Source organism: Prochlorococcus marinus (assembly GCF_001180245.1).
Lineage (GTDB): Bacteria > Cyanobacteriota > Cyanobacteriia > PCC-6307 > Cyanobiaceae > Prochlorococcus_A > Prochlorococcus_A marinus_F.
In genome coordinates this window covers 1-115,343 of the sequence record NZ_CVSV01000061.1, presented here as the reverse complement: position 1 = coordinate 115,343, position 115,343 = coordinate 1, and the positions used below count along the sequence as shown (strand labels likewise).

Here is a 115,343-nt window from a genome sequence, read left to right as displayed (position 1 = left end):
CCAATCTAAATCTATTGTTAAATAGATTGGAGACTTAGCGTATGGAAGAAGAGCTTGTTTTAATTCATATGCATTTCCGCCTGGACAAAAGTTAACTAATTGGTTGTTGTTATGCATAATTTCAAATTCTTCCTTAGTCCCACTTCTAATTCCTACTTGCAAAATTTTCTTTTCAGGTAGCACTTCTAAGCACCTTTTCATAGTACAGGCATGACTATGTTCATTTCCTATATATGATTCTCTTAAATCTGCATGAGCATCAAGTTGAACCAATATCAAATCTGGATATTTTTTTACTAATGCTTCAATTGCACCTCTTGTAATAGAGTGTTCGCCGCCAAGCATAATAGGACTAAGGCGTTTACTAATTAAATAATTTGTTGCTGATTTGACCGATTCAATAACGGACTTTGAGTCATTTTTATCAATTAGTATTGATCCAAAATCAACATACATAATATCCTCTAAGTCTTTTTTTATTTTTGGACAATATGTTTCTAAACAAGAACTGACTTGTCTTATTGCTTCTGGACCAAATCTTGCTCCTGGTTTAAACGAACATGTCCCGTCATAATTAACTCCAAATATTCCAATTGAGCAATTTTCGGGACTTCTTTTTGCTCCCATATAAATTGCATTTTCGTTATCAAATAAATTTTTTGTCATCTTATGAATCTAGTTCTTTTACAATTTTATTTGGCATCATTTTGAATGCTGCATTTTGAAAATTTAAATTCCAAATTTCACATCCTTTTTCTATTTTTACGACTTCATCATAATTTTGCTTTGATAAACTTAGATCTTCTGAAGAAGCAAATGTCCAACTCCAAATCCCGCTTGGATATATAGGCACAAAGGAATACATAGTTTCAGAAACTTTAAATATATTTTTTAGGCTTTTCAAAATATTTATGTGAATATTTTTGAAGGATTCAGGAGATTCGCTTTGAGTTGCTAATATCCCCCTTGGTGCAAGTATTCTTTTACATTCTTTATAAAAAGAATGTGAAAATAATAAATTTGAAAATTCTGAGGGATCTGAACAATCTATAAATATAACGTCGTAAAAATTATCTTCTGTTTTTTTTACCCATTTAACGCCATCATCAATATGTATTTCTAATCTTTTGTCATTCCATGCTTCGCCTGCAATTTCTTTTAGAAATTGTTTAGATATTTTGATTACCTCCTCATCAATTTCTACTAGATCAATTTTTGATATTTGAGAATATTTAACGCATTCTCTTACAGTACCACCGTCACCACCGCCAATAATTAGTACATTAGATTTTTCGTCAATGCTACTTAATGCAGGATGCACAAGACACTCATGATAATATTTCTCGTCTTTTAATGATGTCATCCAGCAACCATCTAACATTAAAGCTTTACCATAATATTCATTTTCAATAACAATAATTTCTTGATATTTTGAGGTTTTTTTAATTAGAATTTTCCCATTTAGGCCGAACCTTGAGCCTTTATGATATTCATCTATCCATGTTGTAATATCTGTCATTTGCTTTTAGGAATTTTTCCCGCCAGTTTATGTTTGGCTATTTGCCAAAGCCGTTGAAAGTCTTTAGGAGTTTGTTTTTTAATATTATCTCCTGCATGCTCTTCGACGATTGAAAATCTGTCTAAAAATTTCATATTAGTTTTTTGAAGAGCTGATTCAGGATTGATCTTTAAAAAGTTTGAGAGATTAAGAAGGGTAAAGTAAATATCCCCAAATTCATTTTTTATCTCTGAATTATTTTTACTTTTAATTGCTTCCTTTAATTCATCAATCTCTTCTTCTAACTTTTTAAAAATTTCATCAGTACTTTCCCACTTGAAGCCATGTTTTTTAACAACATTTGTGATTTTACCTGTTCCAACCGTTGGCGGTAAATTTTTAATTTTCAAATTTAAATTTCTACTAATTGAAGATTTCATATGAGGTGCTTCTTTTTCTAAATTTTTTATATTTACCCAAATTTGTTGTGATTTTTTTAATGATACTTTTTCTTTTTTGTTAAAAATATATGGATGTCTATTAATAATTTTCTTGTTTAGATTTTTTATAACATCATTTAGTGTAAATTCTTTTTCTTCGTAACCGATTTCAGCATGAAGCATGACTTGTAATAAAAGATCTCCTAACTCCTCACACATGTTATCTTCATTTTTTTCATATATCGCATCTATAAATTCATTACTTTCTTCATATAAAAATGGGATCAACGATATATGAGACTGTATTTTCTGCCATGGGCAGCCCCATGTTTTATCTTTTAATGCTTTGATATTAGATATTAAGTTTTTAAAACTATTTATAGTCTCTAAATCGGAATTGTTTTCCAATTTATATCTATTGTTTGAGGACATAGGATATATTTTATTAATTAAATTTTGACTCAATCATGAAATATTTAAATACTTAGTATAAATTTTTCAACTTCATCTATTAGAATGTTCTATTATAAGGGCGATTAGCTCAGCGGTAGAGCGCCTGCCTTACAAGCAGGATGTCCCTGGTTCGAACCCTGGATCGCCCATTTATTATTTTTCTAATGACTGAGATCGTCAATCTTTCAATCAGTCAAAATGCTGCTTCAGAACTATCTAGGCAAGCTTCTTTTGGAGGTTCTCCAGGAGAAATGTCGATTGATTTGGTAGAGGATAAAAATTGTTCCGAAGGATGGATGCATATTAAATTAAGGCCAGGTACATGTAATGGATCCCCTATTTCAAGAACTGAAGGAGTAACTTTATATGCGGATGTAAAAAAGTTTAATTTACTGAAAGATTTAAAATTAGATTATTACGGTGATTTGAGCGGTGGTGGCTTTCTTATTTCAACACCAAAAAATGCAAAACGTTGTTCCTGTGGTTCTGGTTTCAAACTTTTGTAGAATGGACGTGTCTTTTTTTGCAAACTAATATTATTTTCATTAATTGGCTGCTCTCAAGATAAAATAAACAAAAAGTTTATCGAAATAAAATTTACACATGACAGAGATGAATGATCAATTATCTTTAGAGAATTATTCACCTTTTGAAGTAGAGAAAAAGTGGCAAGAAAAATGGGAAAGTCTAAAGGCGTTTAGTCCTAACCCTGAGGATGATGGTGAGCCTTTTTGTGTTGTCATTCCGCCACCAAATGTAACTGGATCTTTGCATATGGGGCATGCATTTAATACGGCTTTGATAGATGTTGTAGTACGTTTTCAAAGACTGTTAGGTAAGAATGTTTTGTGTTTACCGGGAACTGATCATGCTTCAATAGCTGTTCAAACTATTCTCGAAAAACAATTAAAAAGTGAAGGCAAAACAAGCGAGGATATTGGAAGAGATGAATTTCTTAAAAGAGCATGGAACTGGAAAGAACAAAGTGGTGGAAGAATAGTTTCTCAATTAAAAAGGATAGGATATTCAGTTGACTGGACTAGAGAAAGATTTACTCTTGATCAAAAATTAAATGAAGCAGTTATTGAGGCTTTTAATATTCTTTATAAAAAGAATTTAATTTATAGAGGCGAATATTTGGTTAATTGGTGCCCTAAATCTCAATCTGCCGTAAGTGATCTTGAAGTTGAAATGCAAGAAGTAAATGGTCATTTATGGCATTTTAAATACCCTTTAATTTCTGAAAGCGGTGAATACTTAGATAAATACTTAGAAGTTGCAACAACAAGACCAGAAACTCTTTTGGGTGATACTGCTGTGGCAGTTAATCCTGATGATGATAGATATAAAGAATTTATTGGACTCAAAGTAAAAGTTCCTTTCGTTGATAGAGAAATACCTATTATCGCTGATTCACATGTTGATAAAGATTTTGGTACCGGTTGTGTGAAGGTTACTCCAGCTCATGATCCAAATGATTTTGCAATAGGAAAAAGGCATAATTTAAAACAGATTAATGTAATGAACAAAGATGGAACTTTAAATATTAATTCAGGTATTTTTCAAAATTTAGATAGATATGACGCTAGAAAGAAAATTATCCAAGAATTAGATAATTTAGGCCTGCTGACAAAGATAGAGGATTATAAACATACTGTTCCTTTTTCTGATAGAGGTAAGGTGCCAATTGAACCTTTATTGTCAACACAATGGTTTTTGAAAATGGATGATATATCACAAGGATGTCTTAATGAACTTGATTCCAAAAAACCATCGTTTATCCCTCTACGCTGGGAGAAAGTTTATAAGGATTGGTTAGAGAATATTAATGATTGGTGTATCAGTCGGCAATTGTGGTGGGGGCACCAAATACCGGCCTGGTATGTTTTAGATAAATCTCAAGACTCAATAGAACAAAATACTCCATATATCGTTGCAAGAAATGAAGAGGATGCCTTAATCGAAGCTAATAAAAAATTTGGATTAAATATTAAATTGGTTCGTGATAAAGATGTTTTGGATACATGGTTTTCAAGTGGTTTGTGGCCTTTTTCAACCCTTGGTTGGCCAAATATAAATGATCCTGATTTTAAAAAATGGTATCCAAATAGTGTTCTTGTTACTGGTTTCGATATTATTTTCTTCTGGGTGGCAAGAATGACAATGATGGGGAATACTTTTACAAAGAATATTCCTTTTAGGGATGTTTATATTCATGGTCTAGTGCGAGATGAAAACAATAAAAAAATGAGTAAAAGTTCAGGTAATGGTATTGATCCAATACTATTAATTGATAAATATGGTTCTGATGCTCTACGATTTGCTTTGATTCGAGAAGTTGCAGGTGCTGGACAAGATATCCGACTTGATTTTGATAGGAAAAAAGATACATCTTCAACCGTTGAAGCTTCAAGAAATTTTGCGAATAAATTATGGAATGCAACTAAATTTGTGTTAATTAATAAAACTTCTAATAATAATTATTCGCTTAATGAGAGTGATGAAACTTCTTTAGAGTTATGTGATAAGTGGATTTTATCAAAATTGAATCAGGTAAATATAAAAGTTGCTGCTTTGTTGACAGAATATAAATTGGGAGAATCTGCGAAACTTCTATATGAATTTACGTGGAATGATTTTTGTGACTGGTATGTAGAATTTGCTAAACAAAGGTTTAATAATAAAGATACTCAAAATAGACAAATATCTGAAAAAGTTTTAATAAAAGTGCTCAATGATATTTTGGTAATGATTCATCCTTTTATGCCGCACATTACTGAGGAACTTTGGCATGTGTTGCAACTAAAACCAGATAATGCATTATTATCTCTTCAAAAATGGCCAATTCACGAAAATAAATTTGTTGACAATAAGCTTGATAATTCCTTTCAGCAACTCTTTGAAATTATTAGGCTGATTAGAAATTTGAGAGCTGAATTAGGTCTTAAGCCATCAGAAAAAAGTCCTGTATATTTAATTTCAGACAATGATGAATTGATTGATTTTTTAAAAACTTTAGTTGACGATATTCAAACCTTAACTAAATCTTCTGAAGTATTTATTTTTAAAACTAATGCTGTTGATAAAAAAGAGTTCGCTAAATCTTTTTCTGGGATAATTAGTGATTTAGAGGTTTACTTACCTTTTCAGGATTTTGTAAATATAGATGCATTAAAGGAAAGGTTAACCAAGGATTTAAAAAAGGTGAATATTGAATTAGAAAATTTAAATAAAAGATTATCTAATAACAATTTCGTTGATAAGGCTCCAAAAGATATTGTTGATGAATGCAGATTTAAATTAAATGAGGGTTCGGTACAAAAGGAAAGAATAACTAAAAAACTCGAACTTTTGAATTGAGAATGAATATATTTCTTGAAAATATTTATAATTTGTCTTTTTTTTTTAGTACTGGTTTTGGGATCTTTTCGTTTGTTTGTATTTATATTTTAATTGTTTTATTACTACTTCCAGCCTCTTGGTTATCTTTATTATCAGGTTTTTTATATGGCTCATATTTAGGATCAATTATCGTTTTCATTTCCGCTTCCATAGGAGCAACAATTGCTTTTTTTGTATCAAAAAGTTTTTTTGCAAAAAAGCTAAAAAAACTTTTTAGCCGTTATCCAAAATTAAGTGTTATGGAAAAAGTAGTAGAAAAAGGCGGACTTAAATTAATTTTTTTAGCCAGATTATCGCCGATATTTCCCTTCAGTATTCTTAATTATTTTTATGGTTTGAATAATGTTAAATTTAGAGATTTCGCTCTTGGCCTTATTGGAATAATTCCAGGCACTTTTCTTTATTGCTCAATAGGTAGTTTGGCAAAAAGTATTCAGGAGTTAAAAAATGTGCAATCACCAAATAATTTATATATTACTAGTATTGGAATTATTTCAACTTTTTTAGTTGTATATTTCTCAGCGAAATACTCCAGAGAATATTTTGAAAAATCCTAAGAATCTACTCTTTAATATTCCAATCTCTAATTGAGGCAATTAAGATAAACCACAACAGTCTAAATTTACCTAGTAAGGTTTTGTTGGCCTCTAATTCGAGATATTTTGCCTGTCCACAAGGTGTTTTTATGAAGTTGAAAACTGTTTTATTCGTCATAAGTCTCTCAAAAAGTCCTGATAATTATTCCTATATTTTATAGTCAAGATTTTTATTTTTTTTAATTAAAAACCACATTTTTCTTTGACTACTTTGTTGAGTATTATTTTTTAAAATTTAAATTTTTTCTCCAGCTTTAAATCCTCTAAAGCATTTGAATCTAGGAAATCTAAGACTAAAGGTTACCGCATCCTTGGATTTCGTTTTAGCATCAGCTCTGATTTCTACAAGTTGACCTATAAGATGATTCCGTTTTGACCAATATTCTTGACGTTGGATATCACTAAATCCGCTTCCACAACTAAGACTGTATTCATACCCATCATCTTCCCCTTCTACTAGGACAGCTCCTAGTCGACCTTTATTGCGACCTGTTCCTTCCTCAACCGATACAACCTTTAAAGTGACTTCAATGAAAGGTTTTGCTTTTAACCAACTGTGTGTTCTTTTACATTCATACATAGCATCAGGATCTTTAATCATTACTCCTTCATATCCACCTTCCACGGCAGCTTTATTTAGCTCAACAAATCTTTTTTGTCCCTCAATGGTGTCGAGGTCTACATTTTCCCATTCAAGTGTTTTTACATGTCTTAGAAGCATAGAATGTTTTGCTACCCATTCTTTTACTAATAAACTTCTTGCTGTTTGACTTGTGTTCCATCTTCCTTTTTGGAAGTTTTCAAGGGGACATAAGTCAAATAGGTGGAGAACTGCGTCTTTTGTTTGTTTGCCATCTTTTCTATGAACCTGTTTCATCAAATCCTGAAAGTTAGCACTCATCACTTCACCATCTAGGACTAAGTCATGGGGTGCAGGATCTTCTTTTAACACGTTTTCTATTTCTGAGATAATATGACCAAAATTATGGAATTGTTTCCCATTACGAGAAAACATTTCTACTTTATTTTGTCTAATAATAGTTAAGACGCGCACTCCATCTAATTTGATTTCAATTTGCTTTTTTCCTATCATTTTTTTTTCATGATTTGCACTGTCGTGAGCTAAGGGACATGAAAAAATAGGAATCGCATATTTGGGAAATTTCTTGGCTATCTTGTTGATTGTTTTTTCAGATACACCACATCTAAGATCTTTAATTAAAACTCGTCTATAAAATCCATTCCACTCTTCTTTTTTGGCAGATTTCATAGCCGTTATAATTGCATCGCGAGCAGCGTGACCGGTAAGTTCTCTTTGAATAAGCTTATTTGCTAATACCCGAAAATCTTTCCATAAAAAATTTTGACTTTTTTCATTCTCTTTTTCAGGAACAATTTTTACACCAAAAGTTACCAATGGATCAAGTGCCATACGGATTCCTTCAAAAAAATCATCTAAACCTTGTTCCATTGCTTCTGAGATGATTTTTTCTTTATCTAATCTACTTGGATGTAATTCTAATTGATGTATTATCTCTTCTTTATACAATTCTTTTTGCCTCACAAGAAATTATTAATTCACTTTTGCTATTCTGTCTATTTTCCAATCATTTTCAGTTTTTGCAAAAGTAAAATCTAATGGGAGCTCATCTTGTTTATCTTCTGATTTCAAATTCAAAGTTATTATGATTTGATCTTCTTGGACTCTAGGTCTTCCTGATTTTAAATTTCTGTATTTATTGAGATTTAAACTTGCTAAAAATTTAAGAAAGTCTTGGCGCTTCACATGAGTTTTATAAGTTTTTGTAGTCAAACCATAAGCTGCATCAATTCTGCCAGCAGCTATTTGATCAAAAAACTTTCTTACTAACGGATTAATTCCTCTGGCGCTTATAACTAATTTGACTGCATTAAAAGTCCAAAAAGAAACTAGTACAGCTCCGCCAACTAATAGTGCTTTAATTCCTATATCTTTAACTAGTGTTGCATCCATGTTGATTTGAGTTTTTTATTACTTTAAGAAAAGAAATCGTTTTTGATGGCTTTTTTTGTCAAAATAATACTAATTTTAATCCATAATGCCTGTAATTCCTCTTTTACCTTTATTTCACAAATTTAATAGCCAATATTTTGAAAATTCTTTAGCGGTTAATAATCAACCTTTAGTAAAAGTTAGATGGAGTGATAATAGATTAAAAACCACAGCTGGTTTTTATAAAAGAAAAAGAATTAATGGTCTTGTAGATTCTGAAATTATCTTATCGAAACCTATTTTGAGTAAATTATCTACTAGTGAAATAAAAAGTACTTTATGTCATGAAATGATTCATGCATGGGTAGATCGGATATTAAAAAAAAATGAGATACATGGTCCAAATTTCTTAGAAAAGATGAATGAAATTAATAAGAAAGAGAAGAATTTTCAAATTTCTGTGAGGCACTCATTTCCTATTGAAAGGAGAGAATTAAAATACATAGGAACTTGCCAAAATTGTGGTGAGAAATTTTTCTATAGGAAAAGGATAAAGAATATTGCTTGTAAAAAATGTTGTTTAAATTTCTTTAATGGATCATGGAATAAAAAGTGTTTAATTTTGTTTGATTAAAAATATAAGATGTGTTTTTGTTTCTATATTTGGAATTATTTATTTTTTTAATGTAGTTTATTTTTAAAAGCATAATAATTTATGGATTCAAGGAGAATTAGAAATCTTAGAAATAGTTTTGATAAAAATATTGTTGATAAACAGGTTGATAAAATTTTCGAAACTGGAAGACAATTTGTTGATGGAGTATCTGGTGCCAGGCCAGGAAAAAGAAGGAACTCAGATTTTCAAGGAATAACAAGTAAGAGTGTTAAAAAAGTAGGACGATGGGTATCTGAAAAAGTAGATTTATTTTTTGATGAAGATAATGATGATTGGAATGATGATAATTTTTACGATGATAACAGGGATATTAAGACATTTTCCAGAGAATCAAATTCTTATGAATCTGCTAAACAGCACTCAAAAAGGCCTTTAGAAGCAATATCTTTAAGGCAACCAAAAAATTTACAGACAACTGAGCAAAAAAAATTACCTTACGTGAAAGAGAGTAAGGACGAAGATTGGCCAGATGAAATGGATTTCAAAGTTGAAAGATGGCAAAGAGCTTCAGAAACAGAGATTAATACTTCGAGAGATCAATCAAATCAACAAGTTCAATCAAAATCAAGAAATCTTCCCAGATCAAGAAGAAGAAGAGTATAGTTTCGTAAATTCTTCAATTCCTGAATAGCCTAATAAACTTTCTAAATGTGGATTGAATACTTCTCTAATAATTGTTAGGGGCTTTTTGTCTCGAAAAAATCTATAATTTCTTGACCAGAATGGACCTTTAAAACAAAATTGATCTTCTAACCAATTTGAATTAACAAGTGAAATTCGATCAACTTCTCTAAACAATTCTGATCTGTCTTGCGTCAAATTCTTCCATATTGGTTCTTCTTTGGCTTTTAAATTTTCATTCACTTGTTCTGCATTCCACCAACTTTCAGCCCATGCTAGGTTTTTATTATTGTTTTTAATCCATACTTGTCTTCTAATTAAAGGTCCATTTAACTGATTTAATTCTTTAGGTCCCTCTGCGATGAATAGAGGATCTATTTGCATTGAAATTAATTTAATTTTCGTCTCTTGATTAGTTAAAAGCTGTAAATGTCTAGTTGGACTTCCATCCCCAAGCAACATTAATTTCCATGGACCAGAAATTTTTGGTAAAGAATTTTTCACTAAAAAAGTAGAGGCTTTTTCTTCCCATAAAATTTTTGGTGATTTAAAAAGTTTATTATTCAGTGCTCAGACGTAATCCTTTTAAGATGATAACTTTTTTTCGACAAAAATATTTGCCTTTTCTTTTTTTATTTCTCTTATTTTTAGCCAAACAAGTAATGCAGTTAAATCAGCTTTGCTTACACCGGGAATTTTTGACGCATCACCAAAATTTTTTGGCTTTATCTTATTCAAATTTTCTCTAGCTTCTAAAGATAATGTCTCTATCTTTTCATAATTTATTTCTTGAGGCAGAGATTTACAGCTTTGACGATTTATTTGTTCTATGTTGTTTTTTTGTCTTTTAAGGTAACCCTCGTATTTAATATCTATTTCAACACCTTCTTGTATTGAAGAATCTAGATTTCTTTCATTCAAATTATGTTTAATTAGATCTGAATAATGAAAGTTTGGTCTTTTTAAGAGTTCTTTCAAAGTTGTTGAGCCTTTGATTTTTGATCCCGTTTCTAATTCTATTTTTTTTGATATTTCATCGGTATTTTTTAAACGAGTGTTATTTAATCTAAATTTCTCTTCTTCGAGGAGGTTCATTTTTTCTTGATAGGCCGACCATCTTTTATCATTAATTAGCCCTATTTGATATCCTAATGGTGTTAATCTTCTATCTGCATTATCTCCTCTGAGAGTTAACCTATACTCACTCCTACTAGTGAGAACTCTATATGGTTCTTTGAGATCTTTTGTAATTAAATCATTGATCATTGTTCCTATATAACTGCTTTCTCTGGTGAAGATTATTGGATCTTTTTTGTTTAGTTTTCTTGTCGCATTGACTCCTGCAACTAATCCTTGTGCTGCTGCTTCTTCATAACCAGTAGTGCCATTAATTTGTCCGGCGCTAAATAAATATTCAATTTCTTTCGTTTCGAGTGATGTTTGGAGCTGTGTTGCAGGAATGTAGTCATACTCAACAGCATATGCTGGTCGCAACATTTTACATTCACCTAATCCAGGTAAGGTCCTTAAAAGTTCTAATTGAATATTTTCGGGTAAACCTGTAGAAAATCCTTGTACATATATTTCAGGGGTATTAATTCCTTCTGGTTCTAAGAAAATTTGATGTGATTCTTTATCAGCAAATTTGACGATTTTATCTTCAATTGATGGACAATATCTTGGCCCCTTACTATCGATGAAACCGCCGTAAATGGGAGTTAAATGTAAATTGTCTCTAATTAGTTGATGCGTTTTGGTAGTTGTTCTTGTGATGTGACAACTAACTTGGGGCATATTATTTTTTATATCTGGGTCAAACGAAAAATATTTATCTGCTGCAGTACTTGGTTGAATATCTAATTCATCAAAAATGATACTTCTTTTATCAACTCTTGCTGGAGTTCCTGTTTTTAAACGTTCTGTTTTTATGCCAATTTCGTGTAAATTCTGAGTAAGACCTTTTGCTGCTTGTTCGCCTGATCTACCAGCTGACATTGATTTATTTCCTATCCATATTCTTCCTTCTAAGAACGTTCCAGCTGTGATGATAACTGATTTTGCTAAATAATAACTACCAAAGAATGTTTTTACACCCTTTATTCTTTTTTTTAAGATTTTTTTTGAGTTCAATCCAATTTCTTCAGTTTTTGCAATATCTAGTTCCGTAATCATTGCTTCTTTTAATGATAAATTATCTGTATTTTGTAGTATTTCAATCATCTTTTTTGAGTATTCTCTTTTATCTGTCTGAGCTCTTAATGCCCATACAGCTGGACCTCTACTTGCATTTAATATTCTTTTTTGAATAGCTGTCTCATCGGCTAATTTACCAATAATTCCACCTAATGCATCAACTTCATGTACCAACTGACTTTTTGCAGGGCCGCCAACAGCAGGGTTGCAAGGTTGCCAGGCAATCCTATCTAAATTGATTGTAAATAAGGCTGTAGAAAATCCTAATTTTGCTGTTGTTATAGCTGCTTCGCATCCTGCATGTCCTCCTCCAATAACGATGACATCAAAAGATTCATTAGTTGAGTGATGATCTTGCATTTTAGGATCGATTTAATTAGCTAAATTCCTAAATCTCGTAAATTGAGGTTCAAATAATAATTTAACAGTTCCTACGGGTCCATTTCTATGTTTAGTGACAATGATTTCTGTAATTCCTCTATCTTCAGTCTCTGGATTGTAGTATTCATCTCTATAAATCATTAATACTAAATCTGCGTCTTGTTCAATAGATCCTGATTCTCTTAGATCGCTTAACATTGGTCTTTTATTTGTTCTAGACTCAACTCCTCTACTAAGCTGAGATAAAGCTACTACTGGTACTTTTAATTCTCTGGCCATGCTTTTAAGACCTCTTGTTATTCGTGAAAGTTCTTGCACTCTATTATCAGGAGTTGATCCTTCCATCAACTGGAGGTAATCAATTACTATTAATCCCAGTTCTTTTTTTTGTTCGGCTATTAATCTTCTGCACAGTGATCTCATCTCTAAAACACTTAAGTTAGGCTTGTCATCTATAAATATTGGTAATTGCCCTAATGAATTGATACCTTCTCCGAGTAATGGCCATTCATCTTGCTGTAATCTTCCTGTTCTTAGCCTGCCACTCTCGATTCCAACTTCCATAGAGAGTAACCTATATGTCAATTGTTCTTTACTCATTTCAAGGCTAAATACACAGACAGGTAAATCTTGAGATTGTGCAACATTTTTAGCCAGATTAAGAACTATTGAAGTTTTCCCCATCGAAGGCCTTCCAGCAACAATTATTAAATCACTTCTTTGAAAACCTTGAGTCATCGCATCAAGGTCATAGAAATTTACTGGAATACCAGCTACTGAAGTACCCAATGATCTTGACTCTATTTCATTGAAAGTACTTGTAAGTATTTCAGCTGCTTGAGTCAGGCCTTTTGAAGGTTTTTCTTGACTAATTTCAAATATTTTTTGCTCTGCTTTATCTAAAACTTCATTTGTATCTTGAGTTTGATCAAAACCTAGTTGAACCACCTCATTTCCAGATCTGATAAGTTGCCTTCTCATGAATTTGTCGTTAATTAAATTAGCAACTTGTTCTATGGAAGCTGTAGAGGAAACATTTTCAACTAGTTCTACCAGTTTGTTGTTTCCTCCAATTTTTTCTAGTGATCCATTATCTGCTAACCAAGCACTCATTGATGTTAAGTCAGTTGGTTTACCCTGAGTATGCAGCATTAATGCTGTTCTATAAATCTCTTGATGGGCATTTATATAAAAAGCTTCAGGTTTAATTAAGTCTGCAATTCTTCCGATCGCGTCTGGATCAAGAAGTATGCCACCAAGAACAGCTTCCTCTGCTTGAACGTTTTGAGGAGGGACTAATCCAGAATTTTCACTATTAAAATCCTTTTTAAAATTTTTATTTTGCCCATTATTTGGAAAAGGTACGGAAACCATATCTTTAATAGCTTAGATATATACTCTGGCTACTTTTCAAAATAATGCAACAAATTGATTAACTTGTTACTTCAATATTTACTTCTGCAATTACATCAGGATGTAATTTTATTTTTGCAGTAAAGGAACCTAAATTATGAATATCAGGAACAGTAATGTTTCTTCTATCAATTTCTTTTTTAGTTGCTGCTTCTATCGCTTCGGCAACATCCCCATTGGTAACCGTTCCAAAAAGGACACCATCTTCTCCAACCTGTTTTTTGATAGTGAACCTACCTATTGTAGATAATGCAGTTTGGAAATCTAAAGCTTCTTGCTTTAATTTTTCAGCAGCGATTTTTTCTTTTTCTTTTTTCCGTTCAATTTGTTTTAGGACTGCTGGTGTTACATTCATTGCCTTGCCATAAGGTAATAAAAAGTTTCTTGCGTATCCAGGTGCTACTTCAACTAGATCTCCTTCTTTACCTAGTGGTGCGATTGATTCAGTTAATGCGACTTGTACTCTTTTAGCCATGAAAATATTGGACAATATAGTTAATAATAAGACCTAGAGGGTAACTTTACTTTTTTTGCAAGACCAAATTTCGCAAGAATCTTAATATGTTCCCAGGTTATATCGATTTGACCTTTAAATAATCCTTGTTTTGCCGAATTGGGAAATGCATGATGGTTATTATGCCAACCTTCTCCAAATGTTAATGCAGCAACCCACGCATTGTTTTTAGATGAATCACCACTTTCAAATGGTGCTTTACCCCAACAATGCGTCGCGGAGTTGACTAGCCAAGTTACGTGATAAACAACCACAAGCCTCAATGGAATTCCCCAAAGGACTAGAGCCCATCCTCCAACTCCTACTTTTTGACCTATTGCGTACAAAGAAAGTCCAATAGGAATTTGTAAGAATAAAAAATATTTATTTAGAAATCTATAGTATGGATCCTTGATTAAATCTGCACTAAGTTTTGGAACAGCTTTTAGTGCTTCAACGTCTTTAAACATCCAACCCATATGACTCCACCAAAATCCCTTTTTACTATTGTGATGATCTACTTCAGTATCTGAAAAAGAGTGGTGATGCCTATGTAAACCTACCCAATCTATTGGTCCATGCTGGCAACTTATTGCTCCACAGGTAGCAAAAAATCTTTCCAACCATCTTGGAACAATGAACGATCTGTGTGATAACAATCTGTGGTATCCGAGAGTTACTCCTAAACAAGCAGTTACCCAGTAAAAAAATAATAATGAAGTGACTGCAGGAAGACTCCAAAATTTTGGTTGTATAGCTACAAGAGAAAGAACATGAATTGCAACCATAAAAACTATCGTTCCCCACGTTTTGTGTAGTCTTGGAGGATATCTTTTTGAATGACTAGAGGGTTCCAGTAATTTTTCTGAGAGTTCTATAACTTTTTCAGCTGGAACAGGTTTTTTTAATTTTGCTGTTTCTTGGAAAATTACTGAATTCATGATATTGAAAAACTATTTTCAAAATTACCGATATGTAATATTATCATACTATACTATTGATAAGTTTAATTATCTGTGAGTCTCGGATATCGCGATAAATTATCTAGAGGTCGAAGGGCTATGGCTCATTTGATACACCTCTGGCATGAAAGAAATGGATGGTCTCATAAAGTCTTGCCATTACTTTCTGAAGTTCTTGATTTAGGTAAAGTTCATAATTCGCAAATTTCTAATCTTAGGAATGGGAAGTTATCTTCGCCAGGTCCCGAAGTTTTTCTTGCTTTAGCTCAAGTTAATACGATTCTTGATCAAGGTATTGAAAAAATCAGGGATCGTTTTGAAAGTGATTACCCAGAGTTATGGAAATCTTTGGAAGAGTCTGCATTACCCCTAAAAAATGATTCTGGTAATCCATTGTCGGCCGGTGAGTTATTTGAGATATTTTCAGGATTAAAATCTCTACCTTCATCTTTTGATTGGTACATAGAAGATGAAGAAGCTTCTGCTTTAAGTGATGCTCTTTCAGTGCATTTTTGTCAGAATAAGGCTTGGAGATCATGTAGAGTTCAGGTAATGGAAGCTTATGCTGTCAATAAATCTGCCCGTAGAGAACGTTTTGCTGAAGTAATAGCAGGAATTAGAGATTATACTGCAGAAGAATTAGATGGAGAACTTCTTGATTTATACGAGGCTTCAAAAAAACTTTCTTATTTTCATGGCAGGGGACCTAATGCTTTCCTCGCCGAATTAAGAAATTTAGCTTCTGAGAAATAACATGAATTTTCACAATAAATGACGCTAAACAATAACTTAAAACTGGCTGAAAAAGCTGTTCTTTCTGTCGAAGAGAGTTTAAGTAAAGTTTTTCAAGAAAGGTCCAATCAGGTTTTTCAGAAATTAGAAAATATTTTGACGATTTTTAAGGAAGAAAAAGTCTCTACTAGTCATTTCAACCAATCTTCTGGTAGTGGTCATGATGATATATCCAGAGAAAAAATTGATGCGGTTTTTGCAAGATTGTTTCTTGCTGAAAAGGCAGCTGTAAGGATGCAATTTGTAAGTGGAACGCATGCAATAAGTTCTGTCTTATTTGGAATTCTTAGACCTGGAGATGTAATGTTATCTCTTACAGGACAACCATATGACACTTTAGAAGAAGTCATAGGAATAAGGGGAGGAGAAAAAGGATCACTTAAAGATTTTGAGATTGAATATAAGCAAATAAATATCTGCGAGAATTTTGATTCTTTTGAAGAAAAAATTGTTCATTCTTTTAAAGAAAATTCATGCAAATTAGTATTCATACAAAAAAGTTGTGGATATAGTTGGAGAAAGTCTCTTACGAATCATCAGATAGAGAAAATTTGTAGTCTTATTCATTCTCTTGATCCTAATTGTATATGTTTTGTTGATAACTGTTATGGGGAGCTTGTTGAAGATAGTGAACCAATTTCTAAAGGGGCAAACATAATTGCTGGATCATTGATTAAAAATTTGGGAGGAACAATCGTTCCTACTGGTGGGTACGTTGCAGGAGATGCAGAGTTGGTTGAGATGGCATGTTCTAGATTAACTTCACCAGGTATTGGCTCTTCTGCAGGAATAAATTTTGGACTAGGAAGATTAATTTTGCAGGGTTTGTTTTTAGCACCACAAATTGTTCACGAATCACTAAAAGGTGCCGATATGGTTGCAGCAGTCTTTAAAAATTTGGGATTTAAGGTTTTACCAGAGCCAGCAACTTATAGATCTGATCTTATTCAGTCTGTAAGATTGAATAATCCTGACTTGGTACAAAAAGTTTGTCAATCTTTTCAAAATTCTTCACCTGTAGATTCTTTTCTGAATGTTGTCCCATCATCAATGGATGGATATGATTCAAAATTATTAATGGCGGGAGGCACATTTATTGAAGGTAGTACAAGTGAATTTTCTGCTGATGCCCCTCTAAGAGATCCTTACAATATTTTTGTTCAAGGTGGTTCTCACATAGCTCACATCAAAATTGCATTAATTCGATTATTATTCGAATTATTAGAAGAAAAATTTATTTCAAAGGATTCTCTACTTCCTTTATTTACTTAATCATGTCTTACAAGTTTCCAGACAACCTCAACTATGCAGATACTCATGAATATGTCTTGGAAGAAAATGGATTATTAAAAATTGGAGTTAGTGAATTCGCTATAGATCAATTAGGAGATATTGTTTTTATTGAATTAGCTGATCAAGGGGCGACTTTAGAGCAAGGGGACACTTTTGGAACAATAGAATCAGTTAAGGCCGTTGAGGAAGTCTACCTGCCTTTTTCAGGGGAAATAGTATCTGTAAATGAAAGTGTTATTGAGAACCCTGAGCTTTTACAGAATGATCCGATTGGAGACGGTTGGTTAGTCATTTTGAAACCAGAATCAAAAGCATCAATTGCTGATTTAATGACTTCTGAGGAATATCAATTAAAGGTTGTGCCAAAATAAGGCAAACTTTTTAAAAAGAGCTATTTTAAAGAAAAATATTTTAATATGACATCCAAATTTGGGTCTGATTTGTTTATAGATAGGCATCTTGGGTTAGGTGATAATGATGAAAAAATTATGCTGAACAAGCTTGGTTTTAATAATATTGATCAATTTATAAATCAAGTTATTCCTGAAGATATTCAGCTTAAAGATAAATCTTCAGCAATATTGCCTCAAGGTTGTTCAGAAATTGAGGCTTTAAATGAATTAGAAGAGATTGCGAACAAAAATATTAAAATGAGATCACTAATAGGCCTTGGTTATTATGACAATCACATGCCTAAAGTAATCCAAAGACATGTTCTTGAAAACCCAAGGTGGTATACGTCTTATACTCCATATCAAGCAGAAATTGCACAAGGAAGATTAGAAGCTCTATTTAATTTTCAAACTATTATTTGTGAACTAACAGGATTCCCTGTCGCTAATGCATCTTTGTTAGATGAGGGTACTGCTGCTGCAGAAGCTATGGCGATGAGTTTTTCCGCAAGAAAAAATAAATCTTCAAAAGTTTACTTAGTGGAATCAAATGTTTTTGATCATACTTTTAATGTTCTGCAAACCAGAGCAAAACCTTTGGGAATATCCTTAAAACGCTTTACTCAAAGTAACCTTCCTAATCATGATGATGTTTTTGGAATGTTGTTGCAATTACCTGGCAAAAATGGGGAATTATATGATCCCACCTTCTTAATATCCCAAGCACATAGATCAGAAATTACTGTTACGGCATGTGTTGATCCACTGGCACAAGTTTTGATTAAACCAATTTCTGAATTTGGTGTTGATGTAGCAGTTGGTAGTATGCAAAGATTTGGCGTTCCAATGGGTTTTGGTGGCCCCCATGCAGCATATTTTGCTTGTAGCGAAAAATATAAAAGGCTGATCCCCGGAAGAATTGTTGGACAAACTCTATCTAAAAATGGAGAAAAGTCTCTAAGACTAGCATTGCAAACAAGAGAGCAACATATTAGAAGGGAAAAGGCCACAAGTAATATTTGTACTGCTCAATCTTTGTTAGCCATAATTTCTTCTTTTTATGCTATTTACCATGGACCCTCTGGATTAATTCAAATTGCTAAAAGAGTAGTGGAGTTGAGAATAAATTTAGAATCAAGTTTAGCTGCTCTAGGTTTTGATATTCCTGATGGAATTAGATTTGATAGTGTTGATGTTTATTCTGAGCACTCCCAGAGGATCCACAATGAAGCTTTAAAAAATGGCTATAACTTAAGAATTTTGCCGCTGGGATCAACTATTGAAAATTCAACTGGCTTTGGGATCTCTTTAGATGAGCTTAGTGATGAAAAAGAAATCAAAGATATTTTGACTTTCATAGCAAACCTTGTAGAAAAAGAAGAAGATTTAGAGCATATAAAATTTGATAAAGTATTTCAACTTGAAAGTTTAGCTTTGAGATCCAGTGCATGGATGCAGCAAGATATATTTACAAATTATCAAAGTGAAACTGAATTAATGAGATATATATTCCGACTTGCAGAAAAAGATTTTTCTTTGGTAGATGGAATGATGCCATTGGGAAGTTGTACCATGAAGTTAAATTCTGCAGCAGAGTTAAATCCAGTCTCTTGGGCAAAGTTATCATCAATTCATCCTTTTTCCCCACCAGATCAAACTAAGGGTTATTCAAAAATCATATCTGACCTAGAAAAATGGATCAGTGATATTGTTGGTTTACAATCAGTTTCTTTTCAACCAAATGCAGGCTCTCAGGGAGAGTTTGCAGGTTTATTGGCAATTAATTCTTATTTTGAATCAAAAGGTGAACTGTTAAGAAAGAAGTGTTTAATTCCCAAAAGTGCTCATGGAACAAATCCTGCTAGTGCAGTTATGGCAGGTTTTGATGTGTTAACTGTTGAATGTGATGACGAGGGAAATATTGATTTTCAAGATTTGTCGATCAAGGTCAAGAAATTTGATAACCAAATAGGGGCTCTCATGTTGACTTATCCTTCTACTCATGGAGTTTTTGAATTACAAATCAGAGAGATATGTGATTTAATTCACTCTGTTGGAGGATTTGTCTATTTAGATGGAGCAAATTTGAACGCTCAGGTTGGATTATGTAAACCGGGGAATTATGGTGTTGATGTTTGTCATTTGAATTTACATAAAACATTCTGCATTCCACATGGAGGCGGTGGTCCAGGAGTAGGTCCAGTTGCTGCATCAGAAACTTTAAGCCCATTTCTTCCTACTCATTCTTTAATGGATAATAATTTATCTAATAGTTCTAACTACGTATCTTCTGCCAAGCATGGGAGTGCAAGTATTCTTCCAATAAGTTGGATGTATATAAAAATGGCTGGTTTTAGTGGTTTGAGGAAAGCAACTGCGCATGCAATTTTATCTGCAAATTATATTGCGCATTCTTTAAAGCGTAAATTCAAGATTCTTTATAAAGGAAAAAATAATTTTGTCGCACATGAATGTATTTTAGATTTTAGAAATTTAAAATCCAAAACTGGTTTGAGTGTGAATGATTTAGCTAAACGATTAATAGATTATAGTTTTCATGCACCAACTATCAGTTGGCCTGTTCCAGAGACCATAATGATAGAGCCTACTGAAAGTGAAAGTTTAGTTGAATTGGATAGATTTTGCGAAGCTATGCTATTGATTGGTGAAGAAATCAGCGAAATAGAAAAAAATAGTGAATTAAAGAATAATAATGTAATAAGTAACGCTCCCCATACGCTGAGAGAGTTAATTGCTGATAATTGGCATTATCCTTATTCAAAAGAAAAAGCTTCTTTTCCTTATAAAACTCCAACATCTATTAAGTTTTGGTCCTCAGTTTCTAGGATCAATAATGCATATGGCGATCGCAATTTAATTTGTTCTTGCAATGTAAATCAAGGAGAGACTTTCGAAGAAAAAAAATGTGCTTAAAGGACTAGCGTCCTTATATTTCTTTAGTTATTATCAGTGAGAATAAAAATTTAATATTTTCTTATAGAATTTTTTTAAATTTTTTTATTAAAATGTACGAGCATCAAATTTTTTGGGGTATTTGAAGCTATGACCAAAGATTTTAAATCTGGTAATGTTAAGCATCTGCCAGTTAAAAACATAGACTTACCAGATTTTGTCAATAATTTTTCAGGAGATAACACCAACATTTCTCTCATTGAAGGAACTAATGTTATAAGAGTGCCCTTTGGTAAAAAATTTTCAAAGAAAAAAAGGCCTGAAAAGAATCAAAATATCGCCACTCTAATACTTCCTTTAAGTTCTTATAACAGTCCTACGCCTCCACACGTAGCATAATTAAGTTTAATTTATTTCTTTTAGAGTATCTGCATAATAATTTTGCAGTTGTAGAGTTGCTTGATTCCAATCCCATTTTTCTGCTTCGTTTCGTGCCTCCTTCCTCATAATTTCTCTTTTATCTTCATTTTCTAGAATTTTTTTTGTTGCTGCAATCAAGCTCTGTTCTCCATTATCTTTTTCATCAGGATCATATAAACAACCATTAATCCCATCACTAATAATATCTGGAATCCCTCCCTTGTTGGCTCCGATAACTGGACATCCTGCTGCCATTGCTTCTAGTAAAACTAACCCAAGTGTTTCTGTACTAGATGGAAATAAAAATATATCTCCAGAAGCATAGGCGCTAGCAAGTTCATCGCCAGATAAATATCCTATGAAATTAGTCTTTGTATTTTCGAAGATTTTTTCAAGCTGGTTTCTATATGGTCCGTCACCAACAAGTGCTAGGCAAGCATTAGGAATACTTTCTAAGACTGGTTTAATTCTCTCAATTTGTTTTTCTGCTGATAATCTTCCTACATAAATCAACAAGTAATTAGCGTCGTTATATTCCCCAAATAATTTTTTTCTCATTTTCTCACTTCTCAAATCTGGTCTAAAACTGTAAGTATCTACTCCCCTTTGCCATAGAGCAGTTCTTTGAATACCTTTATCTTTTAACTCATTTACCATAGCGGTGGAAGTACATAAATTTAACAAAGCTTGATTATGTGCTGCTTTAAGTAATTCCCATAAAAGTGGCTCTAACATACCCATACCGTAATGTTCTAGATATTTCGGAAGATGAGTATGGTAGCTAGCAATTAAAGGGATGTTATTAGTTTTCGCTAACCATATGCCGCCTAAGCCAAGTACAGCTGGATTAACAACATGTATCAAATCTGGGTTAAATTTTTCTAACTTATCTGAGACTGCAGGACCTGGCAAACCAAGCTTTAACTCTGGGTATAAAGGTAATGGCATTGCAGCAACACCAACTACAGTTGCTCCCATATATGATTCTGGACACCCCTCTGGACAAAAAATTATAACTTCATCACCATTTTTTATTAAAAATTCAATCGTTTTAGTCAGTCTTGTGACTATGCCGTCAACTTTAGGTAAAAAAGTTTCAGTAAACAATGCAATTTTCACTTTCTTAAGGTAGTTTTTTCAGAAATTTTAATTAGTCTTTATAGCCTCAGCTTGTTTTTTAGTCCAGGATGAAACACAAGGTATGCGCTTAAGATCGCATCTATTAGAGTATTTTTTAGCAACTTCAACAACTTCTTCTAATAAGCCATTATCAAGAGTCGTTGGGTTTAGACCTAATTCTATAAAGCATTTATTATCAACAATTAGATCATTTTCTACTGCTTCATTCCTTGGATTTGGTAAATAATTGATATCAGCACCTGTTAGAGACGCAACTTTTTTAGCTAGTTCTCCAACTTGATGACTCTCAGTCATTTGATTAAAGATTTTGACTCTCTCTCCAGGTTTAGGAGGATTTTCAAGAGCAAGTTGTACACATTTTACAGAGTCTTTTATATGTATAAATGCTCTTGTTTGTCCTCCTGTACCATGAACACTTAATGGATACCCAATTGCAGCTTGCATAAGAAATCTATTGAGAACAGTTCCATAGTCTCCGTCATAGTCAAATCGGTTTGTCAATCTCGGATCTTTTAAAGTTGCTTCTGTATTTGTTCCCCAAACAATGCCTTGATGAAGATCAGTAATCCTTACAAGATCATTTTTGTTGTAGTAAAGAAATAATAATTGATCTAAAGTTTTGGTCATATGGTAAACACTACCTGGACTTGCAGGGTGTAATATTTCTTCTTCAAAGCGGCTTCCATCAGGTTGTGGAACTTCAACTTTTAGATAACCTTCCGGAATTGTTGCACCTCTATGCGATCCATATCCGTAGACTCCCATTGTTCCTAAATGAACAACATGAATATCTAAATTACTCTCTACTATTGCAGCAAGAAGGTTGTGAGTGCCATTAACATTATTATCTACTGTATATCTTTTAGTAAAACTCGATTTCATTGAGTAAGGAGCTGCTCTTTGTTCTGCAAAATGGATCACTGAATCTGGTTTTTCATCAATGAGCAAGTTGAGTAATTTTTGATATTGTTTAGAGATATCCATATTAATAAATCTCATAGGCTTACCCCCAATCTCTTCCCATGCAGAAAGTCGTTCTGTTATCGAAGCAATTGGAGTTAAAGATTCTACCTCTAGATCAATATCAATTTTTCTACGACTTAAATTGTCGACAATAATTACATCATGATTTTGCTCTGCTAAATTCACCGCACAAGGCCAACCGCAAAAACCATCTCCACCTAGAACAATAACTTTCACTCAGAACTCCAGAATTAATAGATTCGTAATATATTTATTAAATTACTACAGTGCGCTTCCAATTTGCGAAAAAACATTGTAAATAGTTTCAAATCTTCTTTCTTAAATAAGATAAATCAAATCAAATAATAAATTTTTACTCTCTTTTTAAACTTTGCTAAATTTAAAGAACTAGATAGATATATTTTTTTCCGGTGAACTTGCTACTGCAAAGTCTTGTTTTTTAATTCTTCCTGCAATAAAAGCTTGCCTGCCGGCTTTCACTCCATAATTTATCGCCTGCGCCATTAGAGGAGGATTTTCAGCTTGTGCTATTGCACTATTGATTAAGACACCATCAGCTCCAAGTTCCATAGCTTGAGAAGCTTCACTTGGCACCCCTATTCCTGCGTCAATTATTACTGGCACTTTTGCATTCTCAATAATGATCCTTATATTTGAGAAATTTAATAAACCTTGCCCAGAGCCAATAGGTGATCCTAAAGGCATTACAGTTGCACAACCTATTTCTTCTAGTCTTTTTGCAAGAATAGGATCTGCATTGATATAAGGAAGTACAGCAAAACCTTTTTTTATTAAAATTTCGGCTGCTTTAAGGGTTTCTATTGGATCTGGTAGCAAATACTTTTTGTCAGGAATTACTTCTAACTTCACAAAATTATTTTCCTCTTGACCAGACAATTTTGCAAGTTCTCTGCCTAAAATTGCTATTCTGACTGCCTCATCGGAATTAACGCAACCAGCTGTATTAGGAAGCATCCAGTATTTTTTCCAGTTTATCTTTTCGAGTAAATTTTCTCCGGTTTGATCTTTTTTAATTCTTCTAACAGCGACGGTTATAATTTCAGTTTCAGAATTTGACAAACTTTCAACCATATCTTGAGTAGATTTGTATTTACCAGTACCCACCATCAATCTACTGGAAAATTGTTTTCCTCCAATTAGTAAAGATGAATAATTTTTCATATTTAGAAACCCTTATCTTTAATACCTTTATATGGTTTGTAATTATTTCTTTTTTCTAACTCTTTACTTTTTTTTATTGCTGTTTTGTTTTTTGGATCTATCATCAAAACCTTTTGATATGTTGCATATGCCAAGTCATACTCAAGTAAACGCTGTTGTGCTGATGCGAGGTTATTAAGGGCTATAGGATATTCTGGGAGTGATTTGATTGCAGAGTTATAGTATTTAATTGCTTTTTTAAATTCATTTTGAGCAGCATAAGAAAATCCTAAAGCGTTATTGATTATCGCTTTAGCTTCATCAGGTTCATTTTCATAATTTTCAATTGCTTTTAAAAAAGTTTTAATTGCTTCAGGATATAATCTTTTTTTTATCTGAATAGAACCAAATTCATATAATTCTGTAGCTTTAGTAAGAGAATCTAAACCTGTTTGCTCGAATTTTACTAAACTTAATTCTTCACTTCTTGTTTTTAGAAATTGTCTGAATACAAAAATGGAAATTATTATTAATACAACAAAAAGAATTATTAAATAGGATTGAAAGGAAGAAATTTCCATTATTTATAATTAGTTTTTAAATTATATTCTTTTTTTTTAACTACTAACGGAAGAAACAATTTTTTCAAAGCACTTAGGGTCGTTTATTGCTAATTGAGCAAGCATTTTTCTGTTAATTATAATTTCTGATTTTTTCATCCCATTTATTAACTTGCTGTAGTTTGTTCCGTTTATTCTTGCAGATGCGTTAATTCTAGAAATCCAAAGTCTTCTAAAATCTCTTTTTCTTCTTCTTCTATCCCTATAAGCATTACAAAGAGCTTTCATCACTCTTTGATTTGCGGTTCTGAAAAGATTTTTGTTACCACCTCTAAAACCTTTTGCAAGATTTAAGATTTTGTTTCTTCTTTTTCTGGCTATGTTGCCTCTTTTTACGCGTGCCATGAATATCTAATAAAAATTGGTTAAAGATTTATGCGTATGGAATCATTAATTTTACATTATCAGCATCTCTTTCATCAACTACAGCTTTTGTTGATAGATGTCTTTTTAATTTTGAGCTTTTATGATCAAGTAAATGATTATGGAAAGCTCTTCTTCTCATAAATTTACCCGTCGCAGTAGCTTTAAATCTTTTAGCAGCTGATTTACGAGTTTTTAGTTTAGACATTTAAATCAAATGTGTTTAATTAGGATAATCTAAACCTTTATACGCATTGGTGCAAATTAAAGTTTTTTAATTGATAAGGAAAGTTCTAATTTATGAAAATTAAATTTGCTTTTTTAAACTTATTTTTAGGTTGTATTTCTCTCTTTTTAATAAACATTAAATTTACTTCAAATGTCAAAGGAGAAGAATTGCAAAAGATTGAACTCAATAATGAAATTAAAAAAGGAAAATTTTTAATTGGTTTAAAGCAATATTTAGGCGGGGAGAATGACAGTTTTTCTAAAAAAAAGAATATCAACTTTATCACTGATAAAGGTTTTTTAAATCTGATATCGTCCAATGGTATTAAACATAAATCAAAACAGATTAATATTTCCTGGGTGGATATACCCATCAAAAATCCAAAAACAATCGAAAGAATTGTTTTTGGTCCTTTTGCAAGCTATGAATCAGCAAAAAAAGAAGCAGAGAAACTTAAAGATAAAGGATTTAAGACGACTGTTGCCTACCCTAAAAATTGGGAAGTATGGATTCCATTTGAAGATGATCTTCCAGAGTTTGAATTAAAAAATAAGATTTCTAGAAAAATAAAAAATTTTCAAATTGCTCCTGTTCTTAGAAGTGAATATAGTCTTATGAAACTTGAAGGACCTATATATATTTATGCTCAAGAGGACATAAAAATAAATGGTGTCAATTTTGGCAAAAATTTTTATTTATTAAAAGATTTATATGGAACTTGGACATTAGTTCAGAAAATTGAATTTGATGATTATTTGGCAGGTGTTTTGCCATATGAAATTGGACCGAATTCTCCTTTAGAAGCACTCAAAGCTCAAGCAGTTATTGCAAGAACTTGGGGAATATTTAATTCTGATAGATTTAATATGGACAAATATCATTTATGTATCACCACTCAATGTCAAGTTTATAAACCTCCTCAAATTACAAATAAAAACGTAAAAAAAGCTATAGAAGCAACTTCAAATTTAATTCTTACTTATAAAAATCAACCAATTAATGCTTTTTACCATGGTTCTAATGGCGGCGTATCTGCTACTGCAGGCGAGTCTTGGCAAATTAAAGATTATTCTTATTTCAATTCGATCATTGATGGTTCTAAATCATTAAATAAAATTTTTAAACTTCCAATTACAAATGAATCTGATTTAAATAATTTTTTAGATTTTGATACAGAACAGTTTTATGGGAGTTATCATTCTCTTTTTCGATGGAATAAGAAAATTTCTAGTTTTGAAATTAAACAAAAGTTAATTAAAAACAAACTTATAAATGTTAATGATGATGTTTTGGATGTAAATTCTATTGAACGTGGGTCGAGTGGCAGAGTGACAAAATTGGAAATACGAACGGATAAAGTTAATAAATCTGTTGTTCTAGTTAAAGATGATATTCGACGGGTATTAAATTTTATACCTAGTAATTTGTTTACTATTAATAAATTAAGTGATGATTTATGGCTTTTGAGAGGAGGAGGCTTCGGTCATGGTGTAGGTTTATCTCAGTCAGGGGCGATTGAAATGGCTAAATTAGGATTTTCTTATGAACAAATATTGAATCATTACTATCGAAAAGCAAAACTGAAAAAATTTGAGATATTGTCTCAATGAAAGTTAAGTAATTAAAATTTACTTCTATGAGTAAGGGTTTTTATAAAAATCGAAGATTGAAGTCGTTTATATTTCTTAGTGCTTGTTTTTTTGTGGCTTTTATTCCTCATGCTTTCAATATTGAAAATTTCTTTTACGTTATATTGATTCTTTCTTTTGTGATTGTTTTTTACGGTTTAATAGTTATTTCTAGAAATGTCAAAAGGAACAATGTTGTAAATATTGTAAGCAGAAGAATTAGTAATACTGAGTTACCTATGCTTGATATTTTAGTCGCTGCTAGAGATGAAGAGAACGTCATAGCAAGATTAGTTGAAAGATTATTTAGTTTAGATTATCCAACAAATAAATTAAATATTTACATAATTGATGATGGTAGCTCTGATAAGACGCCTTTAATTTTAGATCGATTAGCTAGACAATATGACAAGCTAAAAGTAATAAGTCGTTCTCCAAATGCAGGAGGAGGTAAGTCAGGAGCTTTGAATTATGCCTTGAAGTTTACTCATGGTGAATGGTTATTAGTTTTGGATGCTGATGCTGAATTAAAACAAGATTCTTTGATAAGGTTATTTAGTTTTGTAGAAGAGGGTGATTGGTCTGCAGTTCAACTAAGAAAATCAGTAACAAATGTAAGTAAGAATTTTTTAACTTCTTGTCAGTCAATGGAAATGGCTATGGACGCAATCTTTCAATATGGAAGATTGTCAGTTGCTGGAGTTTCTGAATTAAGGGGAAATGGCCAATTAATTAAGAAAGAAACATTATTGGCATGTGGTTCTTTTAATGAAGATACAGTTACAGATGATCTTGATTTGAGTTTAAGATTATTATTATCAAAATCTAGAATTGGAATCTTGTGGGATCCTCCAGTTATGGAGGAAGCAGTTGAGAATTTAAATGCTTTATTAGCGCAAAGGCAAAGATGGGCAGAGGGGGGGTTGCAAAGATTCTTTGATTATGGAGATCAATTATTTACTAAAATTGATAATTTGCAAAAATTTGATTTAACTTACTTCTTCATCTTGCAATATGCACTTCCAATAATTTCTATTTTTGATTTATTTTTAAGTATTGCTTTGTTAGATTTACCAATTTACTGGCCTATTTCATTTACAGCTTTTATGTTATCTGGAATTGCGTTTTGGTACGGTTCTTCTTGTAAAAGCGAAGTACCAGTATTGCAAAAAAGCAATTTTTTGATGGTATTTGTCTCTGTTTTTTATTTATCACATTGGTTTTTAGTAATCCCTTGGGTAACAATAAAGATGTCTATTTTTCCCAAAAAGATACTTTGGAGAAAAACTATTCACACTGGAGTTTAATTTATTAATCAAGGTCTATAATTTCTCCATTAAAAAAATTTGCTAAGTTTTTTGAGCTATCATCATAAGTCTCTTCGTTAGATATTTTTGGTGATGAATTACTTTTTGGCTCTATTTTTTTTAGTGGTCGAAAATTATTTACTTTATCTTGGGTTATTTCTGGAGTATTTGTTGGGTTACTTTTATTTAAATTTTTTGTTGAGAAATTAAGTATTATTTGATCTCCAAATATCTTTTTTACAGTATTTTCAATTATTACTTTTCTGCTTTTAATCATATTTTCCCAGTTTGGAGATAATGCAATCGTTATTTTCTCAGAATCAAAACTATCAAGTTCGGCTTGTTGTGAAAGTAGCATTCTTGTTGATGGTAACTCTACTTTAGAAAGAATTAATTCCCATTTATCTTTTAAATTATTTGATTCAGGATTATTTTGTTTATTGTCAGAAATATTGTCAATACTTTCTTTTTCAAGCACTGCGAATTTTTCTAATTTTTCGTCTTTTTTTTCGATTAATTCATCACGATCTATCTCCTTTTTGATACTTGGTTTTTGACTTTCATTAGAAATATTTTCTTTATCAAAGATTGCAATGTTTTTTCTACTTTCATGATTCTCCTCAGTCGTATTATTTTTACTTTCTTGCTTATTTTTAAAACGATTTATCTCTTGATTACCTAGAAGTCCAGTTAAATGTATTTCAAACCAAAGCCTTGGATTATCACTTGATTTGATTTGATATTCAATATTTCTCAGATTATTATGCCAGTTTATTATTGTTGATTTACTTATTGTTTTTGAGATTTTATCCAATTCATCTTGAAATTCATCAGACGTATAATAAAGATCTGAATATTTATTATTTGTAGTGTGTAATAGTAGATCTCTTGTTATATTTAATAATCCGATAATTATTTGAAGAGGTTCGTTTCCCGCATCATATAGTTTGTTGCAGGTGATAATTAATGACTCTGGATTATTCTCAACTAATGATTTAATCAGATTTGTTAATTCACTTTCAGATACTTCTCCTAGGAGGTTTTGGATATTATTAATTGTTATTCCTTCTGGTAAAAGATTCAATTGTTCAAGGAGGCTTTGTGCATCTCTCATCCCTCCATTAGATCTTTTTGCAATCATTTTTAACGCTTGAACTTCGTATTTAATGGATTCTTTTTCGGCGATTTCTGATAAATGTTGAAAAATATCACTTGGGCTTATTCTTCTAAAATCAAACTTTTGGCATCTACTTTTTATTGTATTTAATACTCTCTCAGGATTTGTCGTCGCAAGGATAAATACAACTCTTGAGGGCGGTTCTTCAATAGTTTTTAGTAAAGCATTTGAAGCTGCCGTTGAAAGCATATGACATTCATCAATAACATATACTTTCCATCTCGCTTGAGCAGGTGCAAATCTAGCTCTTTCTATAATTTCTCTTATATTTTCTACTCCTGTATTTGATGCTGCATCAATCTCGATAATATCTAGAGCGCTCCCATCTGTAATTTGTCTACATAAGTCACATTTACAACAAGGAGTTATCGTAGGTTGCTCAAATGCCTGGCAATTTAGAGATTTTGCAAATATTCTTGCACTTGATGTTTTTCCAGTCCCTCTTGGACCATTAAAAAGATATGCAGGAGCAATTTTGTTTGTTGATAGTGCTTGTTTGAGTGTAATGGATATAAATTTTTGACCAACCAGTTCGTCTAAGTTGTTTGGTCTATATTTTTGATGAAAAGGCTTATGTATATTTGGCATTTATTTTTCATTAATTAGAAAAATTCGGGATTCAATTAAAAATTAAACTCTAATTTTATGCAGACTCTTTAATGATTCTTTTTGATCCTGAAGGTAGTTTAACAATTTTAGATGAGAACAAATTATCTACCATTTTTTTCGTAATTGTGAATTCTTTTATATTTTCTTCAGAAGGCAAAGTGTACATTATGTCTAGCATTAGCTCTTCAATTATTGATCTTAATGCTCTTGCCCCTGTTTTTCTTTTATATGCTTCATTTGCTATCGCTTCAACAGAATCAGGCTCAAATGATAATTCGACATTATCCATACTTAGCAAAGTTTTGAATTGCTTTACTAATGCATCTCTTGGTTGAGTCAAAATAGATTCTAAAGTTTCTTTAGTAAGACGATCCAACACAGCACAAACCGGAATTCTTCCAATAAATTCTGGAATTAGGCCATATTTTACTAAGTCATCTAATTCTAAATTTTTCAGGGAATCTCTTGGGTCTGCTATTTTTTTTGTATCAACTTTGTTTTGGTCTGAATTGGTGGTAAATCCTATAGAGTGTTTACCCATACGCTTTTGAACGATATCTTCTAAACCTATAAAAGCTCCTCCGCAAATAAATAATATTTGACTTGTATCAATTTGAATGCAGTCATGATAAGGATGTTTTCTTCCGCCTTGTGGTGGCACATTGGCAATTGTTCCTTCAAGCATTTTTAATAATGCTTGCTGCACTCCTTCACCAGAGACATCTCTAGTAATTGAAGGATTCTCGCTTTTTCTTGCAATTTTATCTATTTCATCAATATAAATAATTCCTTTTTGAGCTAGTTCTACATTCATTTCTGATTTCTGCAGAAGTCTTAAAAGTATGTTTTCAACATCTTCTCCAACATATCCAGCTTCTGTCAAAGTCGTTGCATCTGCCACTGCAAAGGGAACATCTAGAAACTCTGCTAAAGTTTGCGCCAATAACGTTTTTCCACTTCCAGTAGGGCCGATAAGTAAAATATTTGATTTTTGTAATTTAGTTGCTTGTGAATCTGTTGCATTATTATTTTTATTATCTTCTTTAACTTTCCAAGCTAATCGCTTGTAGTGATTGTATACGGCTACTGATAATATTTTTTTTGCAGATTCTTGTCCAACAACTTGATTATCTAGAAAACTTTTAATTTCTAATGGCTTAGGAATGGAGGTTAATTCTAAAGGAACAGATTTTTTTGGATTATCAGTTGGTAATTTCTTTTTTACTTGTGGAGAGTTGTTTGTGTTCGCTTGATTATCAAGTAGTTCTTCATCGAGAATTTCATTACAAAGATCTATGCACTCATCACAGATATAAACCCCAGGACCAGCTATAAGCTTTCTTACTTGGTCTTGTGATTTACCGCAAAATGAACATTTAAGATGGGCGTCGAATTTAGCCATCGATTATAAGTTTTTAAAGTGAAAGGTGTTTAATATTCCCTATTCACTAGGATTGCTTATAAATATCGATTCGTCATCATATTCTTAAAAAATCAGTATTCCTTGTCACTTTTTGATAACTTTATCAATTAATCCATATTCGACCGCTTCTGAGGGAGATAAAAAGTAATCTCTTTCTGTGTCTTCATTAATTTTTTCTAAAGGTTGACCAGTATGTTCTGCTAAAAGCGAATTTAAAGTTTTCTTGAGAAAAAGTATTTCTTTAGCTTGTATTTCAATCTCTACTGCTTGACCTTGTGCACCTCCCAGAGGTTGATGAATCATAATCCTAGAATTAGGTAAAGCCAATCTTTTCCCCTTTGCTCCGCCAGAAAGTAGAAATGCCCCCATACTTGCCGCTACTCCAAAGCATATTGTCACTACATCAGGGGATATTTGTTGCATAGTATCGTATATTGCCATTCCTGCAGTTACTGAGCCTCCAGGAGAATTGATATATATTTGTATGTCTTTTTCAGGATCTTCCGCTTCAAGAAATAATAGTTGTGCAACAAGTGAATCAGATACTTGATCATTAATTCCAGTACCTAAAAAAATAATTCTCTCTCTTAATAGTCTTGAATAAATATCAAAAGCTCTTTCTCCTCTGCCTGATTGTTCTATAACAGTAGGAACAGCAGCAATAGTTTTATTATTACTTTCGTAAGAACTTATTGAGCTTTGAATTAAATGTTTTTTTTCTGAGTTCACAAATTAATTTTAGTCTTATAAATAATTTAAGGGGTTTTTGTTTAATTAGTAGGAAATTTCATAAATTATTTTTTTTCTCTTTTATTTGTAGTTTTTGTAGTTTTTTTGGCTTTTGTTGTTTTGGAGGTTTTGGTAACTTTAGAAGGCTTTGTAGTTTTTTCTTTTACTTCAGAATTTTCTTCAAGCCAAATTATTAATTTTTCTTTGAGTAAATCGTTAGTAATTACTTCTCTTAATTTTTTAATATCTATCTGTTTTGGAGATTGAGAGATTGCATCTTCATAATCTTTCATTTTTAAATCAATTTCATCTTTCTCAACTTTTATGTTTTCTGTTTCAGCTAATGCTTTTAAAGCTAAATTTCTTTGAACATTTTTTTCAGCCTGAGGCCTTGTGGACTCTGCTAATGACTTAACTAATTCCGGAGTGAAAGTAGATTTAACATCAAGACCTTGTTGAGCAAATCTTTGAGCGGTTTGTTCAATATTATTCCTCACTTCTATATCAATCATAGATTTTGGAATTTCAGCAACCAATTCGTTTGTTAGAGCATCTAATAAAGCTTCAATTTTGATATCTTTTTGAGTTTTTTCAAAATTGTCTTTAAGTTGCTTTTCAATATCTTTCTTTAACTCTTTTAATGATTCTTTGTTGCCAGACTGTTTTGCAAAATCGTCATTAAGTTCAGGCAATTCTTTTTCCTTAAGATCCTTAAGATTTACTTCAAAGATTGCCTCTTTGCCTCTTGAATCCTCATGAGAATAATCTTCAGGAAATTTAAGGTTAAGTGTTTTAGTATCACCAATTTTCATCTTTACGATTCCCTCAACGAATCCGGGAATCATTTTGTTCTTTTCTAACTCAAGATCCATTGATTCACTTGTTCCTCCATCAATCTCTTTACCAGAATCTTTATATTTTCCCTTAAAACTAACTACAGCAATATCTCCTAATTTTGCTGCTCTATTGGTAACTGGAATAATGTTTGCAAACTGATTTCTAGATTTTTCTAGCGCTTCATCTATTGACTTAGGATCAAACTTTGTTTTTGATATTTCAACACTTAGTCCTTTGGATTTTTTAAGTTTTAATTCTGGGGCAACATCAGTTTGAAGAGTAACCTTAAGTGATTTTTCAGGACTAAACTTTGCAAGTAAAGATTCAAATCCATCTACCAATTCTGGCTCACTTAGTGGCTCTATAGATTTTATTTTTAAAGCTTCTTGCCATGATTTATCAATAATTTTTTCCAGAGCAGAAGCATGTAATTGTGTTATGCCAATCCTTTGAATTAAGACTTGTTTGGGAATTTTACCAAGTCTAAATCCTGGAATTTTAGCCGATCGACTGATAGAACTTATTGTTTCATTCACATAAGTTTTGCATGTCTCAGATGGTATTTCTAATTCAAATGAGATTCTACTTTGAGGCAGAGGAGTTGTTTTGACTATTAATGCTTCTTTAGCCATTTTTTTTATTTATTACTAAAAGCCGAAACTTAATTATTTCACATTATGTGATTTCCTTGAAAGTTATTTTTTTGATAAAGTAAAAAAAATAGTCATTCTATTCATAAAAATCATTTTATAGTGTGAGACAATCTCCGTTTTTGCCTAATAGGCCAATAAAAGTTGCTGTTTTAGGATCTTCAGGTGCTGTGGGATCTGAATTACTCAAAATTCTTGAACAACGTGATTTCCCAATATCAGAATTGGTCTTGCTTTCATCAGAGCGTTCAGAAGGAAAAAAAATTATTTGGAAAGGTGAAGAATTAGTTACAAAAAAAACAACTAAGGAAGAATTTCTGAATGTTGATTTAGTTTTAGCTTCAGCCGGTGGAAGTATTTCAAAAAAATGGTTATCTACCATTATGGAACAAAATGCTTTATTGATAGATAATTCAAGTGCTTTCAGATTAGATAATAATGTACCTCTTATAGTTCCTGAAGTTAATGCAAGTGAAGCACTCAATCATGATGGGGTAATAGCGAATCCAAACTGCACTACCATTTTGCTGACATTAGTTTTAGCTCCGTTAAATAAACTTTCGACTATTCAAAGAGTTGTTGTCTCAACGTATCAATCCGTAAGTGGTGCAGGCCAATTAGCGATGGAGGAACTTAAACTTTTAACTGAAAAATATCTTGGGGGTAATCCTCAAAAAAGTGAAGTTTTGCCGTACTCACTAGCTTTTAATTTGTTTTTGCATAATTCACCCATGCTTTCAAATAATTACTGCGAAGAAGAGATGAAAATGGTTAATGAGACTAGGAAAATATTAAATATTGCTGATTTAAGACTCTCTGCTACATGTGTTCGAGTCCCAGTACTGAGAGCACATTCTGAATCGATCAATATTGAATTTGCTGGTGTAGTTGAGCCTAAAGCTGCTCTTGAAGAATTAAAAAAATCTCCTGGAATTGAAATTATTGATGATTACAAAAATAATAGATTTCCTATGCCAAATGACGTTATGGGAAGGGATAATGTTGCTGTTGGCAGGCTAAGAACTGATATAAGTCAGCCTAATGGATTAGAATTATGGTTATGTGGAGATCAAATAAGAAAAGGAGCAGCTCTTAATGCTGTTCAAATAGCTGAGTTATTAATTCCAAAAAAATGATTACAGACAAAACTGAGTGTAATAATCCACTATTTGGAAGAATATTGACTGCAATGGTTACTCCATTCACTGAAAATGGAGATGTAGATTATGAACTAGCTATCAAACTATCAAATTATCTTTTTGAGAACGGTTCCGATGGAATTGTGCTATGTGGTACTACTGGAGAATCTCCTACGCTTTCATGGGCGGAACAGCATGATTTATTTATTGCGGTAAAAGGATCTTTGGATGCAACCTGTAAAGTAATAGTTGGCACTGGTAGTAACTGTACAAGCGAGGCTGTGGAAGCAACAAAAAAAGCCTATGACTCTGGTGCTGATGGTGCTTTGGTTGTTGTTCCTTATTACAACAAGCCACCCCAAGAAGGTCTTTATAAACATTTCAGTTCTATTGCTAATTCTGCAAAGGATTTGCCTCTTATGCTCTATAACATTCCTGGAAGGACAGGATGCAATTTATTACCTGATACTGTGAAGAAACTTATGGATTTCTCAAATATTCTCAGTATTAAAGCTGCAAGCGGTAGAATAGAGGAAGTAACAGAATTAAGAGCTATTTGTGGCTCTGAACTCTCTGTATATAGTGGCGACGATTCATTGTTGCTTCCAATGTTATCTGTAGGTGCTGTAGGAGTAGTAAGCGTTGCAAGTCATTTGGTTGGTTTGCAATTGAAAGAGATGATTAATTCCTTTCAAAGTGGAGAGGTTTCCAATGCGCTTGCTATTCATGAAAAACTTCAGCCTCTTTTTAAAGCACTCTTTATGACTACTAATCCAATCCCAATTAAGGCTGCTTTGGAGCTTTCGGGATGGGATGTAGGTAATCCTAGAAGTCCTTTGTCACCTTTAACTAATGACATGAAAAAGCAACTATCTTTTATCCTGAAATCCCTATAATAGGGATTATATTTAACTTGATAATTAAATTTAAATAAACCTTATTTGATTACAAGCAGGCCCTCATAAATTTCAAAATTATGCAATCCAGTACAAATTCATCTTTAAATAGATCTACTCATGATTCGTCTAGATCTAAAAGTAATACGCCCGCTCTACGAGTAATACCTCTTGGTGGACTACATGAAATAGGAAAAAACACCTGCGTTTTTGAATATGGTGATGAATTAATGCTTGTTGATGCCGGCCTAGCTTTCCCATCTGATGGTATGCATGGCGTAAACGTTGTTATGCCTGATACAACTTTTTTAAAAGAAAATCAAAGAAGAATAAAGGGAATGATTGTCACTCACGGGCATGAAGATCATATTGGAGGTATTTCTCATCATCTAAAGCATTTTAATATTCCAATTATTTATGGCCCAAGACTGGCAATGTCAATGCTTAGAGGAAAAATGGAGGAAGCAGGGGTATCTGATAGAACAACTATACAGACTGTAAATCCAAGAGATGTTGTAAAAGTAGGACAACATTTTTCTGTTGAATTTATTCGAAATACCCATTCTATTTGCGATAGCTTTTCTTTAGCAGTTTCAACACCTGTTGGCACAATTATTTTTACGGGAGATTTTAAGTTTGATCATATGCCAGTAGATGGAGAGCAATTTGATATTGAAAGAATGGTGCATTATGGAGAAAAGGGTGTTTTATGCATGTTCAGTGATTCGACTAATGCTGAAGTTCCAGGTTTTTGTCCTTCTGAGAAGACTATCTATCCCTCTTTAGAAAAACATATTGCAGAGGCAAAAGAACGAGTTATCCTTACCACTTTTGCTAGTTCTGTTCACAGAGTGACAATGATCTTAGAATTGGCCATGAAACATGGAAGAAAGGTTGGTTTGTTAGGTAGATCGATGATAAATGTTATTGCTAAGGCGAGAGATATTGGTTATATGAAATGCCCAGATGATTTGTTTGTTCCAATTAAGCAAATTAGAGATTTGCCAGATAGGGAGACCCTATTATTAATGACTGGAAGTCAAGGAGAACCCTTAGCAGCCTTAAGCAGAATCTCTCGTGGTGAACACCAGCATGTTCGTCTTAAGACTACTGATACTGTAATATTTTCAGCCAGCCCAATTCCTGGTAATACTATTTCTGTTGTTAATACAATAGATAGATTAATGAAACTCGGAGCAAAAGTTGTTTATGGAAAGGGTGAGAATATTCATGTTTCTGGTCATGGTTTTCAAGAAGATCAAAAGTTAATGTTGGCACTCACAAAACCTAAGTTTTTTGTGCCTGTTCATGGAGAACATAGAATGCTTGTTTGTCATGGCAAGAGTGCACAAACTATGGGGGTTCCAAAGGACAATATTTTAATTATTGAAAATGGAGATGTAGTTGAGTTAACACCTAATTCTATTCAAAAGGGTGATCCTGTAAAAGCTGGTGTTGAACTGCTTGATAACTCACGAAACGGGATAGTAGATGCTCGAGTATTAAAGGAAAGGCAGCAATTAGCTGGGGATGGTGTAGTAACTGTTTTAGCTCCTATTAGTACAGATGGGAAGATGGTTGCGCCTCCCAGAGTTAATTTAAGAGGAGTTGTTACTACTGCAGAGCCAAGAAAAATGTCTATGTGGACAGAACGAGAAATAAGCTGGGTCTTAGAAAATAGATGGAAACAATTATCCAGACAAACTGGGCCGAATAATTTTGAGGTAGATTGGATTGGTGTACAAAGAGAAATTGAAAATGGTTTATCGAGAAGAATGAGAAGAGAATTACAAGTTGAACCACTTATTTTGTGTTTAGTTCAACCTGCTCCAAGTGGAACTCGTGCTTATATTCCAAAGATTACCGAAGAGCAAAATTTCTCCAATAGAAATAGAAATAATAATTTCCATAAGAAATCAAACAATAATCATCCTAATAACTCAAATAACCCACAAAATACCCAAAAAAGTCCAAAAGTTTCACAGAATCCATCAGCTGAGAATGCTACAGAAGATTCATTTGAAGGTAGAACGAGAAGAAGAAGATCTGCTGTAACATCTTAATTTTTTTCAAAATTTATATAGTTTTTATCCCAAACAATTTTTAAAAACTCTTGCAGATTAATTTGACCTTTATTTTTTTCATAAATTGAAGTTGCTAATTTTGTCAGATTTTTAGAACTACATTGCTTTGTAGATATTTCCTTTAAAAATCTATTTAAGATTGTGCACCTCGCTTCAATACCCATACTATTTAGTAGATTCCTATCTATACCTTTTACATCTTTACAATATAAATATGCTAGTTCACCAAGATCATTACGTTCATTATTATATTTGCTCATTTTTTGGGAAAAATTATTTATCCTTTCAGAACAACCAGGATAGATGACTTCTAAGGTAGGAATAATTTTTTTTCTTACTAAATTTCTTTTTAATTTAAGATCTGAATTTGTAGGATCTTCCCAGACTGGGATCTTCATATCATTGCAAAATTGTTTTGTATCTTCCCTACTGAAAATTAATATTGGTCTTATTAAAAAAATTTGATTTTCTATTAATCTTTTACTCTCAATATTACTCAGACCTGCAAAATTGCTTCCTCTAGATAAATTGAGGATAAATGTTTCTGCATTATCACTACTCGTGTGACCAGTTAACAAATAAATATTATGTTTTTGCTGGTTTGTATTTAATATAGTTTTGGCTCTTTCACATAATTTTTTATATCTCCATTCTCGTGCTTTTTCTTCTGAAGAAATACTTTCTTTATTTGCTTGATCAAAAGAGAATGAAATATTTTTATCTTCGCAATAATCTTTTAATTCAAGAGCATATAGTGATGATTTTTCGTGCCACTGATGATCACCATGCCAAACACTAATAGACCAATTATGTAGTTTTTTTAGGTCATTAATTAGGGTTAATAAGGTCATTGAGTCTTGACCCCCGGAAACACTTATTAAAATATTGGATCCTTGGGGAATTAATATTTTTTTGGTAAGAATCTCTTTATGAAGCTGATGATGCCATGATGACCAATTTTTCTGAGTTAATTTTTTATCAGTCATTTTGTGTTGCTCAGATAATATTTTTTAAAAAATGCACTGTTTTACTAAAACAATGTCACAATCGGGTAATAAATTCATTAAGTAAATGAGTCTGATTAATCTTTTGCCACAAAAATTTAAAGAAGAGTTAAGAAGCAAATCCTTACTCAAAGTTATTTCAGGATTGAATAATTTTGATGTTCAATCTGTGAAAATAATTGTTGAGGCTGCTTCATTAGGAGGAGCAGATCTTGTCGATATTGCTTGCAAACCTGAACTAGTTGATTTAGCACTCAAGAATTCAACACTACCCGTTTGTGTTAGTTCAGTAGTACCTCAATCTTTTCAAGATTCTGTAAAAGCAGGAGCGTCATTAATTGAAATAGGAAATTACGATACTTTTTATGAAAAAGGCATGAATTTTTCAGATAAAAAAGTTTTAAACATTACAAAAGAGACGAGGGATTTATTGCCTAATGTTCCTTTATCAGTAACTGTTCCTCACACTATGCCTATTGATAAACAAGTTGATCTTGCTATAAAGCTAGTAGAAGAAGGTGTTGACATTATTCAAACAGAAGGTGGTACCAGTTCTAATCCTTACTCTTCAGGAATTCAAGGCTTTTTTGAAAAATCAGTACCAACTCTTGCCGCTACCTATGCTATTCATCAAGAATTTAAGAAACAATCTCTGAATACACCAATCATGAGTGCCTCTGGATTAAGTCAAGTAACTTGTCCACTAGCAATATCCTCTGGAGCCTCAGCAGTTGGCGTTGGATCTGTAGTTAATAAATTAGATGATTTAATATCGATGATTGCGGTTGTTAGGGGCTTAAAAGAATCTTTGAAAAATTCAATGATTGGAGAAAAAATTTCTTAGTATAGCATTACCCTTTTGCTACTAGGTTGATGAACAACTATAAGCTTCAAGCTCCTTACGAACCAAATGGAGATCAACCAGAAGCTATAAAAAAATTAGTTAAAGGCGTCAATACCGGCAAAGAGTTTCAGACTCTTTTAGGGGCTACTGGAACTGGTAAAACATTTACTATTGCGAATGTAATTCAACAAACAGGAAGACCAGCACTTGTATTAGCCCATAATAAAACGTTAGCTGCACAACTATGTAATGAACTAAGGGAATTTTTTCCAAAAAATGCTGTTGAGTACTTCATTTCTTACTACGATTATTATCAACCAGAAGCTTATGTACCCGTAAGTGATACTTACATAGCTAAAACGGCTTCAATCAATGAAGAAATAGATATGCTTAGGCATTCTGCAACACGCTCATTATTTGAGAGAAAAGATGTAATTGTTGTAGCCTCAATAAGTTGTATTTATGGCCTTGGTATACCGAGTGAGTATTTAAAAGCTGCAGTTAAATTTGAAGTGGGAAAAACAATAAATCTACGTTCTTCTTTGAGGTCTCTCGTTGAAAATCAATATACTAGAAACGATATTGAAATTACTAGAGGTAGATTCAGAATTAAAGGTGATGTTTTAGAAATCGGTCCAGCTTATGAGGATAGATTAATTAGAATTGAATTATTTGGTGATGAAGTCGAAGCTATTAGATATGTTGACCCTACTACAGGTGAAATACTTGAAAGTTTGGAACAAGTTAGCGTTTATCCAGCAAAGCATTTTGTTACCCCAAAAGAAAGACTTGAGAGTGCAATAAGTGCAATTAGAAGTGAATTAAAAACTCAACTAGATAAATTTACATACGAAGGAAAATTATTAGAGGCTCAACGTCTAGAACAACGTACAAAATATGATTTAGAAATGCTCAAAGAGGTTGGTTATTGTAATGGAGTTGAGAATTATGCTCGTCATTTATCAGGCAGGGAGGAAGGTTCACCGCCAGAATGCTTAATAGATTACTTTCCCAAAGATTGGTTGTTGATAGTTGATGAGAGTCATGTAACATGTCCTCAACTTCATGCGATGTACAATGGTGATCAATCTAGAAAAAAAGTTTTAATAGATCATGGTTTTAGATTGCCCAGTGCTGCAGATAATAGACCTTTAAAATGTGAAGAGTTTTGGGAAAAATCAAAACAGACATTATTTATAAGTGCAACTCCGGGTCAATGGGAATTAGATCAATGTGATGGTGAATTTATTGAGCAAGTTATAAGACCAACTGGGGTATTAGATCCTGTAATTGATGTAAGACCTAGTGAGGGCCAAATAGAAGATCTTTTATCTGAAATAAGAATTAGAGCTGAAAAGAATCAACGAGTGCTAGTGACAACACTTACTAAGAGAATGGCTGAAGATCTAACTGATTTTTTATCTGAAAACAAAGTAAGAGTTAGATATTTGCATTCTGAAATCCATTCAATTGAAAGAATTGAAATTATTCAAGACCTCAGAATGGGCGAATACGATGTTTTGGTAGGAGTTAATTTATTAAGAGAGGGACTAGATCTTCCTGAAGTGTCTTTAGTTGCAATTTTAGATGCTGATAAAGAAGGTTTTCTCAGGGCTGAAAGGTCATTGATTCAAACAATAGGAAGAGCTGCAAGACATGTTGAAGGTGTTGCCTTGCTTTATGCAGATAACTTCACAGATTCAATGAAAAGAGCAATATCTGAAACTGAAAGAAGAAGAACTATTCAAAAAAAATATAACCATGACAATGGTATTACTCCAAAACCTGCAGGCAAAAAAATAGAAAATTCAATATTATCTTTTCTAGAACTTTCCAGAAAGCTAGATGCTGGTGGTTTATCTAAAGATTTAATAAATATAGTTAATAATAAAACTGACGCAATTCTTAGTTCCAGTGATAATCAATGTTTGCTCGAAGAATTGCCTGACTTAATAGAAAAGTTAGAAATTAAAATGAAAGATGCTGCAAAAGACTTAAATTTTGAAGAAGCAGCAAATTTGAGGGATAGAATCAAAAAATTAAGACAAAAATTAGCAAGAAATAATTAAAAGGACTTATTTTTCTAATTCGAAATGATTATGAATCGCATTTACTGCTTTGTCACAATCTTTTTCTAAGACAATACATGAAGTCCTGATTTCACTAGTGGCAATCATTTCAATATTGATATTTTTGTCAGCCAATGCTCTAAATATTTTTCCAGCAGTTCCAACCTGAAATGCCATTCCCGCTCCTACAGTACTTACTTTGGCTATAGCAGGGCCATCTTCAATGTATGATCCGGGTAATTTTTTTGTTAAGGCCTCAAAAACTAAGCTAGCTTTTTCTCTATCTTGCTTATTCATTGTAAGACTAATATCCTTAGTTTTTAAAGAGGAAATTCTTTCAGACTGAACGATAGTATCGATAAGTAAATTATTTTCAGCTAATGCTAAACATAACGATGCTGCTACACCTGGACGATCAGGCAGTTTTCGAAAACTTACTTGAACTTGGTTTTTATCTAATGCAATTCCTCTTACTTCAGGTTGATCTTGTTTTTTAATGATTGGATTAATAAATATTTGTGTATCGGATAACTTAAATTTCTCAGCAACAAATCTAATGGCTTTTGGTATATTATTGATTTCAATTACACAGCTGACTTTAATTTCACTAGTAGCTATTAACCTGACATTTATATTCGCTTGAGATAAAGTATCAAATAAATCAGCTGAAACACTAGGTCTGCCCATAATGCCTGCTCCTTGAATACTTAATTTAGTCATGTTTGTTTTTAAGTTATATTCTCCTCCTAATTGACTAGTTATAAGTTCACATTGTTCTGAAGTCTTTTTAACTTCTAATTCACTAACAGTAAATGTAATATCGTTTTTATTGCCATCATTTGTCGATTGTATTATTAAATCTACACTAATATTTGCTTCTGAAAGTTTTTCAAATATTTGTGCAGCAATCCCGGGCCTATCAGGAATATTTGAGAGGCTGAATACTGCTTGGTTTTCTAATACCTCAAGACTATTGACTGTTTTTGTTAATTCTAAGCTCCCTCTTTTTAGTGGGAGAGGTTGAATTTGACTTTCTAGGAGAGTCCCACTTGAGTCACTTTGGCTTGATTTGACACACAATTTAATTCCATAATTGCGAGCAATTTCTACTGCTCTTGGATGCAGCACTGAAGCACCGACACTTGCAAGTTCAAGCATTTCCTCGCAGCTAATTTTATCTAAGAGTTTTGCATTAGGAACAATTCTTGGATCAGTAGTAAGAACCCCTGGAACGTCTGTATAAATTTCGCACGTTTCAGCTCCTAAAGCTGTTGATAAAGCTACTGCGGAAGTATCTGAACCACCTCTACCCAAAGTTGTAATTTCCATTGAACCCGTATGGCTTAATGTTGTTCCTTGAAATCCAGCCACTACTACTACAAAACCCTGATTTATATAATTTTGGATCCTTTCTGTTTTAATATCAAGAATTCTCGCTTTCCCATGAATTGATTCAGTAATAATTCCAACCTGGCTACCGGTCATTGAAATTGCCGATATTCCGTATTCGTTTAATGCCATTGAGAGAAGAGCTATGGTGACTTGCTCTCCAGTTGAGAGAAGCATATCCAATTCTCTTCGATTAGGATTTTTACTAATTGATTCCGCTAAACAATTTAAATCATCTGTAGTTTGCCCCATTGCAGAGACAACTACGACAATTTCATTTCCTGCTTCTTTACTTTGACAAATGCTACTTGCAATATTTTTAATTTTTTTAATATCACCTACAGAAGTACCGCCAAATTTTTTTACTAGTAAAGCCATATCTAAATCATAATGTAAATTCTTAAACTTATAATTTGGTTAACTTAAATTAATTAATTTTTCTGTAAAAACATTTATAGGATTATTACCTTGTTTTAGTAATGATTCAATATCTAGTAAGTTACTCATCAAATTAATTAAATATTCTTGAGATACATTTTTGACTTTTCTTCGAATAAAAAAAATTCTTTTTGGATTAGAAATGCCTGCAAGATTACAAATCTTTTCTGCATTATTGTTACCTGAATTAACTGCTAGTTTTATAATGGTATGAATTCTTATTTGACTAATTAAACCTGCATTTAGTCTTAAAGCAGGTTCTCCTTTCTGTAAGGAATAATTTATTTCAATGAGGCTTTCATTAATATTTTTTTGTAAGAGAAGATCAATTATTTTGAAAATATTGGATTGATGATCACTAAATATTTTTTTTACATCAATACTTTTAAGAAAAAGTTGTGAATTCGAATCACTTGATACTGCAGAAAGGTATGTTTTTGCTTTGGCTAGTTCATTTATTAGTTTAAAGCCATCATTACCAACTGAATCAATTATTAATTCAGCTGCATTTTTATCAATTTTGATATTCATTTCATTTGCTTTATCTTCTAAAAATCTTTTTTGTCCTTCATAGTCCCAGATTTCTGGTAAAGAAAATGACTTTTCTTTAGCTAAATTATTTTTGATAAGTTTTTGTAAAAATTTAGTACTCTTTAGTCTTGAGTCTGGTTTTTTTGCATTTTGTAAAATGAAATAAGTATTTTGAGGTATATTGTCATGAATTTTTTCAAATTTAGTTCTTAGATCCTCATTTTTGGCAGTAAAAATTGGATTATTTTTTAAAGTAACTATTCTGTATCCCTCTCCAAAAGGAGGCGTAAGAACTTCATCAAAAGCTTTATTCACTTGCTCATCATCATCACCATTTAAATTTGTTACGTTTATTTCTTTCCATTCTTTGGATACTTCCTTATCAATTAATTTTTGAATAAATGTATTTTGAGCGTTTAAATCATTACCCCATAATATTTGTATTGGCATAATAGCTCAATAAAAACCATATATTAACTATGATTACTTCTAACACAAATTAAATTTAATGGTAATAGATCATCCAATTTTTTTGGAAAGCATCAGATTCATAAGATCTCATTTATTAGCCAATGATCTAGATTATTTGGAAAAAAAAGTATTAGAGAGATTAGTCCATACTTCAGGAGATTTTTCAGTTCAAAATCTTGTAAATTTTAGTGAAGATGCATGCGAAAAAGGGCTTCAGGCACTTAAAAATGGTGCTCCGATTTTAACTGATACTGATATGGCAGCAGCAGCAATAAAATCCATGGCAGAAAATACCACTAGAAATAAAGTATTCACTGCTAGTATGTGGTTTGGAAAAAATAATCATACAAACTTAACTAAAACTGCATATGGCTTAAGTGAAGGTTGGAAGGAGTTATCCACTATGAATTATGGAAGTAAATCACCTATTGTAGTTATCGGCAGTTCGCCTACAGCGTTAACTCATTTAATTAATATTTTAGAGAATGCAAAAGAATCTCCTAGTTTAATTATCGGAATGCCTGTTGGATTTATTGGAGTAGAGAAAAGCAAAAACAAATTAATTTCTAGCGATCTTCCTAGAATTGTTGTGAATTCAACTAGAGGAGGTGCTGCCATGGCGGCTGCTGCGGTTAACGCCTTATTGAGGGAAACTATTTAAAAAGTATTTATTTTATAAAATTGTCAAAAATCTACTTAATATCATAATTTAAGTTGTTATTTTCTTCTAAAGAATTTAAAACTGATTTTGCTTTTTCTATAACTTCTTTTGGAACTCCTGCTAATTTGGCTGCTTCTATGCCATAGCTTTTGTTTGAGCCCCCTTTAACAATCCTGTGGCTAAAAATTAGCTGATCGTTATTTTGTTCTACTAAAACTTGAAAATTTTGTATGTTCGTATTTGAATTTTTTAAATAATTAAGCTCATGATAGTGCGTAGCAAAAATAGTATTACATTGAATTTTTTTTGCAAGATATTCACTTACTGACCAAGCTATTGAAAGTCCATCAAAAGTAGATGTCCCTCTACCTATCTCATCAAGTAAAACTAGTGAGTTAGAAGTTGCTTGATTTAGAATTGATGCAGTTTCAGACATTTCTACCATAAATGTTGATTGTCCAGATGATTGATCATCAACCGCTCCAATTCTTGTGAAAATCCTATCTACAATTTTGATTTCAGCATTATTAGCAGGAACAAAGCTCCCAATTTGTGTGAGAATTTGTATTAAACCAAGTTGTCTTATAAAGCAACTTTTTCCGCTTGCATTAGGACCGGTTAATATAATTAATTTTTGAGTATCATCAAAAGAGATATCGTTTGCTACAAACTTTTTATCACTTAACAATTGCTCTACAATTGGATTTCTTCCTGCGGTAATTTTTGTACTATTTTTTGTCATTGAATCATTGATTGGTATTAATGAAGGTTTTATAAAATTGTTTTCTACTGAAGTAATTGATAAACCAAGCAGTGCATCAAGAGATGCTATGGATTTTGCGATTGATCTTATTTGTTTTGTTTTTTCAGCAACTATATTTCTTAATTCGCAGAAAATTTCATATTCTTTTGATGAAGCTCTATTTTTTATTTGGAAAATCTTATTTTCTTTATTTTTAATATCTGAAGTGATATACCTTTCTTCATTAGTAAGTGTTTGCCTTTTGATCCAATGTTGTGGAGCTAAATTAACTTTTGACTTATTTATAGAAATGTAATAACCAAAATTTTTATGAAATTGAATTTTTAGGTTTGAAATTTTGCTAATTTTCCTTTCTTTTAATTCCTCTTTGTTTAGCCACTCAGAGTAATCATCCATTAAATTGCGTAAACCATCTAATATATTGTCAACACCATCGTGGATCATGCCTCCTTCACTAATGTTTAGAGGAGGATTTTCTATTAGTTTAAAACTTATAGTATCGGCTAATTCTAAGAGTCCTTCATCAATATTTTTTAATTGATCAGTCCAATCTGGGAGATCATATTTAAATAATTCAATTATTGATTTAAGTCTAGGCAATTTTTTTAAACCTTCAGCTATTGCAATTAAGTCTCTGGGACTTGCATGACCTGCGCAAGCTCTACCTGCAAGTCTTTCTAAATCCCCAGTTGCTCTAAGTAAATTTTGAGTATCAATACGTAATTGTTTAGATTCAATAAAGTTTGTAATTATATTTTGTCTTTTATAAATTTCATTAACGTTTAATAGTGGTGAATCTATCCACCTTCTTAAACACCTTGCACCCATACACGTATAGGTTCTATCAATACTCCATAGTAGCGAACCTACATAATTGTTTTCTCGTTGTGTATTTTTGATTTCTAAGTTTTTTTGAGTTTGATAATCAATAATTAATTTGTTGTGACCAAATTGAATTTGTGGAAAGTCTAATGAGATTTTTAAAGAAGAATCTTTATCTAAATTTGAAGGATTAATTTTTTCTAAATAATTTAATAACCCTCCAAGTGATCTAGTTGCATTGTTTAAATTTTTAAGTCCTATTCCCTCTAGGTTTGCAATTTGGAAATAATTTTTTATTAGATAATTTGCTTCATTAATTCCAAAATTAGTCTCTTGAGAAACAGTATATGTAATTTGACTATTTCCTTTAATTAATAAATTTCTTACTGCATTGCTTCCTACAATGATTTCTGAAGAATCCAATTTAATAATTTCATCAAATAGTTTTGACAGAGATTGGCCCTCTAAAGTTATTAATTCTCCTGTGCTTACATCAGCTTTTGATATACCCCATTCATAAGATTCATCTGAGTTTTCTTCGGATAAGTAAATAGCAGTAATCCAGTTATTTTTCTTTGCTATCAACATCCCCTCTTCAATTACGGTTCCAGGAGTAATTATTCTTGTTATTCCTCTTTTAATTGGAGTCCCATAATTTCCAGAACTTTTTTCTAATTGATCGCATATAACGACCGAATAATTTTTTTTTATTAAATCAGCACAGTATCTCTCCATTGCATGATGGGGAACCCCTGCCATAGGGATCTTACCAATCTCTTTGCCAGCATCTTTACTGGTAAGCGTTATTTCTAAAAGGTTAGATATTAATACAGCATCCTCAAAAAAACACTCAAAAAAATCTCCTAATCTATAAAGTAATAACCTATCTTTATTTTCTTCTTTTAGAGTTACATAATGCTTCATCACAGGAGTTAATTTAAGTTTTGAAACTGTTTTATAGCTATAAGATTCTTCATTGATGCAAACAGCTTTGTTATTTGAAATTAAATCAGTTTTGAATTGATTTATTAAATTAGTTGAATTCTTTCTTTGTCTGGGTCTTTTTTGCGATTCTTTTTTTAAATCTTCCAAAGATAAATCTTCTGGTATTTTTGTTATTTCTTTTTGCTCATTATCATCATTACCAATCGCAAATAAATTCTTTTGAATTATCGTATAATCTTGCATACTTTTTTAATTCCTAAATAGATATTAGGTAGAAATTTTTTTTTTGCATTTAAAGTGGCTAAAGTATGTAAATTTTCTCTAAAAATTATCATTTTCATGAGATTATAGTATTTATAATATTGGAAACTTAAGACTGAATTATGCAGGCTGTTAACTTTTTCTTCGTAAATGCTCTATTATTTGCTTCTTTAATCGCGGTAGTTGGAGTACCCGTTTTATATGTAACTCAACCTTCTACTGAGGAAGGACAGCGAGAAAGTAGGAGAAAAATTTATTCTATTGCTGCTGTTTGGGTTGTTTTAGTTTTTGTTACAGGGATAGTTTCTTCATTAGTTTGAACTTAATACCTTTTCGTGAGAGTCTATTAATATATCTAAGTTAAATTTAATGGCTATTTTTGAGGGTTCTTTTACTAATGCCTCTACTTTAAAAGTTGGGATTGTAATAGCAAGATTTAATGATTTAATTACAAATAAAATTCTATCTGGTTGTCTTGATTGTTTAAAAAGACATGGTTTAGATACTTCTGAATTAAGTAATCAAGTTGATATAGCTTGGGTTCCTGGTTCATTCGAATTACCAATCGCAGCTAAAACCCTCATGAAAAAAAAGAGGTATGACGTTGTAATTGCTCTTGGGGCTGTGATCCGTGGTGAAACTTCCCACTATGATGTAGTTATATCTGAGGCGAGCAAAGGTATTTCGCAAGTTTCAAATGAAAATAATGTTCCAATTATTTTTGGAGTTTTAACTACTGATACTATGCAGCAGGCTTTAGAAAGAGCAGGGATTAAAAATAACCTTGGCTGGAATTATGCTCTACAAGCAATTGAGATGGGATCCTTAATTAAAAATTTAAATTAATTGAAAAAATTTAATTATTTTTATCATTGATCCCTTCTTTGAGATAAAATAAAACTCATGCGGATGTAGCTCAGTGGTAGAGCATCTCCTTGCCAAGGAGAATGTCGAGAGTTCGAATCTCTTCATCCGCTTTTAATGTTTGTATCTTTTAAGATATTGTTAATAATTTTCATAAATGACAAAAGTAATTTCTATTGAGGATTTAAAGGGATTATTTACTAAACCTTATGGTACAGATGCACCAACAAAACAAAAATGGGCTGAATTTTATAATGAGAATGTTATTTTTACAGACCCAACTCAGGAAACAGAGGGCTTAGATTCTTATGTTAAAGCCCAAGAAAAGCTAGTTAAAAGATGTGATGATGTTTTTTTAGAAACTCATGCAATTTCTATAACTGGGGATTGTGGATTTGTTGAATGGACAATGGGTTTAAAAATTATGGGTAAAGAATTTATTTATCCCGGAACTACTCGTTTATTATTTGGTGAAAATGGATTAATAAAGGAGCACAGAGATTACTTTGATTTTTGTGGCCCAACTTTTGGACCAGTACCTATTTTAGGACCTTTTATAAGATGGCTTTATAGTAAATTTGTATCTTGATTTTGTTTTTATTTTGAAAAAGAGTGCTTTATATTTCACGAATTAATAAATTTTGAGAAGTAACTTCTTTAAAATCAAATTGAGAATAAAATAATTTTTTATTTGTTGTCATTAAATATAATTTTTTTGTATCTTTAATTTTTTTAGAAGATAAAAGATTTTTTAGAATTAATGTACCAAAACCTTTGCCTTGGTGATTTTGATCTATAACAATATCCCAAAGCACTCCGCGGTAAATCCCATCGGTTAAAGCTCTACCAAAACCAACTATTTCCTTACCAACCCAAAGACTTATTACGACATCACTGTTAGCAAGACATTTTTTTAGATCATTAATTGTTCTATTTTTTGCCCAGAAAGCATTGGTATCTAGTAATTTTTGTAGCTTAATTAATCCATTTGTTGGTTTAAGGTTAGGACCTAATCCAAAAATCCTTAATCCTAAAGCTCCTTTAGAATGTTTGATTAGAGATATTTCTTTCATTTATTAAAAAGATTTTTGAAAAGTGATGTCAGCTAGGCTATTTTTATGACTTCAATTTAAATACCTTAATCGATCGTTTCTATTAAATAAAGAGATAATAGCTTTCTTCATTCTGTTGTAACGCACTAATTTATAATGTTTGTAATAAGATGAATTTTTTAAGGGCTTTGACTTATGCTAAAACTTTTGTTGGGAGATCCGAATACACGAAAGTTAAAGCGCTATCAACCAATAGTGGAAGAGATAAATTTCTTAGAAGAAGAAATCTCTCAATTGACTGATGATGAGCTTAGAAAAGAAACCCAAAATCTTAAATCAAATATTTCAGCAGAATTAGATTTTAAAAAACAAAAAGAACTCCTGCAAGAATTTCTTCCTAAAGCCTTTGCAATCGTAAGAGAAGCAAGTAAACGTGTTCTTGATATGAGACACTTTGATGTTCAGTTAATAGGCGGGATGGTTTTAAATGAGTGTCAAATTGCTGAAATGAAGACTGGAGAGGGAAAAACTCTTGTAGCAACATTACCTTGTTATTTAAATGCTCTTACGGGGAAAGGTGTTCATGTTGTTACGGTAAATGATTATTTAGCTAGAAGGGATGCAGAGTGGATGGGACAAGTTCATCGTTTCTTAGGTTTATCCGTTGGTTTGATTCAGCAAGATATGAATCCAGTTGAGAGAAAGAAAAATTATGATTGTGATATAACTTATGCCACAAATTCAGAATTAGGATTTGATTATTTAAGAGATAATATGGCTACCGATATTAGTGAGGTGGTTCAAAGAAAATTTAATTACTGCGTAATTGATGAGGTTGATTCAATATTAATTGATGAAGCACGAACGCCTCTAATCATTTCTGGCCAAGTTGAAAGACCACAAGAAAAATATCAAAAGGCTGCAGAATTATCTCTCGCATTAGTCAAAGCAAAAGAATTAAGTAAAGATGGTATTGATCCAGAAGGCGATTATGAAGTTGATGAAAAACAGAGAAGTTGTATCTTAACTGATCAGGGTTTCGCAAAATGTGAAGAGTATTTGGGAGTTAATGATTTATACAATCCTCAAGATCCTTGGGCGCATTACATAACTAATGCTTTAAAAGCTAAAGAATTATTTATTAAAGATGTGAATTATATTATTAAGGACGATGAGGCTGTCATAGTTGATGAATTTACTGGTAGGGTAATGCCAGGAAGACGTTGGAGTGATGGACAACATCAGGCAATAGAAGCGAAAGAGAGTCTTAAAATTCAGCCTGAGACTCAAACATTAGCATCCATAACTTATCAGAATTTTTTCCTTTTATATCCTGGTTTAGCAGGAATGACGGGAACTGCAAAAACTGAGGAGGTTGAATTTGAAAAAACTTATAAATTAGAATCAACAGTTATACCGACAAATCAATTAAGAAAGAGACAAGATTGGTCTGATCAAGTATTTAAGACAGAGATTGGTAAATGGAAAGCCGTTGCTAAAGAAACTGCACAAATTCATAGAGAGGGTAGACCTGTTTTAGTTGGTACAACAAGTGTTGAAAAAAGTGAATTATTAAGTTCACTTTTATCTGAAGAAAAAATCCCACATAATTTGTTAAATGCTAAGCCAGAGAATGTTGAACGTGAGGCAGAAATTGTTGCTCAGGCAGGAAGAGCAGGTGCTGTTACTATTGCGACTAATATGGCTGGAAGGGGAACAGATATAATTCTTGGTGGTAATAGTGACTATATGGCAAGGCTTAAATTAAAAGAACTTTTAATTCCTTTATTAGTAAAACCTGATAATGAGCATAAGCCACCAATACCTAAACAAAGAAATTCAAAATCTAAGGGTGGTTTTTCTACAAAAGCTGGTTCAAATTTGAAAAAGAACATTTCAAATTCTTCAGCAAGTCTCTTTCCTTGCAAACTAGATGAAGCAATTGAAAAGAAACTCTCTCTTTTATCTGATGAACTTGTTAAAAATTGGGGAAATAGGCAACTTTCTGTCTTGGAACTTGATGACAGAATAGCTACAGCTGCAGAAAAAGCACCAACGGATGATAACTTGATAAAGCTTTTGAGAGAAGCTTTGTCTGATGTAAAAAAAGAATATGATAAAGTTTTGATTCATGAAGAAGAAAAAGTAAGAGAAGCTGGTGGTTTACATGTCATTGGTACTGAGAGACATGAATCAAGAAGAGTGGATAATCAACTTCGAGGAAGAGCAGGAAGACAAGGTGATCTTGGAAGTACAAGATTCTTTTTATCTTTAGATGATAATTTATTAAGGATTTTTGGAGGTGATAGAGTAGCAAATCTAATGAATGCTTTTAGGGTTGATGAAGATATGCCAATTGAGTCAGGAATGCTTACTAGGTCTCTAGAAAGTGCTCAAAAGAAAGTTGAGACCTACTATTACGATATTAGAAAACAAGTTTTTGAGTACGACGAGGTAATGAACAATCAAAGAAAAGCAGTTTATGGCGAAAGACTTAGAGTATTGAAAGGAATTGATTTAAAGAGACAAGTAATAGGATATGGAGAAAGGACTATGATTGAAATTGTTGATGCTTATATTAATCCTGATCTTCCTCCTGAAGAATGGAATATTGATCAATTAATTTCTAAAGTCAAAGAATTTATATATTTATTAGATGATCTTAAATCTGATGATGTTAATTCATTGTCAATAGAAGAATTAAAAAACTATCTTCAAGAGCAGTTGCGAATAGCTTATGACTTAAAGGAAACACAAATAGAAAAGATTCGTCCAGGATTAATGAGAGAAGCTGAAAGATTTTTTATTTTGCAGCAAATTGATAATTTATGGCGCGAACATCTTCAATCCATGGATTCATTGAGGGAATCAGTAGGATTGAGGGGTTATGGTCAAAAAGATCCATTAATAGAATATAAAAACGAGGGATATGACATGTTTCTCGAAATGATGACTAATATGAGACGGAACGTTATTTATTCAATGTTTATGTTTCAACCTAAAACTGACGTTAATGAATCAAAATAAATCAATATTTAATCATCTCCAAGAAATTCAATAATTTCTTTGTCTTTAAGATTTTGAGAATCACCGAGTTTAGAAATATCAATAGATTCTGCGCTGGCTATACATTGTAGAGTTTTTTGTAATTTAAGAATTTCATTTTCAAGAGAATCTATCCTATCCATTAAATTTTTTATCACATTAGCTTCTGCATCTGGTAAAGCAGAGTGAGCTAACGGATTTACTTTGACACCACTTTGATGTACTACTCTGCCAGGAACCCCAACCACAGTACTGTTCCCTTCTACATTTCGAACAACAACCGAGCCAGCTCCAATGCGGGTATTAGATCCTACTGTGATTGATCCGAGAACTTTGGCGCCCGCTCCTACTACAACATTTTCCATTAAAGTCGGATGTCTTTTGCCATGGCTTTTACCAGTACCGCCTAATGTCACTCCCTGATAAAGCAAACAGTTATTTCCTATCTCAGCAGTTTCACCAATTACAACGCCCATTCCATGATCTATGAAAACCCGTTTACCAATTTTTGCCCCAGGATGGATTTCAATACCTGTCGCTAATCTATTTAGATGACTAAGTAAGCGGGGAATCAAAGGAATCTTTAGTTGCCATAATTTATGGGTAAACCTATGTAAAATTATTGATTGGAAGCCTGGGTAGCAAAGAAATATCTCTACTATTCCTCTTGCGGCTGGATCTCTCTCTCTGATAATTTCTATATCTGATTTAAAAGTTCTAAGCATCTTAGTCTAATTAAAAACTCCTATTTCTTTTTTTAATTGATTTATCGTTTCGTTGCTTAAATAATTTTTAGCACATATTATTTGAGGTAATCTCATTAACTGAGAACGATTTTTTAATAGTGTGTTCTCTACAACTGATAAACTAGGACCATCACATACTATATGGTTCGATGCTTTTAAAAGTGATAGTAATCTACTGCTATTGTCTGAGATTGCCGTCATAAGCATTAATTCACTCCCTCGCATGCTGTGTATAATAATTTCGGCTGCTCTTAATAAGCCAGGGCTTATGCTAACAATACCTACACAACTTCCTGCATTTAATTCCTTGAGAATTTTTAATTCTTTTTGAAAGTCGCTTAAGTCGACTGCAATAGCACGAACCCCATGTTGCTTAGCAACTTTTTCTAGAGGCTGTAAAAAATATCTGCTTGTTACAATCGTACCATTGTTTGAATTACTCAAAACTTTTTCTAATTCTTCCATAGGAACAACCTCTACAGGTACATTAACTGTTGTAGAGAGGTCTTCTGCTATTAACATAGAAGCTCCAATATCTTCTCTAGGAGTACTAACTATGATTCTTGATCCGCACTTTATACGCCAATCAATTTCATTATTCAATATCTCTCTTGTCTCTTGTAAAGTGAATCCAAGACTTATTAATTTATCAATTACCGTCTTTGCTTCTTGATCTGGTGCCTTGCTTATTTTATCTTTTGAGTAAAGTGATTTTGTAAATTCTCTTTTAGTAATATTATCCCTGACATAGATACCTGATCCAGCTATTGCTTCAACAACTCCATCTATTTCCAGTTGTCTGTAAACTTTGCTTATGGTATTCCGATGGAGACCAGTCTGCATTGCAAGTTGCCTAGTACTTGGGAGTCTGTGTCCTGGTGGATAATGTCTTGCTGCAATTGCAAAACAAATTTGATTATTTAGTTGAGTAGATGCAGGTATATCACTTTCTTGTTGAATATGGAATCTCACTTTAGAAAAATCCTGACTAATTTAATTTTTGATATAGTGACACTTTAACATTTGTCATACTTTTTAATAACAATTTATCACTCATCATCTTTTTTAATAAGAGGAGTTTTGCGAGGGCTTAAAAACATAATCATGTTTCTCCCTTCTCTTTTGGGTTTTTGTTGAACTTCTGATTGCTCTTCTAAATCATTAGCCATTCTTAAAAGAAGTGTCTCAGCTAAATTTGAGTGTTGAATTTCTCTTCCTCTAAAAATTACAGTGCATTTCACCTTGTCTCCCGATTTAAGAAATTTAGTAGCTTGACCAATCCGAACGTCATAATCATGCTTGTCAATTTTATACCTCATTTTTACTTCTTTAACTTCTGTTTGATGAGATTTTTTTCTTGCTTCTTTAGCTTTCTTTTCTTGTTCAAATTTATATTTACCGTAGTCCATGATTCTACAAACAGGAGGATTTGCTTTTTCACTTACCAAAACTAAATCAAGTTCTCTTTGAGATGCTATTTCTAATGCTTTTAATCTGTCTATGACGCCTAATTGTTTTCCATCTGAATCAACGACTCTCAATTGAGGGTATTTTATTCTTTCATTTATATTTGGTAGCTCTCTAACTGGAGCTCGTCGGTCAAAGCGTGGGCGTGGGGGCATTCAGTTTAATAAAGAAATTGATTGGATGATTAACAAAATCTATTTTTATAAAGTTAGCTTAAAAAAGACTCTATTTTAATTATTGCATCTTTTAGCAGGTTTTTGTTATTAAGCCAAAGAGGATTATTTTTATTACGAAACCAAGTTTTTTGTCTTTTGGCAAATTGGATTGTTTTTGTCGCAGTTAACTCAATCGCTTTGTCAATTGTTGAACGATTATGTAAAACATCCCGAGCTTCTCGATAACCAATGGTTTCTAATATTGGCAAATCAAATCCGTATTTAGAGATAAGGTGGTTTGTCTCTTCAATAATTCCAGAGAAAAACATATTTTGAGTTCTTTGAAAAATTCTTTCTTTTAAATTATCTCTATCTAATCCAAGCTCTAGGATTTTCCACTTAGGCGGTTTTTGAACTTTTAGAGTTGATAAAGGTTTACCTGTTACGTAAAAGACTTCTAACGCTCTTATTGTTCTAATGTGGTCTGCAAAATTGATTTTTTTTGTTGATAATGGATCACAATTTTTTAAAAGGTCCCAACATTTTTCTTGACCAATTTCTTCTAATTGTCTTCTTAAATTATTTTGAGGAGGGACATCTGGCACGAAAAATCCTTTTGTGATTGAGTTCATGTACAGCCCACTTCCTCCAACAAGAAAAGGTAAATAATCTTGTTTAATTTCTTCCTTAATAGATTTTTGGGCAATTTCTTGAAATTGTTTTACATTAATTTGATTGATTGGCTCCTCTATATCTATTAAAAAATGTTTTATTTTTTTTTGTTGGATTTTAGATGGCTTGGCTGTTCCAATATCCATGGACTTGTAAATTTGCCTTGAATCGACATTGTGTATATGAGTTTTAAAATATTCTGCAATTTCAATTGCTAATTCTGTTTTCCCACTTGCCGTAGGCCCAATTAAAATTATTACATGAGGTAGAGACGAAGACATATGAATTTCTGAAGAAAAAAATATTGGCTATATAATTAAAGTGATTAAATTTTTCATTGACTTCGAGCCTACATCTTATTGCGGTGGTAAGTTTAATGAAAGACCTTTTAAAAATAACATTTTAAAAGTCTAATATTTTTTTTATCTTAAATGAGTGAGGACAAAAGATCTAATAAAATCTCAAATGATTATGGCGCTGAACAGATACAGGTTTTAGAGGGGTTAGAACCAGTTCGTAAACGCCCTGGTATGTATATAGGTTCAACAGGGCCTAGGGGATTACACCATTTAGTATATGAGGTAGTTGATAATTCAGTTGATGAAGCACTTGCAGGACATTGTGATCATATAGAAATAATTCTTCGCGCAGATGGTTCTGCTTTAATTTCTGATAATGGACGAGGTATTCCAACAGATATTCATCCAAGAACAGGGAAAAGTGCCTTAGAAACTGTCCTAACTGTTCTTCATGCAGGAGGTAAATTTGGAAGTGGTGGTTATAAAGTTTCAGGGGGTTTGCATGGAGTTGGAATATCTGTAGTTAATGCTCTGAGCGAATGGGTTAATGTTACTGTTTATAGGGATGGAAGCGAATTTAATCAAAGATTTGAAAAAGGCGTATCAAAGGGTGAATTGGAAACTAAAAAGCAGACTGAAAGACCATCTAAGAAAGGAACAACTATTTGCTTTAAGCCCGACAAAACGATTTTTTCTGGAGGAATTGAATTTGAATATGCTCTTCTTTCATCTAGATTAAGAGAGCTAGCTTATCTTAATGGCGGAGTAAAAATTGTTTTTAGAGATGAAAGAAATCAATTATCAGATGGATCTTTTAAAGAAGAAATTTATTTTTATCAAGGAGGTATTAAAGAATATGTTGCATACATGAATGCTGAAAAAGATTCTATTCATTCTGAAATAATTTATGTTGACTCACAGAAAGAAAATGTGTATGTAGAAGCAGCTTTGCAATGGTGTTCAGATGTATATTCAGATAACATTTTAGGATTTGCAAACAATATTAGAACTATTGATGGAGGAACTCATATTGAAGGGTTAAAAACAGTTCTGACAAGGACTTTCAATAATCTTGCAAAAAAGAGAGGCAAAAGAAAAGATATTGAAAAAAATTTAGCTGGTGAAAATATTAGAGAGGGTTTGACTGTTGTTTTATCAGTAAAAGTTCCAGATCCCGAATTTGAAGGGCAAACAAAAACAAAATTAGGAAATACTGAAGTACGAGGAATTGTGGATTCTCTCATTGGAGAGGCTCTCACAAAATATATGGAATTCAATCCTGGAACTTTGGACTTGATTCTTGAAAAAGCAATTCAATCATTTAATGCAGCAGAAGCTGCGAGAAGGGCTAGAGAACTTGTGAGAAGAAAAAGTGTTCTAGAAAGTTCTACCTTACCGGGCAAATTAGCAGATTGTAGTTCTAGAGATCCCTCAGAATCAGAAATTTATATAGTTGAAGGAGATTCAGCTGGTGGCTCCGCCAAACAAGGACGAGATAGAAATTTTCAGGCTATTTTGCCTCTAAGGGGTAAAATTCTTAATATTGAAAAAACTGATGATACTAAAATATATAAAAACACAGAAATACAGTCATTAATAACAGCTCTAGGATTAGGAATAAAAGGTGAGGAGTTTGACGTGAGCTCTTTGAGATACCATAGAGTTGTAATTATGACAGATGCTGATGTTGACGGTGCTCATATAAGAACTTTATTGCTGACATTTTTTTACAGATACCAAAGAGAACTTGTTGAGAAAGGTTTTATATACATTGCTTGTCCTCCTCTTTATAAAGTTGAAAGAGGTAAAAATCATAATTACTGTTATAACGAGAATCAATTAAAGGATACAATTCAAGGTTTTGGAGAAAATGCAAATTATAATATCCAAAGATTTAAGGGATTAGGTGAGATGATGCCAAAACAATTATGGGATACAACTATGAATCCCCAAACTAGGATGATGAAAAGGGTTGAAATCGAAGATGCACTTGAAGCTGACAGAATATTCAATATATTAATGGGAGATAAAGTTGCACCAAGAAGAGAATTTATTGAAACTCATAGTAGCAACTTAGATATGGCAACTTTAGATATATGATTAATAATGTTCTCAAAAATTTTTGTTTAATTACTTTTGCATTAATAGCTCCAATTACACTACCTGCTGGTGGGATCCAAAAAAGTTTAAATCAAAATAAGTTACCTCACAATACCAATGAAATTATATTGAGTTCCAATACTTCTCTTTACTCTTGTCCTGAAATTTTTGCTAAGGAGTTATTAGTTCTTGATGTAGGTACAACTTTATCAGTATTACGTAATTGGAAAGTAAGCAATAATGAAACTTGGGTTAGGGTTGAATTAGCTTCTAATAAATTTTTAGATAATCCTAATAAGATTTTAAAAGGCTGGATAAAAATGTAAATTTTGGATTTTAGTTCAATAAGTATAATTTTACTCGGCAGTACTTTTGGATTAATACTGAGAATATACATACAAAATATTTTTAAAAAAAGGATAGGTTTTGATATTCAAAATACTTCAATAGTAAATTTTTTATCATCTTTTTTATTAGGAATTTTAGTAGCTTTAAATTTTCTTAATAACGAAATATTAGTCTTATTTTATGGTGGTTTTTTAGGATGTTTTAGTACATTTTCTTCATTTATATATCAACTATTTGAATTATTTAAAAAGAGAAAATTCCTAAGATTATTTTTCCACTATATTGAAGTGATAATTTTTTCATTCATGTTCTTTTATTTAGGTTATTTTCTTATTCAGTTTTTTTAAAGTGAAAATAAATAATTTTATTTACATTCTTTTGGCTGCTTACCTAGCTACTTTTTTAAGATTAACTATAAATAATAATTTTTTTATTTCGCTAATTGGATCATTTTTAGTAGGTTTTTTTATTAGTAAAAGATTAAGTTATGCAATTGAAAAAACTTTAGTGAGTGGTTTTTTTTCTTGCTTTACATCCTTTAGCGGATTTATATATTTTTTGTACACAATTTTAAACCAAGGGGATTGGATAAAATTTATAATTTTTTTTAATTTAATCATTATCTTAAATTTATTTACAATGCTCTTCGGGTACTGGATAAGTAGAAAAATGACTTAGATTTCATATAATGGTGTTGTTACTTTGATAAGGGATTATATGTATGAATGAAAATAATCTTGAAACAGTTACATCGTTATCTTCAGATTTAAGTACAAGAGAAAAAATTACTTTTCAACTTGAGGAATTGCTCATCGCAGGAAATTATGATGAGGCAAAATTACTTTTAGAGCCTTCTCAACCTGTCGATATTGCAGATGCTATTGGAAGCCTTCCACTAATATTGCAGGCATTAGCATTTCGATTATTAAAGAAAAATGAAGCAATTGAGGTATATGAATATTTAGATCCAGTTGTTCAGCAAACTTTATTAGAAAGACTTCGTTCAGGAGAGGTTTTAGAAATTGTTGAAAAAATGTCTCCCGATGATAGGGTTCAACTCTTTGATGAATTACCCGCAAAAGTTGTACGAAAATTTTTGTCTGCTCTTAGTCCTGGTGAAAGAAAAGTAACAGCTGAATTGCTTGGATATGAGCCTGAAACTGCTGGAAGATTAATGACAACTGAATTTATAGACCTTAAAGAGATGCAAACAGCAGCTGATGCTCTTTCTTTAGTTAGAAAAAGAGCCCCATTTACTGAGACTATTTATAGTTTATATGTGACGGATAAAGAAAGACATTTAACTGGCATACTCTCTTTAAGGGATCTTGTAACTGCTGATCCCTCTAAACCAATTGGTGATGTTATGACAAGAGATGTAGTCAATATTTCTACCAATACTAATCAAGAAGAGGTTGCTAGAGCAATACAAAGATATGATTTTTTAGCTCTTCCAGTCGTTGATAAAGAAAAAAGACTGGTTGGGATAGTAACTGTTGATGACTTAATTGATGTTATAGAACAAGAAGCAACAAGAGACATTTACGCAGCGGGGGCAGTGCAACCAGGAGATGAAGATGATTATTTCCAAAGTAGTTTGTTTACGATTGCTCGAAGAAGAATTTTATGGTTATTAATTTTGGTTTTGGCAAATGGTTTAACGACGAAAGTTATAGCTATGAATGATCAAATATTAAAAGAAATAGTCTTATTAGCTGCATTTATTCCATTACTTATTGGTACTGGGGGAAATGTTGGTGCTCAAAGTTCAACGGTTGTTATTAGAGGTTTGAGTACTCAAAAATTGAAGTCTCTGGGTGCTATTAAGGCAGTAGTTAAGGAGGCAATCACAGGCGCTCTTTTAGGTGTTTTCATGATGCTTGTAGTATTTCCCTTCGCTTGGTGGCAAGGAGAAGGGCCTTTGATTGCCTCAGCGGTAGGAATAAGTTTAATATCAATAACAACTTTAGCTGCTACAACAGGAGCGATCCTCCCTTTGTTGTTTGACAGAATGAAATTGGATCCAGCCTTAATGTCCTCCCCTTTCATTACAACCGTTACTGATATTGCTGGTGTATTTATTTATCTAAGTACAGCAAAATGGCTCTTAAACTCATCATTAGCCTGAATTCACTAGGTATTTATTCTCATTTTTGTAAAAATGTGGATTTTTTTGTTTAACTTTACATTTCTTAATGGTATTGTTTACAAAACGTCATTCAACATTCATGTCATCTGAAACAATAAGTGAAAATAAACTAGCGTCAATCGCTAGTATAAAAGCTAGTAATGATGTCGATCTTGTACGGTCATACTTAAGGGACATAGGAAGAGTGCCATTACTATCTCATGAGCAAGAAATCACTCTAGGTAGACAAGTTCAAGAGTACATGGAAGTTGAAAGAACAGAATTAGAAATTATTGAATTAACTGGAGATAAGCCTAGTATTGACGAGTTATCGACCAAATTAAATTTATCTACCTCCATAATAAAAAAAAGATTGAGAGCTGGACAGAGAGCCAAGGAAAGAATGGTGGCAGCGAATTTAAGATTGGTAGTAAGTGTTGCAAAAAAATATACAAAAAGAAATATGGAACTTTTAGATTTAATTCAGGAGGGCACTATAGGATTAGTTAGAGGCGTTGAAAAATTTGATCCAGCCCGAGGTTATAAGTTTTCAACATATGCATACTGGTGGATTAGACAAGGTATCACAAGAGCAATTGCTGAAAAAAGTAGAGCGATAAGACTACCAATTCACATAACTGAAATGTTGAATAAGTTAAAAAAAGGTCAAAGAGAGCTTAGCCAAGAAATGTCTAGAACTCCAACTGTAAGTGAGCTTGCAAAATATGTCGAGCTTCCAGAAGATGACGTTAAAGATTTAATGTGCAAAGCTGGTCAGCCAGTAAGTCTCGAAACCAAAGTTGGTGATGGTGAAGATACTGTTTTATTAGATTTATTGGCAGGGGGTGAGGATTTGCCAGACGAACAAATAGAGATGGATTGTATGAGAGGTGATCTGCATTCTCTTTTACATCAATTGCCCGATCTTCAATGTAGAGTTTTAAGAATGAGATACGGAATGGATGGTGATGAGCCAATGTCTCTTACAGGTATCGGAAGGGTTTTAGGGATAAGTAGGGATCGAGTAAGAAATCTAGAAAGAGATGGATTAAGAGGTTTGAGAAGACTTAGTGACAATGTCGAAGCTTATTTTGTTTCTTGAATAAATTCATTTATTAAGTTATTTGTTTTTTCAGGTTCTTCATCGTGAGGACAATGTCCAGCGCCATTAATAATATCTAATCTTTTGATATTCCTGTAATGTTTCTTCCACTCTCTTGCTTCATTTAAAGATTCCCAAGGATCGTCCTCGCCCCATATCAATTGGATTGGAGCATCAACTTTATTGAAAAGGTCAGTAGCAAGATAGTCATCAAATAAGTTAATAAATCCACGAAAAGCTTCTTTAGAATTTTTCCTTTGAGAGGGTTGATAAAGTATGTCAATTAATTCTTTATCGATATTTTTTCCTGAAGGGTAAGCTTGTTCAAGTATTTTCTTTATAACTTTTGGATTAGCGGCTCTTGTAAAAAGTGTATTACTAATTACTCTTTGCCTTACTATCGTTTTAAGGATGGGTCTCAGTAGATTCATTAAAATATCACTTTTTTTTAAACGTTTATCATCCATAGCTCTTTGAGCACAATCTATCAAAATGATACCTTTACAATTATCTTTTAGGATTTCAGCAGCTTTCAATGAAATAACACCACCAATTGAATTCCCAACCAAATAAACAGGAGCTTGTATTACTTCTTTACAAAATGTTGATATTTGATTACCCCATAAGTCAAATGAATATTTGATTGAGTTTTCTTTTTTAGGTTCGTAATTTAATAAAGCACTAGGCTGACTGCTTTTTCCAAATCCTATTAAATCTATTGCGTAGCAATTAGAAAATTTACCAAGAAAATCTTGATTATGTCTCCAGTGGTTTTTTGATGCCCCAAATCCATGCACTAATAAAATTTTAATATTTTTTTCAGAAGTAGATTCTTTTGATAAAGACCAAGAAATTTCCCAATTTTCCCAATTCCAAATTTTAGATTTATTTAAGGCCACTATGAATATGCTTTTAATTAAACTTTAATTCAAAAAAAAAATATTCGTTTTTTATAAATTATTCTTAATTAAGGAAGCATTCATTTTTATGAAAAAAAAAAAGGTAATATGTATTGGAGAAGCTTTAATTGACAGAATCAGAGATAACTCAAATCAAGGATTTACAGATTTTTTGGGTGGTGCGCCGGCTAATGTTGCTTGTGCATTAAGAAAATTAAAAATAGATGCAACATTTATAGGAAGTTTGGGTAGTGATGATTATGGAAAAAAATTTATTACGCAATTTAACGAATTGGAAGTTAATTTAGATTTCTTGCAAGTAGATAACGATTCATCTACTCGCGTGGTTAATGTGAATAGAGATCAATATGGGGATCGTTTTTTTTCAGGTTTTGAGGAAAGTTCTCATTCACGCTATGCAGACGAAGTTCTAAGCAAGAAATTAATCGAAAAAAAAATTTCAAATTTGGAGAAATCTTTTTTAGAAACAAAATATTTGGTTATGGGAACGATATTATTATCATCTCCAATTTCAGCAGAGACTATTTTTTTTCTTTTAGAACAGGCTAAAAAATTTGAAGTCAAAATAGTTATTGATTTGAATTGGAGAGAGGTCTTTTGGGATTACTCAAGTTTTTCATCAGAAATTAGTAAAGCCGAGAGAGTTAATTTAATCAAGAAATTTTTAAATCATGCGAATGTTTTAAAACTTGCTAAAGAAGAAGCAACTTTGTTTTTTGAGAGTGAAAATCCCTTGTTAATATCTCAACAATTGTCTAATAGACCAGATGTAATAATAACTGATGGGAAAAATCCCATTGAATGGTATATCAATGGCTTGCAGGGAATTACTGAAACTCTTAATTCACAAAAAATTGTTGATACAACTGGCGCAGGCGATGCTTTTCTAGCCGGCTTTATTTCAAAATTAATTGCTTCTGGTTATCCTTCAAATGAACAAGAGATAGAAGATTGCATTAAGTTCGCAGGTGTTTGTGGATTATTAACTTGTCTTGGTGAAGGCGCAATCGAGCAACAGCCAAATTATGAAAAGGTTAATAAATTTTTGGGATCTCTTATTTCGTAGTTTCTTCCATAATCTTTTGCGTAACTAATTTCTATTTTCCAGAAATTATTAATAACTGGTTCTATTAATTCTGGCCATTCAATAACTAAAATAGCTTGTCTTTGTATTGCCTCTTCTTCTTCAGAAAAAAACACTTCTTTTGCTGAAGAAACATTTCCTAACCTGTATAAATCAAGGTGAATTAGTGGAATTTTTCCGGAGTTATAGTGATGTGATAAAGCAAATGTAGGGCTTGTAATGTCCTCAGAGATTGATAATCCTTTAGCAATCCCTTGTACGAATGAAGTTTTCCCAGCTCCAATTGGACCCTCTAATAAAACAATTGATTGGGGATTTAATTTGTGTGAGAGTTTTTTCCCTAAATTTAAAGTTTCGTTTAAATTCTCAACAAACACAAAATTACACAAAAATCATTTATAGTTTAATAGAAAAAGTATTTACTAGATATGGTTATCGCAAATTCAGTTAAAACCTCTACACCAAATTATGTAATTGCTGATATCTCTTTATCAGATTTTGGCCGTAAAGAAATTAAAATTGCTGAAACGGAAATGCCTGGATTAATGGCACTTAGAGATAAATATCAATCAGAAAAGCCACTCAAAGGTGCAAAAATAGCTGGAAGTTTGCATATGACTATTCAGACTGCAGTCTTAATAGAAACTCTTGTTGATCTTGGGGCAGAAGTGAAATGGGCTTCATGTAATATTTTTTCAACTCAAGATCATGCGGCGGCGGCTATTGCAGATCAAGGAATTCCTGTATACGCAAAAAAAGGTGAGACACTTGATGAATATTGGCAATATACCCATTACATTCTTGATTGGGGTTCAGACTCTCCAAATATGATTCTTGATGATGGTGGGGATGCAACTGGTTTATTGATACTCGGCAGTAAAGCAGAAAAAGATTTGTCTGTTTTAGATAATCCCGGTAATGAAGAGGAAATTGCTTTGTTCAATTCTATTAAGTCTAAATTAGAAAATGATAGTGACTTCTATTCTAGAATTAAAAGTAATATCATTGGTGTCACCGAAGAAACGACAACTGGAGTTGCAAGACTTTATCAACTGCAAAAGCAAAATGCTTTACCTTTCCCTGCTATCAATGTTAACGATTCAGTAACTAAGAGCAAATTTGATAATTTATATGGGTGTCGCGAATCTTTAGTAGATAGTATAAAGCGAGCAACTGATGTGATGATTGCTGGGAAGGTTGCTTTGGTAATGGGTTTTGGAGATGTAGGTAAAGGTTCAGCCCAGTCTCTAAGAGGACTTGGTGCAATTGTAAAAGTTGCTGAAGTTGATCCAATTTGTGCTCTTCAAGCGGCAATGGAAGGTTTTAGCGTTGTTACGTTAGATGATGTTGTGGAAGATATAGATATCTTTGTTACAGCAACTGGGAACTATCAAGTAATTACAAACGAGAATCTCGTCAAGATGAAAGATGAGGCCATAGTTTGTAATATTGGTCATTTCGATAATGAAATTGATGTGGCTTCATTGAAAGATTATCCATGGGAAAATATTAAGCCGCAGGTTGATCACATAACATTACCAAGTGGCAATAAAATAATTCTTTTAGCTGAAGGTAGATTAGTTAATTTAGGCTGTGCCACAGGGCATCCAAGTTTTGTTATGAGTAATTCTTTTACTAATCAAGTATTAGCTCAAATCGAACTTTTCAATAAGTCAGAAAAATATGCTCAGGAGGTTTATGTTTTACCAAAGCATTTAGATGAAATGGTAGCTAGATTACATCTTGATAAAATTGGTGCAAAATTAACAAAATTAACTAAGGAACAAGCTGACTATATTAATGTCTCTGTTGAAGGTCCTTACAAACCAGAGCTTTATAGATACTAAGTTTGAGTTTAATTTTTGTAAATTTTCTTACTTCAATTCCCGACTATATTAGTTTGGCTGTTGAAAAGAATTCGACAATTGCATACCTCACTATTTGTTTGGCTATGTTTTTGGAAAACATAATACCTCCAATTCCCTCTGAAATAATAATGCCATTGGGAGGGTTTTTTGTTTATCAACAAAAATTAAATTTCTATATTTTAGTTTTTTGGGGATTAATTGGAACTATTATGGGATCATTGCCTTGGTACTATTTAGGTAGATTAGTAAATGAAAAAAGACTTTCAAATTTTCTAGATAAAAAAGGAAAATATCTGGGTATTTCTTCTAGTGATTTAATTAAAAGTAAAAGGTGGTTTGATAAATACGGTGTTTCTTTAGTTTTTTGGGGAAGATTAGTACCAGGTATAAGAACTTTAATCTCAGTTCCCGCTGGTATAGAACTTATGCCATTAAGAAAATTTTTGCTTTGGACTACATTTGGGAGCCTTATATGGGTAGCACTTCTCACCTATTCAGGTTATTTGTTTGGTGAAAATTATCCAATCATTCAAACTTATTTAGATCAAATCAAATATGTTGTAAAGCCAATTTTAATTTTAATTTTTTTATATTTTTTTATAAGAATACTTATAAGATTTCTTAAAAAAAATAGAGCCTAAAAAGGAATTTCACTCGAGTTATTGCTGTTGGAATATTGGTTATTATCAGAATCCTTTCGTGAGCCTAGTAAGTTTAATTTATCTACCCTAACTACTGGTTTATATCTATCTTCGCCAGAATTTTTATCTTTCCAACTATCAATTTTAAAGCTTCCTGTAATTCCAATTAATGATCCTTTTTTCACATAATCTGCGGCTATTTGTGCTTGCTTGCCCCATATTTCTAAATTAAACCAATCTGGCTCTTCATCTCTGCTTCTTCGGTTAACTGCAATTGTGAAATTTGCTACGATACTCCCTGATTCAAAATATCTCACATCTGGTTCTCGTCCTGCTCTGCCAACAAGATTAATAGTGTTAATTTCCATAATTTTTTTTTTTTTTTAATACTACTCATATTTCCAGTTTCTGCTCAAAGTTTTACGTGCTATTCATAACTAAACGACAGAATTCCGAGAGCTTATCAAAAAATAGATATATTATTTAAAAAAAAGAAATTCTTATTGTGATTTTTAACAGATTTAAATTTTCTCGAGATATTGGCATAGATTTGGGAACCGCCAATACTCTTATACACGTATCAGGAAAAGGCGTTGTTTTACAAGAGCCTTCTGTGGTAGCTATGGATTTAGAAGAAGGGATTCCATTAGCTGTTGGTAAAGAAGCAAAGTTAATGCTTGGGAGGACCCCTGGGAATATAAGAGCTGTAAGACCACTAAGAGATGGGGTTATTGCAGATTTTGATGCTGCAGAACAAATGATAAAAACATTTATTCAAAAATGTAATGAAGGAAAGGGAATTGTAGCCCCAAGAATAGTGATTGGTATTCCAAGTGGAGTTACTAGTGTTGAACGAAGAGCAGTAAGAGAAGCTGGATTAGCGGGAGCTAGAGAAGTTCATTTAATTGATGAGCCTGTCGCCGCAGCAATAGGAGCATCATTACCAGTAACTGAGCCAATTGGAACAATGATTGTTGATATTGGTGGAGGTACTACTGAGGTTGCAGTATTAAGTTTAGGAGGAACAGTTTTGAGTGAATCTGTTAGAATAGCAGGCGATGAAATAAATGAGTCTATAGCGCTCTATCTAAAAAAAGTTCATAATTTAGTTGTTGGAGAGAGAACTGCAGAAGATATCAAGATTAAAATTGGATCTGCATTTCCAGATGATGATTTTGATAAAACTACTTTAGAGGTTAGAGGTTTACATCTTTTATCTGGTCTACCTAGGTCAGTCACTTTGACATCAGGAGAAATCAGAGAAGCCATGGCTGAAACACTTAGCAAAATAGTTGAAGCCGTAAAAAGAACTTTGGAGCGAACCCCTCCTGAACTTGCTGCAGACATAGTTGATAGGGGGATTATGCTTGCCGGTGGTGGAGCTTTAGTTAGAGGCATTAATGATTTATTGAGCGATGAAACAGGAATTTTTACTCACATAGCAGAAAACCCACTGCTTTGCGTAGTGAATGGTTGTGGAGAGGTGTTGGATGATTTTAAAAAACTTAAAAGAGTTGTTGACACTCCAGAATTTATAAGGAATGCCATAAGAGATTAATGTTATGTTAGATATCCGACGAATTTCTACTAGTCGTTGGTGGCATAAAAAGAAAAATTGGCTATTTTTTGCGATTTTTTTATTTTTGGTTTTTGTAAGAATATCAAAAGGAGCTTTTTATAAAGATTTTTATTATTTTATTTCAAAACCTTTTTGGCCTGGTCCAAATCAAAAAGAAATTGTTTTTGAGAGTATTAAACAAGAATATTTAATAACGTTAAATCTTCTTAGAAAAGATAATACAAGGTTGCGACAGATCTTATCTCTTCAAGAATCATCAAATGATAAACATATTTCAGCTGCTGTTATTTCGAGAAAAACAGGTAGTTGGTGGAGACAAATAATTTTAAACAAAGGTTCAAAGGATGGAGTGGAAATTGGTAATATTGTGATTGGTCCAGGTGGATTATTAGGAAGAGTAAAAAATACTTCTTTATTTACTTCGTCGGTAACTTTAATAACTTCTCCAGAAAGTAAGTTAGGCGTTTGGGTGGATAGAATTCAAATCAATGGATTACTAGTAGGTTTAGGAGATGATTATCCTAGACTAATACTTTATTCAAAAGATGCTGATATTAAAGTCGGAGACTTTGTATCATCATCTCCTGCTAGTACGTTATTACCTCCAAATATCCCTATTGGTATTGTCCAATCTATAGATGAGACATTGCAATCAAAAAAAACGGCAAAAATTTCACTATTAGCAAAACCTCATGTAATTGATTGGGTACAAATTTTGAAAGTAAATATTTAATGAAGAAATTTTTTTCAAAAAAATTATCCATAATAAGCTTTATTTTTATCCCAATTATTTTTTTATGGCACCCGAATTGGCTTGGATTTTTAGGTGTTCAGCCCTATTGGCCATTATTTTGGTTATTGCCTTGGTCAATGATTTATGGATCAATCAATGGATTAATATTTGGTTTGTTTTTAGGTCTCATTTTAGATTCTCTAACTTTAAATGAGAGTTTTACTCAAATACCAGGTTTAATTTTTTGTGGGTTTTTGTTTGGGAGAATTAAATTACATAGTGATATTTTGTTAGGACATTTTAGGTATGGTTTAATTTGTTCTTTTGGAAGTTTTTTATGTGGGAGTCTTTATTTTTTGCAAATTTTGTTTAGAAATTTTTCAGATAGCTATTCTTTGATGTTGATTCCCAGTGTTAAAAGTATATTAGCGGAAGTTTTTTTGACAGGTTTATTTGCTCCCTTTATTTGCTCCCAACTTTTAAGAATGTTTATATTTTCGAGAAGAAAAATACAATAATAAATTTTCCTGAGACTTAAAAGTGTTTAAAAAATTATATATTCTTTCAAATCATTTAAAATATTTGTAAACCTTAGGAATATCTCTTTGAGGGTTCGTAATGTTATATTTTTAATTGTTAGAATAAATATTCAATGCAATAGCTCTTTGCTTTGAAATATCTATAAATCTTTTTTAACTATGTCAAAAGCAAGAATTTTAGTTGTTGATGATGAACCAGCAGTTTTGAAGGTATTAGTTACGAGGCTTCAACTAGCAGGATATCAAGTTTATTCAGCTACTAACGGCGAAGAAGCACTTGAGTCATTTCAAAGGGATTCCCCAGATTTGATAGTTCTTGATGTTATGCTTCCAAAAATGGATGGATTTGCAGTTTGTAGAAGAATTAGAGCTGAATCAGTTGTTCCAATAATATTTCTAACAGCTCTAGAGGCTATTTCAGAAAGAGTTGCCGGTTTGGATTTAGGGGCTGATGATTACTTATCTAAACCATTTAGCCCAAAAGAGTTAGAGGCTAGAATAGCTACCATTTTGAGAAGAATGGGCCCAACTGTATCAGTTACGGAAACTAAAGAAGTTCCTTCAGGCAAAGGAGTCATGAAATTTGGGAGTTTAGTTGTTGATACTAATCGCAGACAAGTTTCAAGAGCAGGAGATAGAATTAGCTTAACTTATACTGAATTTAGCCTTTTAGAATTATTGTTTGACGAGCCTGGAAAGGTTGTTCCGAGAGCAGAAATTTTAGAACAGCTATGGGGTTATCCTCCTCGAAGAGCAGCAGATTTAAGGGTTGTAGATGTATATGTAGCTAGATTAAGAGGTAAATTAGAACCAGATCCAAGAAATCCAGAATTAATACTAACAGTTAGAGGAATTGGTTACGCATCTCAGAGAGTTGGTGAAACAGCAACATCTTTGGCAAGTTGAGCCAGAGTCTGATAATTTTATTAAATAAAACAAATATATTAAATAAACTTTGTCTGAAATAAAAGAAGCACGCCTACAAAAAGCTAATTCACTCATTAGTAAAGGATTCGCTTCTTACGCACAGAATTTTAGGGTTTCAAATACTATAAAATTTCTAATTAAAAAATTTGATTATTTAGAAAATGGTCAAGAAGAAGACTTCAGTGTCTCTATTGCTGGAAGAGTAATGGCAAAAAGGGTAATGGGTAAAATTGCCTTTTTCACTATAAGCGATCAAGATGGTCAGATTCAGCTTTATATTGATAAAAAGATTGTTAACTTAAATTTAGAAAAACAAAAATTACTTTCTTTTGAAGATATCAAGGAAACAGTAGATATTGGTGATTGGATAGGTGTCAACGGAACTATTAAAAAAACAAATAAAGGTGAACTTTCTATTAAAGTAGAAAAATGGGAAATGTTATCCAAATCATTACAACCTTTGCCAGATAAATGGCATGGCTTAACTGATATTGAAAAAAGATATAGACAACGGTATCTGGATTTAATAGTGAATCCTCATTCTAAAAATGTATTTAAAACAAGAGCAAAATGTATAAGTTTTATAAGAAAATGGTTAGATAATAGAAATTTTTTAGAGATAGAGACACCAATTCTGCAATCTGAAGCTGGGGGTGCTGAAGCAAGACCATTTATAACTCATCACAACACTTTAGATATTCCGCTGTATCTAAGAATCGCTACAGAATTGCATTTAAAAAGAATGGTTGTTGGAGGATTTGAGAAAGTATATGAATTGGGAAGAATCTTCCGTAATGAGGGGATAAGTACAAGGCATAATCCAGAATTTACCTCAGTTGAAATTTATCAAGCTTTTTCTGACTATGTCGATATGATGAATTTAACTGAAGAATTGATTAAGGATGTTGTAGCTGATGTATGTGGGTCTTTAACTATAAATTATCAAAATAAAGAAATTGATTTTTCTAAACCTTGGACAAGAATATCCATGAAAGATATTGTCAAAAAATATACAGGGATTGATTTTGATTCTTTCAGTGGAGACTTTCAAGAAGCAAAAGAAGCCGTTAAAAGTATCAATGTTGATTTCTCTAATAAAGTCAATACTATAGGAAGACTTTTAAATGAGGTCTTCGAGCAAAAAGTAGAATCAAAACTTATAGAGCCCACTTTTGTTATCGATTATCCTGTTGAAATTTCTCCTTTAGCTAGGCCTCATTTTGATAATAAAGAAATGGTTCAGAGATTTGAATTATTCATTGTTGGTCGCGAGCTTGCAAATGCGTTTAGTGAGTTGATAGATCCAGTAGATCAAAGAGAAAGAATGCAATTGCAGCAATCTCTTAGAGATGAAGGCGATCTTGAGGCTCATTGTATAGATGAAGATTTCTTGAATGCTTTAGAGATTGGCATGCCGCCTACTGGAGGATTAGGTATAGGCATTGATAGGCTAATTATGTTAATTACTGATAGTGCATCAATTAGAGATGTCATCCCTTTCCCATTGTTAAAACCAGAAAAAACTTCCAAAAAAAATGAAAAAAATACCCTCGAATGAAGTAAAATAGATAAATTAATCCAATACGAAATTTTTAAATGAGTGGTGAACGTGTTGGTTTCCGTTTCAAACACGCGGATGCAGTAGTAAAAAGAAATCCTCAGGGCCGATCAAGAAGAGGATGGGTTATTGAACCAGTAGAGCAAACTACAAGCAGAGGTACAAAAATGCCTGCCTACAAAATTCGCTGGAGAGATAGTGAGAGGCCTGAAACAGTCTTACAGCATATGTTAATTGCAGATCCAGATCCTTCCCCACCACCAAGTTCAGTAAGTTTGGATTCATAGTTGCAATTATTCTGCATAATAATTTCATCTTTTTAGTGCAGAGTTGATTTCTTTTTTAATACTTTTTTGTTTTTCATCTTGGCGTTTGTCATGTAATTTTTTACCTTTGCCGACTCCAATAGTTAGTTTTATCCATGAGCCTTTTAAATAAAGAGATAATGGAACAATAGTCATCCCTTTTTTTTCAGTATTGGATTTCATTTTTATTATTTCTTTTTTATGTAGTAGCAACTTTCTATTTCTTAATGGATCATGATTAAAGAAAGATCCCACATTTTTATGTGGTGAAATGTGAACATTCAATAATAAGATCTCACCATCTCTAAATGAACAGTACCCATCTCTTAAATTTACGTTTCCGTTTCTAATGGATTTTACTTCAGTTCCTAAAAGCTCAATTCCAGCTTCGATTGTTTCAGATATTGCATATTGAAATTTTGCATATCTATTTTCAGCTAGAAGTTTAAAACTATTATCTTTATTAGAATTTTTTTTAACTTTGTTTGAATTTTTTGCCATTTTAGTTGTAAAAAATCTTTCTACTCAGAACAATTACAATTAACCTTTCATTATGGCAATAATTTCTTCCAATATAGGCGATAATGACTTTTCTCTTCGCAAAAAAGAGCTTAGGATAGTTGATTCAAAAATAATTCCAGAAGAAAAGAGAAATAAAAATCTGAACTTAGCTAGGCCTCTTACTTTAAAAGAATTTATTGGCCAAGAAAAACTTAAAACTTCTTTAAGAATAGCTATAGATGCTTCAATTTTTAGAAAAGAACCGATGGAGCATACTCTTTTATATGGACAGCCTGGTTTAGGTAAGACTACTCTTGCTTTTTTGATAGCCCATGAATTGAACACAAAATGTAGGATAGCCACTGCGCCAGCGATTGAAAGACCTAGAGATATTGTAGGCTTACTTCTTGGATTAAAAGATGGAGAAGTTTTGTTTATCGATGAGATACATCGCTTAAATAGGTTAACTGAAGAGTTGTTATATTCTGCAATGGAAGATTTTAGACTCGACTTAACTATGGGTGCTAATAGAGGGGCCCGTTGCAGAACAATTAATCTTCCTAGGTTTACTCTGATTGGTGCGACAACTAAATTAGCCTCAATAAGTGCACCTCTAAGGGATAGATTTGGTATATCTCAAAAAATTGAATTTTACACATATGATGAATTAAAACAAATAATTATTAATTTCTCTCGATTAATAAATCTCAATTTAGATGATGAAGCATCTTATGACTTAGCAAAGATATCACGAGGGACTCCAAGAATTGCTTTAAGATTATTAAGACGAGTTAGAGATTATGCTCAGGTCGTTAATAAAACTAATAAAATTTCAGTGAATTTAATAAAAAAAGCTTTAAATTCTTACCAAATAGACGAAAAAGGATTGGATTCTTTAGATAGACACTATTTATCTTTTCTTAACCAAAACAATAATATTCCAACTGGTCTTGATTCAATTGCAGCTGGCTTAGGTGATGATTCTTCAATGTTAGAATTTGTAGTTGAGCCATATTTAATCAAAATTGGTTTTCTCACAAGAACTCCTCGAGGAAGATTGCTTACTGCTATGGGAAAAAAGTATATTAATTCAAAAAATGATAACTTTTAAAAAAGTAAAGATTTGTTTTTTAATAATTTTTGTTTTTTTAAATATTTTTTTTATTGCACCATGCTATTCGTCATCTTTGAGGGAGGATTCGTTTAAAAACGCATTAGATTTAAGTTCAAGCGGACAATTTAATCTCGCTTTAAAAGAATGGAATCAATATCTCGATTCTTATCCTGATGACGCTGCGGGTTTAAGCAATAGAGGAAATGTAAAACTTGTTATAGGAGATCTAAAGGGATCAATAGATGACCAAAATAAAGCAATAAGTTTGAATCCTACTGAAATAGATCCCTACATTAACAGGGGGATAGCAGAGGAAGCATTGGGTCTATGGTCTCAAGCGAAAACAGATTATATGTTCGTTATTTCCCAAGATAGTAAAAATTTCTCTGCATTATATAATTTGGCTAATGTAGAGGGATCTACATCAGATTGGGAAAAAGCTAGAGATTTATTTTCAAAAGCTGCTTTATATAATCCAGGATTTGCGATGGCTAGATCGAGTATGGCATTAGCAGATTTCCAATTGGGTAACATTGATGAATCTGAAAAAGAATTAAAAAAATTAATTAGACGTTATCCAACTTTTGCTGATGCTAGGGCAGCTTTAACAGCTTTGAATTGGTCAAAGGGCGAATCTGGCAAAGCAGAGAGTAATTGGATAGCGGTAACTGAATTAGATCCTAGATATAGTGATGAAGAATGGTTGAAAAAAATACGAAGATGGCCTCCACAACCAATTAGAGATTTAATGAACTTTATCGATTTAAAATAAGTGATGAATAGAGATCAGTTGTATAAAAAAATTGATTCGTTTAATGATGAATTAATTAACTTAAGAAGACATATTCATGCACATCCGGAATTAAGTGGACTTGAAAATCAAACGGCGATTTTAATAAGTGGTTTTTTAAAAAATATTGGTTGGAATGTTAGAGAATCTATTGGCAGAACGGGTGTTGTGGCTGATTTTGGGCCCTTAGATAAGGGTATTATAGCTTTAAGAGTAGATATGGATGCTTTGCCAATATTTGAGGAAACCAAATTAAGTTTTTCTTCAAAAGTAGATGGTGTTATGCATGCCTGTGGTCATGATTTGCATATATCGATTGGATTGGGGGTGGCAAAAATTATTAAGGATTTAAAATTAAATTTTGGGACTAGGATAATATTTCAGCCCGCTGAAGAAATTGCGAGCGGAGCTAGATGGATGATTAAGGATGGTGCAATTAATGGTTTAACCCATATTTTGGGAGTCCATGTGTACCCAGATTTATCAGTAGGGACTATTGGCATTAAAGAGGGTAGTTTAACTGCAGCTGCGGGAGAACTCAAGGTAGAGATTAAAGGAAAATCAGGACATGGTGCTCGACCTTACGAAGGAGTTGATGCTATTTGGGCGGCCTCTAAAGTGATATCGGGAATTCAAGAATCAATAACACGGAAGCTAGATCCTCTAGATCCTGTAGTAATAACTTTTGGGAAAATAAATGGTGGCAATGCATTCAACGTTCTTGCAGAAAAGGTTAATTTAATTGGTACGGTTAGATGCACTAATCGTAAACTATTTGAGAATATTAGTGATTGGCTCAATGAAAATATCACTTCATTAGCTAATAGTTGCGGAGCTGAAGCAAAAGTAATATTTAGAGAAATCACTCCAGCAGTTAATAATAATTCTGAAATTAATAGAGTCCTTAGAGATTCGGGAGTTAAGGTTTTGGGTCAAGAAAATGTTATCGAATTACAAAAACCATCATTAGGAGCTGAGGATTTCGCTGAATTTTTAAAAGATATTCCAGGTGCTATGTTTAGGCTTGGTGTTTCGAGTTCAAATGGATGTGCTCCGCTTCATAGTTCTAAATTTGATCCAGATGAAAGAGCTATTGCTGTTGGAATTAAAGTGATAACAGAATCCATAGTAAAGTTAAACAATGAAAAAGTTAATACAATTGGTAAATGAATATCAATAAAAGATTTATTTTATCTTTTGTGGCTCCTTTCATGATTTTCATATCTGCTATGGGATTGATATTTAGGGACAATTCCAGGAAGATTTTTTATTTACCTATTGGAGTAATGGGAATTGTAATTATTTTGGAGAGGGTTATAAGCAGACAAATGGATAGGAAAAATATTCTAAAAAAGATAAATTCTTATCAAAAAGATAAATAAAGTCATTTTATTTATTTTTACGCAATATGAGATGACTATTTTTTAGAAAAGAGCTATTAATAATATTAATACTAGGGGTGCTAAGAATTTTAACTTAGCTGAGATCATACCCTTTGAACCTGAATCATTAAACTTGATGCAGGGAAGTGAAGATTTGATCAAACTTTAGTAATAAAACTTTTAAAAAATTTGTAAATTATGAGAAGTTCGTGGATTAAGCCTCGCCTTGGGAAAGACAATGTAACTCAAATGAACTTTGCGAGAAACGGATATATTACTGAAGAAATGGATTTTGTTGCTAAAAAAGAGAATCTTCCTCCTTCTTTAATAATGGAAGAAGTCGCAAGAGGCAGATTAATTATTCCAGCTAATATTAATCATTTAAATCTTGAACCAATGTCAATAGGCATTGCTTCAAGATGCAAAGTTAATGCCAATATTGGTGCTTCCCCTAATGCAAGTGATATCAATGAAGAGGTAGAGAAGCTAAAACTGGCAGTTAAATATGGGGCTGATACGGTTATGGATCTTTCTACTGGAGGAGTAAATTTAGATGAAGTTCGGCAAGCAATTATTCATGAGTCTCCTGTTCCAATTGGAACAGTTCCTGTCTATCAAGCATTAGAGAGTGTACATGGTTCAATAGATAAATTAACTGAAGACGACTTTCTTCATATTATTGAAAAACATTGTCAGCAGGGCGTAGATTATCAAACTATACATGCTGGGCTGTTAATAGAGCATTTACCGAAAGTCAAAGGAAGAATTACTGGAATTGTCAGTAGGGGAGGAGGTATTTTAGCCCAATGGATGTTACATCATTTTAAACAAAACCCTCTCTATACAAGGTTTGATGACATTTGCGAGATTTTTAAGAAATATGATTGTACTTTTTCTCTAGGAGACTCATTAAGGCCTGGATGTTTGCATGATGCTTCTGATGATGCCCAGTTAGCTGAATTGAAGACCTTAGGAGAGCTTACTCGAAGAGCATGGGAACATAATGTTCAAGTAATGGTTGAGGGTCCTGGTCATGTACCTATGGACCAAATTGAGTTTAATGTGAGAAAGCAAATGGAAGAATGTTCAGAAGCCCCATTTTATGTGCTTGGTCCATTAGTGACAGATATATCACCTGGTTATGACCATATATCAAGTGCTATTGGGGCGGCGATGGCAGGTTGGTATGGAACTTCTATGTTATGCTATGTAACCCCAAAAGAACATCTAGGTCTACCAAATGCAGAAGATGTGAGAGAAGGCTTAATTGCTTATAAAATTGCTGCTCACGCTGCTGATATAGCAAGACATAGAGCTGGAGCTCGTGATCGAGATGATGAACTTAGTCATGCAAGGTATAACTTTGATTGGAATAAACAATTCGAACTTTCATTAGATCCGGAAAAGGCAAAGCAGTACCATGATGAGACACTGCCTGAAGAAATCTTTAAAAAAGCAGAGTTTTGTTCAATGTGTGGCCCTAAACATTGTCCAATGAATTCAAAGATTTCTGATGAATCTCTTGATCAGTTAAAAGATAAACTTGAAGAATGCAATACTTCAGTGTAGTTATCAATTAGTAGTTAAAGAATTTCCTTCGTCTTATTAACTACGTTTTCGACCGTAAATCCAAAATTTTTCATACATTCTCCCCCTGGCGCTGATGCACCAAATCTGTCCATAGTAATACAAATTCCATCAAAACCTGTATATTTATGCCAACCAAATGAATGGGCAGCTTCTACTACAACTCTCTTTCTTACACTACTAGGTAAAACACTTTCTTTATAAGATTCTTCTTGCTCTTCAAAAAGTTCTACACAAGGCATAGAAACAACTCTAATTTTTTTACCTAAACTTGAAATTTCTTTACTTGCTTCGATGCAAAGGTTCAGTTCGCTTCCAGTACCAATAAATATTAAGTCTGGTGTTCCTTCACAATCTGAAACTACATATCCTCCTAGAGCAACTTTGTCGATCGAGGTATTTTCTTGATTTGGCATACCTTGTCTACTTAAACAAAGGGCAGAAGGTCTTTTTCGATTTTGAATAGCAAGCTTATAAGCTCCACTCGTCTCATTGCCATCTCCAGGCCTGAAAACTAGCATGTTAGGCATGGCGCGAAGAGAAGGGATAGTTTCAATAGGTTGATGTGTTGGGCCATCTTCTCCTACACCAATTGAATCGTGAGTTAAGACGTAGATCACTCCTAATTCGCTAAGTGCTGAAAGCCTCATTGAGCCCCTCATATAATCTGCGAAAACAAGGAAGGTTCCACCATAGGGAATTAGACCACTATTGTGATAGGCAATTCCATTAAGTACCGCTGCCATTGCATGCTCTCGTACACCAAAATGTAAATATCTTTTTTCTGGGCTATGTGGCTGGAATGATCCAGTTTCTCCCTTTATATCAGTGTAATTAGAGTGAGTTAAATCTGCAGATCCGCCAATTAATTCAGGTAGGTTAGGACCTAAAGCACCTAAACATATTTGTGAATGTTTTCTGGTGGCTAACCCTTTGTCATCAGGTGAATAAGAGGGGAGATCTGAGTCCCAATTCTCAGGTAATTGACCCCCTAACATTCTTTTTAATTCGGCTCCTTCAGAAGGATATTTTTTTTGATATTCTTCAAATTTAGTTTCCCATTCTTTCTCTAATTTTTCACCTTTGTTTATTGAATTTCTAAAATGTGCATATACTTCATCGGGTATTTCAAATGGAGGATATTCCCAATTTAGAAACTCTCTAGTTAATGCAGCCTCTTCTTCTCCAACAGCTGCTCCATGAATTCCAGCCGTATCTGATTTATTGGGAGAACCATATCCTATGGTTGTAGAAATCTTTATAATTGAAGGTTTGTCTGTAATTAATTTTGCTTTTTCGATAGCTTCAGTGATTCCTTTAACATCATGATTCCCATCTTCAACATGTTGTACATGCCATCCATAGGCTTCATATCTTTTTAAGACATCTTCGGTAAAAGAAACGTCGGTTCGCCCATCAATGGTAATTTGATTATCGTCATATAGTGCAATTAATTTTCCAAGCTTAAGATGACCAGCTAATGAGCAGGCCTCTGATGCAATACCCTCTTGATTACATCCATCACCCATTATTACGTAGGTATAGTGATCAACGATATTGCAATCAGGCTTATTAAATTTAGCTGCTAAGTGTGTTTCAGCTATTGCTAAACCAACTGCATTTGAAATTCCGGCTCCAAGAGGCCCAGCTGTAACTTCAACTCCTTCAGTTTCGAATGTTTCTGGGTGTCCTGGTGTTTTTGAGCCCCATTGCCTAAATTCTTTAATATCTTCTATGGAAACTGACTTATATCCTGTCAAATGAAGTAAGGAATATAACAGCATACAGCCATGACCAGCTGATAATACAAAACGGTCTCTATTGAACCATTTTGGGTTCTTAGGGTTGTGATTTAGTATGTTTTGCCATAATGCATAACCCATAGGAGCACATCCCATTGGCAATCCAGGATGTCCACTATTAGATTTATTTACTGCATCTACAGCAAGCATTCTTATACTATTTACACAAAGTGATTCTAATGAAACAGATGCAGCGACCATTGTTTTAAAATAAGTTAAGTTGGAAATACAGAATTGGTTGTCTTCAATTCATTTTGCTGAAAGCAAGGCAAACATTGTGACCACCAAAGCCGAAAGAATTAGAAAGAGCAACTCCTATTTGAGCTTCTCTTGCATTATTTGGTACATAATCAAGATCACATTCAGGATCTCGATTGACGTAGTTAATTGTAGGAGGGATAAAATTATGTGTCAAAGAAAGTATACAAGCTACGGCTTCTATACCTCCTGAGCCTCCTAGGAGATGACCTGTCATCGACTTAGTAGAGCTTACAGGAATGAGGTAAGATCTGTCTCTAAAAATAGATTTAATTGCAGAAGTTTCATTTTTATCATTAGCTGATGTACTTGTTCCATGAGCATTTATGTAATCAACTTTTTCATGGCTAAGACAGGCGTCTTCAATTGCTAATTTGATAGCTTCAGCGCCTCCTATACCGCCTGGAGATGGAGCAGTTATGTGATGAGCATCACATGTTGTTCCATAACCAACTATTTCTGCATAAATTCTCGCATTCCTTTTTTGTGCATTTTCTAAAGTTTCTAAAACAAGAATTCCAGATCCCTCTCCAATAACAAATCCATCTCTTTCTGCATCAAATGGTCTGCTAGCAGTTTGAGGGCTTTCATTTCTGGAAGAAAGAGCTTTGGCACTGGCAAAACCAGCTACTCCGAGAGGTGTAATACTCGCTTCTGCTCCCCCACAGATCATTGCATCTGCTTTTCCAAGTTGGATTAATCTAAAAGAATCACCAATTGCATTTGAACCGGCAGCGCAAGCGGTGGAAACAGAGGAACTTGGTCCTTTTGCACCTAAAGCGATTGCAGCCAACCCAGTTGCCATGTTTGGAATCATCATTGGGACTGTAAATGGGCTAACTCTTTTAGGCCCTTTATGACTCAATATTTGAGCTTGACTTTCCATAGTTAGTAAGCCTCCAACACCAGAACCAATAATCACTCCAATTCTTGATGCATTAGCTTCAGTAATTTCAAGTCCCGAATCATTAAAGGCTTGCTTTGCAGCAATAACTCCAAACTGGGAAAAACGATCCCATCTTTTGGATTCTTTAGCATCAATAAAATTTTCAGATTGAAGATTTTTTACTTCTGCAGCAAATTTGCAGGGATGTTGTACAGGATCAAAAAGAGTAATGTCTGAAACCCCATTAGTACCTGTTTGAAGACCGACTAAATATTCATCAATGTTATTACCAATTGGAGTTACTGCTCCGATACCAGTAATAACTACTCGATGGAAATTTGGCATCCTATACTAACCTTTTTTTTCTTCGATGAATTTTACTGCATCGCCAACAGTTGCTATTCCTTCAGCTGCTTCATCAGGAATTTCAATATCAAATGCTTCTTCAAGAGCCATTACTAATTCAACGGTATCAAGAGAATCAGCACCTAAATCATTTTGGAAATTTGAATCTGATTTGACCTCTCCTGCTTCAACGCTTAATTGTTCTGAAACAATAGAACAGACTTTTTCAAGGATTTCTTGAGACATAGTTTATGGAAATTACTAATTATCTTTATGATTTTATGCCCTAGAGTTAACAAGAGTGAAGCATATCTTAATTTTTTTAATTTCTTTGTAAGACAATAGTATTATAAAACGAGGTTCAAAAGACAATTTTTACATGTCACACGCAGTTAAAATTTATGACACTTGCATTGGTTGTACCCAATGTGTAAGGGCTTGCCCACTTGATGTTCTAGAGATGGTGCCTTGGGACGGCTGTAAAGCTGGCCAAATAGCTTCATCTCCTAGAACAGAAGATTGTGTAGGTTGCAAAAGATGTGAAACGGCATGTCCTACAGATTTCTTAAGTATTCGTGTTTATTTAGGAGATGAGACTTCTAGGAGTATGGGTTTGGCATATTAACTTTTATAGTGCAGTTTTAAGAGAGTCCATGTTTTTGTAAATACGCATTTTGTTTCAATATAATTGAAAAAAAAAATACGTATGTGTGGAATAGTTGCTGTAACTGGATATAAAAAAGCTTTACCATTATTAATTAATGGTTTAGAAAAACTTGAATACAGAGGTTACGATTCTGCAGGTATTGCAATAATAAATTCCGAAACAAGTTGTATCTCTTGTAATAAAGCAGAAGGAAAACTTAAGAATTTAATAAGTAATCTTAATGATCATAATATTCCTGGAACTGTCGGTATAGGACATACCAGATGGGCAACACATGGAAAACCTGAGGTTAAAAATGCTCATCCTCACACCGATAGTTCAGGAAATATAGCAGTTGTTCAAAATGGCATTATTGAGAATTTTCAAGATTTAAAAAATAAATTAGAGGAAGAGGGCATTATTTTTAATTCTGATACAGATACCGAGGTGATTCCCCATCTAATTCAAAGAGAGTTAAATACCTTAAGTAAACTTAATCTTGAGAATAATGGTTCAACATTATTAGTAGCTGTGAGAAATGTATTATCGGATTTAGAAGGATCTTATGCTTTAGCAGTTTTATGGTCTGGTGCTCCAACCTCATTGGTAGTTGCAAGAAGACAAGCGCCCTTGATTATTGGTTTGGGTGAAGGAGAATTTATTTGTGCTAGCGATACTCCAGCCATTGCAAATTTTACGAATATTATTTTGCCTATGGAGGATGAAGAAATAGCTTTGTTGACTCCCCTTGGAATTGAAATATATGACTCAAGCAACGAAAGACAATATAGAAATCCAGTTTCTTTAAAAGTCTCAGAGCAAATAATGGATAAGATGAATTTCAAACACTACATGTTGAAAGAGATATATGATCAGCCACAGACTGCAAAAAACTGGTTAGAAAATTATTTAATTAAGAACTCAGATAATGGTCAATATCAAATCAACTATCCGTTTGATACGGAGTTTTTTGATTCAATAGAAAGAATTGAAATTGTTGCTTGTGGTACAAGTAAACATGCTGCAATGGTGGGAAGCTTTTTATTAGAACAATTTTCAGGTATCCCTACTAATGTTTTTTATGCAAGCGAATTTCGATATTCACCACCACCACTATTGCCCAATACACTAACTATTGGAGTCACTCAATCTGGAGAAACTGCTGACACAATTGCTGCGATAGATATGGAAATTAAAAGACGTTCTTCAATTGAAAATGAAAAATTTAAACCCAATCTTATTGCAATAACAAATAGAAAAGAGAGTTCCATAGGAAGGCAGGTCTCAAATATAATTGATATCTGTGCAGGTATAGAAGTTGGAGTCGCAGCAACAAAAACTTTTTTTGCTCAATTACTTTCTTTTTATGGATTAGCCATAAAATTTGCTCAAATTAAAGGCAATCAAAGTCCTGATGAAATAGGTAAATTAATAAACGAACTTATAAAACTACCGCCATTACTTGAAGATCTCTTAGAGAAACATAATGAATCTTCTAAAAAGCTGGCACATGACTTTTTTAATATTAAAGATGTTATTTTTTTAGGAAGAGGAATCAATTATCCTATTGCCCTTGAAGGTGCGTTAAAACTTAAAGAAATTAGTTACATTCATGCAGCAGGATATCCTGCTGGTGAAATGAAACATGGTCCAATAGCTTTGTTAGATAAAAAAGTACCTGTAGTTTCCATTGCTTCACCTGGTGAGGTTTTCGATAAAGTTATTAGTAATGCTCAAGAAGCAAAAGCTAGAGATTCATATTTGATTGGGATTGCTCCTGAATGTAATGGAACTGAAATCTTTGATTATTTAATGAAAGTTCCTGCCTCTAATGAATGGATTTCACCTCTACTTAATATATTGCCTCTACAATTATTGAGTTACCATATTGCAGCTCATAGAGGACTTGACGTGGATCAACCAAGAAATTTAGCTAAAAGTGTAACTGTTGAATAATAAGTTTCTAACAAATTTTTAATTTTTTTAATTTATAGCTCTAAAAGTCCATTTGGAGGATTGATGATTAGAAAATTATTTTTTATATCCACTAATGGGACTATTTCTTTAACAAATGGTATAAGAACTTTTTTTTGATTTTGTAATAATTCAACAACAAGTAAATTATTTTTCTCATTCTCTAAATTGATAACTTTCCCAATTATTTTTAATTCATCATTTTCTAAAGTCTTGACTTCGAGATTTAAAAGTTCTAATAAGTGGAATTCTTCCTTTTGTAATTTGGGTAGTGTATCGGTTTTTACAAGAATTTTAAATTTTTTTAGTTGTTCTGCATGATTTCTTGTATTTATACCTTGGAACTTAACTATGAAGGTTTCTTTACCAGGCTGTTTTAAACCAGATATAAGTTCTATTTTTGCAGGAGGTTCATTTTCTTTTTGCAACCATCTAATTCCCGGTTTTAAAAATCTTTCTTCAAAATCACTTAGAGATTTAACCTTTACCTGTCCATTAATTCCATGACATGATGTTATCAATCCAACAGTCAACCATTTATTTTTATTTATCATATATTGTATTAGAAAGAATGTTTTATGGAATTATCTACTAAACCCATACTCCCTGGATCTTTTGTAGTTGTAAAAGATACCAATTCTATTTATAGAGGATATAAAGGTTTTGTACAAAGAGTTACCAAAAAAAAAGCAGCGGTTCTGTTTGAAGGAGGTAATTGGGATAAACTCATAACTTTTCAGCTAACCAATTTAGAAATAGTATAAGATTATATTTTACCTAAAGTCATAAATTTTTCTATCAAAGCTTTTGCTGCATTTGTTTCTGCTTGTTTATGAGATTTACCGAATGCGGATGATTCTTTTAATCCTTCGATAAATATATCGCAAGAAAATCTTTTAGGGTCCCCATTTTTCTTTGAGACTTCAATTATTTCATAAACTGGCAAATCAAAACCTTTACTTTGACACCACTCTTGCAATACTGTTTTAGATTTGAATTTATATGGTGCTTTTAAAAATATTTCTGAATCTTCCTGCCAAATATCATCTAACCAAAGATTTACTTCCTGAATGGAATTAAAGCACTTGTAAATAGAACCGATTAAAGCTTCTGTAGCTTCACCAATAATAGTATTTTTTGAATTTTCATCTCCAAGAGCTTTAGGTCCTTTAATTATTAATTTTTCAATATCAATTTTTTCCCCTAATTTAGTTAACCATTCATCACTGACAATTTGTGCTCTTAGCTCTGATCTTTCTCCAACACTCATTTGAGGATATTTTTTTTCAATAAAATTAGAAGCCGCTAATCTAAGGACTGCATCTCCGAAAAATTCTAGTTTTTCATAATTTAATATTTTGTCCTCCGAGGAGTGGATAAATGCTTGATTAAAATTTTGAATAATTGAAATATTTTCAGTTCTAATTATTTCAGAAAATCGTTTTGATTTAATATTTAAAGACTTTAAAAAAGTAGTTATTTGATTAATCCTGTTTGCGTTAATTATATTTGTCATCTGATTTGAATAATCACAACAATTTAGAAAGCAGGTCATAAGCCGGGTTCTGTTCATCTTAATTAATAAGATGGGCAATCATCTATCTAGAACTGGAATTACTTCACAGTCTCAAGCGGCGCTTGTAAGTAGATTGTGTAATGGTCATAAATCTACTAAGCCTTGCTCCCAGCCGGGGTTTACCTAGCCAACACTTCTCAATGTTGCTGGTGCGCTCTTACCACACCCTTGCACCCTTGCCATACATAAAGTATTAGGCGGTATGTTTCTGTGGCACTATCCTCACGGTTGCCCGCACTGGGAATTACCCAGCAAGCCTGACCATATGGGAGCCCGGACTTTCCTCAAGAAAGTTTTATTTTGGAAACAAAATAAAACTTTCTTGCGATTGCCTCTCCTGCTTTCATTTAGCATAATACTTAATACTCCAAAAATCATCTATTGGGGCTGTAGCTCAGCAGGATAGAGCAACGGTTTCCTAAACCGTAGGTCGTGGGTTCGACTCCCACCAGTCCCGTAAAAATAAAAAACTATATGTAGTATGTGTGCAAACTTGCTACTCTCTAGCTAGCGTATAGTTAGTAGTAAATCTTTTATGGCTAAGTTGCATGATATGCGTTTAAAACTCTTAATTCAACAAGAGCATGAACGCATTTCTAAATCCCAACCTAATGATTTAGATCTTTCAATAGTTCAAGCAAGATGCCTGTGCTGGCTTGCTCTATTGGCGGAAGCTCACGAAGATCAAGCAAATGATGCAGAAAAAAGAGGCGATGCCGAGCAAGCAATGGGATGGTTTGCTGATTCTATGAGACTAAGAGATGTTATTAATTTGGTTACTAGTATTGAAATACCTTTGCCAGATAGTCCGGATTCATTAGATGAAAATGACGAATTATTGGATGGCCCTACAATTTTCCCCAAATAGTGAGATGATATAGAAAGAATTATTTTTTCTTTTGACTGAAGAACCATGTCAATGCTCTGATTGTCAGAGATTTTATGAAGAGCATGATCGTCTAATTAGAGAATTTCCTACTTTTAAGCAGCAACAAGAATTAAATTGGGCATCTATTCAATCTTTCAGAACTCTATGTAGTAAGGTTACTGATGAGTTGCAGAGAGAATTATCTGAGAGAGAATCAAATAAAGATAACAGTCCAAAAGAAATACATATTTCTGATACAGAAATTACTGAAGCTTTAGATGAATTGGAGAGTGTTAATGCATATTTATATTCAATTGAAGCATTAATGGAAAGAATATTTGATACAAAAATTTCAAATAATATTGAATCAAAATTTAAAGAAATTGCAAATCAATTAGCCCCAGACCCATTAAATATGGATAGATTAATTTTGAATAGATTATTTCATCAAACCCCAGATTCACCAGATAAGAAAAATATTAATTAGTTAATTCTTCGACATCGCAAGTAATTTCAACTGGCATTGGAGAGACTTTCCAAATAGACTTACAGTACTCTCTAATAGATCTATCCGAAGAAAAATAACCTGATCTAGCAGTATTTAATAATGCCATTTTATTCCAAGATTTTTTATTATTCCAGCATTCACTAACCACATCCTGTTTATTTAAGTAGTCTTCAAAGTCAGCCATAACAAAAAATGGATCATGTCCAGTTAAGCTATTCAATAAAGGTTTAAATAATTCTTTATCCCCATTGCTAAAGTGGCCAATTTCAATTAAACGGATAACTTCTTTGAGCTCTGGACATTGATCAATAAAAGTTTTGGGAGAGTAGTTATTATTTTTTAAGTCCATAATTTCGCTTTCAGTTTTACCAAAAAGAAAGAAATTCTCTTTTTTAACTAGATCTCTTAATTCCACATTTGCTCCATCTAAGGTTCCAATTGTTAACGCTCCATTCATGGCAAACTTCATATTTCCAGTTCCAGATGCTTCTTTTCCAGCAGTTGAGATTTGTTCTGAAAGATCCGTTGCGGGATAAACTATTTCACCAAGTTTAACGTTATAGTCTGGTAGAAAAACAACTCTTAATAAACCATCCATGTCTGGATCAGAATTAACTACATCAGCAATACCATTGATGAATCTAATCATCAGCTTTGCCATAAAGTAACCTGGTGCAGCTTTACCTCCGAATATTATTGTTCTTGGGACTTCATATTTGTTTGTACCATTTTTGATTCTTAAATATTGGGCAATAATTTGTAGAGCGTTTAAATGTTGCCTCTTATATTGATGAATTCTTTTTACTTGAACATCGAATAAACTTGATGGATCCACGAGTATTCCAGTTTTCGAATGGATAAAGCTGGCTAATTTTCTTTTGCCATTTAGTTTAGTTTCCTCAAATTTTTGCAAAAAATTATTGTTATCTTTTTTTTCTTCTAACTTCTTAAGAAGTTCCATATTTGTTATCCAGTTTGGACCAACTTCTTCTTCTAAAAGGTTCGATAGTGATGGATTAGATAAGGCAACCCATCTCCTTGGAGTAACTCCATTAGTTACATTTGTAAATTTTTCAGGCCACAGAGCTGCGAATTCAGGTAGAAGTTGTCTTTTTATTAGATCTGAGTGAAGAGCTGCAACACCATTTATGTGATGAGCTCCAATTGTAGCTAAATGAGCCATCCGAACTGATTTGGAGCCTTCTTCATCGATTATTGATAGTTTTCGAAGGATCTTGTCATCACCTGGATATCGTAGTCTTAATTGTTGCAGAAATCTCCAATTAATTTCATAAATAATTTCTAGGTGACGAGGAAGAAGATCATGAAATAAACCTAGATCCCATTTTTCTAAAGCTTCTGGTAATAATGTATGGTTGGTATAAGCAACTGAAGATGTTGTTATGTTCCAAGCTTTATCCCAACCTATTTGATATTGGTCAATAAGAAGTCTCATTAATTCTGCAACTGCAATGGCAGGATGGGTATCATTCAATTGAACTGTCCAATGCTTAGGGAATTCTGTTATTGCTATTGATCTTTTTTCAAGACTTCTCAGCATATCTTGAAGAGAACAACTTACAAAAAAGTGTTGTTGTTTTAGTCTTAATCTTCTCCCTTCGTCAGTTCCATCATTTGGATATAGAACTTTTGAAAGAGTTTCAGATGCAACTTTTTCTTCGACTGCACCATAATAATCACCAATATTGAATGCATAAAAGTCAAAACTTTCTGTCGCATCAGCTCTCCATAATCTTAATCTGTCACATGTATTTACTCTGTATCCTAAAACTGGAACATCATGAGGTACTCCAATTGCATGTTCAGAAGGAATCCATCTTGACCTGTAATTCCCTTTATCATCTCTATAACTTTCAGTTCTTCCTCCAAAACCTACGAAACATGATTCGTCAGGTTGTGGGAGTTCCCATGGCCATCCACCCTTTAACCATTTGTCAGTTACTTCAACTTGCCAACCATCCCTAATTAATTGATTGAATATGCCAAATTCATATCGAATACCATAACCCACCGCTGGAACTTGTAGAGATGCTAGCGATTCCATGTAACATGCTGCAAGTCTGCCAAGTCCACCATTACCTAGTCCAGGCTCCTCTTCAACTTCAAGAATTGTTGACAATGATTCAATACCAAATCTTTTTAAAGCATCTTCTGCTTCTTGAGTTATTCCAAGATTGAGAAGATTATTACTTAATTGAGGGCCTATTAAAAATTCTGCTGATAGATAGGCAACTGTTTTTTGTGGTTTTTTTCTTATTACTTCTTGGCTGGCTAAATATCTTGTCATTAATCTATCTTTCACTGCGTAACTTAAAGCCATATACAAGTCGTGGGGACTTGCAGAAGTAGCTAACTTGCCAAGAGTATAAAAAAGATGGGCTGTCATTCCTTGGAAAACAGCATCAGAATCCATGCCAGCTTTCTCAGGATCTAAATAGCAGCCCGGGGTAGGCAAACGTAGATCAAAGGGTTGGTTGGAATTCATTTGATTGGCCATATAACAGACAATAGCCATTTTTAAGAAAATTTCTTTGTTGTAACTTCAGATCCACACTTGTTGAGTATTTTTGCTTTTTTCTTACATATTTCTTAAAGTGGGCCCTCCATAAACTATCTTCCAATTAGGTAGTTTATTTTTCTCTAATTTTAAATGTATTCCTTACTTGCTGAATTAAGTGCACATGATTTAGAAGTTGCTGAAACGTTGATAGGAGTTATAAGGTTTCTATTGATATTTTTAGCTGCAAGAGCATTAGCAGAAGTATTAGTTAGACTAAGTTTGCCAACTATAGTAGGCGAGCTTCTTGCAGGGGTTGTAATAGGAGCATCAGGATTCCATTTATTGATACCGCCCTCAGCTGGAACTGAACTAAATGAGGGACTTGTAAATGTTATTAGTTCATTAGCGTCAATCCCCCCAGAAGCAGTACCTGATGTTTATTTCGAAAGCTTTCCCTCGCTCCAAGCAGTGGCGACACTTGGTTTGTATGCACTTTTATTTTTAACAGGGTTAGAAAGTGAGTTAGAGGAATTGGTAGCTGTCGGTGCTCAGGCTTTTACTGTTGCTATGGCTGGCGTAATTTTACCGTTTGCGTTTGGAACTCTTGGATTAATGTTTATTTTCCAAGTAGATCTAATTCCAGCAGTTTTTGCTGGAGCATCTATGACAGCCACGAGTATAGGAATTACTGCAAGTGTTTTCGGTGAATTGGGATATCTGAAAACTAGAGAAGGACAGATTGTTATTGGTGCAGCAGTGTTAGACGATATTTTGGGAATTGTTATTCTGGCAGTTGTAGTTGCCCTTGCTGCCGGAGGTACTTTAGAAATTGCTCCTATTGTTAAATTAGTTGCAGCAGCTGTAGTGTTTGTTATTGCTGCTATTGCATTAAGTAGAACAGCTGCTCCAGGTTTTGATTGGTTATTAGATAGATTAAAGGCTCCTGGAGCGGTGGTGGTAGCTTCTTTTGTGATACTTGTATTGTGTTGTTTCGTTGCAACAGCCATTGGATTGGAAGCAGCTTTAGGGGCTTTTGCAGCTGGATTAATTCTTAGTAGTTCTAAAAATAATCATGCAATACAACAATCTGTTTTACCTTTAGTTTCCTTATTCGCGACTATTTTCTTTGTATTAGTTGGAGCTGGAATGGATTTATCTGTTATAAATCCACTTGATCCAACAAGCAGATCAGCTCTTGTAGTTGCTGGATTTTTATTAGTTGTTGCGATTATTGGAAAAATTGCAGCCGGATGGGTATTTTCAAGCGACAAACCTACAAATAGATTAGTTGTGGGCTTGGGCATGATGCCTAGAGGAGAGGTTGGTTTAATTTTTCTTGGGCTAGGAACAAGCGCTAAATTATTAACTCCTTCTCTTGAAGCAGCTATTTTATTAATGGTTATAGGAACTACATTTCTTGCACCTGTACTCTTAAGAATTGTTCTAAAAGATAAGCCCCCAAATGATGGTAATAAAATTTCAGATGATGTTGCAGCTGATCCAGTGGGTCTTCTTTAGGAAATAAGTTTATTAGAATCAATTAAGATAAAATTTTCAATGAATGGAAAAGTCAGCTCTGATAGATAGTGGTGTAACCTATAACTGGAATTTTTTAAATTACCCAATTCATACAGTTTCCGCTAAGCCCGAGCAAAAATCAAAAGAATGTGCAATTTTATTAATTCATGGTTTTGGTGCTTCTACGGATCATTGGAGATTTAATATCCCTGTTTTGAGTACAAAATACGAAGTTCATGCTATGGATTTACTCGGTTTTGGAAAAAGTCCTAAGCCTCAAGACGTCGAATATTCAGGATCTTTATGGAAAGATCAGGTTGTCGCTTATGTAAAAGAGAAAATAAAAAAACCTACAATTATTGTTGGAAATTCATTAGGTGGTTATGCCGCATTAGCAGCTGGTGCAGAATTAAATGATCTAAACGCAGGAGTGATTTTACTTAATGCTGCTGGATATTTTAGTGAAGAAAAAACTATTAAAAAGAATATGTTGCAAACTTCAATTGAAACAGTTGCCGGCATATTTTTGAAAAATATTGTTCTTCAACGTTTGATTTTTGAGAATATGAGAAATCCAAAAAATATTAAAAAAACTTTGAATCAAGTTTATGTTGATAAAAAAAATGTTGATGATTTTTTAGTTGAGTCAATAAGGAAGCCTTCTCTAGATTTCGGAGCTTTTAATGTTTTTAGAAGTGTATTTAACCCATCAGGCCCTCAGGGATTGCCGTTGGATAAGCTATTCGCAAAACTAAATTCACCATTACTACTTCTTTGGGGAGGGAAAGATCCATGGATGAACACTCCAAAAAAAAGAAATTTATATAAAAAATTTACACCAAAGAATACAAAGGAAATTATTCTTGATGCAGGACATTGCCCTCATGATGAGATACCTGAATTAGTTAATCAGCATATTTTGGATTGGGTTGATTCTCTTTAAGTAATAATCGTGAAACTTGAATTATCTAATAAGGACCAAGGAATTTTTGTATTTCAATTAGATAAAAATAATTACATTAAATTTTGTCCTGAAAGAGGAGGCGTTATTACAAATTGGGTTGCTGATGGTAATGAAATACTTTATTTCGATGAAACAAGATTTTTAGACAAGACAAAAAGTATTAGGGGAGGCATTCCAATCTTGTTTCCAATTTGTGGAAATCTAAATACGTCTTGTTCAGTATTTGGAAATGCTTATTCGCAATTACCACAACATGGTTTCGCTAGGGATTTGCAATGGCAATACTCTTTCAATGAAAATGAAAAATTTTTATGCTTATTCTTAAATGCATCTAAAAAAACCAAAAAATATTATCCTTTCGATTTCGAACTAAAAATAGACATTACCTTAAAAATGAACTTTTTAAAATTTGAAATTACAATCCATAACAAAACAGATATTGCTATGCCTATAAATTTTGGTTTGCATCCTTATTTTAATATTTCAGATTTTAAAAATTTAGAGTTTGTTGATAATCCACTTAATTGTCAGAATCAAGAAAGAAATACTATAAGTAATACTTTGGATGAATTAAAGAAAATTAATTTAGGAGTTGATCTACTTATGTTTTCTTCTGGTAGAAGCTCTTTTCGAGATAAAATTTTTAAAAGAGAGGTAACTTTAAATCATCCATACCCTTTTGATTTAGGCGTTATCTGGAGTGATCCTCCAAGAAGAATGATATGTCTCGAACCTTGGACTAGTCCTCGAAATTCTTTTGTTGATGGATTTAGAAACATTATGGTTCCTTCAAATGACAGTAAAAGGTTAAATGCCTCAATACAAATAAAATCTCTTAAGTAATTTTGCAATACTTATGAAATTTGTCGTTATAGATGATGATCCCACAGGCTCTCAAACTGTTCACGATTGCTTATTACTGCTTAAGTGGGACTGTTCAACTTTAGTCAAAGGGTTTGAATCTAAATCTAATTTATTTTTTATTTTGGCTAATACAAGGTCACTATCGGAAAATGATGCGAAACTAACAATAGAGGAAATTTGCAAAAATCTTAAGACTGTAATTACTTCTCAAGCCTATGAAGAAGAAATTATTTTTATAAGTAGAGGAGATTCTACTCTTCGAGGACATAACTTTTTAGAGCCAACTGCTCTAAATAATTGCTTAGGTCCTTTTGATGCTACTTTTCATATTCCAGCTTTCATAGAGGGTAAAAGATTAACAATCAATGGATTTCATTTTGTTGATAAAACTCCTATTAGTCAAACAATTTTTGCAAGAGATAAAATTTTTGGATTTGAGACAAGTAATGTCAAGAATCTTTTATTTCAGCAGAGTAAATCGCAAATAAATTTTGAAGATATTCAGAATCTTTTATTGTCAGATATCGAAATGCTAAATGATGAAGAAAATAATATTGTTTTTAAAACACTTAAGAACTTGAAGAATAATAAACATGTAGTTGTAGATGTAGAAAATTATTCTCAACTAAAAAAATTTTCTTTAGTAATTAAAAAATTAATTAATCAAAAAAAATTCCTTTTTCGAACTGCAGCAAGTTTTATAAGTTCAATTTCTGAGAAAAAAAGTTTCTCTCAGAGTGAAATATTTTTCTCTAATTTAAGAATAAGAAATAAAGAAAAGAGTTTTCTTCCAGGACTGATAATTGTTGGATCTTATGTAGAACTTTCAACAATACAATTGAATAATTTATTAGAGATAAGTAATTGCAATCCAGTTGAATTAGATGTTTTTGAATTCTTTAGAATTACTTCATCAGATAATAATCACGAGCGAAGGAATTTGTTTAAAAATAAATTTTTAAAAGAAATTAGATTTTCTTTTGAGACAGGAAAAACTCCTGTTTTGTTTACTTCAAGAAAATTTATGTTTTTAGATTCCTCTGAATTATTTAATTTTTATAATTCACTCGCATTTTTTATTGCTGAATTAGTCGCAGATTTGAAGAATGAAATAGGATATTTGATTTCAAAAGGTGGAATAACAACAAATTTGATACTTAGTAAAGGACTTAATGCAGATTATGTTTATCTTGAAGGACAGATTTTAACTGGCATTTCAGTGGTGACTTACAACCTAAAAAATGGCAAAAAACTTCCTATTGTTACTCATCCTGGAAACATTGGCACTAAAGATTCACTGGTTAATATTTGGAAAGTTTTTGAAAATAAAAATAATTTTTATAATTAGAAATTTGAGATAATTTCTTCAGCAAAACTGCTGCAGGATAGGGGTTCTACTTTTGGTTCCATTAAGCGTGCTAGATCATAGGTGACTTTTTTTTGCTTTATTGCCTTACTTAAACCATTACTAATTAAGTTGGCTGCTTCATCCCAACCAAAATATTCAAGCATCATTACACCACTAAGAATTACTGAGCCTGGATTAATCTTATTTAATCCTGCATGTTTTGGTGCAGTTCCGTGCGTAGCTTCGAAAATTGCTGCATTATCTCCAATATTTGCACCGGGAGCCATACCTAGGCCTCCAACAATTGCTGCAGCTGCATCAGAAACATAGTCTCCATTAAGGTTTAATGTTGCAAGAATTGAATATTCTTGAGGTCTAGTTTGAATTTGTTGGAATATACTATCGGCTATTCGATCATCAACAAGAATAAGTTCTCTCCATTTCCCATCTCCGTGAGAATTTGATATTGATGAAATTACTTCTTTAATTTCTTCGCAAATGAATGCTTTTTTGTTATTTGTAAGCTTGTCAAAACCTGGTTCAATTTTTCTGGCATTATTTTCAATTGTAATTTCTGGATTCTTCTGAATATTATCTAAAATCCAGCTTTCTCTTTCTGTAATGCAATCTTCTCTAAATTCATTTACTGCTAATTCATACCCCCAATCTCTAAATGCACCTTCTGTATATTTCATAATATTCCCTTTATGTACAAGAGTTACATGCCTTTTATCTCCTGATAATCTTTTAGCATGTTCAATAGCTTTTCTAATATGCCTTTGGCTACCAGATTTACTCACCGGTTTTATTCCGATACCTGATCCGTTTGGTATGGATCTATTTTTTAAATTTTTACTTTTTGGTATGACAACGTCATTTAAGTGATTAATTAATTCAAGACAATTATTATCCTCGGCTTCCCATTCGATTCCCATGTAGATATCCTCAGTGTTTTCTCTATAAACAATAACGTCTAAATTTTGGGGATTTTTATGAGGGCTTGGAGTTCCAGAATAATACTTGCATGGTCTTACACAGCTATATAAATCAAAGATTTGCCTTAATGCAACATTAAGAGATCTAATACCTCCACCGATGGGAGTCGTTAATGGACCTTTAATGGCTACACCGAAGTATCTGATTGCTTCAATAGTATCTTGAGGGAGGTAGTTATATGTTCCATAAAGTTCACAAGCTTCATCACCTGCATAGACTTTAAACCAATTAATTTTTCTTTCATCTCCATAGCTTTTTTTAATTGCTGAATCAAGAACGATTTGAGTGGCAGGCCAAATATCAACTCCAGTACCATCACCCCTAATAAATGGGACAATTGGATTATTAGGAACATTAGGTTTGCCTTGATTAAAAGTTATTATCTCGCCTTCATTAGGTAAAGTTAATTTTTCAAATTTTGGCATAGCATTGTATTAATAATAGATAACTCATTGAAGTTCCTATTATTGTAATTTGCGATGAGTTATTTTCTTTAAAACCTAGAAATTTATTATTCAAATGTGAATAGAGAATACTTTATTAATCAGCATTTCAACATCTTTATTAAAAGAAAAAGAAGTTAATAAGCAAGTTAAAGCAAATTATGTCATTTTCAAAAAAATACTCAGCTACTTATGAATGCGAGTTCAAATGTAAGTAATGTTGAAATAGCTAATAAAATTGCTTCCACTGCAGCTTTGTTTCGGAAATATTTTCCAGATGCAAGTGTAAACTTTAGTCCCTGGGACAATTCAAATAGTGAATCCATGCAAGATAGTATTGATTTTGCGTTTCATTTCCCTGGTTGGAGTCCTCTTATTGAATGTAGAGCAATACTCTTACAATTAAGAATTGAAAATGATGATAATGGCAGAGTTCCGAAATTGTTGGGAATAATAATGCGAGGTATGATTGTTCCTTCCGAAAGATGGAGAGTTGCTACTATCGGTGATTGGGAAATGACCGGTACTCATCTACCGCAAAAGGAACAAAAAGATAACCTTTATTTGGTTTGTAAAGAACTTTATAAGTTATTCTCTAAAACATCTGCTGGTAACAAAAATTAGCTGTTTTATGTATTTTTCTTGTAAATTAAATACAGTTATAAAAATGATTCAAAATATATGGCAGTTGCTCTTGCAGGACAATTAAGAGAAGGGACAAAAAAATCCCATACTATGGCAGAGAATACTGGCTTCGTGGCTTGCTTTTTAAAAGGAGTTGTTGAAAAAAAATCTTATAGAAAATTAATTAGTGATTTATATTTTGTTTATGAAGCTATGGAAGAAGAAATTGAAAGACTGGTCAATGAGGAACATCCCGTCATAAAACCTATAGGTTTTAAATCATTATTCAGGAAAGAAACTCTTGTAAATGATCTTAAATTTTATTTTGGTGAAAACTGGAAGAATGAAATTAATATTTCTCACTCAGCAAAAGAATATGTTGAAAGAATCCGAGAGGTCGCAAAAAATTCACCAGAGCTCTTAGTTGGTCATCACTACACTCGCTATATAGGAGATTTATCTGGGGGGCAAATCTTAAAAAGGATCGCTAAAAAAGCATTAAATTTGCAGGGAAATGATGGTTTAAATTTTTATGAGTTTGAATTAATTGCTGATGAAAAGAAATTCAAGGAACAATATTCCCTTACTTTGAATCAACTTCCAATAAATCAAAAGACGGCTGATCAAATTATTGATGAAGCTAATCAAGCTTTTACTTACAATATGAAAATGTTTAAAGAGCTTGAAGGTAACTTGATTGCTGTTTTAGGCAAGATTGTATTCAATTACATTACAAAAAAAGTTAGGAAAGGAAGTACCGAGACCTAATGTTTATGTTTGATTCATTAGTTGATTTCCTTAAAACCAATATTGATGAATTAAATGGACATGAAGTACAAATATCTAGTGAATTCAAAGAACATCACAATAAAGACTCAAAATATATTATTAAAAATTGGCTTTTTTCATCTCCCGAATGTAGAAAGTGGCGAATAACAAGATTAGATGGTGGCAAAAAACTGCAAGTGTTTAATACGGTCGCATATCCTAATTTTGATAGTGAATTGCCTATTTTAGGAGCTGATATTTTATGGTTTGGAACTTCTCAAAAGTTATTAGCAATACTTGATTATCAACCTTTAATTCAAGAAAGCAAATATCTTGAAAAATATTGTTCAAGTTTAGGTAGTATTAAGAAAAAATATTCTACATTTGATAATAATAAAATGAAGAATATATATGATTCAAAAAAGTATTTTTCCCCATGGGTGATTATATGTAGAGGAAATAAATTAAATCTTGATAGAGATCTCAATAATATATTCCATTCATTTGTAAATAATTATTTGAACATTTGTAAATCGAACCCTGTTAATCAATTTTTAAATGCAGAAGAAATAAAGATTAATCAAATTCAATATGATAAGTACAGTTTTGAAAAAGACCCTGCAGAAAAATTGTTTAAATCATTTTTTGGAGAAAAATGGACAAAAAAATTTATCAATAAATTTCTATTTACATTAAATAATGAGATTATTCATTGAATGTTAATACAAGATACTATTTTTTATAGGCCAGATTGGAGATGGCAAAATTTCTTAAAATATTTAACTAATAATTTAAGTAAATATAACTGTTTAGAAAAAAAAATACCCTCGGAATATTTTTATAAGGATTCAACTTATGGTTCAAAAAAATCAAAAAAAAATGTGAATCTATTTACTTGGGGTGTAACGCATAAAAAAAGAATTAAATTCGCAAGGGCAGTTTGTATAAATAGTCCAAATTATTCTGTTTTAAATTTTTTAATTATTCCTAATACTATTTATAACGTCCCATTTTTTGGAGTAGATTTTGTTTCTCTACCTAATAGTTATTTATTAGTATTAGATTTTCAGCCTTCATTAAAAATACAAAATCAATACAATAATGAGTTACTAGAAAAACTTATAAAACTCAAAAATCATTGTCATTCATCACTCCCATTAGCTGAAAAAATGTCTGCGAATGTAGCTAGATTTTTTTCTCCAGGAGTAATATGGTCAAAATTACCAAAAGAAGAAAGAAGTGATTTTTTAATTACTAATCAGCTTTATCCCTCATTTAAGGAATATCTTGATTTGTATTTGGAAATTCTTTTCGAAAGCAAAGAAGTCAATATTGAACTGCAAAAAGAATTAATAAACGGTCAAAATAATTATTTGAATTATAGAAGAGATAACGATCCAGCAAGACCAATGTTGTCGAGTTTGTTTGGTAAAGAATTTACTGAATCTTTAATTGAAGAAGTTTTATTTACTACTTAAAAGTCTTATAATTAACTGGATTTTGAAATCAGATGAATAAAATTTCTGTTCTTTTTGTATGTTTGGGAAATATTTGTAGGTCTCCTGCAGCAGAAGCTATTTTTATAAGACTACTTGAAAAGAAGGGATTAACCGATGCCTTTATTGTTGATTCTGCTGGAACTGGGAGTTGGCATATTGGAAAAAAAGCTGACTCTAGGATGAGAATTGCGGCAGAAAGAAGAGATATAAATATCTTAAGCAGGGCTCGTCAAATTACTAGCAAAGATTTTGACGAATTTAATTATATTCTTGCGATGGATGATTCAAATTTTAAAAATATTCAAGATCTTAAACATAGAACAGGTTCAACTGGTTTTGCATCATTAAAAAAAATACAAGATTTTAGATCAGTTTTTAATGAGCAAGAAGTTCCTGACCCATATTTTGGAGGTGATGCGGGCTTCGATTATGTCCTTGATATTTTAGAAGACTCTGTAAACGGTTTTTTGGAAAGTATTTCTTGAATTTATTTGATCTCAGTTTCTTTAGGAATCTTGTCATTGTAAAGGTCAATAATTTTATCCACTACCTCATTAATTGTATATCCGTCCGTAATAATTTCTATTGCATCACTCGCCTTAATTAGAGGCGAAATTTCCCTATTTGAATCTTCAAAATCTCGTTTCTTTATAAGTTCTTTTAATGTATGAAGGTCTATTTCTTGTGAGTCTTTACTATTTTTATCAGATTTTCTTCTTTTTGCTCTTTCATCAATGCTAGCAGTTAAAAATATTTTAAGTTCTGCATTAGGAAAAACAGTAGTTCCTATATCTCTTCCCTCAGCTACAAGTCCGCCTGATTCTCCAATTTTTCTTTGTTCTTCTACTAAGAATTCTCTTACTTCTTTTATTGAGGAAATTTTAGAAACTATGGAACTTATCTTTTGCGACCTAATTTCTTCTGTAACACAGAAGTTATTAACATAAACATCCTGAAGTGAATTTGTATTTGACTTGAAAACGATAGATATACCTTTAAGAATATTCTGTAAATTTTTTTCTTTTTTATAATCAATATTTTCTTTTATCATAAGCCAACTCAATGCCCTATACATTGCGCCAGTATCTAAATATAAAAGTTTAAGTTTCTTCGCTATTAACTTTGTTACAGTACTTTTACCTGAACCTGCAGGACCATCAATTGCAATAATCGGCCTTCTTTTCATTAGAAAAACGTGATCAATTAATCTTGTCTCTCCACATCTTATCGCACCAGCCAATAACGAAATATTATCTTCAAGTCTTGCTTTTTGGAGTGTATGAGGGTGTAAATGTTCTAAATATTCAATCAAAATTTTTTTTGCTGATAGCTTCTTAATAATTTGGTTTAAATTGATCTTTTTCTCTTGTTGAAAATTTTTTTTTGCTTCTAATAACTCTCTTGAAAAAAACCTAATCAATTTTCTTTCGTTTTTTGATAAATGTACATTACGTGAACTTAAAGGAATTCCATCAAAATCTCTTTGTGTAGGAATGGATTTAATAGCAACATTTAATTTCTTTCTAAGGACAAGATTTTTTAAAATTAAAAGTTGTTGCCAATCTTTTTCTCCTAAGTAAAGATTTTTTGGCTTGATGAGATTAAGTAATCTATAAACTACTGTGCAAACGCCATCAAAATGTCCAATTCGATTTAATCCACATAATGCAGAAGATAATTCTTTTGGAGCTTTTAGGAATTTAATATTTTTATTATTCGGTGGATATATATCTTCATTACTTGGGATGAAGATAGCATCTGCGCCATTTGCAAAGGAGATTTTGATATCATTATCAATTGTTTTAGGGTAATTCTCTAAATCTAACTTGTTATCAAATTGAAGTGGATTAATAAAAATACTTACTAAATTAACATTAGAATTGTCATTTTTTGCTGTTGATATAAGTTTAATATGACCATCATGAAGATTACCCATTGTTGGAATGAAGTTAATTTCACTATTTATTTTTCTCCTCCAATTTTCTATTTCTTCAGTTTTCCTTATGATTACTTTCTTCACTTTGTTTTTAAAAAATAAATCTATTTGATAAATAATTACTGGACAAAAACAATCTTAGGAGGAATATCTATATAGGGAAAGTCTATCATTTTTATTTCATGGATTACAAAACATCAGGTGTTGATATAGAAGCTGGACGAGAATTTGTTTCCGAAATTAAACAGGCAGTTGAAGGAACTCATACATCCAATGTGATTGAGGGTATTGGCGGGTTCGGAGGTTTGTTTAGAATTCCTATCGATAGTTTTAAAAAACCAGTTCTTGTTTCAGGGACTGATGGTGTTGGAACAAAATTAGAATTAGCCCAAAGTAAAAACTTTCACTTTGAGGTTGGTATTGATTTAGTTGCTATGTGCATGAACGATATCATTACTAGTGGTGCAAAACCTTTATTTTTTCTAGATTATATTGCTACCGGTAAGCTTGATAAGAAACAATTATTGAGGGTTGTTCAGGGAATTTCACATGGATGCGGAGAAAATAACTGTTCATTACTCGGCGGAGAAACTGCTGAAATGCCTGGATTTTATTCAAAAAATAAGTATGATCTCGCAGGATTTTGCGTTGGAATAGTTGATGAAGATAAGGTTATTAATGGTAAAAAAGTCTCTGAAAATGACTTAATAATTGCTTTAAAAAGTAATGGAGTTCATAGTAACGGCTTTAGTTTAGTAAGAAAAATTATTCAAAACAATAATCAAATAGATAAAGAATTTGAAAAAGTTTCTCACTTAAATTTTTATGATGAGTTATTGAAACCTACAAAAATTTACAATAATGTGATTAACCAAATTTTATCTGAAGATATAGAAATTAAAGCAATGTCTCATATAACTGGAGGAGGAATTCCAGAAAATTTACCAAGATGTATTCCTTCTGATTTTATTCCTTATATCAATACCAGTTCATGGCAAATACCTACTTTATTTAAATTCCTTAAAGAGAAAGGATCTATTCCTGAAAAAGATTTTTGGAATACTTTCAATCTTGGAGTGGGATTTTGTTTAATTATTGATAAACAATTTAAGGAAGCGATATTAAGTATCTGTAAAGATCATGATATAGATAGTTGGGAAATTGGAAAGATAGTTCGAAAAAATGATTCAACAATTAGTAAATTTTTACCAGAAATCTTAATTTAAGATTTTTTATCTTTTTTAAATGAGTTTTAAAAAATTGTTTTTTATACCCAAATGAAAAAGTTAGGTGTAATATAATAAAATTACCGCCGAATTATATCGGAAGTTTAAGTATTAAGATTTAACCTTTATTCAATGCCCTTTGCAAATAATCAAAGAATTACACGTAGACGTAGTTCAGCTGGTCCTACACCTCCAAAAAGACCAATAGGTAATAATTCCGAATCAAGTGGCAGACAGGCTCAAGGCCCAAGGCCAACTTTCTTGACACTAAGAGATCATGGGAAAGTTTTTGTCGCTGATTTACCTAATTTGTCCGATGGTCAATTAGCGCATATTAGTAAAGAAGCTAATGAAGTTTTAAATAGTTTGGAAAAAAGACTTATTGATCTTGAAAATGAGCCTAATGTTAGTAATCCGGAAAACGATACGCTGATAAAAGCTTCTACCAAAAGAGATGTCACACTTAGGTTTATTAAATCAATAGAAGAAGAACAAGAACATAGAAAGAATAATCCTGCTTTACGAGATGCTGCATCTGAATCGTTACCTAGAACTTTTCTAGAGGTTGCAAGACATAGATTGCCTGGAGCAACTTTTGATTCACTACTTAGAGAGGCTCTTGAAGCTTGTGCAGTTGATGAAAGTGCTGAAGAAAATCAAGTTATTGAAGAGCCTAAAGAAACTGTAAAAATTATGGATATCCCTTCTTCTAACACTAATGCTTCACTTGTTGTTAGTATCGATTCAAGTGATGATTCCAAGAATGGCTCTATTTGATTCAACACAAGAGTTAATAAGTATTAAAGGCCAAAATAATTCAAAAATTAACCTTACTTCAGAGAAAGATCCCATTTTATGTAATCACTGCAAAAGGACTGCATCAAATGGTATTAGATGTTTAGGAATGTGTGTAGCAGATAATGATTACTAGAATAAATCAAATTCTTATATAAATAATCTGATGAAAATAATTAATAAATTAACTAAATTTTATTTATTAATAAATATCAGGTATTATTAAAAAAATAAAGAAAAGATTATTTTTCTGTATATCAATAAGTAATTGAAAGTTTATACCCTTTATTTGAAATTGAAGTTCTTAGAAAATTTTATAATTAAATGCGTAAAAAAATTAAATAAGGCGGCACCCAGATTCGAACTGGGGATAAAGGATTTGCAATCCTCTGCCTTACCACTTGGCCATGCCGCCGAAAAAGATTCGATTGAGTCTTTTTATGATCTTAACAGTAAGGTGTCTCATTCTCTATTATTTATATGCAATGGTCATGGAGAAGATGTAATCGCATCGGAGATAATAAAAAGATTACTAAAAAAAATAAAAAATAAAAATATTGAAGTTTTGCCCTTAGTAGGAAATGGAGATGTATTTAATTCCATAAAATCAAAGAATTTTAGTAAAGTAGGATATTTAAAAGAGCTGCCTAGTGGAGGTTTTAGCAATCAAAGTCTGAAGGGATTTGTGCTTGATTTGTTTGCGGGATTTTTAATCGATAATTTAAGAAATTTTCTAATTGTAAAACAGAAGTCAAAACATAACTGCAAAATTATCGCAGTAGGCGATTTCTTGCCATTACTCTACGCTTGGAGTTCAGAATGCGACTTTAGTTTCATTGGAACCCCCAAAAGTGATCATACTTGGAGTAGTGGGCCAGGATGGGATTTAAGCGATTTTTATCATAAGTTGAAAGGTTCTGAATGGGATCCATGGGAAATGTTTTTAATGAAATCTCCAAGATGTAAAAATTTAATTATGAGAGATAAAATTACAGCTAATAATTTGTATAAAAAAACTATTGATGCAAAATACTTTGGTAATCCAATGATGGATTTTGTCAATGTAACAAACGATAAGATATCAAATATTATTTCTTTTAAAAGGATTATTTTATTAGTTGGAAGTAGATACCCTGAAGCTCTTAAAAATCTTGATAATTTTCTAAATTGTTTGCAAGATTTTGATTTGTCAAAGGATTTATTAATACTTTTGCCTTTGAGCATTAATGCGAATGTGATTCAAATTCAAAATTATTTAAATAAATATGGTTTTATAAGACAGAGTAAAGTTAAATTTCTTATTGATGAAGATTCAGTATGGAAAAAGAAGGATCAATATGTAGTGATTGGAAAAGGTAAATTCAATTCATGGGCCAATATGGCAGAAGTTGGTTTGTCTAATGCAGGAACTGCTACAGAGCAAATTGCTGGCCTTGGAATTCCATCTCTTTCTCTACCGGGAAATGGACCACAATTTACAAAATCATTTGCAAAAAGGCAATCAAGATTATTGGGAGGTAGTGTTTTAGTTTGCAAGAACAAAAAAATTCTTTTAAAACGTTTAAGTTTACTTTTGAAAGAAAAAGTTGATAGGTTAGAACAAGCAAAAATTGGAAAAAAAAGAATGGGAGAATCCGGAGCAAGTAAGAAAATCGTAGATGCCATAAACCTTCATTTGTTATCTTAGTAAATGGCACTAGCTTATTAATTATTAATTCTTTTATGTATCCAATAAATGATCGGCGATATCTAAAAATTTGTGCAGAGATTGCAAAACTTATGAGTATAAGCTTATCTTCTGCTAAAAAGAAAGTAGAAATTCAAATTGCAAAAGAAGGCTCGAAAACTATACAAGAAAAAATACAAGTTGCTCAAAATGTTTTAAAAATTTGTGAAAAAAATGATGGAGATAAATTAAGTTCTTCAAGAATACTTGATAAGCTTATGGAAACTCTTGATGGTGAAGATAATTTTTTAACTGAAGATTGATTCTTAATGTTCAAATATATTTGAGAATTTTAGTATGTCTAAATCAGCATGTACAGAAACTGTTTTGAAACATTTTTGAGCTAATTCATATCTATTTTCTCTTTCTAAGATAACTTTTAATTTATGCATAGCTTCAATTAAATATCTAACATCATTTGCTGCATAATCTAATTGATTTTTTGTTAAATCTTCGTAGCTACCCCAATCACTACTTTGCGAGCTTTTGTCCAGTTCTACACCTAACAATTCATAAATTAAATCCTTTAAACCGTGTTTATTTGTATAAGTTCTTGCCAACTTACTAGCAATTTTTGTACAAAAAATATTTTTTGTATTAATTTCAAGATTGCATTTTAGAGCTGCTACATCAAATCTTGCGTAGTGAAATATTTTAGTAATTTTTTCATCTTCAAGAAGTTTTTTTAAATGAGGTGCAGAAGATGTATTAAGTTCGATTTTTATACACGATGTTCTTTTAAATTCATTGCATATTTGTACTAAACAGAGTCTATCTCTCCCATGAATTAAACCCATTGCTTCAGTGTCAATAGCTAGGTAGGATGATTTTTTATAAAGATTGTATAAATCTACTGTTAAATCGTTATAAAGAAGATCAATCTTTTTATTTTCTATAGTCATGTTTAATTAAGTATTTAAAGACATTTAAGGTTTAGAATATTACTTAAGATTTTATTTAATTAAGGATTTTTATCTAATAAATATATTTTACAGAATAATTCTAAAAAATTATAATATGATGTAACTTTAATTTTTATTCTCAAGTTACTAGAAAAAATTATTTAATGTCATATTCCTTAAATTCAACATTATTGCTGACAATTCTCTTGGCCATAGGATTATTTTTTTTCCTTAGGGCTTCCAGTAAAGATAGAACAACCATCGTTGAGATTTCATCTTCTCAGCAGCCAATTAAGGTTTTAAATGGTTTATGTGAATGGCTTAATTTGAGGGGATGGAAGCAAACAGGAGGAGATTTTGAACAAAGAATTTTAATATTCAAGGGCCAAGTTGTTTCTAGTAAATTCTTAGCAATTTTTTTAGGTTTTCTTGGCGGTTTTGGTTCATGTGCTTTGGGATTAGTAATTATTCAAATATATCCTGAATTAGGTTGGTGGCCTATTCTTTTGGGATTAATTGGTGGACCTTTGTCTGGGATTGTTTATTTAAAAAAATCAGCAAGAGAGGAGAAATTTGAATTAAGGTTGATCAATAAAAATGAAAATGATTCAACTTTTATGAGACTTAGAGCTCATAGGGATGAATTAATCTCTTTAGAAAATGAACTCGGAGAAAAACTTCAATTAAAAAGTGACGGTTCTTTATTTAAAACACCTATTTAAGATACTTTAAAAGTTTATTCGATAATTTTTAATCAAAAATATTATTTTCTATACAGAATTTCTCTAACTCTTTATCGTTTAACCAATCTTGGGGTTTTGTAAAAATTGATGTAAGAAATTCCTCTCGAGAATTTTTTCTAGCTTTATATCCATATTCCCATCTAGCTAAAGGCGGTAAGGACATTAATATAGATTCAGTTCTGCCATTTGTTTGTAGTCCGAAAATTGTCCCTCTATCCCAAACTAAATTAAATTCGACATATCTACCTCTTCGATATAGCTGGAATTCTCTTTCATTCGATGAATATGCTTGAGAAGCTCTTTTTTCAATAATGGGCAAATATGAAGGGAGGAATGCCTGTCCACAGTTTTCCGCTAAAGAAAATAAATCATCCCAATTTAAATTAGATCTGCCAATATTTTGTGAAGCTTTTGATGCTTCTCCATTTTGATTATTTCCTCTATAAATATTGCCTGAACCATCTTGATAATCATAAAAAATACCTCCTATTCCTCTAGATTCATTTCTATGCTTCAAGAAGAAATATTCATCACACCATGGTTTGAAAACTTTATGCAAATCTTGATCAACTTTCTCACAAGCTTTTTTATGTTCATTATGAAAATTCCTTACATCAGAAAGATAAGGATAAAAAGGGGTTAAATCTGCACCTCCTCCAAACCACCAAACAGGACCAGCTTCGAAATATCGATAATTCAGGTGAACTGTAGGAATATAGGGATTCTTAGGATGCAAAACCATAGAGGTTCCCGTAGCAAACCATTCATGACCTTTTGCTTCGGGCCTTTGAGAGATTATAGATTGAGGTAATTCCTTTCCCTGTACTTCCGAAAAATTAACGCCTGCTTGCTCAAAAATAGAACCATTTTTCAATACTCTTGATCTACCACCGCCACCTTCGTTTCTTATCCAGGATTCCTCTGTAAATTTCCCTTTACAATCTACATTTTCAAGTCCTGAACAAATTTTGTCTTGTAGAGTTAATAAGAGATTTTTAGTTTTTTCTCTCGAGTTTTTAGGAGGTTCTATCAACATGTATTTAGTAAATCTTGAAGAAAAAAATTTTTTTGGTTAATTATCAGTTTCTCTTTATAATTTCTCTTAGGGGGTCCTTATTGCCTATTATTTGATAGTTCGACATAGTTCTTAATCTTTTAAACAGTCGACTACCTTGTCAAAATATTTAAAAATTTAATGACCACAATAGAAGATGCGAATTTTGCTTTACAAAAAGTTCTAGATGCTGGATCACAGAAAAATGTAATTGAATTAGCTTGGATTAAAAATGTAAGAGTAACTATACCCAGAGTAATCTTAACATTATCCTTACCATCGTTTGCAAATTCTCAGAGAGATAGAATTGTACAAGAGGTTAGAGGAGTACTACTGGATTTTGAAGATATTGATGATGTTCAAATAGAAGTAGATAATAATCCTTCCAAAACAGAATCTCAAGATCAAAGTAATGCTCCTGAGTTGCAGAAGATTAATGGGATTCGAAATATCATAGCTGTTAGCAGTGGTAAAGGTGGGGTTGGAAAAAGTACCATTGCGGTTAATCTCGCTTGTTCTCTAGCTAAATTAGGCTTAAAAACTGGTTTGCTGGATGCCGATATATATGGACCTAATACTCCCTCAATGATGGGAGTTGCCGAACAGAATCCAAAGGTTACTGAAGGAAGTGGCAGTAATCAAAGGTTAATACCAATAAATAAATATGGAATTTCATTGGTATCAATGGGTTTCCTTATAGAAGAAGGCCAGCCAGTTATATGGAGAGGACCAATGCTTAATAGTATTATCAGACAGTTTTTATACCAAGTTGAATGGAATAATCTTGATTTTTTGGTTATTGATTTGCCTCCAGGAACAGGAGACGCTCAAATATCCCTTTCTCAATCTGTTCCTATTTCTGGAGCTATTGTTGTCACTACTCCTCAACAAGTATCTTTGCAAGATGCAAGGAGGGGATTAGCAATGTTTAAACAACTCGGAGTACCTTTGCTGGGAATTGTAGAAAATATGTCAGTATTTATTCCGCCAGATATGCCAGGTAAAAAATATGAAATCTTTGGTAAAGGTGGTGGACAAACATTAGCTAACGAAAATGACTTACCATTATTAGCTCAAATTCCTATTGAAATCCCTCTCGTTGATGATAGTAACAAAGGTGTACCAATCTCAATAAGTCAGCCCAATAAAGAAAGCTCTGTCGTATTTGCTAATTTAGCTCAATTAATTAAGAAACAATTTGTTAATACTTATTGATGTTTAAGAGAATTTCTTTATTAAATAACAGAGGATTTTTACAAAAAAAAGACAACTTTAATAGAGGTTTTTTATTTTCTCCGCTACTTATTATTCCCCTGTTTTTAGTTATTATTTCGGGTTTTTTGATAAAAAGTATTCAGGGTGATTTTTTAGTATCGAACTATCTAGGTCATATCGTTACTGGTTTTTTAGGTTATTTCTTAGCATTTTTTATTTCTTATATACCGTTAGAGAGAATTAGAAAGTATGTGGTTCCATTTTATTTTTGTACTCTAATATCCTTATTACTTATTTATTTTTTTGGTATTTCAGTTTCCGGAGCTCAAAGATGGCTAAACCTGGGTATCTTTTCTTTTCAGCCTTCAGAGGTAGCTAAACTTAGTACTGTATTAACTCTTGCTTTAGTACTCGACAAAAAAATAATCCTAACAATAAAACAATTAGTATTGCCCTTATTATTAGTAGTTATTCCTTGGTTATTAATTTTCTTTCAACCGGACTTAGGCACCTCTTTAGTTTTAATTGTTTTGACAAGTGTGATGCTCTATTGGTCTCAAATGCCTATAGAGTGGATTTTGATATTAGTGTTTTGTATTATCACATCAATATTATATCTAACCTTGCCAACGCTTCTTATTTTCTGGATTCCAGTTATAGGATATCTTGCTTATAGATCTTCTAAAAAAAAAATTATTTCTTCTGCTCTCGCCATTTCGTTCCATTTATTAGTGGCAAAATTTACACCAATTTTGTGGCAATATGGCTTAAAAGAATATCAAAAAGATAGATTAGTTTTATTTTTAGATCCAAGTAGAGATCCATTAGGTGGCGGATATCATTTGATGCAGAGTAAAATTGCAATTGGTTCTGGAGGATTATTTGGTACTGGTTTACTACAAGGTAAGCTGACTAATTTGCAATTTATACCTGAACAACATACTGATTTTATATTCAGTGCTTTAGGGGAAGAATTAGGTTTTGTGGGGTGCGTTATAGTTTTATTTTTGTTCTTTATTTTCATAAAAAAACTTATTAATACTGCAACAATTGCTAGGACTAACTTTGAATCTCTAATTGTTATTGGAATAGCCTCAACTTTTTTATTTCAAATAATTATTAACTTATTTATGACTATTGGATTAGGACCAGTTACTGGGATTCCCCTTCCTTTTATGAGCTATGGTCGAACGTCATTGGTGACTAATTTTATATCTATTGGATTTGTTTTATCCATATTGAAACGTTCTAGATCACTAAGAAGTTGATGAAATCACAAATAACTATAAAAAAAATTCAAGAGCTTTTGATTAAAGGAGTTAAAACCATAAACGTGGATGATGATACATCCAGAAGAATGTGGTGGGCTTCTTTAGAAGTTATTCAAAAAGATTTCCTTTCTCAGAATTACAAACAGGGGGGGATCTGGGTTGCCTCGCCTTTGCCGGCTTTTAATGATAAAAAATTTTTAAATCAACTTCATGGATGGCTTTGGTCTCCTGAGGGGTTTTCATACTTTCAAAATGAGAATGCAGGTTTTTTACCAGTCAATAATTCAGAAAAGATAAAAAAAGATTTTGATTTAGTTAGTAATTATAAAGTCTTGAATCTTTCTCAAGAAGATGGCTATGAACCTTTTTTAATGATAATCACTCCAAATTTTCAATGCGTATTATCAATTGTAGGAGAAAAAGATAAGAAAATTTTATTAATGAAGTGTGATGAAGAAAGCCTTAAACTCTCAATTGAATTAATGCATGCAAAATTAAATCAAGAAAACTATGAGGAGGGAGTAAAATTTCGAAATGCAATTAATAATTTAGGTAATCTTAATATTAATAATCAATTTGAAAAATTATTTTGGCCAATATTATCGGCAAAATTAGCAAATATTACGCAGAACCATAATATACAGAATTCTTTGAAAAATGATGAAAAAAATGTGCAAATAACTGAAGCAAAATTATTACGCGCAATTTCACATGAAGTAAGAACTCCTTTGGCAACAATAAGAACTTTAATAAGTTCTACTTTAAAAAAATATAAAATGGATGAATCAATGAGAAATCGTTTGATTCAAATAGATAATGAATGTAATGAACAAATTGATAGGTTTGGTTTAATATTTAATGCAGCAGAATTAGTTGGTAATGAAGTACCATCATTGAATAACTTGGCAAAGATTAATTTAGCCGAAATTTTTAAAAAGCTTACTCCTTTATGGAATAAGCAATTAAGTCGACGTGGGATTACTTTAAAGATTGATATCCCCAATCAACTTCCGCAAATTTTGAGTGATTCTGAAAAATTGGAATTAATGTTAAGTGGACTAATTAATAAAAATACTAGAGGATTAAAAGAAGGTAGTACATTAATTTTAGAATTGAGACCAGCTGGTCAAAAACTTAAACTTCAATTAAAAGTACAAAAATTAGAAAGTAATCAAAAAGAAATTCTAAAAAAAGATAACGGTTCTGATATTGGTCCTGTTTTAAATTGGAACCCTCAAACAGGTAGTCTACAACTTAGTCAAAATGCTACTCAGAAGTTGTTAGCTAGCTTAGGAGGGCATGTCACTCAAAGGCGTGATACAGGTTTAACAGTATTTTTTCCGATTTCCGATTCAAAATAAAATGAGAAACAAGTTTTCCATATATTAAATAATGTAGAAAATTTCTTGTAAATTTATAATTTTGCAAAATATGAATGCTAGTTTCTTAAAAGAAATAACTCAAAATCAAGGATGACTGAAACTTTAGTTGGTCAATTTCCAAAGCATATAGGAAGTACCGGGGGTTTATTAAACTCAGCAGAAACCGAAGAAAAATATGCAATTGTATGGAAAAGTTCTAAGGAACAAGCATTTGAATTGCCCACCGGTGGAGCGGCTATTATGCATGAAGGTGATAATCTAATGTACTTTGCAAGAAAAGAACAATGCCTTGCATTAGGGACACAATTAAGAGCCTTCAAACCAAGAATTGAAGATTTTAAAATCTATCGAATTTTCCCAGGTGGCGATGTTGAATTTTTACACCCTAAAGATGGTGTTTTCCCTGAAAAAGTCAATGAAGGAAGAGAGAAAGTTGGTCATAATCCAAGAAGAATAGGTGAGAATCCTAATCCAGCTGGTTTGAAATTTACTACTAAGAATACTTTTGATTAACTTCCTTAAAGTTGATTTAAAAGAAGAAAATAATTATAATTTGGGTTGACATTATAGATATGATCAGCTCACAAAAAGATAGTTTTTTAAAGTCTTACAAAGAAGGTAAAAATTTTATACCTATCATCCAAACTTGGCCAGCAGATTTAGAGACTCCATTGTCGACTTGGTTAAAGTTATCCTCAAATGATTCCCATGGTGTGTTTCTTGAATCTGTTGAAGGTGGGGAAAGTTTAGGTAGGTGGAGTATTGTTGCTGTTCAACCTCTTTGGGAAGCCGTTTGTTATGGAGAAGAAATAGTTAAAACTTGGAATAATGGCAAAACTGAAACACAGAAAGGTGATCCTTTTGAAATTTTAAGAAGTTGGACAAAAGAATATAAGTCAACCATGCTTGATGATGACTTACCATCAATTGGACAGTTATATGGCTCTTGGGGTTATGAATTAATAAATCGAATAGAACCAAGCGTTCCAATTAATGAAATATCAGAAAACGATATCCCTTATGGTTCTTGGATGTTCTTTGATCAGTTAGTTGTTTTTGACCAAATAAAAAGATGTATTACTGCAGTTGTTTATGCAGATACAACTTCTGCAAAAGATTCCTCGATTGAAGAGTTGTATCAAAACTCAATTTCTAAAATTCAGAAAACTAGAAATTTAATGAGGGTTTCTCTAAAAGAAAATGAGTTTTTAGATTGGAATGAAAATGAGAATTTAAATTTAGATCTAGAAAGTAATTGGAAGAAAAAAGATTTTGAGGATGCAGTTCTCTCTGCAAAAGAATATATCAGAATGGGAGATATCTTCCAAATAGTTATAAGTCAGAGATTCCAAACTCAAGTTAATAATGATCCCTTCAATTTATATAGAAGTTTGAGGATGGTTAATCCATCTCCATACATGTCATTTTTTGATTTTGGCTCATGGTATCTGATAGGTTCAAGTCCTGAAGTAATGGTCAAAGCTAAAAAAAATAAAAATAGTCAGATTGTTGCAAGTTTAAGACCTATTGCTGGTACAAGACCTAGAGGTATTGATAATCAACAAGACTTGGAATTAGAAAAGGATTTATTAAAAGATCCAAAAGAGATAGCTGAGCATGTAATGCTAATTGATCTTGGGAGAAATGATCTTGGAAGAGTTTGTGAAATTGGTACTGTGAAAGTGAAGGATTTAATGGTTATTGAGAAATACTCACATGTTATGCATATAGTAAGTGAAGTTGAGGGAATCTTAAAAAATAATGCCGATGTATGGGACTTACTAAAAGCATCTTTTCCGGCTGGGACGGTGACCGGTGCGCCAAAAATAAGAGCTATGCAATTAATTAAGCACTTTGAAAAAGATGCTAGAGGACCTTATGCTGGTGTTTACGGATCTATTGATATTAATGGAGCATTAAATACGGCAATTACAATAAGAACTATGATAGTTAAACCCTCTGGTGACGGTAAATATGATGTCTCGGTGCAAGCAGGAGCTGGAATAGTTGCTGATTCTTTTCCTGAGAATGAATATCAAGAGACGATAAATAAAGCAAAGGGGATACTAAAAGCACTAGCCTGTTTGGATAAATAAATGATTCAAAATAATCTTTATAAGGGTTTTGAGGTGGAACTTTTCACAGGTTCTTTAAATTCTCATGTTGGTGTTTCAGCTGATATTGAGAAAAAATTTTCTGATTTTGTAAAAGAGCCAGATAACAGAAATGTTGAATACATAACAACACCTGAAAAAGACTACAAGTATTTATTTGAGAAATTAATTACTCCAAGAAAAAAGTTAAGGAAGTGGCTAGATACTAAAAATTTAACAATCATTCCTTCATCTACTCTTTGTTTTAAACACGATATTACATTTCAAAGATCTGATGCTGATAACGTCTATCACCAATTTATTCAAGATAATTATGGAATATCTATTGCAACTTCAAGTGTCCATATAAACATAGGAATAGATGATTTAGATAAACTTTTTACAGCTATAAGACTTATAAGATCTGAGGCTGCTCTATATCTATCATTAAGTGCTAGTTCACCTTTTTTGAATAATAAAATTACGAATAATCACTCTCAGAGATGGATCCAGTTTCCTAAAACACCTAGTAGGGTACCTTTTTTTGTAAATCATAATTCTTATATCGACTGGATAGAGGAAAATATATCTAATAAAAAAATGCAAAATATTAGGCATTTTTGGTCTTCAATCCGACCAAATGGACCCCAAAGACCTTTAATTCTTGATCGTTTGGAATTGAGAATTTGTGATTTTGTTCACGATATTAATCTACTTTTGGGGATAACGGCCATGATAGAACTAAGGATTTTAAATCTTTTTGAAAATATACATACCTTAGATCCTATGAATGCTAGTATTTTTTCTATGGACGAGTTGTCAGAAATATGTGATCAAAATGAAATTAATGCTGCTAAAGATAGCCTGAATTCAGAGTTAATTCACTGGCAAGATGGCAAAAAAGTTATTTGTAGAGAATGGATTCAAAACTTATTATCAGATTTGTCCTCCACAGCAGAAGATTTTGGTATGAAACATCTTTTAGATCCTATCTATAAAGTGCTTGAAGAAGGCAATCAATCTATGAAATGGATAAATCAATATGAAAAAGGTCTTTCCATTGAGCAGATAATGAAAATTTCTATCGAAGATATGATTAGGAGTGAAGCCAAGAATGTTTGATTATTTAAATAAACTTTGATCTGAATATTTTTACTTGTGACATAATGACTATATGGAATCTATTCGACAGATAAAAAATAATAATGTGGATTTGATAAGTAACATTGATCCACTTGATAAAAATCGTCTTCTTATCGAAGATCTCTGGGAATCTGTGCTCAGAGAAGAATGCCCAAATGATCAAGCAGAGAGATTGATACAACTTAAAGAATTAAGTTATTCAAAACAAATTGATGGAGATAGTTCAAAAACTTTTAAAAATGAAATAGTTGATATTGTAAATTCTATGGATTTAGCAGAATCCATAGCAGCAGCAAGAGCGTTTTCATTGTATTTTCAACTCGTGAATATTTTGGAACAAAGAGTTGAGGAAGATAGATATATTCAAAGCTTCACCAATAAGGATGTTCAAAAATCGCCCGACAATCTTGATCCTTTTGCTCCAGCATTGGCTAGACAAAATGCTCCAGTAACTTTTAGAGAATTATTTTACAGGCTGAGGAAATTAAATGTACCACCAGGAAAATTAGAGGAGTTATTGCAGGAAATGGATATTCGTTTAGTTTTTACTGCACATCCGACCGAGATCGTAAGACATACGATTCGACATAAGCAAACAAGAGTAGCAAATTTATTAAAAAAAATACAGATTGAGCAATTTCTAACAAAAGAAGAAAAAAATTCTCTAAAAAACCAATTAAAAGAGGAAGTAAGACTTTGGTGGAGAACAGATGAATTGCATCAATTTAAACCTTCAGTTTTAGATGAAGTTGATTATGCCTTGCATTATTTTCAGCAAGTTTTATTTAATGCGATGCCTCAATTGAGGGGCAGGATCTCTGAAGCACTTACCGAAAATTATCCAGATGTTCAGTTGCCCTCAGAATCTTTTTGTAACTTCGGTTCATGGGTAGGATCTGATAGGGATGGTAATCCATCGGTCACTCCGGAGATAACATGGAGAACTGCATGCTACCAAAGGCAGTTGATGTTGGAAAGATACATTATTGCGACGTCTAATCTTAGAGATCAATTAAGTGTGTCAATGCAATGGAGTCAAGTCAGTTCTTCCCTATTAGAGTCACTCGAAACTGACAGGGTTAAGTTCCCTGAAATATATGAAGCTAGAGCTACAAGGTATAGATCAGAACCCTACAGATTAAAATTAAGTTATATTTTAGAAAAACTAAGGTTAACACAAGAAAGAAATAATTTATTAGCTGATAGTGGGTGGAAATTTGACTTGGAGGGAGAAACTGATAACAAGAATCTAGATAAAGTTGAAAACTTATATTACAAGTCAGTAAACGAATTTACTTATGATCTCGAACTAATTAAAAATAGCTTGATTAGTACAGATTTAACTTGTGAGTCCGTAAACACTTTACTTACTCAGGTTCATATTTTTGGATTTTCTTTAGCAAGCTTAGATATTCGTCAAGAGAGTACAAGGCATAGTGACGCTATACAAGAGCTTACAAGTTATCTTGATTTATCTGTTCAATATGACCAAATGTCTGAGGAAGAGAAAATTAAATGGCTTATAGAAGAATTAAATACAAAAAGGCCTTTAATTCCATCTGATGTTAGCTGGACAAAAACTACAGAAGAAACTTTTTCAGTTTTTAAAATGGTTAAGAGACTACAGCAAGAATTTGGAAGTCGCATTTGTCATTCTTATGTAATTTCAATGAGTCATAGTGCATCTGATTTGCTTGAAGTTCTCTTACTGGCCAAAGAAATGGGACTTCTTGATCAAAATTCACAAAAGTCAAAATTATTAGTTGTTCCTCTTTTTGAAACTGTGGAAGACCTTAAAAGAGGTTGAACAGCAACAATACTCCACCTACCTAAACTTTCCCCACCTTCAACAGATTCAA

General features: G+C 32.3%; 111 protein-coding genes, 4 tRNA genes, 1 other RNA gene, 2 pseudogenes and 1 riboswitch (1 of these 119 running past the window's edge). Of the genes and pseudogenes, 72 read left to right on the top strand and 46 right to left on the bottom strand.

The window, feature by feature from the left end; all coding sequences use genetic code 11:
• The 3 genes in view from speB to mazG are tightly spaced (at most 1 nt apart) and all read right to left on the bottom strand, a layout consistent with a single transcriptional unit that may run on beyond the window.
• A protein-coding gene (gene speB / locus AMO19_RS02540) for an agmatinase (RefSeq protein WP_025941062.1) crosses the window boundary here: on the bottom strand, positions 1–666 show its 5' portion. The gene continues 216 nt to the left of window position 1, outside the view; 666 of the gene's 882 nt are visible here — the first part of the coding sequence; its start codon is at positions 664–666; its stop codon lies off the left edge, out of view.
• Position 667: 1 nt separating this feature from the next.
• Positions 668–1,519, bottom strand: a complete 852-nt coding sequence (gene speE / locus AMO19_RS02535; RefSeq protein WP_075507212.1) for a polyamine aminopropyltransferase — start codon at positions 1,517–1,519, stop codon at positions 668–670.
• A complete protein-coding gene (gene mazG, locus AMO19_RS02530; RefSeq protein WP_075507225.1) occupies positions 1,516–2,370 on the bottom strand; it encodes a nucleoside triphosphate pyrophosphohydrolase in 855 nt (284 codons plus the stop codon). Before mazG ends, speE begins: the two co-directional genes overlap by 4 nt.
• Positions 2,371–2,468: 98 nt before the next feature.
• On the opposite strand from mazG, the gene AMO19_RS02525 reads away from it, so the two are divergent.
• From AMO19_RS02525 to AMO19_RS02510, 4 genes are all read left to right on the top strand, one after another.
• A tRNA-Val gene (locus AMO19_RS02525) sits at positions 2,469–2,540 on the top strand.
• Positions 2,511–2,897, top strand: coding sequence for an AIR synthase (locus AMO19_RS02520; protein ID WP_032569250.1), 387 nt, complete (start codon positions 2,511–2,513; stop codon positions 2,895–2,897). The genes AMO19_RS02525 and AMO19_RS02520 overlap by 30 nt, the downstream gene beginning before the upstream one ends.
• Before the next feature lie 97 nt (positions 2,898–2,994).
• A complete protein-coding gene (locus tag AMO19_RS02515; protein WP_075507211.1) occupies positions 2,995–5,751 on the top strand; it encodes a valine--tRNA ligase in 2,757 nt (918 codons plus the stop codon).
• A gap of 2 nt (positions 5,752–5,753) precedes the next feature.
• Complete coding sequence (locus tag AMO19_RS02510) at positions 5,754–6,350, top strand: TVP38/TMEM64 family protein (protein ID WP_075507210.1); 597 nt, start codon at positions 5,754–5,756, stop codon at positions 6,348–6,350.
• Between the two features lie 4 nt (positions 6,351–6,354).
• On the opposite strand, the gene AMO19_RS08435 is transcribed toward AMO19_RS02510, so the two are convergent.
• From AMO19_RS08435 to AMO19_RS02500, 3 genes are all read right to left on the bottom strand, one after another.
• Complete coding sequence (locus AMO19_RS08435) at positions 6,355–6,507, bottom strand: hypothetical protein (protein ID WP_179850480.1); 153 nt, start codon at positions 6,505–6,507, stop codon at positions 6,355–6,357.
• Positions 6,508–6,624: 117 nt separating this feature from the next.
• Positions 6,625–7,953 carry an ATP-dependent DNA ligase gene (locus tag AMO19_RS02505; RefSeq protein ID WP_257008932.1) on the bottom strand — a complete coding sequence of 443 codons (1,329 nt, stop codon included), beginning with the start codon at positions 7,951–7,953 and terminating at the stop codon, positions 6,625–6,627.
• A 9-nt stretch (positions 7,954–7,962) separates the two neighbouring features.
• Complete coding sequence (locus AMO19_RS02500) at positions 7,963–8,382, bottom strand: hypothetical protein (RefSeq protein WP_032518008.1); 420 nt, start codon at positions 8,380–8,382, stop codon at positions 7,963–7,965.
• A gap of 85 nt (positions 8,383–8,467) precedes the next feature.
• Here AMO19_RS02500 and AMO19_RS02495 point away from each other — a divergent pair, with 85 nt between their 5' ends.
• Positions 8,468–8,995, top strand: coding sequence for a SprT family zinc-dependent metalloprotease (locus AMO19_RS02495; RefSeq protein ID WP_075507209.1), 528 nt, complete (start codon positions 8,468–8,470; stop codon positions 8,993–8,995).
• An 81-nt stretch (positions 8,996–9,076) separates the two neighbouring features.
• Positions 9,077–9,640, top strand: coding sequence for an RNA helicase (locus tag AMO19_RS02490; protein WP_075507208.1), 564 nt, complete (start codon positions 9,077–9,079; stop codon positions 9,638–9,640).
• Here AMO19_RS02490 and AMO19_RS02485 read toward each other — a convergent pair.
• From AMO19_RS02485 to AMO19_RS02465, 5 genes are read right to left on the bottom strand one after another with little or no spacing between them, the layout of a single operon-like run.
• A complete protein-coding gene (locus AMO19_RS02485; RefSeq protein WP_179850483.1) occupies positions 9,620–10,195 on the bottom strand; it encodes a chorismate lyase in 576 nt (191 codons plus the stop codon). The two genes, AMO19_RS02490 and AMO19_RS02485, sit on opposite strands and share 21 nt — an antisense overlap.
• Before the next feature lie 48 nt (positions 10,196–10,243).
• Complete coding sequence (mnmG, locus tag AMO19_RS02480) at positions 10,244–12,211, bottom strand: tRNA uridine-5-carboxymethylaminomethyl(34) synthesis enzyme MnmG (RefSeq protein ID WP_075507207.1); 1,968 nt, start codon at positions 12,209–12,211, stop codon at positions 10,244–10,246.
• Between the two features lie 12 nt (positions 12,212–12,223).
• Positions 12,224–13,606, bottom strand: a complete 1,383-nt coding sequence (gene dnaB / locus AMO19_RS02475) for a replicative DNA helicase (RefSeq protein WP_075507206.1) — start codon at positions 13,604–13,606, stop codon at positions 12,224–12,226.
• Positions 13,607–13,664: 58 nt separating this feature from the next.
• Positions 13,665–14,120: a 50S ribosomal protein L9 gene (gene rplI / locus AMO19_RS02470; protein WP_075507205.1), complete on the bottom strand. Its 456-nt coding sequence runs from the start codon at positions 14,118–14,120 to the stop codon at positions 13,665–13,667.
• A gap of 20 nt (positions 14,121–14,140) precedes the next feature.
• Positions 14,141–15,079 (bottom strand): acyl-CoA desaturase, encoded by a 939-nt coding sequence (locus AMO19_RS02465; RefSeq protein ID WP_075507204.1) that lies wholly within the window; start codon positions 15,077–15,079, stop codon positions 14,141–14,143.
• Positions 15,080–15,154: 75 nt separating this feature from the next.
• Here AMO19_RS02465 and AMO19_RS02460 point away from each other — a divergent pair, with 75 nt between their 5' ends.
• The 5 genes from AMO19_RS02460 to AMO19_RS02440 all read left to right on the top strand — a co-directional run bounded on the left by AMO19_RS02460 (position 15,155) and on the right by AMO19_RS02440 (position 20,889).
• Positions 15,155–15,853, top strand: a complete 699-nt coding sequence (locus AMO19_RS02460) for a hypothetical protein (RefSeq protein WP_075507203.1) — start codon at positions 15,155–15,157, stop codon at positions 15,851–15,853.
• A gap of 18 nt (positions 15,854–15,871) precedes the next feature.
• Complete coding sequence (locus AMO19_RS02455) at positions 15,872–17,164, top strand: methionine gamma-lyase family protein (RefSeq protein ID WP_075507202.1); 1,293 nt, start codon at positions 15,872–15,874, stop codon at positions 17,162–17,164.
• 2 nt (positions 17,165–17,166) lie between these two features.
• The gene (gene gcvH / locus AMO19_RS02450; RefSeq protein ID WP_075507201.1) at positions 17,167–17,556 is read left to right on the top strand and encodes a glycine cleavage system protein GcvH; all 390 of its coding nucleotides are present in this window, start codon (positions 17,167–17,169) and stop codon (positions 17,554–17,556) included.
• Between the two features lie 45 nt (positions 17,557–17,601).
• Positions 17,602–20,511 (top strand): aminomethyl-transferring glycine dehydrogenase, encoded by a 2,910-nt coding sequence (gene gcvP, locus AMO19_RS02445; RefSeq protein ID WP_075507200.1) that lies wholly within the window; start codon positions 17,602–17,604, stop codon positions 20,509–20,511.
• Positions 20,512–20,640: 129 nt separating this feature from the next.
• Positions 20,641–20,889: a hypothetical protein gene (locus AMO19_RS02440; protein WP_075507199.1), complete on the top strand. Its 249-nt coding sequence runs from the start codon at positions 20,641–20,643 to the stop codon at positions 20,887–20,889.
• A gap of 6 nt (positions 20,890–20,895) precedes the next feature.
• On the opposite strand, the gene AMO19_RS02435 is transcribed toward AMO19_RS02440, so the two are convergent.
• The 6 genes from AMO19_RS02435 to rpmI all read right to left on the bottom strand — a co-directional run bounded on the left by AMO19_RS02435 (position 20,896) and on the right by rpmI (position 25,386).
• The gene (locus AMO19_RS02435; protein WP_075507198.1) at positions 20,896–22,029 is read right to left on the bottom strand and encodes a glycosyltransferase family 4 protein; all 1,134 of its coding nucleotides are present in this window, start codon (positions 22,027–22,029) and stop codon (positions 20,896–20,898) included.
• A gap of 27 nt (positions 22,030–22,056) precedes the next feature.
• Entirely contained in the window at positions 22,057–23,250 is a 1,194-nt protein-coding gene (locus AMO19_RS02430) for an NAD-dependent epimerase/dehydratase family protein (protein ID WP_075507197.1), read from the bottom strand.
• Positions 23,251–23,421: 171 nt separating this feature from the next.
• Positions 23,422–24,216 carry a thiazole synthase gene (locus AMO19_RS02425; protein ID WP_075507196.1) on the bottom strand — a complete coding sequence of 265 codons (795 nt, stop codon included), beginning with the start codon at positions 24,214–24,216 and terminating at the stop codon, positions 23,422–23,424.
• 2 nt (positions 24,217–24,218) lie between these two features.
• Entirely contained in the window at positions 24,219–24,776 is a 558-nt protein-coding gene (locus AMO19_RS02420; RefSeq protein WP_075507195.1) for a tetratricopeptide repeat protein, read from the bottom strand.
• A gap of 36 nt (positions 24,777–24,812) precedes the next feature.
• A complete protein-coding gene (gene rplT / locus AMO19_RS02415) occupies positions 24,813–25,160 on the bottom strand; it encodes a 50S ribosomal protein L20 (protein WP_075507194.1) in 348 nt (115 codons plus the stop codon).
• Positions 25,161–25,188: 28 nt separating this feature from the next.
• Complete coding sequence (gene rpmI / locus AMO19_RS02410) at positions 25,189–25,386, bottom strand: 50S ribosomal protein L35 (protein WP_002806185.1); 198 nt, start codon at positions 25,384–25,386, stop codon at positions 25,189–25,191.
• Positions 25,387–25,478: 92 nt separating this feature from the next.
• Between rpmI and AMO19_RS02405 the strand changes: the two genes are divergently transcribed.
• Together AMO19_RS02405 and AMO19_RS02400 are read left to right on the top strand one after the other, a co-directional pair.
• A complete protein-coding gene (locus tag AMO19_RS02405; protein ID WP_075507193.1) occupies positions 25,479–27,017 on the top strand; it encodes a SpoIID/LytB domain-containing protein in 1,539 nt (512 codons plus the stop codon).
• A 26-nt stretch (positions 27,018–27,043) separates the two neighbouring features.
• Positions 27,044–28,342, top strand: a complete 1,299-nt coding sequence (locus AMO19_RS02400) for a glycosyltransferase family 2 protein (protein WP_075507192.1) — start codon at positions 27,044–27,046, stop codon at positions 28,340–28,342.
• Positions 28,343–28,346: 4 nt separating this feature from the next.
• Here AMO19_RS02400 and AMO19_RS02395 read toward each other — a convergent pair whose 3' ends face one another.
• The 4 genes from AMO19_RS02395 to tig form a co-directional block, all read right to left on the bottom strand.
• Positions 28,347–30,107 carry a DNA polymerase III subunit gamma/tau gene (locus AMO19_RS02395; RefSeq protein WP_075507191.1) on the bottom strand — a complete coding sequence of 587 codons (1,761 nt, stop codon included), beginning with the start codon at positions 30,105–30,107 and terminating at the stop codon, positions 28,347–28,349.
• Positions 30,108–30,162: 55 nt separating this feature from the next.
• A complete protein-coding gene (clpX, locus tag AMO19_RS02390; RefSeq protein WP_075507190.1) occupies positions 30,163–31,530 on the bottom strand; it encodes an ATP-dependent protease ATP-binding subunit ClpX in 1,368 nt (455 codons plus the stop codon).
• A gap of 105 nt (positions 31,531–31,635) precedes the next feature.
• Complete coding sequence (clpP, locus tag AMO19_RS02385; RefSeq protein ID WP_011819266.1) at positions 31,636–32,280, bottom strand: ATP-dependent Clp endopeptidase proteolytic subunit ClpP; 645 nt, start codon at positions 32,278–32,280, stop codon at positions 31,636–31,638.
• Between the two features lie 65 nt (positions 32,281–32,345).
• On the bottom strand, positions 32,346–33,749 hold the full coding sequence (gene tig / locus AMO19_RS02380; protein WP_075507189.1) for a trigger factor: 1,404 nt from the start codon (positions 33,747–33,749) through the stop codon (positions 32,346–32,348).
• Between the two features lie 122 nt (positions 33,750–33,871).
• Here tig and AMO19_RS02375 point away from each other — a divergent pair, with 122 nt between their 5' ends.
• The 3 genes from AMO19_RS02375 to AMO19_RS02365 all read left to right on the top strand — a co-directional run bounded on the left by AMO19_RS02375 (position 33,872) and on the right by AMO19_RS02365 (position 37,865).
• The gene (locus tag AMO19_RS02375) at positions 33,872–34,903 is read left to right on the top strand and encodes an aspartate-semialdehyde dehydrogenase (RefSeq protein WP_075507188.1); all 1,032 of its coding nucleotides are present in this window, start codon (positions 33,872–33,874) and stop codon (positions 34,901–34,903) included.
• Complete coding sequence (gene dapA / locus AMO19_RS02370) at positions 34,900–35,802, top strand: 4-hydroxy-tetrahydrodipicolinate synthase (protein ID WP_075507187.1); 903 nt, start codon at positions 34,900–34,902, stop codon at positions 35,800–35,802. The genes AMO19_RS02375 and dapA overlap by 4 nt, the downstream gene beginning before the upstream one ends.
• An 80-nt stretch (positions 35,803–35,882) precedes the next feature.
• Positions 35,883–37,865 (top strand): ribonuclease J, encoded by a 1,983-nt coding sequence (locus tag AMO19_RS02365; protein WP_075507186.1) that lies wholly within the window; start codon positions 35,883–35,885, stop codon positions 37,863–37,865.
• On the opposite strand, the gene tilS is transcribed toward AMO19_RS02365, so the two are convergent.
• Positions 37,862–38,872, bottom strand: coding sequence for a tRNA lysidine(34) synthetase TilS (gene tilS, locus AMO19_RS02360; RefSeq protein WP_075507185.1), 1,011 nt, complete (start codon positions 38,870–38,872; stop codon positions 37,862–37,864). The two genes, AMO19_RS02365 and tilS, sit on opposite strands and share 4 nt — an antisense overlap.
• A gap of 85 nt (positions 38,873–38,957) precedes the next feature.
• Between tilS and AMO19_RS02355 the strand changes: the two genes are divergently transcribed.
• Positions 38,958–39,734 carry a DUF561 domain-containing protein gene (locus tag AMO19_RS02355; protein WP_075507184.1) on the top strand — a complete coding sequence of 259 codons (777 nt, stop codon included), beginning with the start codon at positions 38,958–38,960 and terminating at the stop codon, positions 39,732–39,734.
• A 29-nt stretch (positions 39,735–39,763) separates the two neighbouring features.
• Positions 39,764–41,803: an excinuclease ABC subunit UvrB gene (uvrB, locus tag AMO19_RS02350; protein ID WP_075507183.1), complete on the top strand. Its 2,040-nt coding sequence runs from the start codon at positions 39,764–39,766 to the stop codon at positions 41,801–41,803.
• A gap of 6 nt (positions 41,804–41,809) precedes the next feature.
• Here the strand turns inward: uvrB and AMO19_RS02345 are convergent, their stop codons facing one another.
• Both AMO19_RS02345 and holA read right to left on the bottom strand, forming a co-directional pair.
• Positions 41,810–43,570, bottom strand: coding sequence for an aspartate kinase (locus AMO19_RS02345; protein ID WP_075507182.1), 1,761 nt, complete (start codon positions 43,568–43,570; stop codon positions 41,810–41,812).
• A 39-nt stretch (positions 43,571–43,609) separates the two neighbouring features.
• Positions 43,610–44,611, bottom strand: a complete 1,002-nt coding sequence (gene holA / locus AMO19_RS02340; protein WP_075507181.1) for a DNA polymerase III subunit delta — start codon at positions 44,609–44,611, stop codon at positions 43,610–43,612.
• 58 nt (positions 44,612–44,669) lie between these two features.
• Here holA and AMO19_RS02335 point away from each other — a divergent pair, with 58 nt between their 5' ends.
• On the top strand, positions 44,670–45,293 hold the full coding sequence (locus tag AMO19_RS02335; RefSeq protein WP_075507180.1) for a precorrin-8X methylmutase: 624 nt from the start codon (positions 44,670–44,672) through the stop codon (positions 45,291–45,293).
• A gap of 31 nt (positions 45,294–45,324) precedes the next feature.
• Here the strand turns inward: AMO19_RS02335 and mutS are convergent, their stop codons facing one another.
• Positions 45,325–48,066: a DNA mismatch repair protein MutS gene (gene mutS, locus AMO19_RS02330; protein ID WP_075507179.1), complete on the bottom strand. Its 2,742-nt coding sequence runs from the start codon at positions 48,064–48,066 to the stop codon at positions 45,325–45,327.
• A gap of 140 nt (positions 48,067–48,206) precedes the next feature.
• On the opposite strand from mutS, the gene psbZ reads away from it, so the two are divergent.
• From psbZ to AMO19_RS02310, 4 genes are all read left to right on the top strand, one after another.
• Entirely contained in the window at positions 48,207–48,404 is a 198-nt protein-coding gene (psbZ, locus tag AMO19_RS02325) for a photosystem II reaction center protein PsbZ (protein WP_002807211.1), read from the top strand.
• A gap of 49 nt (positions 48,405–48,453) precedes the next feature.
• Positions 48,454–48,930, top strand: coding sequence for a 6,7-dimethyl-8-ribityllumazine synthase (gene ribH / locus AMO19_RS02320; protein WP_075507178.1), 477 nt, complete (start codon positions 48,454–48,456; stop codon positions 48,928–48,930).
• A gap of 59 nt (positions 48,931–48,989) precedes the next feature.
• Positions 48,990–49,061: transfer RNA gene (locus AMO19_RS02315), tRNA-Gly, on the top strand.
• A gap of 44 nt (positions 49,062–49,105) precedes the next feature.
• Positions 49,106–49,537, top strand: coding sequence for a nuclear transport factor 2 family protein (locus tag AMO19_RS02310; protein WP_075507177.1), 432 nt, complete (start codon positions 49,106–49,108; stop codon positions 49,535–49,537).
• A gap of 28 nt (positions 49,538–49,565) precedes the next feature.
• Here AMO19_RS02310 and AMO19_RS02305 read toward each other — a convergent pair whose 3' ends face one another.
• Positions 49,566–50,021 carry a GNAT family N-acetyltransferase gene (locus tag AMO19_RS02305; protein WP_075507176.1) on the bottom strand — a complete coding sequence of 152 codons (456 nt, stop codon included), beginning with the start codon at positions 50,019–50,021 and terminating at the stop codon, positions 49,566–49,568.
• Positions 50,022–50,195: 174 nt separating this feature from the next.
• Between AMO19_RS02305 and secA the strand changes: the two genes are divergently transcribed.
• A complete protein-coding gene (gene secA / locus AMO19_RS02300; protein ID WP_179850479.1) occupies positions 50,196–53,027 on the top strand; it encodes a preprotein translocase subunit SecA in 2,832 nt (943 codons plus the stop codon).
• An 8-nt stretch (positions 53,028–53,035) separates the two neighbouring features.
• Here the strand turns inward: secA and cysE are convergent, their stop codons facing one another.
• From cysE to miaA, 4 genes are all read right to left on the bottom strand, one after another.
• Positions 53,036–53,770, bottom strand: a complete 735-nt coding sequence (gene cysE / locus AMO19_RS02295; protein ID WP_075507175.1) for a serine O-acetyltransferase — start codon at positions 53,768–53,770, stop codon at positions 53,036–53,038.
• Between the two features lie 6 nt (positions 53,771–53,776).
• A complete protein-coding gene (locus AMO19_RS02290) occupies positions 53,777–54,763 on the bottom strand; it encodes a GntR family transcriptional regulator (protein WP_075507174.1) in 987 nt (328 codons plus the stop codon).
• Positions 54,764–54,840: 77 nt separating this feature from the next.
• Positions 54,841–55,413, bottom strand: coding sequence for a translation initiation factor IF-3 (gene infC, locus AMO19_RS02285; RefSeq protein WP_075507173.1), 573 nt, complete (start codon positions 55,411–55,413; stop codon positions 54,841–54,843).
• 53 nt (positions 55,414–55,466) lie between these two features.
• Positions 55,467–56,366, bottom strand: coding sequence for a tRNA (adenosine(37)-N6)-dimethylallyltransferase MiaA (miaA, locus tag AMO19_RS02280; RefSeq protein ID WP_075507172.1), 900 nt, complete (start codon positions 56,364–56,366; stop codon positions 55,467–55,469).
• 150 nt (positions 56,367–56,516) lie between these two features.
• Here miaA and gyrB point away from each other — a divergent pair, with 150 nt between their 5' ends.
• The 6 genes from gyrB (at position 56,517) to AMO19_RS02250 (ending at position 62,062) form a co-directional block, all read left to right on the top strand.
• A complete protein-coding gene (gene gyrB / locus AMO19_RS02275) occupies positions 56,517–58,484 on the top strand; it encodes a DNA topoisomerase (ATP-hydrolyzing) subunit B (protein ID WP_075507171.1) in 1,968 nt (655 codons plus the stop codon).
• Positions 58,481–58,810: a hypothetical protein gene (locus AMO19_RS02270; protein ID WP_075507170.1), complete on the top strand. Its 330-nt coding sequence runs from the start codon at positions 58,481–58,483 to the stop codon at positions 58,808–58,810. The genes gyrB and AMO19_RS02270 overlap by 4 nt, the downstream gene beginning before the upstream one ends.
• A gap of 3 nt (positions 58,811–58,813) precedes the next feature.
• Positions 58,814–59,179, top strand: coding sequence for a fluoride efflux transporter FluC (locus tag AMO19_RS02265; protein ID WP_075507169.1), 366 nt, complete (start codon positions 58,814–58,816; stop codon positions 59,177–59,179).
• A 1-nt stretch (position 59,180) separates the two neighbouring features.
• Positions 59,181–59,510: a CrcB family protein gene (locus tag AMO19_RS08710; RefSeq protein ID WP_075507168.1), complete on the top strand. Its 330-nt coding sequence runs from the start codon at positions 59,181–59,183 to the stop codon at positions 59,508–59,510.
• Positions 59,511–59,553: 43 nt separating this feature from the next.
• Entirely contained in the window at positions 59,554–60,960 is a 1,407-nt protein-coding gene (gene mgtE, locus AMO19_RS02255) for a magnesium transporter (protein WP_075507167.1), read from the top strand.
• A gap of 100 nt (positions 60,961–61,060) precedes the next feature.
• Positions 61,061–62,062 carry an RpoD/SigA family RNA polymerase sigma factor gene (locus AMO19_RS02250; RefSeq protein ID WP_075507166.1) on the top strand — a complete coding sequence of 334 codons (1,002 nt, stop codon included), beginning with the start codon at positions 61,061–61,063 and terminating at the stop codon, positions 62,060–62,062.
• Here AMO19_RS02250 and AMO19_RS02245 read toward each other — a convergent pair.
• Entirely contained in the window at positions 62,047–62,961 is a 915-nt protein-coding gene (locus AMO19_RS02245) for an alpha/beta fold hydrolase (RefSeq protein ID WP_075507165.1), read from the bottom strand. The genes AMO19_RS02250 and AMO19_RS02245 overlap by 16 nt on opposite strands.
• An 88-nt stretch (positions 62,962–63,049) precedes the next feature.
• Between AMO19_RS02245 and AMO19_RS02240 the strand changes: the two genes are divergently transcribed.
• Positions 63,050–64,048 (top strand): carbohydrate kinase family protein, encoded by a 999-nt coding sequence (locus tag AMO19_RS02240; protein WP_075507164.1) that lies wholly within the window; start codon positions 63,050–63,052, stop codon positions 64,046–64,048.
• Here the strand turns inward: AMO19_RS02240 and tsaE are convergent.
• A complete protein-coding gene (gene tsaE, locus AMO19_RS02235; RefSeq protein WP_075507163.1) occupies positions 64,006–64,443 on the bottom strand; it encodes a tRNA (adenosine(37)-N6)-threonylcarbamoyltransferase complex ATPase subunit type 1 TsaE in 438 nt (145 codons plus the stop codon). The two genes, AMO19_RS02240 and tsaE, sit on opposite strands and share 43 nt — an antisense overlap.
• A 51-nt stretch (positions 64,444–64,494) precedes the next feature.
• On the opposite strand from tsaE, the gene ahcY reads away from it, so the two are divergent.
• Positions 64,495–65,913, top strand: a complete 1,419-nt coding sequence (ahcY, locus tag AMO19_RS02230; RefSeq protein WP_075507162.1) for an adenosylhomocysteinase — start codon at positions 64,495–64,497, stop codon at positions 65,911–65,913.
• Between the two features lie 2 nt (positions 65,914–65,915).
• Entirely contained in the window at positions 65,916–66,575 is a 660-nt protein-coding gene (locus AMO19_RS02225) for a DedA family protein (protein WP_075507161.1), read from the top strand.
• Here AMO19_RS02225 and AMO19_RS02220 read toward each other — a convergent pair.
• Positions 66,572–66,943: a single-stranded DNA-binding protein gene (locus tag AMO19_RS02220; RefSeq protein ID WP_075507160.1), complete on the bottom strand. Its 372-nt coding sequence runs from the start codon at positions 66,941–66,943 to the stop codon at positions 66,572–66,574. The genes AMO19_RS02225 and AMO19_RS02220 overlap by 4 nt on opposite strands.
• Positions 66,944–67,080: 137 nt before the next feature.
• On the opposite strand from AMO19_RS02220, the gene AMO19_RS02215 reads away from it, so the two are divergent.
• The 6 genes and pseudogenes from AMO19_RS02215 (at position 67,081) to AMO19_RS02190 (ending at position 72,198) form a co-directional block, all read left to right on the top strand.
• Complete coding sequence (locus tag AMO19_RS02215) at positions 67,081–68,133, top strand: rod shape-determining protein (RefSeq protein ID WP_011819234.1); 1,053 nt, start codon at positions 67,081–67,083, stop codon at positions 68,131–68,133.
• Positions 68,134–68,137: 4 nt separating this feature from the next.
• Positions 68,138–68,887, top strand: a complete 750-nt coding sequence (mreC, locus tag AMO19_RS02210) for a rod shape-determining protein MreC (protein ID WP_075507159.1) — start codon at positions 68,138–68,140, stop codon at positions 68,885–68,887.
• Positions 68,887–69,405 carry a hypothetical protein gene (locus AMO19_RS02205; RefSeq protein WP_075507221.1) on the top strand — a complete coding sequence of 173 codons (519 nt, stop codon included), beginning with the start codon at positions 68,887–68,889 and terminating at the stop codon, positions 69,403–69,405. The genes mreC and AMO19_RS02205 overlap by 1 nt, the downstream gene beginning before the upstream one ends.
• Positions 69,406–69,585: 180 nt before the next feature.
• Entirely contained in the window at positions 69,586–70,332 is a 747-nt protein-coding gene (rpaB, locus tag AMO19_RS02200; RefSeq protein ID WP_025934101.1) for a response regulator transcription factor RpaB, read from the top strand.
• 49 nt (positions 70,333–70,381) lie between these two features.
• A pseudogene (gene lysS, locus AMO19_RS02195) lies at positions 70,382–71,921 on the top strand (lysine--tRNA ligase).
• 28 nt (positions 71,922–71,949) lie between these two features.
• Entirely contained in the window at positions 71,950–72,198 is a 249-nt protein-coding gene (locus AMO19_RS02190; protein WP_011377252.1) for a hypothetical protein, read from the top strand.
• Positions 72,199–72,222: 24 nt separating this feature from the next.
• On the opposite strand, the gene smpB is transcribed toward AMO19_RS02190, so the two are convergent.
• Positions 72,223–72,717: an SsrA-binding protein SmpB gene (gene smpB / locus AMO19_RS02185; RefSeq protein ID WP_075507157.1), complete on the bottom strand. Its 495-nt coding sequence runs from the start codon at positions 72,715–72,717 to the stop codon at positions 72,223–72,225.
• A 52-nt stretch (positions 72,718–72,769) separates the two neighbouring features.
• Between smpB and ruvB the strand changes: the two genes are divergently transcribed.
• The 5 genes from ruvB (at position 72,770) to thiC (ending at position 77,572) form a co-directional block, all read left to right on the top strand.
• Entirely contained in the window at positions 72,770–73,828 is a 1,059-nt protein-coding gene (ruvB, locus tag AMO19_RS02180) for a Holliday junction branch migration DNA helicase RuvB (protein ID WP_075507156.1), read from the top strand.
• Positions 73,815–74,603, top strand: coding sequence for a tetratricopeptide repeat protein (locus tag AMO19_RS02175; protein ID WP_075507155.1), 789 nt, complete (start codon positions 73,815–73,817; stop codon positions 74,601–74,603). The genes ruvB and AMO19_RS02175 overlap by 14 nt, the downstream gene beginning before the upstream one ends.
• Before the next feature lie 3 nt (positions 74,604–74,606).
• Positions 74,607–75,791 carry an amidohydrolase gene (locus AMO19_RS02170; protein ID WP_075507220.1) on the top strand — a complete coding sequence of 395 codons (1,185 nt, stop codon included), beginning with the start codon at positions 74,607–74,609 and terminating at the stop codon, positions 75,789–75,791.
• The gene (locus AMO19_RS02165; protein ID WP_075507154.1) at positions 75,788–76,003 is read left to right on the top strand and encodes a DUF3188 domain-containing protein; all 216 of its coding nucleotides are present in this window, start codon (positions 75,788–75,790) and stop codon (positions 76,001–76,003) included. Before AMO19_RS02170 ends, AMO19_RS02165 begins: the two co-directional genes overlap by 4 nt.
• A gap of 63 nt (positions 76,004–76,066) precedes the next feature.
• Positions 76,067–76,165, top strand: a riboswitch (TPP riboswitch).
• A gap of 36 nt (positions 76,166–76,201) precedes the next feature.
• Positions 76,202–77,572, top strand: coding sequence for a phosphomethylpyrimidine synthase ThiC (gene thiC / locus AMO19_RS02160; RefSeq protein ID WP_075507153.1), 1,371 nt, complete (start codon positions 76,202–76,204; stop codon positions 77,570–77,572).
• A gap of 14 nt (positions 77,573–77,586) precedes the next feature.
• On the opposite strand, the gene tkt is transcribed toward thiC, so the two are convergent.
• The 3 genes from tkt to acpP are packed head-to-tail and all read right to left on the bottom strand — an operon-like array spanning position 77,587 to position 81,127.
• Positions 77,587–79,593 carry a transketolase gene (gene tkt / locus AMO19_RS02155; RefSeq protein WP_075507152.1) on the bottom strand — a complete coding sequence of 669 codons (2,007 nt, stop codon included), beginning with the start codon at positions 79,591–79,593 and terminating at the stop codon, positions 77,587–77,589.
• A 43-nt stretch (positions 79,594–79,636) separates the two neighbouring features.
• Complete coding sequence (gene fabF / locus AMO19_RS02150) at positions 79,637–80,881, bottom strand: beta-ketoacyl-ACP synthase II (protein ID WP_075507151.1); 1,245 nt, start codon at positions 80,879–80,881, stop codon at positions 79,637–79,639.
• Between the two features lie 6 nt (positions 80,882–80,887).
• Positions 80,888–81,127: an acyl carrier protein gene (acpP, locus tag AMO19_RS02145; RefSeq protein ID WP_002808065.1), complete on the bottom strand. Its 240-nt coding sequence runs from the start codon at positions 81,125–81,127 to the stop codon at positions 80,888–80,890.
• 133 nt (positions 81,128–81,260) lie between these two features.
• Between acpP and psaC the strand changes: the two genes are divergently transcribed.
• Together psaC and glmS are read left to right on the top strand one after the other, a co-directional pair.
• Positions 81,261–81,506 carry a photosystem I iron-sulfur center protein PsaC gene (gene psaC / locus AMO19_RS02140; protein ID WP_007099573.1) on the top strand — a complete coding sequence of 82 codons (246 nt, stop codon included), beginning with the start codon at positions 81,261–81,263 and terminating at the stop codon, positions 81,504–81,506.
• Between the two features lie 81 nt (positions 81,507–81,587).
• The gene (gene glmS / locus AMO19_RS02135) at positions 81,588–83,483 is read left to right on the top strand and encodes a glutamine--fructose-6-phosphate transaminase (isomerizing) (RefSeq protein ID WP_075507150.1); all 1,896 of its coding nucleotides are present in this window, start codon (positions 81,588–81,590) and stop codon (positions 83,481–83,483) included.
• A 32-nt stretch (positions 83,484–83,515) separates the two neighbouring features.
• Here glmS and rimM read toward each other — a convergent pair whose 3' ends face one another.
• On the bottom strand, positions 83,516–84,055 hold the full coding sequence (rimM, locus tag AMO19_RS02130; protein WP_075507149.1) for a ribosome maturation factor RimM: 540 nt from the start codon (positions 84,053–84,055) through the stop codon (positions 83,516–83,518).
• Positions 84,056–84,079: 24 nt separating this feature from the next.
• On the opposite strand from rimM, the gene AMO19_RS02125 reads away from it, so the two are divergent.
• The gene (locus tag AMO19_RS02125; RefSeq protein ID WP_075439018.1) at positions 84,080–84,265 is read left to right on the top strand and encodes an NAD(P)H dehydrogenase subunit NdhS; all 186 of its coding nucleotides are present in this window, start codon (positions 84,080–84,082) and stop codon (positions 84,263–84,265) included.
• Positions 84,266–84,267: 2 nt separating this feature from the next.
• On the opposite strand, the gene AMO19_RS02120 is transcribed toward AMO19_RS02125, so the two are convergent.
• Both AMO19_RS02120 and rnpB read right to left on the bottom strand, forming a co-directional pair.
• Complete coding sequence (locus AMO19_RS02120) at positions 84,268–85,017, bottom strand: ribonuclease III family protein (RefSeq protein WP_075507148.1); 750 nt, start codon at positions 85,015–85,017, stop codon at positions 84,268–84,270.
• Positions 85,018–85,039: 22 nt separating this feature from the next.
• Positions 85,040–85,422, bottom strand: an RNA gene (gene rnpB, locus AMO19_RS02115) — RNase P RNA component class A.
• A 38-nt stretch (positions 85,423–85,460) separates the two neighbouring features.
• On the opposite strand from rnpB, the gene AMO19_RS02110 reads away from it, so the two are divergent.
• The 3 genes from AMO19_RS02110 to AMO19_RS02100 all read left to right on the top strand — a co-directional run bounded on the left by AMO19_RS02110 (position 85,461) and on the right by AMO19_RS02100 (position 86,432).
• Positions 85,461–85,534, top strand: a tRNA-Arg gene (locus AMO19_RS02110).
• 78 nt (positions 85,535–85,612) lie between these two features.
• Positions 85,613–85,945, top strand: a complete 333-nt coding sequence (locus AMO19_RS02105; RefSeq protein WP_025956248.1) for a hypothetical protein — start codon at positions 85,613–85,615, stop codon at positions 85,943–85,945.
• Between the two features lie 31 nt (positions 85,946–85,976).
• On the top strand, positions 85,977–86,432 hold the full coding sequence (locus tag AMO19_RS02100; RefSeq protein ID WP_075507147.1) for a hypothetical protein: 456 nt from the start codon (positions 85,977–85,979) through the stop codon (positions 86,430–86,432).
• Here the strand turns inward: AMO19_RS02100 and AMO19_RS02095 are convergent.
• The gene (locus tag AMO19_RS02095) at positions 86,425–88,971 is read right to left on the bottom strand and encodes a glycogen/starch/alpha-glucan phosphorylase (RefSeq protein ID WP_082302696.1); all 2,547 of its coding nucleotides are present in this window, start codon (positions 88,969–88,971) and stop codon (positions 86,425–86,427) included. The genes AMO19_RS02100 and AMO19_RS02095 overlap by 8 nt on opposite strands.
• Positions 88,972–89,124: 153 nt before the next feature.
• Between AMO19_RS02095 and AMO19_RS02090 the strand changes: the two genes are divergently transcribed.
• From AMO19_RS02090 to AMO19_RS02075, 4 genes are read left to right on the top strand one after another with little or no spacing between them, the layout of a single operon-like run.
• Positions 89,125–90,492: a cation:proton antiporter gene (locus AMO19_RS02090; protein ID WP_025922676.1), complete on the top strand. Its 1,368-nt coding sequence runs from the start codon at positions 89,125–89,127 to the stop codon at positions 90,490–90,492.
• A 43-nt stretch (positions 90,493–90,535) separates the two neighbouring features.
• The gene (locus tag AMO19_RS02085) at positions 90,536–91,435 is read left to right on the top strand and encodes an alpha/beta fold hydrolase (protein WP_075507146.1); all 900 of its coding nucleotides are present in this window, start codon (positions 90,536–90,538) and stop codon (positions 91,433–91,435) included.
• A 9-nt stretch (positions 91,436–91,444) separates the two neighbouring features.
• The gene (locus AMO19_RS02080) at positions 91,445–92,299 is read left to right on the top strand and encodes an aldose epimerase family protein (protein WP_075507145.1); all 855 of its coding nucleotides are present in this window, start codon (positions 91,445–91,447) and stop codon (positions 92,297–92,299) included.
• 13 nt (positions 92,300–92,312) lie between these two features.
• A complete protein-coding gene (locus tag AMO19_RS02075; RefSeq protein WP_075507144.1) occupies positions 92,313–93,668 on the top strand; it encodes a four-carbon acid sugar kinase family protein in 1,356 nt (451 codons plus the stop codon).
• Here AMO19_RS02075 and AMO19_RS02070 read toward each other — a convergent pair.
• Positions 93,665–95,089 carry an NADP-dependent isocitrate dehydrogenase gene (locus AMO19_RS02070; RefSeq protein WP_075507143.1) on the bottom strand — a complete coding sequence of 475 codons (1,425 nt, stop codon included), beginning with the start codon at positions 95,087–95,089 and terminating at the stop codon, positions 93,665–93,667. The two genes, AMO19_RS02075 and AMO19_RS02070, sit on opposite strands and share 4 nt — an antisense overlap.
• A 210-nt stretch (positions 95,090–95,299) precedes the next feature.
• Between AMO19_RS02070 and AMO19_RS02065 the strand changes: the two genes are divergently transcribed.
• From AMO19_RS02065 to AMO19_RS02045, 5 genes are read left to right on the top strand one after another with little or no spacing between them, the layout of a single operon-like run.
• The gene (locus AMO19_RS02065; RefSeq protein WP_075507142.1) at positions 95,300–95,731 is read left to right on the top strand and encodes a hypothetical protein; all 432 of its coding nucleotides are present in this window, start codon (positions 95,300–95,302) and stop codon (positions 95,729–95,731) included.
• Between the two features lie 57 nt (positions 95,732–95,788).
• Complete coding sequence (locus tag AMO19_RS02060) at positions 95,789–96,499, top strand: biliverdin-producing heme oxygenase (protein ID WP_075507141.1); 711 nt, start codon at positions 95,789–95,791, stop codon at positions 96,497–96,499.
• A gap of 5 nt (positions 96,500–96,504) precedes the next feature.
• On the top strand, positions 96,505–97,215 hold the full coding sequence (locus AMO19_RS02055; protein ID WP_075507218.1) for a 15,16-dihydrobiliverdin:ferredoxin oxidoreductase: 711 nt from the start codon (positions 96,505–96,507) through the stop codon (positions 97,213–97,215).
• Complete coding sequence (locus tag AMO19_RS02050; RefSeq protein WP_075507140.1) at positions 97,216–97,977, top strand: phycoerythrobilin:ferredoxin oxidoreductase; 762 nt, start codon at positions 97,216–97,218, stop codon at positions 97,975–97,977.
• 32 nt (positions 97,978–98,009) lie between these two features.
• A complete protein-coding gene (locus AMO19_RS02045; protein ID WP_075507139.1) occupies positions 98,010–98,483 on the top strand; it encodes a low molecular weight protein-tyrosine-phosphatase in 474 nt (157 codons plus the stop codon).
• 2 nt (positions 98,484–98,485) lie between these two features.
• On the opposite strand, the gene AMO19_RS02040 is transcribed toward AMO19_RS02045, so the two are convergent.
• Positions 98,486–100,018: a bifunctional pantoate--beta-alanine ligase/(d)CMP kinase gene (locus AMO19_RS02040; RefSeq protein WP_075507138.1), complete on the bottom strand. Its 1,533-nt coding sequence runs from the start codon at positions 100,016–100,018 to the stop codon at positions 98,486–98,488.
• Positions 100,019–100,116: 98 nt separating this feature from the next.
• On the opposite strand from AMO19_RS02040, the gene purM reads away from it, so the two are divergent.
• The 3 genes from purM (at position 100,117) to AMO19_RS08430 (ending at position 102,091) form a co-directional block, all read left to right on the top strand.
• A complete protein-coding gene (gene purM, locus AMO19_RS02035) occupies positions 100,117–101,160 on the top strand; it encodes a phosphoribosylformylglycinamidine cyclo-ligase (protein WP_075507137.1) in 1,044 nt (347 codons plus the stop codon).
• 132 nt (positions 101,161–101,292) lie between these two features.
• The gene (locus AMO19_RS02030) at positions 101,293–101,937 is read left to right on the top strand and encodes a histidine phosphotransferase (protein WP_075507136.1); all 645 of its coding nucleotides are present in this window, start codon (positions 101,293–101,295) and stop codon (positions 101,935–101,937) included.
• Positions 101,924–102,091 (top strand): hypothetical protein, encoded by a 168-nt coding sequence (locus AMO19_RS08430; RefSeq protein ID WP_179850478.1) that lies wholly within the window; start codon positions 101,924–101,926, stop codon positions 102,089–102,091. The genes AMO19_RS02030 and AMO19_RS08430 overlap by 14 nt, the downstream gene beginning before the upstream one ends.
• A gap of 208 nt (positions 102,092–102,299) precedes the next feature.
• Here the strand turns inward: AMO19_RS08430 and AMO19_RS02025 are convergent.
• Positions 102,300–102,370, bottom strand: a tRNA-Cys gene (locus tag AMO19_RS02025).
• A gap of 42 nt (positions 102,371–102,412) precedes the next feature.
• Between AMO19_RS02025 and AMO19_RS02020 the strand changes: the two genes are divergently transcribed.
• Together AMO19_RS02020 and AMO19_RS02015 are read left to right on the top strand one after the other, a co-directional pair.
• Positions 102,413–103,642: a lipid-A-disaccharide synthase-related protein gene (locus AMO19_RS02020; protein WP_257008931.1), complete on the top strand. Its 1,230-nt coding sequence runs from the start codon at positions 102,413–102,415 to the stop codon at positions 103,640–103,642.
• A gap of 35 nt (positions 103,643–103,677) precedes the next feature.
• Positions 103,678–103,944: a hypothetical protein gene (locus AMO19_RS02015; RefSeq protein ID WP_075507134.1), complete on the top strand. Its 267-nt coding sequence runs from the start codon at positions 103,678–103,680 to the stop codon at positions 103,942–103,944.
• 3 nt (positions 103,945–103,947) lie between these two features.
• Here AMO19_RS02015 and AMO19_RS02010 read toward each other — a convergent pair whose 3' ends face one another.
• Entirely contained in the window at positions 103,948–104,583 is a 636-nt protein-coding gene (locus AMO19_RS02010) for a ribonuclease D (RefSeq protein ID WP_075507133.1), read from the bottom strand.
• Between the two features lie 164 nt (positions 104,584–104,747).
• Here AMO19_RS02010 and AMO19_RS02005 point away from each other — a divergent pair, with 164 nt between their 5' ends.
• Complete coding sequence (locus tag AMO19_RS02005; RefSeq protein ID WP_075507132.1) at positions 104,748–105,305, top strand: cofactor assembly of complex C subunit B; 558 nt, start codon at positions 104,748–104,750, stop codon at positions 105,303–105,305.
• A 28-nt stretch (positions 105,306–105,333) separates the two neighbouring features.
• Here the strand turns inward: AMO19_RS02005 and hemF are convergent, their stop codons facing one another.
• Positions 105,334–106,362, bottom strand: a complete 1,029-nt coding sequence (gene hemF / locus AMO19_RS02000; RefSeq protein ID WP_075507131.1) for an oxygen-dependent coproporphyrinogen oxidase — start codon at positions 106,360–106,362, stop codon at positions 105,334–105,336.
• 159 nt (positions 106,363–106,521) lie between these two features.
• Here hemF and AMO19_RS01995 point away from each other — a divergent pair, with 159 nt between their 5' ends.
• From AMO19_RS01995 to AMO19_RS01965, 7 genes and pseudogenes are all read left to right on the top strand, one after another.
• Positions 106,522–107,595 (top strand): Mrp/NBP35 family ATP-binding protein, encoded by a 1,074-nt coding sequence (locus AMO19_RS01995; protein ID WP_075507130.1) that lies wholly within the window; start codon positions 106,522–106,524, stop codon positions 107,593–107,595.
• Positions 107,595–108,863 (top strand): rod shape-determining protein RodA, encoded by a 1,269-nt coding sequence (gene rodA, locus AMO19_RS01990; protein WP_075507129.1) that lies wholly within the window; start codon positions 107,595–107,597, stop codon positions 108,861–108,863. The genes AMO19_RS01995 and rodA overlap by 1 nt, the downstream gene beginning before the upstream one ends.
• On the top strand, positions 108,863–110,227 hold the full coding sequence (locus tag AMO19_RS01985) for a sensor histidine kinase (protein ID WP_075507128.1): 1,365 nt from the start codon (positions 108,863–108,865) through the stop codon (positions 110,225–110,227). Before rodA ends, AMO19_RS01985 begins: the two co-directional genes overlap by 1 nt.
• A 111-nt stretch (positions 110,228–110,338) precedes the next feature.
• Positions 110,339–110,761, top strand: a complete 423-nt coding sequence (locus tag AMO19_RS01980; RefSeq protein ID WP_075449843.1) for a photosystem I reaction center subunit II PsaD — start codon at positions 110,339–110,341, stop codon at positions 110,759–110,761.
• A 59-nt stretch (positions 110,762–110,820) separates the two neighbouring features.
• Positions 110,821–112,344: an anthranilate synthase component I family protein gene (locus AMO19_RS01975; protein WP_075507127.1), complete on the top strand. Its 1,524-nt coding sequence runs from the start codon at positions 110,821–110,823 to the stop codon at positions 112,342–112,344.
• Positions 112,345–113,463, top strand: coding sequence for a glutamate--cysteine ligase (gshA, locus tag AMO19_RS01970; protein ID WP_075507126.1), 1,119 nt, complete (start codon positions 112,345–112,347; stop codon positions 113,461–113,463).
• A gap of 52 nt (positions 113,464–113,515) precedes the next feature.
• Positions 113,516–115,285: pseudogene (locus tag AMO19_RS01965) on the top strand (phosphoenolpyruvate carboxylase); the annotation flags it as partial.
• Positions 115,286–115,343: the final 58 nt, after the last annotated feature.

Bases quoted from the DNA above. Each gene is read 5' to 3' on its own strand.
- AMO19_RS02090 (WP_025922676.1), top strand. From the start codon at position 89,125: ATGTATTCCTTACTTGCTGAATTAAGTGCACATGATTTAGAAGTTGCT.
- gcvP (WP_075507200.1), top strand. From the start codon at position 17,602: ATGACATCCAAATTTGGGTCTGATTTGTTTATAGATAGGCATCTTGGG.
- uvrB (WP_075507183.1), top strand. From the start codon at position 39,764: ATGAACAACTATAAGCTTCAAGCTCCTTACGAACCAAATGGAGATCAA.
- AMO19_RS02095 (WP_082302696.1), bottom strand. From the start codon at position 88,971: ATGGCCAATCAAATGAATTCCAACCAACCCTTTGATCTACGTTTGCCT.
- AMO19_RS02400 (WP_075507192.1), top strand. From the start codon at position 27,044: ATGAGTAAGGGTTTTTATAAAAATCGAAGATTGAAGTCGTTTATATTT.
- AMO19_RS08435 (WP_179850480.1), bottom strand. From the start codon at position 6,507: ATGACGAATAAAACAGTTTTCAACTTCATAAAAACACCTTGTGGACAG.
- mazG (WP_075507225.1), bottom strand. From the start codon at position 2,370: ATGTCCTCAAACAATAGATATAAATTGGAAAACAATTCCGATTTAGAG.
- mutS (WP_075507179.1), bottom strand. From the start codon at position 48,066: ATGCAAGATTATACGATAATTCAAAAGAATTTATTTGCGATTGGTAAT.
- AMO19_RS01995 (WP_075507130.1), top strand. From the start codon at position 106,522: ATGACCACAATAGAAGATGCGAATTTTGCTTTACAAAAAGTTCTAGAT.
- dnaB (WP_075507206.1), bottom strand. From the start codon at position 13,606: ATGGTTTCCGTACCTTTTCCAAATAATGGGCAAAATAAAAATTTTAAA.
- psbZ (WP_002807211.1), top strand. From the start codon at position 48,207: ATGCAGGCTGTTAACTTTTTCTTCGTAAATGCTCTATTATTTGCTTCT.
- ribH (WP_075507178.1), top strand. From the start codon at position 48,454: ATGGCTATTTTTGAGGGTTCTTTTACTAATGCCTCTACTTTAAAAGTT.
- secA (WP_179850479.1), top strand. From the start codon at position 50,196: ATGCTAAAACTTTTGTTGGGAGATCCGAATACACGAAAGTTAAAGCGC.
- AMO19_RS02520 (WP_032569250.1), top strand. From the start codon at position 2,511: ATGTCCCTGGTTCGAACCCTGGATCGCCCATTTATTATTTTTCTAATG.
- AMO19_RS02335 (WP_075507180.1), top strand. From the start codon at position 44,670: ATGGTAATAGATCATCCAATTTTTTTGGAAAGCATCAGATTCATAAGA.
- AMO19_RS02515 (WP_075507211.1), top strand. From the start codon at position 2,995: ATGACAGAGATGAATGATCAATTATCTTTAGAGAATTATTCACCTTTT.
- AMO19_RS02015 (WP_075507134.1), top strand. From the start codon at position 103,678: ATGTATCCAATAAATGATCGGCGATATCTAAAAATTTGTGCAGAGATT.
- mgtE (WP_075507167.1), top strand. From the start codon at position 59,554: ATGAATGAAAATAATCTTGAAACAGTTACATCGTTATCTTCAGATTTA.
- holA (WP_075507181.1), bottom strand. From the start codon at position 44,611: ATGCCAATACAAATATTATGGGGTAATGATTTAAACGCTCAAAATACA.
- tkt (WP_075507152.1), bottom strand. From the start codon at position 79,593: ATGGTCGCTGCATCTGTTTCATTAGAATCACTTTGTGTAAATAGTATA.
- AMO19_RS02405 (WP_075507193.1), top strand. From the start codon at position 25,479: ATGAAAATTAAATTTGCTTTTTTAAACTTATTTTTAGGTTGTATTTCT.
- AMO19_RS02165 (WP_075507154.1), top strand. From the start codon at position 75,788: ATGAATATCAATAAAAGATTTATTTTATCTTTTGTGGCTCCTTTCATG.
- AMO19_RS02045 (WP_075507139.1), top strand. From the start codon at position 98,010: ATGAATAAAATTTCTGTTCTTTTTGTATGTTTGGGAAATATTTGTAGG.
- tilS (WP_075507185.1), bottom strand. From the start codon at position 38,872: ATGACTGATAAAAAATTAACTCAGAAAAATTGGTCATCATGGCATCAT.
- AMO19_RS01980 (WP_075449843.1), top strand. From the start codon at position 110,339: ATGACTGAAACTTTAGTTGGTCAATTTCCAAAGCATATAGGAAGTACC.
- AMO19_RS02030 (WP_075507136.1), top strand. From the start codon at position 101,293: ATGCCCTTTGCAAATAATCAAAGAATTACACGTAGACGTAGTTCAGCT.
- AMO19_RS08430 (WP_179850478.1), top strand. From the start codon at position 101,924: ATGGCTCTATTTGATTCAACACAAGAGTTAATAAGTATTAAAGGCCAA.
- AMO19_RS01975 (WP_075507127.1), top strand. From the start codon at position 110,821: ATGATCAGCTCACAAAAAGATAGTTTTTTAAAGTCTTACAAAGAAGGT.
- AMO19_RS02250 (WP_075507166.1), top strand. From the start codon at position 61,061: ATGTCATCTGAAACAATAAGTGAAAATAAACTAGCGTCAATCGCTAGT.
- ahcY (WP_075507162.1), top strand. From the start codon at position 64,495: ATGGTTATCGCAAATTCAGTTAAAACCTCTACACCAAATTATGTAATT.
- AMO19_RS02455 (WP_075507202.1), top strand. From the start codon at position 15,872: ATGACGCTAAACAATAACTTAAAACTGGCTGAAAAAGCTGTTCTTTCT.
- mnmG (WP_075507207.1), bottom strand. From the start codon at position 12,211: ATGCAAGATCATCACTCAACTAATGAATCTTTTGATGTCATCGTTATT.
- AMO19_RS02120 (WP_075507148.1), bottom strand. From the start codon at position 85,017: ATGACAAATATAATTAACGCAAACAGGATTAATCAAATAACTACTTTT.
- AMO19_RS02125 (WP_075439018.1), top strand. From the start codon at position 84,080: ATGGAATTATCTACTAAACCCATACTCCCTGGATCTTTTGTAGTTGTA.
- AMO19_RS02105 (WP_025956248.1), top strand. From the start codon at position 85,613: ATGGCTAAGTTGCATGATATGCGTTTAAAACTCTTAATTCAACAAGAG.
- rplT (WP_075507194.1), bottom strand. From the start codon at position 25,160: ATGGCACGCGTAAAAAGAGGCAACATAGCCAGAAAAAGAAGAAACAAA.
- AMO19_RS02510 (WP_075507210.1), top strand. From the start codon at position 5,754: ATGAATATATTTCTTGAAAATATTTATAATTTGTCTTTTTTTTTTAGT.
- thiC (WP_075507153.1), top strand. From the start codon at position 76,202: ATGAGAAGTTCGTGGATTAAGCCTCGCCTTGGGAAAGACAATGTAACT.
- AMO19_RS02240 (WP_075507164.1), top strand. From the start codon at position 63,050: ATGAAAAAAAAAAAGGTAATATGTATTGGAGAAGCTTTAATTGACAGA.
- gyrB (WP_075507171.1), top strand. From the start codon at position 56,517: ATGAGTGAGGACAAAAGATCTAATAAAATCTCAAATGATTATGGCGCT.
- ruvB (WP_075507156.1), top strand. From the start codon at position 72,770: ATGGCAATAATTTCTTCCAATATAGGCGATAATGACTTTTCTCTTCGC.
- AMO19_RS02085 (WP_075507146.1), top strand. From the start codon at position 90,536: ATGGAAAAGTCAGCTCTGATAGATAGTGGTGTAACCTATAACTGGAAT.
- AMO19_RS02070 (WP_075507143.1), bottom strand. From the start codon at position 95,089: ATGCCAAAATTTGAAAAATTAACTTTACCTAATGAAGGCGAGATAATA.
- AMO19_RS02305 (WP_075507176.1), bottom strand. From the start codon at position 50,021: ATGAAAGAAATATCTCTAATCAAACATTCTAAAGGAGCTTTAGGATTA.
- gcvH (WP_075507201.1), top strand. From the start codon at position 17,167: ATGTCTTACAAGTTTCCAGACAACCTCAACTATGCAGATACTCATGAA.
- clpX (WP_075507190.1), bottom strand. From the start codon at position 31,530: ATGGCTAAATTCGACGCCCATCTTAAATGTTCATTTTGCGGTAAATCA.
- AMO19_RS02190 (WP_011377252.1), top strand. From the start codon at position 71,950: ATGAGTGGTGAACGTGTTGGTTTCCGTTTCAAACACGCGGATGCAGTA.
- AMO19_RS02440 (WP_075507199.1), top strand. From the start codon at position 20,641: ATGACCAAAGATTTTAAATCTGGTAATGTTAAGCATCTGCCAGTTAAA.
- dapA (WP_075507187.1), top strand. From the start codon at position 34,900: ATGATTACAGACAAAACTGAGTGTAATAATCCACTATTTGGAAGAATA.
- AMO19_RS01985 (WP_075507128.1), top strand. From the start codon at position 108,863: ATGAAATCACAAATAACTATAAAAAAAATTCAAGAGCTTTTGATTAAA.
- AMO19_RS02420 (WP_075507195.1), bottom strand. From the start codon at position 24,776: ATGGAAATTTCTTCCTTTCAATCCTATTTAATAATTCTTTTTGTTGTA.
- tig (WP_075507189.1), bottom strand. From the start codon at position 33,749: ATGGCTAAAGAAGCATTAATAGTCAAAACAACTCCTCTGCCTCAAAGT.
- cysE (WP_075507175.1), bottom strand. From the start codon at position 53,770: ATGCTTAGAACTTTTAAATCAGATATAGAAATTATCAGAGAGAGAGAT.
- AMO19_RS02005 (WP_075507132.1), top strand. From the start codon at position 104,748: ATGTCATATTCCTTAAATTCAACATTATTGCTGACAATTCTCTTGGCC.
- AMO19_RS02050 (WP_075507140.1), top strand. From the start codon at position 97,216: ATGTTAATACAAGATACTATTTTTTATAGGCCAGATTGGAGATGGCAA.
- infC (WP_075507173.1), bottom strand. From the start codon at position 55,413: ATGCCCCCACGCCCACGCTTTGACCGACGAGCTCCAGTTAGAGAGCTA.
- rpaB (WP_025934101.1), top strand. From the start codon at position 69,586: ATGTCAAAAGCAAGAATTTTAGTTGTTGATGATGAACCAGCAGTTTTG.
- psaC (WP_007099573.1), top strand. From the start codon at position 81,261: ATGTCACACGCAGTTAAAATTTATGACACTTGCATTGGTTGTACCCAA.
- AMO19_RS02010 (WP_075507133.1), bottom strand. From the start codon at position 104,583: ATGACTATAGAAAATAAAAAGATTGATCTTCTTTATAACGATTTAACA.
- AMO19_RS02175 (WP_075507155.1), top strand. From the start codon at position 73,815: ATGATAACTTTTAAAAAAGTAAAGATTTGTTTTTTAATAATTTTTGTT.
- glmS (WP_075507150.1), top strand. From the start codon at position 81,588: ATGTGTGGAATAGTTGCTGTAACTGGATATAAAAAAGCTTTACCATTA.
- acpP (WP_002808065.1), bottom strand. From the start codon at position 81,127: ATGTCTCAAGAAATCCTTGAAAAAGTCTGTTCTATTGTTTCAGAACAA.
- AMO19_RS02220 (WP_075507160.1), bottom strand. From the start codon at position 66,943: ATGGAAATTAACACTATTAATCTTGTTGGCAGAGCAGGACGAGAACCA.
- hemF (WP_075507131.1), bottom strand. From the start codon at position 106,362: ATGTTGATAGAACCTCCTAAAAACTCGAGAGAAAAAACTAAAAATCTC.
- rodA (WP_075507129.1), top strand. From the start codon at position 107,595: ATGTTTAAGAGAATTTCTTTATTAAATAACAGAGGATTTTTACAAAAA.
- AMO19_RS02495 (WP_075507209.1), top strand. From the start codon at position 8,468: ATGCCTGTAATTCCTCTTTTACCTTTATTTCACAAATTTAATAGCCAA.
- AMO19_RS02365 (WP_075507186.1), top strand. From the start codon at position 35,883: ATGCAATCCAGTACAAATTCATCTTTAAATAGATCTACTCATGATTCG.
- AMO19_RS02465 (WP_075507204.1), bottom strand. From the start codon at position 15,079: ATGAATTCAGTAATTTTCCAAGAAACAGCAAAATTAAAAAAACCTGTT.
- rplI (WP_075507205.1), bottom strand. From the start codon at position 14,120: ATGGCTAAAAGAGTACAAGTCGCATTAACTGAATCAATCGCACCACTA.
- AMO19_RS02205 (WP_075507221.1), top strand. From the start codon at position 68,887: ATGAAGAAATTTTTTTCAAAAAAATTATCCATAATAAGCTTTATTTTT.
- AMO19_RS02490 (WP_075507208.1), top strand. From the start codon at position 9,077: ATGGATTCAAGGAGAATTAGAAATCTTAGAAATAGTTTTGATAAAAAT.
- purM (WP_075507137.1), top strand. From the start codon at position 100,117: ATGGATTACAAAACATCAGGTGTTGATATAGAAGCTGGACGAGAATTT.
- AMO19_RS02075 (WP_075507144.1), top strand. From the start codon at position 92,313: ATGAAATTTGTCGTTATAGATGATGATCCCACAGGCTCTCAAACTGTT.
- AMO19_RS02055 (WP_075507218.1), top strand. From the start codon at position 96,505: ATGTTTGATTCATTAGTTGATTTCCTTAAAACCAATATTGATGAATTA.
- AMO19_RS02270 (WP_075507170.1), top strand. From the start codon at position 58,481: ATGATTAATAATGTTCTCAAAAATTTTTGTTTAATTACTTTTGCATTA.
- AMO19_RS02355 (WP_075507184.1), top strand. From the start codon at position 38,958: ATGAGTCTGATTAATCTTTTGCCACAAAAATTTAAAGAAGAGTTAAGA.
- AMO19_RS02395 (WP_075507191.1), bottom strand. From the start codon at position 30,107: ATGCCAAATATACATAAGCCTTTTCATCAAAAATATAGACCAAACAAC.
- AMO19_RS02065 (WP_075507142.1), top strand. From the start codon at position 95,300: ATGAATGCGAGTTCAAATGTAAGTAATGTTGAAATAGCTAATAAAATT.
- gshA (WP_075507126.1), top strand. From the start codon at position 112,345: ATGATTCAAAATAATCTTTATAAGGGTTTTGAGGTGGAACTTTTCACA.
- AMO19_RS02425 (WP_075507196.1), bottom strand. From the start codon at position 24,216: ATGAAAAATTATTCATCTTTACTAATTGGAGGAAAACAATTTTCCAGT.
- mreC (WP_075507159.1), top strand. From the start codon at position 68,138: ATGTTAGATATCCGACGAATTTCTACTAGTCGTTGGTGGCATAAAAAG.
- AMO19_RS02500 (WP_032518008.1), bottom strand. From the start codon at position 8,382: ATGGATGCAACACTAGTTAAAGATATAGGAATTAAAGCACTATTAGTT.
- speE (WP_075507212.1), bottom strand. From the start codon at position 1,519: ATGACAGATATTACAACATGGATAGATGAATATCATAAAGGCTCAAGG.
- AMO19_RS02310 (WP_075507177.1), top strand. From the start codon at position 49,106: ATGACAAAAGTAATTTCTATTGAGGATTTAAAGGGATTATTTACTAAA.
- AMO19_RS02345 (WP_075507182.1), bottom strand. From the start codon at position 43,570: ATGGCTTTACTAGTAAAAAAATTTGGCGGTACTTCTGTAGGTGATATT.
- rimM (WP_075507149.1), bottom strand. From the start codon at position 84,055: ATGATAAATAAAAATAAATGGTTGACTGTTGGATTGATAACATCATGT.
- fabF (WP_075507151.1), bottom strand. From the start codon at position 80,881: ATGCCAAATTTCCATCGAGTAGTTATTACTGGTATCGGAGCAGTAACT.
- AMO19_RS02060 (WP_075507141.1), top strand. From the start codon at position 95,789: ATGGCAGTTGCTCTTGCAGGACAATTAAGAGAAGGGACAAAAAAATCC.
- AMO19_RS02170 (WP_075507220.1), top strand. From the start codon at position 74,607: ATGAATAGAGATCAGTTGTATAAAAAAATTGATTCGTTTAATGATGAA.
- rpmI (WP_002806185.1), bottom strand. From the start codon at position 25,386: ATGTCTAAACTAAAAACTCGTAAATCAGCTGCTAAAAGATTTAAAGCT.
- miaA (WP_075507172.1), bottom strand. From the start codon at position 56,366: ATGTCTTCGTCTCTACCTCATGTAATAATTTTAATTGGGCCTACGGCA.
- smpB (WP_075507157.1), bottom strand. From the start codon at position 72,717: ATGGCAAAAAATTCAAACAAAGTTAAAAAAAATTCTAATAAAGATAAT.